Origin of the sequence: Sphingomonas sp. LR55 (assembly GCF_036856015.1) — a bacterium.
Lineage (GTDB): Bacteria > Pseudomonadota > Alphaproteobacteria > Sphingomonadales > Sphingomonadaceae > Sphingomonas.
Genome location: NZ_JASPFO010000001.1, coordinates 1,699,469 through 1,814,811, shown reverse-complemented (window position 1 = coordinate 1,814,811; position 115,343 = coordinate 1,699,469). Strand labels below are relative to the sequence as shown.

Genomic DNA, 115,343 nt, shown 5'->3' with positions numbered 1-115,343 from the left:
TGGACCGCGCGGCATTGCTCGGCTGCGCGATCACCACTGGGGCAGGGGCGGTGTTCAACACTACGGATGTGACGCCGGGCGAGACGGTCTGCGTGGTCGGCTGCGGCGGGATCGGGCTCGCTGCCGTCAATGCGGCGAAGATCGCCGGTGCGGGGAAGATCATCGCGCTCGATCCGGTCCCCGAGAAGCGCGCGATGGCGGAGAAGCTCGGCGCGACTCACAGTATCGACGCATTGTCGGACACCGCCGCGGACGAGGTCGTCGCGATCACCAAGGGCGGCGTGCATCACGCAATCGAGGCGGTCGGGCGTGCGCAATCGGCGGCGACCGCAGTCAAGGTGCTGCGCCGCGGCGGTACCGCCACAATCCTCGGGATGATGCCGCTCGGCGAGAAGGTCGGGCTGTCGGCGATGGACCTGCTCTCAGGCAAGCGCTTGCAGGGCGGCTTCATGGGGTCGAACCGGTTCCCGGTCGACATCCCGCGGCTGGTCGATTTCTACATGCGCGGGCTGCTCGATCTCGACACGATCATCGCCGACCGGATGCCGCTGGAGCGCATCAACGACGCGTTCGACGAACTCCGCCGCGGCGACGCCACCCGTAGCGTGATCACCTTCTCGTGAGTGACGCATCGATCAGCATGGTCGGCACGATCGCAGTCGGCGACAAGGACCGTCTCGACCTCGACACGCTTGGCGCGTGGATGACCGCCAACGTGCCGGGGTATGCGGGGCCGCTGACCTACGCGAAGTTCGCCGGCGGCCAGTCGAACCCGACCTACCGCCTCGACACACCGGAGCGCGCCTACGTGCTGCGCCGGAAACCGTTCGGCCCCATCCTGCCGAGCGCGCACGCCGTCGATCGTGAATACCGCGTGATTGCGGGCCTCCATCCGACCGGCTTCCCAGTGCCTCGGCCCTATGGTCTCTGCGAGGACGCGGCGGTCATCGGTTCAGCCTTCTACGTCATGGAGATGGTCGAAGGGCGGACGATCTGGGACGGCGCGATGCCGGGTGCGACTCCGCCTGAGCGTACCGCGCATTACGAAGCGATGGTCGACACGCTCGCCGCGCTCCACAACACCGATTATGCAGCGGCAGAGCTCGAGGAGTACGGCAAGCCCGGCAATTATTTCGAGCGCCAGGTCGGCCGCTGGACCAAGCAATATCGCGCGGCCGAGACCGAGCATATGGAGTCGGTCGAACGCCTGATCGAGTGGCTCCCGCGTACGCTGCCCGAGCAGACGCGCACCTCGATCGTCCACGGCGACTACCGCATCGACAACATGATCTTCGCGCCGTCCGAGCCAAAGGTCATCGCGGTGCTCGACTGGGAATTGTCGACGCTCGGCGATCCGCTGGCGGACTTCTCGTATCTGCTAATGAGCTGGGTGACCGAACCCGAGGGGCGCTCGGGCGTGCTCGGCATGACCGGGCCGGAGACGGGCATCCCGACGATCCAGCAGGTCGTCGAACGCTATTGCGCCGCCACCGGCCGCGACGGCGTGCCTGATCTCAACTGGTATTTCGCCTACAACCTCTTCCGCCTGACCGGCATCGTCCAGGGCATCAAGAAGCGTATTGTCGACGGCACTGCGTCGAGCGCGCAGGCGGAGAAGACGGTGGCGAAAATTCACGGGCTTGCGGATGCGGCGTGGGGGTTTGCGGTGAAGGCGGGGCTTAATTCCCCTCCCGCTTGCGGGAGGGGTTAGGGAGGGGCTGACCTCCCCCGGCATGAAACGATGCGGAAAGATCGGGCCCTCCCCGACCCCTCCCGCAAGCGGAAGGGGAGCAGAAGATGTCGCAATTCGACCTGACCGGCATGGTCGCCATCGTCACGGGATCGTCGCGGGGCATCGGCCTCGCCTCAGCGCGCGAGCTGGCGGAACACGGCGCGAAAGTCGTGATCTCCAGCCGCAAGCAGAACGCCTGCGACACGGTCGCGGCGGAACTCAACGCTAGGCACGGAGACGGCACCGCGATCGCCATCGCCGCCAACATCTCCGACAAGGCAGCCCTCCAGCACCTCGTCGACCAGACCCGCGCCCAGCTCGGCCGCATCGACATCCTCGTCTGCAACGCCGCCTCGAACCCCTATTACGGCCCGCAGGCCGGCATCGCCGACGACCAGTTCCGGAAGATCCTCGACAACAACATCGTCTCCAACCACTGGCTGATCCAGATGGTCGCGCCCGAGATGCTCGAGCGCCGCAGCGGCAGCATCATCATCATTTCCTCGATCGGCGGCCTGCGCGGCTCGCCGGTGATCGGCGCCTATTGCATCAGCAAGGCCGCCGACATGCAGCTCGCGCGTAACCTCGCGGTCGAATTCGGACCGTCGAACGTCCGCGTGAACTGCATCGCCCCAGGCCTGATCAAGACAGACTTCGCCCGCGCCTTGTGGGAAAACCCGCAGCGGATCGAGGCCGCGAACACCAGTGTGCCGCTCCGCCGGATCGGCGAGCCGGAAGAGATTGCCGGCGCGGTCGTCTTCCTGGCGTCGTCGGCAAGCAATTTCATGACCGGCCAGACGATGGTCATCGACGGCGGCGTCACGATCTAACCGAAGGACCATGCGATGCGCTTCACGGACAAATCCATCATCGTCACCGGCGCAGGCTCCGGCATAGGCCGTGCCGCCGCACTCCTGTTTGCGAGCGAAGGGGGCAGGGTCGTCGTCGCCGACAAGACCGAGGGCGCGGACGAAACCGCACACCTGATCGCGCAAGCCGGCGGCACGGCCAAGGCGATCCGCATCGACGCCGGGCTCGAGGACGACGTGATCCGCGCGGTCGCGCTGGCGTGCGACAGCTTCGGCGGGCTCGACGTGATGTTCGCCAATGCGGGTATCTCCGGCGGCATGGCGAACCTGTTCGACACCGACGTCGCGCTCATCACCGAAGTGCTGCGCGTCAACCTGATCGGCCCGTTCCTCGCGATCAAGCACGCCGCCCCGCGTATTGGTGAGAGGGGAAGGGTGCGATCGTGCTGACCGCCAGCGTCGCGGGAATCCGCTCGGGTGCCGGGTCTCCGGCCTACTCCGCGTCGAAGGCTGGCGTCATCAACCTAGCTGCCGTCTCGGCGCAACAACTCACCGGCTCTAATGTCCGCGTCAACGCGATCTGCCCCGGCCTGACCGAGACGGGCATGACCAAACCCGTGTTCGACTACGCACGCGAGGCGAACAAGATGGACCGCGTCGGCCGCCTCAACCCGCTCCACCGTGGCGCGCAACCCGAGGAACTCGCCAAGGTCGCGCTATTCCTCGCCTCCGACGACGCCAGCTACGTCAACGGCCAGGCGATCGCGGTGGATGGTGGTCTCTCGTCAAGCCATCCCGTCACGCGGCAGGAGTACGGCAAGACCGCCGCATGACTCGAAGCGCGGGCAAGCAGCCGCCGCTGTCGACGCCCGACGGTCGCTACATCGTCGTCCGCGGTCGGTTGTGGCGCAAGGCGAACCCCGATCTGTCCGATGCGGATCGGGATCGTCTGGTGCACGATCTGATGGATGCGCGACGTGCTGTGGCGCAAGCCCGACGGCGCAGCGATGTGGAAGGCAAGCATGCCGCACATGCCGCGGTCGACACGGCTAAGCGAGGCCTCGGGGAAAGAGGCCCGGTATGGTGGACCGACGGCGCGCCCGATTTGAACCGGCATATGGCAAGGACGACGTCCTATGCGGAATGGTTTTCTATAGCAGACACATCGTGACGTTGTGCGTTTAGCACCCGGCAACTCTCTAAAGTTACGCGATATTTACTATTAGGTGTCGTGAGATGTTCTGCCGAACCGCCCCCGTAATCGCCTTAACCCACGGCAATGCAAGGAACGGGTAGCGTCGGAAAGCGTCCTTGCTCCTATGGAAATTCAGCAGTCATCATTATTTCCCTGGCGCCACAAGGATCAGGACACGCACGTCGCGCTGCTCCGCGATCACATAGCTGAAGCGACCTTCCCGTGTGTCGGCGCAAAAGCCGCGGTGGCAAAAGGCACGTTGGAAGTGCTGTCTTGCAATAGGATCGATTCCGCGTGGGACGACGTTCGTATCCATGACGGCCTGTTGACCTTTGCAGCCGCATACCGCGCAGATCCGGCGCTGTTCCGGAGCTTTGCCGTCGTGTTCGACGAGCCGGTGACGTTCGACGAGCCGACCTTCGAGCGGCATCTCTGGAACCGTATCCAGTCGCTATCCGACAAGGATGTCTGGCGCGGACAGGAATATGACGAGCGCGTGAGTGCCGATCCGGACAGCCCGCATTTCTCGCTCAGCTTCGGCGGCGAGGCGTTCTTTGTGGTCGGCCTGCATCCCAATGCCAGCCGCCCCGCGCGACAGTTCGCGCGCCCGACGATGGTCTTCAATCTGCACGACCAGTTCACGATCCTGCGCGCGCAGGGCCGTTACGAAACGATGCGCGAAAAGATCATGGTGCGTGACGAGGCTATCGCCGGGTCGCGCAATCCCATGCTGACGCGTCATGGCGAAATGAGCGAGGCCCGACAGTATAGCGGGCGCTCGGTCGACGATGTCTGGCGCTGCCCGTTTTCCTATCAGGGAGCATCGTCATGACGGGCGTAACCGGCGCGCTGGCCGTGATCGAGATTCCGGAGCGCAGCGGCACCGCGTTTCGTCTCGCGCGGGGCGAGACGCTGACCGTGATCGACCCTCGTGGCGAGCAGGTTGCCGATCTGCTCGCGTTCAACGCTGTCGATCTCGACGAGGTCATATCCTCGGGGCGGACGCTCGATTATGCCGAGACGATCTACCTAACGACGGGTCACATTCTCTATTCGAACCGGTCGCAGCCGATGCTGGAGATCATCGCGGATGACGTCGGCCGGCACGACTTTCTGCTGACGCCGTGTTCGTACGACACGTTTCATCATTTCTATCCGACGCTGACCCCGCATCGGGGGTGTTTCGGCAATCTGGCGGCGGCGCTTGAGCCTTATGGCGTGGTCCCCGATCGGATTCCGACGGCGTTCAACTGTTTCATGAACGTGCCGATCGACGCAGATACGGGTAAGCTCAGTGTCCTGCCCCCGATCAGCAAGGCTGGCGACGAGATCGTGTTCCGCGCGGCGATGGATCTCGTCATCGGCCTGACGGCGTGTTCAGCACCGGATTCGAACGGCGGCACGTTCAAACCGATCCATTATGCGATCGGAGCTAATCCTCGACTGCGATAGAACGGCGCAAACGCAGGATGCGGACGGCATGCGCTACGCTTGCGTAACGACTTTGTGGGGACCATTTGGGGCGGGCGGGCGTTTGACGTCCGACCCCATTCACGAAGGAGAATCCTGATGGCTTTCGAACTCCCACCGCTGCCTTATGCCTATGACGCGCTTGAGCCGGTGATCGACCAGGAAACGATGAAGTTTCATCATGACAAGCACCATGCTGCGTATACGGCGAAGCTGAACGAAGGCGTCGAGAAGGACTCCGCGCTGCAGGGCAAGTCGATCGAGGACATCCTCGGCATGATCTCGTCGCAGCCGCCGCTGGTCCGTAACAATGGCGGTGGCTTTTGGAACCACGACTTCTTCTGGAAGACGATGGCGGCCAAGAACGGCCAGGCACCGTCGGGCAAGCTCGCCGAGGCGATCGATCGCGACTTCGGCAGCCTCGACAAGCTGAAGGAAGAGTTCAACACCAAGGGTGCGGGGCAGTTCGGTTCGGGCTGGGCGTGGCTGATCGCCGATGACAGCGGCAAGCTGAAGGTCACGAGCACCCCGAACCAGGACAACCCGTTGATGGACGACGCCAAGGAGCCCGGTACGCCGCTGCTCGGCAACGACGTCTGGGAGCACGCCTATTACCTGACGTACAAGAACGATCGTCCGGGCTATCTGAAGGCCTGGTGGGACATCGTGAACTGGGACGTCGTCGGTGAGCGCTACGCGAAGGTCGCGGGCTGAACCCAACTCGAACAACCCCGACCTTAATAACCACCGTCACCCCAGCGAAAGCTGGGGTATCCCGGTTGGCAGTCGTCTCGGCTAGAACCGGGAGATCCCAGCGTTCGCTGGGATGACGTGTCCGAGTCGGGATGACGGATAGTGAGATTACCCTTCGGGCGGCAGGTCGGTCACGGCCTTGTCGCCCGTTTGCAATCCATGCTTCAGCAGCATCGGAATATTGGCGAACGCGAACAGCAACGTGAGCGGGATCGCGCCCCACAGCTTGAAGCCGACCCAAAAATTCCACCCGGCGTCCTTGCCCCACGCGGCCAGCGTGTAGCGCCAGACGAATTCGTTCAGCAGCGCCATGAAAATGAAGAACACGACCCAGTTGCGCGTTAGCTTGTGCCAGCCCTGGGCGGTGAGGCCGGGATACGCGCTTTCAAGCAACGATTGGAGCAGCGGGCGCCCGGTGAGCAGCCCGAACAGCAGGATCGCGGCGAACATCGCGTAGATGATCGTCGGCTTCATCTGGATGAAGCGCTGATCGTGGAAATAGATCGTCAGCCCGCCGAACACGACAATCAGCGCGCCCGACAGCCACAGCATCGGCGAGATATGCCCCGCCTTCACCTTCGACACGATCATCGCGGCGATGGTGGCGATGATGAACGCGGTGGTGGCTGCGATCACGCGCGCGATCGGCATGCCTGGGGTGAGGAAGTTCACCGCGAAGAAGATCGCGAGCGGGCCGTAGTCGACGCCCATGCGAAGACCGGGGGATAGGGGGGCTTGGTTGGGGTCACGAGATCAATCCAGAATACCGTTCGTCCTGCGCGTAGTCGAAGGACATGCCACAAACGGGCCGGTCCTTCGACTACGCTCAGGACGAACGGAAAAGAGGGGCGCAGAGCGGATGGAAAAGCGTTACTTCCGAACGCTCTCCACCCCCGCGATGATCCGGCTCACTTCGTTGGCATCGAATGGGCGCAGATCCGTCATCCCCTCGCCGATCCCGATCGCATGGATCGGCAGGCCGTATTTCTCCGCCGCCGCCACCAGCACGCCGCCGCGCGCGGTACCGTCGAGCTTGGTCATAACCAGGCCGGTGACTCCTGCGACCTCCTTGAAGACCTCGATCTGCTGGAGTGCGTTCTGGCCGGTGGTCGCGTCGAGGACGAGGACGATGTCGTGCGGGCTCTCAGGGTTGATCCGGCCCAGCACGCGGCGGATCTTCGCCAGCTCGTCCATCAGCTCGCGCTTGTTCTGGAGGCGACCGGCGGTGTCGACGATCAGCACGTCGATGCCGGTCTCGGTCGCCTTCTTGACCGCGTCCCACACCACGCCCGCCGCATCGCCGCCCTCGGGACCGGTCACGATTGGCACGCCGACGCGCTCGGCCCAAGTCCGGAGCTGACCGATCGCGGCGGCGCGGAACGTGTCGCCGGCGGCCAGCATCACGCCGTAATCCTGCTCCATCAGCAGGTGCGCGAGCTTGGCGATGGTGGTGGTCTTGCCCGAGCCGTTGACGCCGATGACGAGAATGACCTGCGGGCGCGGGAAGGCGTCGATCTCGATCGGTTTGGCGACCGTAGCGAGGACCTTCTCGACCTCCTCCGCGACAATCACGCGGATGCCTAGCTCCTCCATGTTGCGCTCGAAGCTGCCCTCGGCGAGGCGGTGGCGGATGCGGCCGGCGGTCTCGGGGCCGAGATCAGACGCGATCAGCGCTTCCTCGATATCGTCAAGCGTCGCATTGTCGAGCCGCGCGCCGCCGAGGCCGGCGAGGTTGCCGACGAGCCGATCGGAGGTGCGCTTGAAGCCGCCGATCAGCTTGTCGTGCCAGGTTGGGGTGGTGCTCATGATGGTTCTCGTGTTGCGCTGAGGCGATCGCTCGTGGCGCCGGTGATCGTGATGCGGACGATGTCGCCGGGTATGGCGGGTTCGTCCAGCAGGACTTCTGCGAAATTGCCGATATGGCCGCGGTCGCCGGGGCGTTCGACCAGGACGTCCTGGCTACTCCCGACCAGCGTTCGGAGCCATTTCGCTCGCGCTGTCCCGCCCGCCTCGCGGAGGAGGGCTGCGCGGTGACGACGAACTTCCGGCTCGACCTGCGGCATCCGCGCGGCGGGGGTTCCGGCGCGGGGCGAATAGGGGAAGATGTGCTGGTGGACGATGTGGCAGTCGTCGATCAGCGCGAGCGTGTTGGCGAACATCGCCGCGTCCTCGGTCGGGAAGCCGGCGATCAGGTCCGCGCCGATCGCGATATCGGGGCGGGCGGTCTTGAGGCGATCGACGAGCGCGACACTTTCGGCGCGCGAGTGGCGGCGTTTCATGCGCTTGAGGATCATGTCGTCGCCGGCCTGCAACGACAGGTGCACGTGCGGCATGATCCGACGCTCGGTGGTGAGCAGGTTGAAGAGACGGTCGTCGATCTCGATGCCATCGAGCGAGGAAAGGCGCAGGCGTTCGAGCTTCGGCACGTGATGCAGGATGCGTTCGACGAGGTGGCCGAGCGTCGGCGCGCCGGGAAGGTCGGGGCCGTAGCTGGTCAGGTCGACCCCGGTGAGGACGATCTCGCGGTGGCCTGCGTCGACGAGGCCCGAGATGCGGTCGACGACCGCGCCCCCGGGGACCGAGCGGCTCGGACCGCGGCCGAACGGGATCGCGCAGAAGGTACAGCGATGGTCGCAGCCGTTCTGGACCTCGACGAAGGCGCGGGCATGCGCGGAGAAGCTGGCGGCGAGATGCGGCGCGGTCTCGCGGACCTGCATAATGTCGGATACGACGACCGGGGCTTCCGTCTGCCAAGCGTGCGCTGTGAGCTTGTCCGCGTTGCCGATGACGCGGTCGACTTCGGGCATCGCCGCGAAGCTGGTTGGGTCGATCTGCGCGGCGCATCCGGTAACGACGATCTGAGCCTCGGGCCGGTCGCGCTTGGCGCGGCGGATCGCGACGCGCGTCGCCTTCACCGCGGCGTTGGTGACCGCGCAACTGTTGACCACGACAATGTCCCGCCCGGCGACGAGCGCGCGGATGGTCTCGCTTTCGGCGATGTTGAGGCGGCAGCCGAGGCTGATGACCTCTGGCTGCAGGGCAGATGGCATGGAGCGCGATTTAGGAGGGGTGGGGGCGAAGTCCACGCTTTGCATCGCGGTAGTGGCGCATCCGGCGTCCTGTTCTCCTGCGAACGCAGGAGCCCAGGGTACCGACCGGAGCACTGCTTGGTCCTAGGCTCCCGCTTTCGTGGGAGAACGAGAGTTAGGGAGAAGCCTTATACACCGCACACCACCCCGGCGGAGGCCGGGGCCCAGTTGGGAGACGATGGTGGTGAGGGACTATCCGTCGTCACTGCAGCCTTTCCAACTGGGCCCCGGCCTCCGCCGGGGTGGGGCTGTGTGAGCGGCTGGCAAAACCTCACCCCGCCAACCGTGGCGCAATCCCCCGCGGTGGCGCATCACGGTCCGGCCGCTGTGCCAGCAACCGCTTCTCCGCGAGCAACCGGCGGACCTGCGCCGCGCCGAGCGGTCGCCCATACAGATACCCCTGGCCCTTCGCGCATCCAATCGCGCGCAGGCGTTCCTCGATCACGGCGTCCTCGATCCCCTCCGCGGTCGTCGGCAGGTTGAGACTGTCCCCCAACCGCGCGATCGTGTTCACGATCGCCATGCTCTCCGGATTATCAAGGATCGAAGTGACGAAGCTCTTGTCGATCTTAATCCGGTCGAACGGCAGCGCCCGCAGATGCGCCAGACTCGAATAGCCCGTCCCGAAATCGTCCAGCGCGAGGCGGATGCCCTGGTTCTTGAGGCTCCCCACGATCGACTGCGCGAGCGGGAGATTGTCGAACAGCGCGCTCTCGGTAATCTCGATCTCGAGCCGGCTCGCGGGAAAGCCCGTCTCCACTAGCGTCTTGATGATCTTCTGCGCGAGCCACGCATCGCGCAACTGCAGCGGCGAGACGTTGACCGACAGCGTGAGCCCCGCGTCCCAGTCGCGCGCGGCGGCGAACGCCTGGCGCATGATCGACAGCGACAGCTCGCCGATCAGCCCGATTTCCTCGGCGATCGGGATGAACACGTCGGGTGCGATAATGCCCTTGGTCGGATGTTCCCAGCGCGCAAGGACCTCGAAGCCGGTGATGCGGCCGGTGGTCAGGTCGACCTGCTGCTCGAAATACGGGACGATCTCCTGTGCCGGGATCGCGTTGCGCAAGCCCGTCTCGAGTTCGCCGCGCAGTTGCAGCGAGCGCTCCATCGATCGATCGAACCACGCATGGCGGCCGCGCCCAGCGGTCTTGGCGGCATGCAGCGCGATATCGGCGTTGCGCAGTAGCGCGTCGATCGATGCGCAGTCGCTGTCGGAGCGCGCGATGCCGATCGATACGCCGGTATGGATGTCGACGCCGTTGCTTCGGAACGGCAGCGCGAGGCCGGCGACCATCCGCTCGGCGATCCGGTCGGCGACGTTCTTGTGCGCGGAGTCGAACACGAACGCGCAGGCGAATTCGTCCTCGCCGAGCCGCGCGAGCAGGCTGGTGCTCGGTGCGATCGCCGCGATCGTCTCCGCGACATAGGCGAGCAGCAGGTCGCCGACCGCATAGCCGTGCAGGTCGTTGACGCTCTTGAAATGGTCGACGTCGATCGTCAGCATGGCCATCGCCTTGCCGCGGCGGCGGGCGCTGGCAAACAGCGTCGCACCGTCTTCGGACAGGCTGCGGCGATTGAGGAAGCCGGTGAGCGCATCGCGTTGCGCCAGCGCTTGCGCGCGGTGGCCGGCGTCGGTGAGGTCGCTCAGCTCTTCCGCGAGTGCACGGTAGCGAAACCAGCCGAACAGGATCAGCGCGACGTTCAGTAGCATCGCCGCGATCAGTGTCCGGTCGATCACGGCGGTGCTGCCGCGCAGATTCGCCAACGCCTTGACCAGGACCGTGCCGCCGGTGCCGACGAACAGCAGGATCGCGGCGCCTGTCACGGCGCCGGTCATGAATTCCCGACTGATGTTGCGGGGCGCACGCGTCGCCGCCGACTTTGCGGTCATGGGAGTGTCCGGTCGTTGATTGGTCGCCGGTGTGGCATGCGACAGGTGTAGGAGATGTTAAGGCGGCGTCGGCTCGGGGCAGGGCGTGGCGTGAGTGCGCCTGGTTGATCTACGTTGCGTTAGTTTGTTCTCCCGCCTTCGCGGGAGAACAAGGAAGCGAGCACTCGGTAATTCCAGCCCGCAACCCGATCTTGCATCTCCGGCTGCATTCCAGTAGGTGGCCCATCACGTTCCGTTACGGGGCGCATTGGACGAGCATCCAAGGATGCACGCTGGCCGGCGAGGTTTCGCCCGCCGGCGCTTTTGCGTTTGGTAACGGTGTATGGGAGTATTTCGATGTTCGAAAGCCTGAGCGATCGACTTGGCGGCGTCTTCGACCGCCTTCGCGGCCGGGGTGCGCTGACCGAAGCGGACGTGCGCGCGGCGATGCGCGAGGTGCGTGTCGCGCTGCTCGAAGCCGACGTCGCGCTGCCCGTCGCCCGCGAGTTCGTCGAAAAGGCGACCGAGAAGGCGATCGGCCAGAACGTCCTGCGTTCGGTCACGCCGGGCCAGCAGGTCGTCAAGATCGTCAGCGATGCGCTGGTCGAGATGCTCGGTTCGGATGCCGTCGAGCTCGAGCTGGGCGTCACGCCGCCCGCCGTCATCATGATGGTCGGTCTTCAGGGCTCGGGCAAGACGACCACGACCGCCAAGATCGCCAAGCGGCTGGCGGCAGGGCAGGCCAATTTTGGACAGGCCGGTCGCGAGCGGAAGAAGGTCCTGATGGCGTCGCTCGACGTCAATCGCCCGAACGCGCAGGAACAGCTGGCGACGCTCGGCACGCAGATCGACGTCGCGACTCTGCCGATCGTGCAGGGCCAGCAGCCGGTCGATATCGCCCGTCGCGCGATGCAGGCGGCCAAGCTCCAGGGCTATGACGTCCTGATGCTCGATACCGCGGGTCGTCTCCATGTCGACCAGGCGTTGATGGACGAGATGAAGGCGGTCGCCGACGTTGCGAAGCCCGCCGAGATCCTGCTGGTCGTCGACTCGCTGACCGGCCAGGACGCGGTCAACGTCGCGCAGAACTTCTCGGATCAGGTGCCGCTGACGGGTATCGTGCTGACCCGCATGGACGGCGATGCCCGCGGCGGCGCGGCGCTGTCGATGCGCGCGGTCACGGGCAAGCCGATCAAGTTCGCAGGGACCGGCGAGAAGCTCGATGCGCTCGAGGCGTTTCATCCGGAACGTGTCGCTGGGCGCATCCTTGGCATGGGCGATGTCGTCAGCCTGGTCGAGCGGGCCGCGGAGTCGATCCAGGCCGAAGACGCCGAGCGCATGGCCGCCAAGATGGCCAAGGGTCAGTTCGACATGAACGACCTGCGGGCCCAGCTCGCGCAGATGCAGCGGATGGGCGGGCTCGGCGCGCTGGCTGGGATGATTCCCGGCATGAAGAAGGCGCAGGGTGCGGTCGCGTCGGTCGGTGGCGAAAAGGTGCTGGTGCACATGGACGCGATGATCGGCTCGATGACGATCAAGGAGCGCAACAAGCCCGAACTGATCAACGCCAAGCGCAAGATCCGCATCGCCAAGGGCTCCGGGACGACCGTCCAGGAGGTCAACAAGCTGCTCAAGATGCACCTCGAAATGTCGACCGCCATGAAGAAGATCAAGAAGATGGGCGGCATGAAGGGCATGATGGCGATGCTCGGCAAGGGTGGCCTCGGCGGCGGTCTTGGTGGCATCGGCAACGCGATCGGCGGGCCGCAGATGGGCGACATGCTCAACAAGGCCGGTGCTGGTGGCCTGCCGGGCGGTTCGTCCGGCGGCGGGCTTCCGGGGCTTGGTGGCCCCAAGATGCCGCAGATGCCTGCCGGTTTCGACGATTTTCTGAAGAAGAAATAACCAACCCGACCTCTGACCGTCATCCCAGCTAGAGCTGGGATCTCCCGGTGAGAGTGCGGACCCTGACAACCACAAGACCCCAGCGTTCGCTGGGGTGACGTTTAGATCCAGAAGGAAAATATCATGGCAATCAACATTCGCCTCGCGCGGTGGCTCCAAGAAGCGTCCTTACTACAAGATCGTCGTTGCCGATGCGCGTTCGCCGCGTGACGGCCGCTTCATCGAGAAGATCGGCAACTACAACCCGCTCCTCGCCAAGGACAACGAGCAGCGCGTGCAGCTCGACGCCGACCGCGCGAAGCATTGGCTGAGCGTCGGTGCGCAGCCGACCGACCGCGTCGCACGCTTCCTCGACCAGGCTGGCGTGCTCGAGCGTTCGGCGCGCAACAACCCGAACAAGGGCAAGCCCGGCGAAAAGGCCACCGAGCGCGCCGAAGAGCGTGCGACCAAGGCGGCTGAAGCTGCCGAGGCCGAGGCCGCTGCAAAGGCAGCACCTGCTGCCGAGGCAGAGGCACCTGCCGCTGCCGAGACCGAAGAAGCCGCTTCGTAAGACAGCGCTTCTGGAGTGGGGCAGGGCGTGATCGTCCTACCCCTCTCCGTCATGCCGGGCTCGTTCCGGCATCCACCCGTCCGCGGATCCGAAAGAATTGGGTGCGTGGAACGGTGGACCCCGGAGCAAGTCCAGGGGTGACGACGGGCGGGAGGCAACCCCCGCTCCGACTACGGGTCGCCAACCGCACCCGATCCGGACTTCATGCGTTCTTCCTGGGTAACCCCGAACAGGAGCGCATAATGGCCCCCGAATCTGACCCCCGCACAGCCCCCGCACCCGAGGACATCGAAGATGCCACCAACCAAGGCGTCTCCGCCGACGAACCCGCCGAAGGCTCCGACGACACCCCCGGCCGCGACGAAGGCTCCGCGCAAGGCTGACGTGACGCTCGCCGTCGTCATCGGTGCGCACGGCATCGGTGGCGAAGTGCGGCTGAAGGTCTTCGCCGAGAATTTCGGAAGCTATAAGAGCTTCAACAACGGCGCGCTGTCGCTGAAGTCCGCGCGCAACGGCAACAACGGCATGATCGCGCGCTTCGCCGAGGTCGCCGATCGAAATACTGCCGAGGCTATGCGCGGAACCGAGCTGACGGTGCCGCGATCTTCGCTGCCGCCGTTGGAAGACGGTGAATATTATCACACGGATGTGATCGGGCTCGATGTCGTCTCGACCGATGGCGAGGCGATCGGGCGCGTCGTGGCGATAGATAATTTCGGTGCGGGCGACGTGATCGAGATCGAACGCCCCGCCGTAGACGACAAGCCCGGCAAGCGCTTTATGATACCGATGCGCCCTGAAGCCGTGCCTGAGTGGGATGCCGACCGGCTTGTCGTCGAGGCCTCTTTCGCAGCTGAGTAAGCCTTGTTCTCCCAAGTTGAGTAGCGATTACCGCCGAAGTGGTCGCTGTTCGGCGAGCATGTTGCGGATGGTCGTAGCGGCGACGCCGGCTTCTCCCATTGCGTGACTGATCTGGTCGAGACCCTTCACGACGTCGCCGGCTGCGAACAGGCCGGGGATTGAGGTTCGCTGGTGCGAGTCGACCTCCAGGCAACCGTCTTCGGATGCGCGGGCGCCTGCTGCGACGGCCAGTTCCGAACGGATGATTGACCCGAGCGCGGGATAGATGCTGTCGAACGATAAGCGTTCGTCGACCGTGTCGAGTGCGAGCTTGTCGCCCGCAATTGCATAGTTGCCGCAGGGACCACCGACGCGGATGATGCCGGCTTCGTCTAGCGCCGCTTCGCATGCCGGGTCGAGATCGTGGCTCCCCTCGGGCGCGATCAGCGTCACGTCTTTCGTGTATCCGCGCAGGAACAGCGCCTCGCGCATGCCGTGGTCGCCGGTGCCGATGATGCCTACGCGCTTGTCGGTGACTTCGTAGCCGTCGCAGATCGGGCAGTAGCGGAGCAACCCCGCCTCCAGCGCTTCGTCGTGGATTGCGTCGGGCATGTCGGGGCGGTTGTTCACGACTCCGGTGGCGAGCAGTACGCTCCGGGATCGCGCGCGGCGATCGCCGAGCCGTACGGTGAAGCCGTCGTCGTCGACCTCGATCGCATCTACCCGCACGCCCTCGCGCACCGCACCATAATTCTCCGCCTGCGCTAGCATCCGGGCTAGCAGGTCCGTGCCGCGGATGCCTTCGGGATAGCCGGCATGGTTGTGCGTGCACGGGATCAACGCGGCGCGGCTGCTGCCGCAATCGAACAGCCGGATCGAGAGGTGGAACCGGGCGAGATAGATGGCCGCGGTCAGGCCCGCCGGGCCGGCGCCGATGATGATGCAGTCGTCCATCCGCCGCGAGCGTTTCGCCAGCGTAATTGTTCCACTGCGCCGATCCGTATAGGTGCTGAGTATATTCGGCGCCGCACGCTGGCGCAAACGCATAGAGAATTGGACGCTGTGACTTTCGCTGCCACGATATTGACGCTGTATCCTGAGATGTTTCCCGGGCCGCTGGGGACGTCGCTCGCTGGGCGCGCGCTGGGGGAGGGGCGGTGGTCCTGCTCGCCGGTGCAGATCCGGGACTTTGCGACCGATAAGCACAAGTCGGTGGATGACACGCCGGCCGGGGGCGGGGCTGGGATGGTGCTCCGGGCCGACGTGGTGGCCTCGGCGATCGACAGCGTGGCGGATGGGCGGCCGGTGCTGGCCATGACGCCTCGGGGAAGCCTCTTACCCAGGAGCGGGTTCGCCAGCTTGCGCAGGGCCCGGGCGTCACTATTCTCTGTGGCCGGTTCGAGGGGTTCGACGAACGCCTGTTCGAGGCGCGGGAGATCGAGGAGGTCTCGATCGGCGACTACATCCTGTCGGGGGGCGAGATGGGCGCGCTGGTGCTGCTCGATGCTTGCATTCGGCTGCTGCCCGGCGTAATGGGCGCGGCTTCTAGTGGGGATGACGAGAGCTTCGAAACGGGGCTGCTCGAATATCCGCACTATACCCGACCTCAGATATGGGAAGGGCGCACGATCCCGCAGGTGCTGCGATCGGGGGATCATGCGAAGATCGCTGCATGGCGCAAACGCCGCGCGGAGATCGATACACGGTCACGGCGACCGGACCTTTGGGAGCGCCATGAGGGCGTTCGGGTCCAGTCGCCCTCTGGCGCGCAGCGACACGAGGACGAGACATGAACCTGTTGCAGACGATCGAAGCCGAGAACATCGCGAAGTTCCTGGCCAACAAGACGATCCCCGATTTCCGCCCCGGCGATACGCTGAAGGTCGGCGTGAAGGTCGTCGAAGGCGAGCGCACGCGTATTCAGAACTACGAGGGCGTGTGCATCGCGCGCTCGAACAAGGGCATGGGCTCGAACTTCACCGTGCGGAAGATGAGCTTCGGCGAGGGCGTCGAGCGCGTCTTCCCGCTCTACTCGCCCAACGTCGATCTCGATCGAAGTCGTCCGCAAGGGCGCCGTGCGTCGCGCCAAGCTGTATTACCTGCGTGGCCGCACCGGCAAGGCAGCGCGTATCGCCGAGCGTCGCGACATGCGCCCTGCCAAGGGCACCGCAGCCGCCGAGTAATCGGAGTCTGTTCGAGTTGAAGAAGGGCGCGGGGGCGATGGTCCCCGCGCCCTTTTTCATTGTGCGCGGGGTGGGGGCTGGTTCGGGCGGCAAGGTGTTGCAAGTGTTGCCGATTGTTGGTGCTTCGCGTTTATGCTGCAGCACGGAAGTATAGGAAGTGTAGACGCTGGGAAGCTTTTTCGCTGTGGCGGTGGCGGTGGCATCGGGGTGTGGGGGCAGTGTCGCGGTGAAGGGCGCGGGCGCGGGCATTCGGTGACGTTGCACTTCTCCGGGCGTGTAGGACAGCCGATTAGCTCGCCGCCAGCGGTGGCGGTGGTGGCTGCACGCTTCCCCAGTCCTTCAGAGCATGGTGGCGGCTATTCGGTTGGACAGGGACACGCTTCCTCCGCAGGCCCGACTTGCGCTTCCTTGTTCTCCCGCGAAGGCGGGAGCCCAGTCTGGGTCCCCGCCTTCGCGGGGAAACACGTCTTGCTGGCGGATCGGGATAGCTACCTGCTTGGGCTGGACGGACCTTGCCACGCTGAGCGCGCTCGCGTGGACATGCCCCACCCCGACCCTCCCCTGAAGGGGAGGGAGTTTTCGTCGTGCGCTGCCATCGGCATCATCGCCATCATGCAACCGCGGCGCATCACGCAACGCGCCGTCATCCCCGCGCAGGCGGGGATCCATATCCTCGGGGGTTGGTAATCATGGTGCGAGGTCAGCCAGTATGGGTTCCCGCCTCCGCGGGAATGACGAGCGTTGGTTGGGATGACCTAACCCCCACCGCGCCGTCATCCTGACGAAAGTCAGGACCCAGAGCAAAGCAGCGCGGCGTTTGTGATCCTGGGTCCTGACTTTCGTCAGGATGACGGCGTGGGTGGGGAGGCGTTCCGCTTGCAATCGCCAACGCTGTCGTCTGGAGGGCGTAGTTATGGGGCGTGCGAGCCTCAGGGCCCGCAGACCGCCGCCAGCCCTCCTCGACCACCCGTCAGGCTTCAGGCGTCAGGCGTCAGGCCTCAGGCGTCGCGCCATGCGCCGGGCGCCAGACCCGCCACGGTCCAGTCGCCGATGCTCCACCGGACCAGCCGCAGCGTGGGGTGGTCGATCGCGGCGGTCATGCGGCGGACCTGGCGGTTGCGGCCTTCGCGGATCGTTATCTTCAGCCAGCAATCCGGGATGCTCGCGCGGACCCGGATCGGCGGCATGCGCGGCCAGAGGTCGGGGGCGGCGATCCGCTCGACGTCGGCGCGGGCAGGGCCGTCCTTCAGCAGGACGCCGCCCCGCAGCCGATCGAGCGCGTCCTCGCCGGCATCGCCCTCGACCTGCACGAGATAGGTTTTGGCCAGCTTGAACTTCGGGTCCGCGATCCGCGCCTGGAGGCGACCGTCGTCGGTCAGCAGCAACAGCCCTTCGCTATCGCGGTCGAGCCGCCCCGCCGGATAGACGCCCGGCACATCGACGAACTGCGACAGCGTCGCGCGCGGGTCGGGCTGTTCACGTCGGTGAACTGGCTGAGCACGTCGTACGGTTTGTTGAACAGGATTAGACGGGGCATGGCTGGACCTTAGCGCGACGGCAATGACGGGGTCGAGCGGTGTTGCCGATTGAACGGAAGTGATAGTCTCCGCGTCTGGAAGGACTTGGCCAATGAGTGGTGCGCTGGGATTTACCGAGTTTGACGAGCGGGATGGTACACCTGCATTCATGACAGGCATGGATCAGCTCGATCGCCTTCTGATTACTGAAAAGGTACCAGTCCCTGGCCGGCCCTTACACGCCATGCGGCGCATTGCGATGGCGCGAAAGATAGAGATGGTGATCGGCGGTTCGGGGCAATCGGCCACTTCGGTAGCGGTCTCCCGCTGGTATGCTGAACGGTACGGTGATCGTCTAAAAGTCGATTTTAGTCCTGGGCGGGCCGTAATACTCGTCAGGGGAGATCCGCTAATCCTAAAGTTGCCTTTAATCGTTGGAGAATGGGACGGTGTCGCGGACGTAACGAAGCTTCTTCCGGGTCTTACGCAACCAATGTTTGCTAGCCTGAGTGAAGGTGAAATGCAGGACGTCGTGTCAGCGCTACCTTGGATGCAGCAGCGCTTTGCGGCTCTTGAAGTGTTAGCTTCTTCTATCCGTGCAAATCTTGAAGCGGCTATCATGCAGATGACGTCACAGTCCCCGCATTTCGGAGAATCTCATTGGGCGTCACTTCAGTTTGCAGAAAAGACCATGAAGCGCTTTCTGCGGTCAAAAGGGCGTACGCCCAGTCGCACACATGATCTGAGAGCTCTATTGCGAAGTTGCGAATCAGCCGGGCTCCCCCGTGGTATGCAGCCCATTCTAAAAATGATTCAGTGTGATGCCGGAGTTCGCTATTCCGAAGATGTTACTTTAGATGCAGCGCTAGCAGCGCACCATGCTAGTATTGATCTCACGGCATACGTGGCGCAGCATTTGGTTGACAAATCTTCTTCAAATACGGTGATTGATGATCAAGATCTTGCAGATCTTGTTCTGTCAATGTCATTCGGCATTGAAAGCAGCCATAATGGGAATCTGCTGTATGCATTTGCAATGGCTGACAACTCCATCAGACGACTGCTATTTTCAAGTCAACACTGTAATTGGCTACATAGAGAGATAGCGAGTTCAATTGATAAAGGGCGGCACAAAGATGATCGCCTTTTATTCACAAGGGGGCGAGATATCCGGAACGCTTAACCGCGCCATCCGCTTAACTTATTCTACACACATATGCCGGAATTTGGACCCGAAGATTATAAGGCGACGGATATAATTCAAGTTAAGTCTGTAAAAGCTTCTGATGAAAGCCGCTATCTAGTGTTAGAAATAGAGGGTGTGCGAAACGAGACCGCGCGATTAATTATATGGTCCGAGCTTGTCGCTCCTTTACTAGAAACAATAGACAACGGTCTTGCCGAAGGACGGGTCGGCGGTCTTTTTGCTTAAAAATAACGCAGAAGGCCGCGGTGTTTCCACCGCGGCCCATTCGTTCAATTAGCAATCCGCAACCCTTACTGGTCGAGGAAGCTTCGCATCTTCCGTGACCGGCTCGGATGCTTCAGCTTCCGCAGCGCCTTTGCCTCGATCTGGCGGATGCGCTCGCGGGTCACCGAGAACTGCTGTCCGACCTCCTCGAGCGTGTGATCGGTGTTCATGCCGATGCCGAAGCGCATGCGCAGCACGCGCTCCTCGCGCGGGGTCAGCGACGCCAGCACGCGCGTGACCGTCTCCTTGAGGTTCGCCTGGATCGCGGCATCCACCGGGATGATCGCGTTCTTGTCCTCGATGAAGTCGCCGAGATGCAGAATCCTCCTCGTCGCCGATCGGCGTTTCGAGGCTGATCGGCTCCTTGGCGATCTTCATCACCTTGCGCACCTTCTCCAGCGGCATGGAGAGGCGCTCGGCCATCTCCTCCGGGGTCGGTTCGCGGCCCTGCTCATGGAGGAACTGGCGGCTGGTGCGGACCAGCTTGTTGATCGTCTCGATCATGTGGACCGGGATGCGGATGGTCCGCGCCTGGTCCGCGATCGAGCGGGTGATCGCCTGGCGGATCCACCAGGTCGCGTAGGTGCTGAACTTGTAGCCGCGGCGATACTCGAACTTGTCGACCGCCTTCATCAGGCCGATATTGCCCTCCTGGATGAGATCCAGGAACTGAAGCCCACGGTTCGTGTATTTCTTGGCGATCGAGATCACCAGCCGCAGGTTCGCCTCGACCATTTCCTTCTTGGCGATACGCGCCTCGCGCTCGCCCTTCTGGACCATGTTGACGATCCGGCGGAACTCGGTGAGCGCCATGCCGGTCTGCTGCGTGATGTCGGCGATCTCGGCGCGGATGCGCTCGACCGCTTCGCCCTCGTTGGCGACGAACGCGGTCCACTTCTTGTCGACCTTGTTGACCGTCGTCAGCCAGTTCTCGTCGATCTCGTGACCGATATAGCGATCGAGGAAGTCCTTGCGCGGCACCTTGTGGCGCTCGGCGAGGCGCAGCATCTGGCCGCCCAGCGCGGTCAGGCGACGGTTATAGGCATAGAGCTGATCGACCAGATATTCGATCTTGGCGTTGTGGAACTGGACGCTCTCGACTTCCGCCGTGAGTTCCTCGCGCAGCTTCTGGTACTTGCGTTCGTCGGCCGCGGAGAAATCGCCGCCGATGCCCATCGCGTCGACGCGCGACTGCTGGATCTTGCTGAACTTCTTGTAGAGCGCGGTGATGCTGGCGAACCGCTCGAGCGCGATCGGCTTGAGCTGTTCCTCCATCTGCGCGAGGCTGAGGGTGTTGTCCTCCTCCTCGTCGTCCGATGCGCGCGGGGCCCGGCGCTCGCCGTCCTCGTCCTCGTCGGCGGACGGCTCTTCGGGCTCAGCCTCTTCCTTGAACGAAGGGCCAGCGTTCTTCTCGCTGATCTCGCCGTCGTCGGCTTCGCCGTCCTCGGCCATCGCTTCGGGCGCGGGGTCCTTCGACAGCATCGCGTCGAGATCCATGATCTCGCGCAGCTGCATCGTGCCCTCGTTCAGCGCGGTCGACCAGTCGATGATCGCGTTGAAGGTGATCGGCGATTCGCAGAGACCCAGGATCATCGTGTCGCGACCCGCCTCGATGCGCTTGGCGATCGCGATCTCGCCCTCGCGGCTGAGCAGCTCGACCGCGCCCATCTCGCGCAGGTACATGCGGACCGGATCGTCGGTGCGATCGATCGTCTCTTTCTTCTTCTCGATCGCGGGGCCTGTGTCGGCATCCGCGTCAGCGGCCTCCGGCTCGTCCTCGTCGTCCTTGGCGGGCTCGGTCTCGCCGTCCTCGCCGGCTTCGTCGTTCTCGACGATGTTGATGCCCATCTCGCTCAGCGCGGCGCTGATGTCCTCGATCTGGTCGGACGACATCTCGCCCTGCGGCAGCGCTTCGTTGAGCTGCTCATAGGTGATGTAGCCGCGCTTCTTGGCGCGCGCGATGACCTTCTTGATCGACGCATCGTTCATGTCGATCAGCGGCGCATCGCCGGTTTCGTTCGTCTCGGCGGGTTCCGCCATGTTCGCCTTAGCCATCAATCGCCCTCGGTACCCAACGCTCGGGCGTCTTCGTTCGACTGTACAAGATTTGCAAGTCGGACTTCCAACGCCTGTTTCTCTCTTACCATAGCCACTTGTCGTTCGAACGCATCTTCAGTGAAGTGCGTCTGCATCGCCGCGGTCGCCTGCTTGAGTGCCGCGTCTACCTCAGGGCGGGCGACCATGATCGCGATCGCCTCGTCGAGGTCGGCACGGACGCGGGCTGGATCGGCCGTGGTCTGCGTGAACGAATAGGGCATCGTATCGGCTCTCAACAGGTCACTCGCGACTGAATTGAAACCGGACCTCGCCAATATGGTGAGCAAGCGCCCGCTATCAAGCTTCTGGTCCTCAAGTGCAACATCTACGACCGCTTCGAACAATCGCCCGAGCGCGCCGTCGATCATTTGCAGCGAGCCGAGCACCTCCATGTGGCGCGCGATCTCGACCGGGTGGCGGATCAGGCCGGCGAGGACCGCCTTGGCCAAGACGCGGTCGATGCCGGTGGCGAGGAAGGCCTTCGCGTCTTCGGTGACAGGCGCGGCGGGGGCTTCCAGCCGCCTTTGGGGCGCTCGCCTCTGGGCACGAAGGGGGTGCGGACGGGTTTGAAATGCTCGTAGAAGCGGTTTTTGAACTCGGCGTGATATTGCTGCTTCACCGAGGGGTCGGCGATGCCTTCCGCGAGTTCGTGGAGGCGGCGCTTGAGGCCGGCGCGCTGTTCGGGGGTGTCGAGCGCCTCGGCGGCGACTTCGGACGCCCAGAGCCGGTCGACGAGCTGTTCGGGGGTTTTCAGCAGCGCCTCGAACGCGGCGGGACCGCCGGCGCGGACGAGGTCGTCGGGGTCCTGGCCTTGCGGGAGTGTGACGAAGGCGAGGCTGCGGCCGGGCGCCAGTAGCGGGAGCGCGCGGTGGGCAGCCCGGAGCGACGCCTTCTGGCCGGCGCCGTCGCCGTCGAAGCAGAGCAGGGGGACGTCTACCATCCGCCACAGTCGTTCGAGCTGCGCTTCGGTGAGCGCGGTGCCGAGCGGGGCGACCGCTTCGCCGAAGCCCGCCTGCGCGAGCGCGATGACGTCCATATAGCCCTCGACCACCAGCACGCGGCCGGATTTGCGCGAGGCGGGGGCGGCCTTGTCGAGATTGTAGAGCGTGCGGCCCTTGTCGAAGAGCGGCGTGTCGGGGGAGTTGAGGTATTTGGGCTCGCCACCGTCAAGCACGCGTCCGCCGAACGCGATCGTCCGGCCGCGGGGGTCGCGGATCGGGATCATCAGGCGGCCGCGGAACCGGTCGTACGGGTCCTTGCCCTCGACATTGATGAGCATGCCGGACTCGACCAGCATCGGGTCGCCGTACTCCTTCAGCGCGGTCTTGAGCTTGCCGCGGCTGTCGGGGGCGAACCCCATGCCGAACGCGCGCGCCGTCTCGGGCCTGATCCCGCGGCGGTCGAGGAGGGCGCGGGCGTCGGTGCCGGGGAGGCCGTTCAGCTGCTCGGTGAACCAGTCGGCGGCGTCGGACATCACCTCGTGCAGGCCCTTGGCGCGTTCGGCCTTGGCGGCGGACTGGCGGTCCATCGCTGGCATGTCCATCCCGGCGGCCTGGGCGAGCTCCTTGACCGCATCCATGAAGGGGAGGCCGCGCTGGTCGGTCATCCACTTGATCGCGTCGCCGTGCGCGGAGCAGCCGAAGCAGTGATAGAAGCCCTTGTCGTCGTTGACGTAGAACGAGGGCGTCTTCTCGTTGTGGAACGGGCAGCAGCCCTTGTGCTCGCGACCGGCCTTGGTGAGCTTGGTGGTCTTGCCGACGAGCGCGGACAGCGAGGTGCGGGCGCGGAGTTCGTCGAGGAATTGTGGGGTTAGGGCCACTAGATTGTCCCACCCACGACAGAGCTCCCCGCCCGCTTGCGGGAGGGGGCTGGGGGTGGGCACGCGCTCGGTTCCGCTCGCAGCGCTCAGAATGGTCTCCAATACGCCGGCCATGTTCGAGGTCAGATCGTTGTTCCAGAAGCGGATGACGCGGTAGCCGGCGGCTTCGAGCGCTTGCGTCCGCTTAACGTCATAGCTTGCCGCTTCGACATGCTGGCTACCGTCGAGCTCGACGATCAGCTTGTACGAGCGGCATACGAAGTCGGCGAAATACCCGGCGATCGGCATCTGGCGGCTGAACTTCAGGTCCTGCAACCTGGAGCCTTTGAGTTGCCGCCATAGCATCTGCTCGGCATTCGTCGCGTCGTTGCGGAGGTCGCGCGCTCTCTCGGTTGGTCGGTCCAGACGATGGCGCGGGCCCACCCCTCGGCCCCCTCCCGCTTGCGGGAGGGGAGGAAGAAGGGGGCCGCCCTTATCCATTTATGACAGTGCCGCCTTTACCAGGCCGCTCGCCTTGCTCATGTCCAGCTCGCTGGCGTGGCGCGCCTTCAGTTCCGCCATCACGCGGCCCATGTCCTTCATGCCGGTCGCGCCGAGTTCCGCCTTGATCGCCTCGATCGCCGCCGACGTTTCCGCCTCGCTCATCTGCTGGGGCAGGAAGCGTTCGATCACCGCGACCTCGGCCGTCTCCGCATCGGCGAGCTCCTGGCGGCCACCCTTCGAGAACATCTCGATCGACTCGCGGCGCTGCTTGACCATCTTCTGGAGCACTTCGACCACCAGCGCGTCGTCGCTTTCCGGCGCCTTACCGGTCCGCGCCTCAATGTCGCGGTTCTTGATCGCGGCCTGGATCAACGAGATAGCGTTGCGGCTCTGCTTGTCGCCGGCCTTCATGGCGGTCAGCTGCGCAGCCTTGATGTCGTCGCGAATCATGTACTGGTCTTTCAGGCGGTTCGGGATAGCCCGACGGGATAGCGCGTCCGCCGCCCGTTTAACAGATTGACGCTGCGGCACGCCGGCCTTAGCGGACACCACTTAGCGACATCGTCAACGTAAAGAGAGTGCCCAGCCTGATGGCCGACGCCCAGCCTATAGCCATGCCTGCCGGTGCAACAGGCGTCCTGGTCCTCGCCAACGGCGACGTGATCTGGGGTCGCGGGTTCGGCGCAGAGGGCAATGCGGTCGGCGAAGTGTGCTTCCACACCGCGATGACCGGCTATCAGGAGGTGCTGACCGACCCGTCCTTCGCCGGACAGATGATCTGCTTCACCTTCCCGCACATCGGCAACGTCGGCGCGAACCCCGACGACGTCGAGGCGGACGACCCGCACGCGCTCGGCATCATCGTCCGCGAGGACGTGACGCAGCCGTCGAGCTTCCGCGCGGTCGAGGGGCTGGATGGCTGGATGAAGCGGCATGCGCGGATCGGCCTTTCGGGCGTCGACACGCGCGCGCTGACGCGGCGGATCCGGGTTGCGGGTGCGCCTAATGGCGTGATCGCGCATTCGGCTAGCGGCGAGTTCGACGTGGCCGCGTTGCTGGCGATGGCGCGGGCGTGGCCGGGGCTTGAGGGGATGGACCTCGCCAAGGACGTGTCGACCGAAATGCATTATGGCTGGGGTGAGGATGCGCCCGGCGGTGTCTGGAAGCTGGGTTTCGGCTATTCTTCTTCCCCCTCCCGCAAGCGGGAGGGGCCGGGGTGGGCTCCCGGCTTCCTCGACAGACGACGGTGCGGTTGACCGCTCTTCCACCGTCCCCCGGAAGGTGAGCGCGAGCCCACCCCTCAATCCCCTCCCGCAAGCGGGAGGGGAGGCCAGAAGCCCCACGTCGTCGCGATCGATTATGGCTCGAAGCGCAACATCTTCCGCAACCTCGTCGAGGCCGGCGCGAAAGTCTCCGTCGTCTCCGCCACCGCCAGCTTCGACGACGTAATGGCGCTCGCCCCCGACGGCATCTTCCTGTCGAACGGCCCAGGCGATCCCGCCGCGACCGCCGACTACGCCGTCCCGGTGATCCGCCAGCTGCTGGAGACGGGCAAACCACTGTTCGGCATCTGCCTTGGCCACCAGCTGCTCGGCCTCGCGGTCGGCGCGACCACGACCAAGATGTTCCAAGGCCATCGCGGCGCCAACCATCCGGTCAAGCGCCTGTCCGACGGCGCGGTCGAGATCACCAGCATGAACCACGGTTTCGCCGTCGAGCGCGACAGCCTGCCGGCGAACGTCCGCGAGACGCACGTGTCGCTGTTCGACGGATCGAATGCGGGGCTGGAACTGACCGACAAGCCGGCGTTCTCTGTGCAGTATCATCCGGAAGCTAGCCCGGGGCCGCAAGACAGTTTGTATCTGTTTGAGCGGTTTGTAAGGAATATTGATAATGCCTAATTGGGTTCAAATCAGCATTGAACTTCAGCGCGCTGACAAATCATTAGCGCCCTATAATCTTCGTAATTGTCCAGATCAGCGGGCGCGATCGGTACAGAACGTTTTAAATTGTTTGCGCGCAATGGCGGCCAGGCAGATCCGTACTATTGACGAAGACGAGGCGGATGCGTTGGCTACGTCGGTAGATCTTCTTCTAGCTGTTTTCGGCGCGGGTGAGGCATCGGTTGGACGCGCTCATCTCGATGCTGCAGCGGCCTGCTACTAATGCCAAAACGCACCGACATCTCCTCGATCCTCGTCATCGGCGCAGGACCCATCGTCATCGGCCAGGCGTGCGAGTTCGATTATTCGGGCACGCAGGCGATCAAGGCGTTGAAGGAGGAGGGCTATCGTATCGTCCTCGTCAATTCGAACCCCGCCACGATCATGACCGATCCCGAGCTGGCCGACGCGACCTATGTCGAGCCGATCACGCCCGCGATCGTCGCCAAGATCATCGAGAAGGAGCGTCCGGACGCGATCCTGCCGACGATGGGCGGGCAGACCGCGCTGAATACCGCACTCGCGCTGTTCCATGACGGGACGCTGGCGAAGTTCGGCGTGACGATGATTGGGGCGGATGCCGATGCGATCGACATGGCGGAGGACCGGCTGAAGTTCCGCGATGCGATGGACCGGATCGGGCTCGAAAGCGCGCGCTCGGCGATCGCACATACTGTTGAAGAAGCCTTGGAAGGCCTTGAAAAGACGGGGCTTCCGTCGATCATCCGGCCGAGCTTCACGATGGGCGGCTCGGGCGGCGGCATCGCGTACAACCGCGAGGAGTTCATCGCGATCGTCCGCAACGGGCTCGATTTGTCGCCGACCACCGAGGTGCTGATCGAGGAATCGCTGCTCGGCTGGAAAGAATATGAGATGGAGGTGGTGCGCGATCGCAACGACAACGCGATCATCATCTGCTCGATCGAGAATGTCGATCCGATGGGCGTCCACACCGGCGACTCGATCACGGTCGCGCCGGCGCTGACGCTGACCGACAAGGAATACCAGATCATGCGCAACGCATCGATCGCGGTGTTGCGCGAAATCGGTGTCGAGACAGGCGGTTCGAACGTCCAGTTCGCAGTAAATCCGAAGGACGGGCGGCTGGTCGTCATCGAGATGAACCCGCGTGTTTCACGCTCCTCGGCGCTGGCGTCGAAGGCGACCGGCTTCCCGATCGCGAAGGTCGCGGCGAAGCTGGCGGTCGGCTACACGCTCGACGAGATCGAGAACGACATCACCGGCGCCACGCCCGCCGCGTTCGAGCCGACGATCGATTACGTCGTGACGAAGATTCCGCGGTTTGCGTTCGAGAAGTTCAAGGGCGCGTCGAACACGCTGGGCACCGCGATGAAGTCGGTCGGCGAGGTGATGGCGATCGGTCGCAACATCCACGAATCGATGCAGAAGGCGTTGCGCGGGCTCGAGACGGGCTTGTCGGGGTTCAACCAGGTCGATCATCTGGTCGGTGCGCCGCGCGCGGAAATCGAGGCCGCGCTGGCCGTCGCGACGCCGGACCGATTGCTGGTCGCGGCGCAGGCGTTGCGCGAGGGCTTCACGGTCGCCGAGGTGCATGCGATCGCCAAGTATGATCCGTGGTTCCTGGAGCGGATCGCCGAGATCATCGCGGCGGAGGCCGAGGTGATGAAGGACGGCCTGCCGATCGACGCGCCCGGTATGCGCCGCCTGAAGAGCATGGGGTTCAGCGACAAGCGGCTCGCATGGCTGGCGCTGCAATCCGCCAATCTGCGCGGCATGAACCGCGGCATCGCGCGCGGCTCGGGGCTGATCCACGAGGTCGTCAAGGCGATGACCGGCGGCGTGACCGAGGAGGAGGTGCGCCAGCATCGCCTGAAGCTCGGCGTGCGGCCGGTGTTCAAGCGGATCGATACGTGCGCGGCCGAATTCGATGCGAAGACGCCGTATATGTATTCGACCTATGAGGCGCCGAGCTTCGGCGAGCCCGAGAACGAGTCCGAGCCTACCGATCGCAAGAAGATCGTGATCCTGGGCGGCGGGCCGAACCGGATTGGGCAGGGGATCGAGTTCGATTATTGCTGCTGCCATGCGTGCTTCGCGCTGGCGGATGCGGGCTATGAGACGATCATGGTCAACTGCAACCCGGAGACGGTGTCGACCGATTACGACACGTCGGACCGGCTGTATTTCGAGCCGTTGACCGCTGAGGACGTGCTGGAGATCCTGCATGTCGAGCAGCAGAACGGCACTTTGGTGGGCGTGATCGTGCAGTTCGGCGGGCAGACGCCGCTGAACCTTGCGCGGGCACTTGAAGCGGCGGGCCTTCCGATCCTGGGGACGACGCCGGACGCGATCGATCTGGCGGAGGACCGTGAGCGGTTCGCGGCGCTGATCACCAAGCTCGGGTTGCTGCAGCCGGCCAATGGCCTTGCGCGGAGCCGGGACGAGGCGGTCGCGGCGGCGGAGCGGATCGGGTATCCGGTGCTGATGCGGCCTTCGTACGTGCTCGGTGGCCGGGCGATGGAGATCGTCGACACGATCGGGCAGCTCGAGCATTATATCGCGACCGCGGTGCAGGTGTCGGGCGACTCGCCGGTGCTGATCGACCAGTATCTGCGCGATGCGATCGAGGTCGATGTCGATGCGATCTGCGACGGGACCGATGTCGTCGTCGCGGGCGTATTGCAGCATATCGAGGAGGCGGGCGTCCATTCGGGCGATAGCGCGTGCTCGATCCCGCCATATTCGCTGTCGGCGGAGATCATCGCTGAGATCGAGCGGCAGACGGTGGCGCTCGCGCATGCCTTGTCGGTGGTCGGGCTGATGAACATCCAGTTCGCGGTGAAGGACGGCCTGGTCTACCTCATCGAGGTCAACCCGCGCGTCGCGCACCGTGCCGTTTGTCGCCAAGGCGATCGGCGCGCCCATCGCCAAGATCGCTGCGCGGGTGATGGCGGGCGAGAAGCTGGTCAATTTGCCGAAGATCGACCGGCATATCGACTATTATGCGGTGAAGGAGGCGGTGTTCCCCTTCAACAAGTTCCCCGGCGTCGATCCGGTGCTGTCACCGGAAATGAAGTCGACGGGCGAAGTCATGGGAATCGATCCCGATTTCACGATCGCCTTCGCCAAGGCACAGCTTGGCGCGGGGACGATCCTGCCGACCAAGGGCAACGTCTTCGTCAGCGTGAAGGACGGCGACAAGGCGATGATCGTCGAGGCGGTGAAGGCGCTGGTCGACACCGGCTTCTCGATCGTCGCGACCGGTGGGACCGCGGATCATCTCGCACGTGCCGGCTTGCCCGTCGAGAAGGTCAACAAGGTGGCGCAAGGCCGGCCGCATATCGTCGACCGGATCAAGGACGGTGATATCGCGCTAATCTTCAACACCACCGAGGGGTGGCAGAGCCTGAAGGACTCGCAGCCGATCCGCGCTTCCGCGCTGGGCCAGCGGATTCCGTACTTCACGACTGCGCCCGCTTCGCTCGAAGCGGCAAAGGCGATCGCCAAGCTTTCGACGCACAGCCTTGAAGTACGGCCGCTGCAATCCTATTATTCGCAGTCGCACGACTGATCCCGACATGAGAATGATGTGTGGGCGGGGCTGGTACAGGGCCTTGCGCGGGGAAATGGATTTGGGGACGAGATGATGGCGACCGTCGAAAAGATGCCGATGCTGCAGGAAGGCTATGAGACGCTGAGCGCGGATCTGAAGCGCCTGAAAGCCGAACGTCCGACGATCGTTGACGCGATCGAAGAGGCGCGTGCGCACGGCGACCTGAGCGAGAACGCGGAATATCATGCCGCGAAGGAGCGTCAGGGCCAGGTCGAGGCATCGATCTCGGACATCGAGGACAAGCTGTCGCGTGCGCAGATCATCGATCCGAAGGACCTGTCGGGCGACAAGGTCGTCTTCGGCGCTACGGTGACGTTGCTCGACGAGAACGACAAGCCGGTGAAGTATCAGATTGTCGGCCAGACCGAGGCGAATGCCAAGACGGGCCGCATCTCGTACAATTCGCCGCTGGGTCGCGGGCTGATCGGGCGCAAGCTCGACGAAGAGGTCGAGGTTACGGTGCCGGCCGGCGAGCGGTATTACGTCGTCTCCAAGATCGAGTTCATCTGAGCCTCATGCAATTCTTCGAGACGCGGGCGACGGCGATCATCACGATCGTGACGGTCATCGTCTCGGGATTCCTGGTGCTGAGCGGGTCGCTTGGCTACTGGGCGGTGAACGCCGGGTTCATTCCGTTGCGGATGACCGATCTCGGTATTCCGAGCGAGCATATGTTCGTGGTGCCGTCCTGGGCGACGCCGTTGACCGCGACTCTGATCCATGGCGGGTGGGCGCATATCGCGCTGAACCTCGTGATGCTGGTGTATTGCGGGCAGTCCGTCGAGAAGGCGCTGGGGACGGTTGGGTTGGTCGTGCTGTACGTACTGGGCGCGTATGCGGCGGCGGCGGGGCATTGGGCGTTCGGGCCTGAGTCTACCGCGCCGATGATTGGCGCGAGCGGCGCGATTTCGGCGGTGGTTGGGGCTTATGCGCTGCTGTATGGCGAGCGGCGGGCGCAGGCGATCGGGCCGGTGCCGGCTGGGGTCGTGCATGTGGTTTGGCTTGCGGCCGCCTGGATCGGGATCCAGTTGCTGATGGGGCTGGCCGGGTTTGGCGCCTCGGTCGGGGCGAGTGGGCCGATTGCGATTGGCGCGCATATCGGCGGGTTTTTGGCAGGGCTGGTGCTGGCTCGGCCGTTGTTGCTCTGGCACTACCGCGCGGCTTGAGCGCCCTGTCCCTGACAAGTGCTCGCCGCCCCACGCTAGTCTACACCCTCACACCCTCACACCCTCATACCCACACCGTTCGTCCTGAGTAGCTGCTGAGCTTGTCGAAGCGGCGTATCGAAGGATGGGTTGGCGCTCGGAACCTGTGCTTCGATACGAGCCCTCGATACGGCTCTTCGAGCCTACTCGGTCTCTACTCAGCACGAACGGTAAGGGGGAAGGGCGCGCTTGTGCGCCTTAGTCGGCTGTGCCGGCGTATCTCTACCCTATTTGGGCGGGGGGCAGCGCGTGAGCGGAACGCGTCAGTCAGCGAGCCAGCGCGATAGGCAGCCACGGCGCTGCTCGGCGTGCCCTCACCCATCGCCGCATTCGGCGTTTCTCCCTCTCCCGTCGGGAGAGGGAAGGGGCCCGCGGCTGCTTGGCCGTGGGAAGGGTGAGGGCAAGTTGTTTTGCGCTATGCCAGTTTTGCTAGGTCATGAGCACAAGCTAAAGTCGACAAAGGCAGATGTGCTGTCGCGGAATACCGTCATCCCCGCGCAGGCGGGGATCCATAGCCTATGTCGTTGCGATCAGGTCGCTACGTTAGCCAGTATGGGTTCCCGCCTCCGCGGGAATGACGGTCGGTAGCGGCTGTTAAGCCACCGTCGCGCCAAGGTTCGGCTCGAGCATCCGGTGGAGGTGCACCACCACGAACTTCATCTCCGCATCGTCCACGGTCCGCTGCGCTGCAGCACGCCAGGCCTTCTCGGCACTTGCATAATCGGGGAATACGCCGACGAACTCGATCTTGCTCAGATCGTTGAAATCTAGGGTGCGCGGGTCGCTGACGCGGCCGCCGAATACGAGGTGGAGCTTGCTCATGCGCTGCTTGTCCTTGGGAGGGAGGTTGCAGGTGCCCTAGCGTGTTCGACCCGCGCTTTGAACCCTTAGTCGGTCTCTATTTAGACAGCTGGCTTTTGCGAAACGGCCTTCGCACCTGCGGTACCCGCGGTGGTCAGCGCCTTGACGACGCCTTCGAGCAGACCCTTGGCCTGACCGCGCGCATTGTCCTTGGTAAGGCCGAGCTCGCCCAGTTCCGACTGGCCCGCAGCCTTGGCGGCGGCGGTGGCGGCGACGACGGTCTCGCTGAGACGCTTGCCGACCGGAGCGAGCAATTCCTTCTCGCGTGCCGAACGCGGGATCAGCGCGCCAGCGAGCGCACCGACGGCGAGGCCGCCGACCAGAATGCCGAGCGGGTTGGATTCGAGGTTGTTGACGACGCGCTTGGTCTTCTCGCGCGAGACTTCGAGAACCTCGGAAGCCTTGTCGCCGGCCTCGTGATAGACCTTCGATGCGGTCTCGCGGACGGTGTCGAGGCCTTCGCGCAGACGGCTTTCGGTCTCGTGGGCGGCTTCGTTTGCGGTGGTCTTTGCGTCGGTCATGGAAATGTCCTTCTGATGGCAAGCTGCTCGTCGTTCAATGCAATGGGTTCAACGCGAGCCGGGACTTCAAGGTTTCAATGCGGTGACCGCAGTTGCAGTCAGCGCCCGCGGCGGAAGAGTCCGACGATCCGGTGCCGCGCGAGGAACAGCCCGGCGACCGCGGCGAACCCTGCGGTCGGCCCCGGATTGCGCTTCACCGTCTCCACGCTCGCGGTCAGCGCGGCGGTGCCGGCATCGGCGACGTCGCGGCTGGCGTTGAGCGCGAGCTTCCGCGGGTTGAGCCGGTCCTGCAATTGCCCGACGGTCATCATGACGCGCTGGCGGGCGAGGGCGGCTTCGATCTCTGCGGCGGCGACTTTGGCGGATGTCATGATACGGGCTCGCTTTTGGTCTGAAGCTTCGACTTGCCGATCATCGCCAGGATGCCGGCCAGCGCCAGCACCGCAACGACGACGATCACGGTCGACCATCCAGGCCCTACCAGCGTTGCCAGCGTCAAGATCGCACCGACCAGCAGTGCGATCAGCGCGGCCAGCGCCAGCACGCCGGCAACTGCGAAGAATATCGCCGCCGACTTGTACGCGCTGGCCGCCTCGCCGAACTTCGCCTTGTAAACAGCGACTTCCGCGGTCGCGAGACTCTTCGTCTCGGTCGCCAGCCGGCCGACGATCGACGCAAGGCTTTCGTCTTCGCCGGTCAGCGTCACGGGATCGGACAAGGCGTCAGGCCTTCGGGTTGGCGTCGACGCCCGACTGGACCAGTCGCGCGATGACGAAGCCGATGGCTGCTGCGGCGCCGACTGCGATCGCTGGCGACTTGCGCACCAGTTCACGGGCGTCGTCGACCAGCTCGTCGATGTCCTTCGCCTTCACCTGGTCGGCGAAACCCGAGACGCTGTCGGCGGCGCTGCGGGCATAGCCGCCGTACTGGGAGCCGAGCTTGTCGTCGACCTGACCGGCCGCATCGTTAAGCAACTGCGCAATCTGCTCCAGCGCGCCGCTTGCACGGGCCTTGCCGTCCTCGGCGAAGGTGCGCGCCTTGTCGGCCGCCTGCGCGCTGTACTTGCTCGCGCCGTCCTTGATCGCCTGCTTGGCGTCGGCGGTCTTGCCGGAGAGATCGCTGGTGCCGTTGTCGCCCATCTTGTTATCGATCGTCTTGCTGAGCTCGGTCCCGACCTCGTTCGCGGTCGTTTTCAGGTCGTTGACGGTATCGTTTACGCTGGAGTCGGCCATGACGGTCCCTTTCAGAATTGTTACGCCCTCAACACCGCCGCCGGAGCACGGTTCCCGAACCGTCGCGCGATTACACGACACTATTCTCGGGTGTCCGCGCGATTGCCCGCAATGGCGCGAGACGGTAGAGGCGGCGCGAACGACCCGGCACCGGGATTTGTAGGAGCATCGTTACGTGACCGCAATCATCGACCTTCATGCACGCCAGATCCTCGACAGCCGCGGCAATCCGACCGTCGAGGTCGACGTGCTGCTCGAAGACGGCAGCTTCGGCCGTGCCGCCGTGCCGTCGGGCGCCTCGACCGGCGCGCACGAGGCGGTCGAGCGCCGCGACGGCGACAAGACCCGTTGGGGCGGCAAGGGCGTCGACGGCGCAGTCGACGCGGTCAACGACGAGATCACCGACACCGTGCTCGGCATGGACGCGGAGGACCAGTCGGACCTCGATCGCGCGATGATCGAACTCGACGGCACCGAGAACAAGGGCCGGCTGGGCGCGAACGCGATCCTCGGCGTCAGCCTCGCCGTCGCCAAGGCCGCGGCTGAAGCACGTGGCCTGCCGCTGTACCGGTATGTCGGCGGCGTGCAGGCGCATCTGCTGCCGGTGCCGATGATGAACATCATCAATGGCGGCGAGCATGCCGACAACCCGATCGACTTCCAGGAATTCATGATCGTGCCGGTCGGCGCGTCGAACATCCTCGAAGCGGTCCGCTGCGGTTCGGAGATCTTCCACACGCTGAAGAAGGGCCTGAGCGAGAAGGGCCTGTCGACCAGCGTCGGCGACGAGGGCGGCTTCGCACCGAACATCGGCAGCACGACCGAAGCGCTCGACTTCATTATGTCGAGCATCGAAAAGGCTGGGTACAAGCCCGGCGAGGACGTGATGCTCGCGCTCGATTGCGCGGCGACCGAGTTCTACAAGAACGGCAAGTACGACATCTCGGGCGAGGGCCGGATCCTCGAGAGCGCCGAGATGGCGGAATATCTCGCGGACCTGACGCGCCGCTACCCGATCTTCTCGATCGAGGACGGCATGGGCGAGGACGATTGGGAGGGCTGGAAGGCGCTGACAGACCTGATCGGCGACAAGGTCCAGCTGGTCGGCGACGATCTGTTCGTGACCAACCCGAAGCGTCTGAAGCGCGGGATCGACGGCGGCTATGCGAACTCGCTGCTGGTGAAGGTCAACCAGATCGGCACGTTGACCGAGACCTTGGAGGCGGTGTCGATGGCGCAGCGGGCGAAGTACACCGCGGTGATGTCGCATCGGTCGGGCGAGACCGAGGATGCGACGATCGCCGATCTGGCGGTCGCGACCAACTGCGGGCAGATCAAGACGGGCAGCCTCGCGCGGTCGGACCGGTTGGCGAAGTACAACCAGCTGATCCGGATCGAGGAAGAGTTGGGTGACGCGGCGCGCTATGCGGGTCGCGACATCCTGATCGGCGGCTGATAAGCTGGAGTTCGGGAGAACGAGCATGGCACGCGTGACGACGAAGACCAGCAAGCTGCGGAAGACGATGCGCAAGGCCGCGTGGCCGGCGCTGGGGCTGACGCTGATGGCGTTCTTCGGCGCGTATGCCGTGCTCGGGCCGAACGGGATGTTCGCGTATGGCGACTACAAGCGCCAGCTTGCGAAGCGCGAGCAGGACTATGCCGCGCTCGATCGCAAGCGTGAGGTTCTGAAAAACCGCGTTGCTCTATTGAACCCGGATCATGCAAATCCGGATATGGTCGACGAGATGGTCCGCAAGGAGCTGAACGTCGCGCATCCGGACGAGGTTATCGTCCCGCTGGGCAATTGATGCCGGCTTACCACCACTGCGCATAGGAAGGGCACGGGAACACCGTTTGTGGCCCGGAACGGCGTGAACGGGGTCGCCATACGCGCACGGCCTCGTAACTCGCTTGGCGCTTGAGGGCGATGCAATAGCGCCACGGCCGGCGGAGTGGGACCACGTTCGTCAGTACGTCATAGTCGCGTTTGGAGATGCGAATATCGTCACGCTCACCCTCCGATCCGATCGATAGGAAGGGCGTCGCCTTTGCAAGGCCCACCGCGTGGATGGGGAAAATTGTGGTGACGACGGGCTCGTCGGATCGCCAGAACAGGGCGACGTCGACCATTCGATAGGCGACCGTCGCGCCGACGATCACGCCAAAGACAAAGCCGATCGTAGCCATCAGGCAGCGGACCACCCAGGGTCGCGCCTTCGCTTTGTGGTGGCCGACCGCACCTTCTACCACACCGATCACGATGCCGGTCCGAAGCCCCGCCATACCGCCGAGCAAACTGATCGCGGTGACGAACCAGATGTTGATGGGTGAGACGACGATCGTCGAGGTGGCGTTGATCGTGACGACCCAGCCAAGGAAAGCTGCAACGGAAACGCCGATGGCGGCTCGATAGGCTTGGCGTGTCGGCAAGACGCGACGAGGCGCGCGAGTTTGGTACGAGGGGGCCACGCGGATGTCGTAGCTGGGAAACTGTAAACAAGTTAATTGAGCGCGACCGAGGCTGGTTTCCGACCCTCGTTCCCGGTTCCACTTTAATCCAGGGTTACTGGCAAGCGCCAGAACCCTGGATCAGAACGATGTGGAGACCCGGAAAGCGTTACTTGCCCAAGAACGTCAGCAGATCGTTGGTGAAACGGTCGCTCTCGGTGATCGTCAGGCCGTGCGGTGCACCGTCATATTCGACGAGCTGCGAGCCGGCGATGCCCTTGGCCGCGGCGCGACCGGTGGCGTCGATCGGCACCGTCTTGTCGCTCGTCCCGTGCACGATCAGTGTCGGCACGCGGAACGCCGCCAGATCGCCGCGGAAGTCGGTGTGGCCGAATGCCTCCGCACAGCGCAGCGTCGGGTGCAGGCCTGCCTGCATCGCCAGGCCCCAGGCCCAGTCGACGACCTCGTCGCTGACCGGCGAAGTGATGAACCCGACGCCGAGGAACTGCTGGAGGAAAGTCTTGAAGAAGGCCGGGCGGTCGTCCTCGATGCCCGCGCCGATGCTCGCCAACGTTTCCGCATCGACACCGTCGGGGTTGTCGTCGGTCTTGAGCATGTATGGCACCACCGACGCGATCAGCCCGGCGGCGACCACGCCCTTGCCGTCGTAGCGGCTCATGTAGCGCGCGATCTCGCCACCACCCATCGAGAAGCCGACGATCGTCGCATCGGTGTTCGCACCGGTCGCTTCCATCACGTCGGCGAGATCGTCGGTGAGCGTATCGTAATCGTAACCGCTCCAGGGTTGGCCCGAGCGGCCGAACCCGCGACGGTCATAGGCGATTGCGCGGAAACCGGCCTGTGCGAGCGCCATCGCCTGCGCGTCCCAGCTGTCGGCGTTGAGCGGCCAGCCATGCGTGAGGATCACCGGGCGGCCGGTGCCCCAGTCCTTGACGTAAATATCGGTACCGTCACGGGTTTTTACGTAGGGCATGAAGCAATCCTGTCTCTCGAGGGAGGTGTGCGTTCAACGGCTCATCGTGCGGGCCGTTCCGCACGCTGGCGTACCAAGGCTTCGACTGGCAGCATGGTCCCGGACGAATCGGAATTGGAGACAGGATGCGGATCGGACTTTTGACGACGGCGCTCGGCGCGGTCCTCGCCTTGACCGCGTGCGGCCCCGCGCAGACGACCGCGAACACGCAGGCTCCTGCCGCGCCGACGACCGCTGCGACGAACGACTGGGCGGGGTTCCGCGATGGCTTCATCGACGGCTGGTTCAAGATCGATCCGGCCAACGCGGTCTACCAGGGCAAGCATGAGTATGATGGCGGGCTCGGCGACTGGAGCGCCGCGGGGCTGAAGCGACAGGCGGACTTCCTGCACGGCGCGATCGACAAGGCGGGGGCGTTCAAGGATCTGAAGCCCGCCGAGGCGTTCGAGCGCGACTATCTCGTGCAGGTCGCCAAGGGTAAGCTGTTCTGGCTCGAGGATGCCGACCAGCCGCATCGCAACCCGGCCTGGTATGTGAGCGCGGGGCTCGATCCGAACACGTATATCGCGCGCAATTATGCCGATGCGCCGACCCGAATGAAGGCACTGACCGCGTTCTTCCAGAAGATCCCGGCGGCGGCGGGCAACATCAAGGCGAACCTGAAAGCCCCGATGCCGCTAAGCTATGTCAATTACGGGACGGCGGCGTTCAACGGCTTTGCCGACTATTACGCGGGCGACGCGGTGAAGGCGTTTGCGGGCGTGAAGGATGCGGCGGCACAGAAGCAGCTGGCCGATGCGGCAAAGGCGGCGGCAGCGGCGATGCGCGATCTGGGGACGTGGACCGAGGGCCAGCGCGCGACCGCGACGCAGGATTTTGCACTGGGGGCGGACAAGTTCGCACGGATGGTGGCGATGACCGAGGGCGTCGATACGCCGCTCGACCAGCTCGAGGCGGCGGGTGTCGCGGATCTGAGGCGCAACCAGGCGGCGCTGGCGCAGGCCTGCGGCGTGTTCGCCAAGGGGCTGTCGATCACGGCGTGCATGGACAAGATGAACGCGAACAAGCCGGTCGGCGGCCCCGTCGCGGAGGCGCGGCGACAAATCCCGACGCTGCGCAAATTCGTGGTCGATCACGACCTGCTGACAATCCCGGGGACCGAACAGGCGCTGGTCGAGGAATCGCCGCCGTATAACCGGCAGAACTCGGCGTATATCGATCCGCCGGGGCCGTTCGATAAGGGCGTGCCGTCGATCTATTACATCTCGCCGCCCGATCCGAGCTGGACCAAGGCGGTGCAGGACGCGTTCGTGCCGGGCAAGAACGACCTGCTGTTCACGTCGGTGCACGAGGTGATGCCGGGGCATTTCGTCCAGTTCCTGCACGCGAACCGCTCGCCGTCGCTCTTTGGGCGGCTGTTCGTCGGCTATGCGTTCGCCGAGGGGTGGGCGCATTATGCCGAGGAAATGATGTGGGAGGCTGGGCTCAACAGCGGCGATGCGGAGACGCATGTCGGGCAGATCTCGAACGCGTTGCTGCGCGATTGCCGGTATCTGTCTGCGATCCGCATGCATGCGAAGGGAATGACGCAGGAGCAGTCGTTCCGGATGTTCGTCGACGAATGTTACCAGGACGAAGGGAACGCGAAGCAGCAGGCCGCGCGCGGGACGTATGATCCGGCGTATCTGAACTATACGATGGGGAAGTTGATGATCCGCAAGTTGCGGGCGGATTGGACCGCGACCAGGGGCGGGCGCAAGGCTTGGAAGGCGTTCCATGACCAGTTCCTAAGCTATGGCGGGCCGCCGATTCCCTTGGTGCGGGCCGCGATGATGGGCGAGGCCAAGGCCAGCGCCGCGTTTTGAGTGTGGGGCTAATCCTCCCCGGAACGGGGAGGGGGACCAGCGAAGCTGGTGGAGGGGGCTTTCCCCGCGAGATACGGTTGTGGATGCTCCCGGTGGAGTTCTGCTGAAGCGGTTGCCGAGTTCGCTCTTCGAGGCGGTACGCTCCGGGTGATCCCCCTCCACCCCCGCTCTGCGAGCGGCGGTCCCCCTCCCCGTGCCGGGGAGGAATAGCGGGGTGAACATTGTTCTGCTGCTCCCTCTCCCCTTCCGGGGAGAGGGCTGGGGTGAGGGGGAGCCAAGCAGTGCAGCGTTTGAGGCTGCCCCTCACCCCGACCCTCTCCCCGGAGGGAAGAGGGAGTAGGTCACCTCGCTTGGGAGGCCGGCTGGACGTCCTGCGTTTCTTCGGTCGGCGGGTTGCGGATCGAGGGGCGGAGGCGGCTCAGGCTGCATAGGCCTGCCACTAGCGCTAGACCTGCTGCGACCAGCGGCGGGGTCATGCCGGCGCCTACGCCCATCGCCAGGAGGGCGGCTACCAGGGTGGCGCCGGTGGTCTGGCCTACCAGCCGGACCGTCGAGACGAGGCCGCCTGCTGCTGCGGCGCGTTCGCGGGGGGCGGAGCCGATTATGAGCCGCGCATTCGGCGCCATGAACATGCCGAAGCCCGACCCGCACAACGCCATCCGCCACGCGATGTCGAAATACCCCGGATCCGCCGGCATGTAGGCGAGCAGTAGCAGCGCACAGATCGAGACGCTCATCCCGATCCCGCCGAGCAGCCCCGCCGGATACCGATCCGACAACCACCCCGACAGCGGCGACACGACCATGTTCGCCAGCGGCCACGGTGCGATTGCGGCGCCGACCTCGGCCGCGCTGAACCCATAGGCGTGCGTCAGGCGAAACGGCGTCGAGAGCAGCAACGTCATCTGCGCGATAAACGCTGTGTACGCACCGATCGCCGACAGCGCGAGCACCGGCCGGGCGAGCAGGTCGATCGGCAGGATCGGCTTGGTCTCGCCCTGCTCGCGCTTCACGAAGAACCAGCCGATCACCACGCCCGTCAGCACGATCGCCGCCGACACGATCGGGCTGTCGCCGTGCACCGCGCTCTCCGCACCGCCGATGACGAGCCCGATCATCGCCGCGCACATCACCGCGCCGAGCACATCGAACGGCTCGTCACGCCGGTGGGGTTCAGGCAGCGCGCGGCCGAGCAACAACGACGCGATCGCGAACGGCACCGCGCTGGCGAACACCCACGGCCACGGCGCGATCGCCAGCACCAGCCCGCCGATCGTCGGCGCGAGGGCCGCCGAACTCGACACCACGACCGAATTAATCCCAAGTCCACGGCCGAGTTGCTTGGCGGGATAGATCGATCGGATCAGCGCGGAGGAGACGCTAAGCGCAGCCGCCGCGCCCAAGGCCTGCGCGGCGCGGACGACGAGCAGGAACGGCAGGCTCTTCGCAAAGAAACACAGCAGCGTCGCGACCGTGAACAGCAGCTGGCCGTACTGGTACATCCGCTTCAGCCCGATCCGGTCGCCGAGCCCCGAGAACGGGAGCAGCGCCATCGCCAGGATCAGCTGGTACACCGTGACGACGGTCACCACCGCGCTGCTGCCGACATGCAGGTCGCGCGCGATCGTCGGCAACGCGACGGTGGCGATGCCGCCATCGATGATCGTCAGCGCCGTCCCCGCCGAAATCGCGGCGATCGCCATGAAGCGGCGGGGCTTGGGCAGGCCGTCGGCGGCCGATATCTGGTCCGGTTGCATTGCGGACCGCGATAGACCCCGGCATGTATCGCGCCAAGCAAATCAGGGAGATACGGTGATGCGGGTTCTGGCTTCGATGCTTGCGGCAACGATATTGAGCGGGACGGGGATATTGAGCGGGACGGGGATATTGAGCGGGACGGGCGGCCTTGTAGGCGGCGCGGCGCTTGCCCAAGTCGCACCGATGACGAAAACCGACACTGCCGCCGATCCGTATATCTGGCTCGAGGACAAGGATGGCGCCAAGCCGCTGGCCTGGGTCGAGGCGGAGAATGCGAAGACGCTCCCGCGGCTCCAGAACGATCCGCGCTACAAGACCTTTTATGCCGAGGCACTGGCGATCGCGTCGGCCAAGGATCGCATCCCGATGCCGAGCCAGATGTTCGGGCGGATCTACAATTTCTGGCGCGATGCCGACCATCCGCACGGGCTGTGGCGCTGGACGAGTGCGGCGGATTACGAGACCGCAACGCCGAAATGGACGACCGCGCTCGATCTCGATGCGCTGGGCAAGGCCGAGGGCAAGCAATGGGTGTGGAAGGGCTCGACCTGCCTCGAGCCCGAGCAGCGGCTGTGCCTGGTCGCGCTGTCCGAGGGCGGCGAGGATGCGGTGACGTATCGCGAGTTCGACCTGTCGACCGGCGCGTTCGTCGCGAACGGCTTCACGCTGCCGAAGTCGAAGCAGGATGCGACGTGGGTCGACAAGGATACGCTGCTGGTCGCGCGCGACTGGGGTGCGGGCACGACCACCCAGTCGGGCTATGCATTCGTGATGAAGCAGTTGAAGCGCGGCCAGCCGCTCGACGCTGCGACCGAGGTCTATCGTGGCGCCGCGACCGACCAGGGCGGCACCGCGGCCAACGTGCTCACCGACGAGAAAGGCAACCGCCTGATCGTGATCCAGCGCCGGAAGACGTTCTTCGGCGCGGACAAGCTGGTGTGGACGCCGGCGGGCGCGCGGCCGCTTGCGCTGCCCGACCGGACATTCCCGGCAGGGATGATCGACGGCCAGGTGATCTTCTCGACCAGCGATCCGTGGGGCCAGATTCCCGAGGGCGCGATCGCGTCCGCGCCGCTTTCCGAGGTGGAGAAGGGGACGATCAACCCGACGATCGTCTTCGCGCCGGGACCGCGCCAGTCGGTCGACGGGATGGGGCTGACGAAATCGAAGCTGTTGCTGGTCGTCTCGGACAATGTCCGCGGCCGCGCGTCGGTCTACACGCATGGGGCAGGGGCTGGACCGCCAAGCCGATCGCGCTGCCCGACAATGCCTCGATCGACGTGGCGAGCACGACCGATCGCAGCGACGACGCCTATCTGACGGTCACCGGGTTCCTGACGCCGACCTCGCTCTATTCGCTGGATGCGGCCTCTTCCGCTGCACCGAAACCCATCAAGACTCTGCCGCCCAAGTTCGACGCGTCGAACGACGTCGTCGAGCAGTTCGAGGCGACCTCGACCGACGGGACGAAAGTGCCGTATTTCGTGGTCCACAAGAAGGGCATCGCGCTCGACGGGACCACGCCGACGATCATGACCGCCTATGGTGGGTTCGAAGTGTCGATGACGCCGAGCTATTCGGGGAGCACTGGCAAGCTGTGGCTGGAGCGCGGCGGGTCTTATGTGCTCGCCAACATCCGTGGCGGCGGCGAGTTCGGGCCCAAGTGGCATGACGCCGGGCGGAAGACCAAGAGGCAGGTGATCTACGACGATTTCGCTGCGGTGGCGAAGGACCTGTTCGCGCGGAAGCTGACGAGCCCGGCCAAGCTCGGCATCTATGGTGGGTCGAACGGTGGTTTGCTGATGGGCGTCGAGTTCAACCAACATCCGGACCTGTGGAAGGCGGTGACGATCCAGGTGCCGCTGCTCGACATGATCCGGTACGAGGGGATCGCGGCGGGGGCGTCGTGGGTCGACGAATATGGCTCGGTCAGTGTGCCCGAGGAGAAGGCGTTTCTCGAAAAGATCTCGCCGTATCAGAACATCAAGAAGGGCGTCGCGTATCCAGAGCCGTATATCTGGACGACCACCAAGGACGACCGCGTCGGGCCACAGCATGCGCGGAAATTCGCGGCGCGGCTGAAGGAATATGGCCTGCCGTATCTCTACTACGAGGATACCGCGGGCGGCCATTCGGGCGATGCGGATATCGAGCAGGGGGCCCGGCTGCAGGCGCTGCAGATGACGTACTTCACGCAGAAACTGGTCGGTCCGGCGAAGTAGGTTCGCGCGTTCCGTCATCCTGGACTTGATCCAGGATCCAGAGCCACAAAGCGTTGCGCCCGTGGCTCTGGATGCTGACTTTTGCCAGGATGACGGACGGGTGGTTCAGCGGCAGCGAACCTGGTTGTTGCTCTGCTCGACCGCACGCCCCGCAAGACCACCCGCCGCCGCGCCCAACAGCGAGCCGACGATCCGCGAACGGCCACCGTCGATCACGTTGCCGAGGATGCCGCCACCAGCCGCGCCGATGATCAACCCGGTCGTGCCGTCGTTGCGCTTGCAGTAATAACGCCCATCCTGCCCAGCATAGACGCGGTCGTTGGTCGCCAGCGTGCGCTCCTGATAGTTCGGACCCGCACGGTAATAGCGCGAAGGATCGTAATTGCCTTCGTCGCGCTCGTCCGGATAGGCTTCCTGATAGCCGCCGCTGCGATCGGGCGCGGTGCGATAGCCGCCCTGCGGCGCATAGCCACCGCGATTGCCACGGACCGACTGGTAGCGATCGAATTCCGTACGGAAGATCTGCAACTCGCTGTCGAGCCGCGCCTGCGCCGCCGCGAACCGCGCATCGTCGGCCTGCGACTGCGCGAGCGCCGGCGTGGCAACGGAAAGGCACGTCGCCGCAATCACCGCAGCCGTACCGAAGAAACGCTTCATGATCCAAATCCTCGTCAAAGGGTCACATGCAGGGACCGACGGTGGCGTCATGCCACCGCCCGCCTGGTGCCGACGCACCATAGTACGCGCCGGCTCGGCTTACATCAGCGGCAAATCTGCACGCGGCGATGGTTGCGCCATTCGGTGCGGCAGCGGCGATTGTTGTTCCAGTTGCGACGGTCGTTGCCGCGGCCGCGATAGCGCCGGTCATCATGGCGATCGCCGCGGTGATCGTCACGGCGGAAATCGCGCCGATCCCCACGGTGATCCCCACGATGATCGTTGTCGCGATACTGCTGGCTATACCCGCGATCGCGCTGCGCCTCGGCGGGAGCGGCGGCGCCAAGGCCGAGTGTTGCGAAGGCCAACCCGGCCGCGATGAGATGCGTAAACTTCATGAGATGTCCTCTCGAACCCGACAGTCGGGATGTGCCGGTGATACGGCTGTCGAGAGACATCGTTCCTGAACGGGATTGTCGGCTGCGGTACAGGTTTGGAGACGCAAGTGACGATGCATGTAAAGCGTCACTTGTCGGTTGACGTCAAGGCGAGTCCGGCGCAGCATCGGGGATGGTCATCCACTCCATCCGGCATAAGGCCTTGCGGTCGTTTGCCGAAACCGGTCGGACCAAGGGGTTGCCGGGCAACTTGGTCGATCGATTGCGAAATATGCTGGCGTACCTCGCCGCTGTCGAAGCCGTGGACGAACTGACGGTGCCGCCCAATTTCGGCGCGCATCGATTGGCGGGTGACCGGGCAGGCCTATGGTCGCTGACGGTGACGAAGAACTGGCGGATGACGTTTCGGATCAACGATGCGGGTGGCATCGTTGATCTCGATCTGGAGGATTATCACTGATGGCAATCAAGTTGCATGCAAGCTTCGCGGTTCACCCCGGCGCATGGCTGCGTGCTGAAATCATCACGCCGCACGGGTTGAGCGTGACGGACGCCGCGGCCAAGTTGCGCGTGACGCGGCAGGCGATGAGCAACCTGCTTGGCAGCCGGGCCGGGTTGTCGGCTGAGATGGCGATTCGGTTCGAGAAGGCGTTCGGTCTGCAGGCTGAGACACTGATGCGGATGCAGGCGGCGTATGATCTGGCACAAGCGCGGACGCGTGAGGGCGAGATCGAGGTGGAGCGGGTGGCGGCTTAAGCGGCTCAACGCCGATCACATCAGGATCGTTTTACATCTGGTGGGTCAACGCCTCGGATACGCGTCCCGGATTTACATTGAATTTCTGCGCCACGTCACGCTGGTGTAGCTTTGGATACCTGGCAACGAATGCCCTGATATTCTCCGCGAGTTCTGGCGTGAAATGTGCGCTTCGCACCGAGGCACGTGTGACGGGCGAATTTCGATACGTTTCGTCGGCTAGATCGTGAAGTTCTTCGATGCCGAACTCGTCTGCGATCTCACGAAGTCGAGAACGTATCTTTGGGATCGTTCGCTTGTTACCCGACATGTATCCACCCCCGACTCGAAGTCTTGGAGAGATGATCTCAAAATTGCTCGGGATTTGCAAGTTTACGGGAATAGGCGAAAAATGATCGGTTGAATTAGGCAAATAGCGAATGCCGACGCTTTACTTCACCCTATGGTCACGAAGCTGTCCATCACCCGTTTCCGCCCGGACTGCTCGAAGTCGATCTCCAGCTTGTTGCCTTCGATCTCCGCGATCGCGCCGTAGCCGAACTTCTGGTGGAACACGCGCATGCCGAGCGACAGGTCGTCGCGACCTTTGTTGCCGAGGCTGATCGCACTGGCGCGGCTTTCGACGACGCGGGCGGGTTTGGTGGAGAAGGTGCTGCCGGTGCCCGATGCGCGTTGCCAGCCGGGGCCGCGACCGGTGCCGCGCGCGACGTCCGCGAACGGATCGGCGCGGTCGGACCAGTTGGCTTGCCACAGGCTTGCACCGCCGGACATCGTGGTTTCCGTGTCGATGTGCTCGGCGGGGAGTTCGGCGACGAAGCGCGACGGGATCGACGAGTTCCACTGGCCGTAGATGCGGCGGTTGGCGGCGTGGATGATGACGGCCAGCCGGCGTGCACGCGTGATCGCGACATAGGCCAGGCGGCGTTCCTCCTCGAGGCTCTTCACGCCGCCCTCGTCGAGCGAGCGCTGCGACGGGAACAGGCCTTCCTCCCAGCCGACCAGGAATACGGTGTCGTATTCGAGGCCCTTGGCGGCATGGATGGTCATGATCGTGACCTGCGGATCCTGCGCGCCGCCCTCGTTGTCCATCACGAGGCTGACGTGTTCAAGGAACGCACCGAGCGAGTCATATTCCTCCATCGCGCGGACGAGTTCGCTGAGGTTCTCCAGTCGCCCGGTCGCCTCGACCGACTTCTCGGCCTGGTACATCGCAGTGTAGCCACTCTCGTCGAGCAACTGCCGCGCGAGTTCGGCGTGTGGCAGGCTAGTCGCCATGTCGCGCCAGCGGGCGATGTCGCCGACCAGCCGGCCTAGCGACTTCTTGGCGGCGCCGGTCAGTTCGTCGGTGTCGAGGATGCGCGCGGCGGCGGTGGTCAGCGGTGTGCCGGTAGCGCGGGCGAGCTGGTGGATGCGCGCGACCGCCTTGTCGCCGAGGCCGCGCTTGGGGACGTTGACGATGCGTTCGAAGGCGAGGTCGTCCGCCGGCTGGTTGACCACGCGAAGATAGGCCAGCGCGTCGCGGATCTCGGCGCGTTCGTAGAAGCGGAAGCCGCCGACGATCTTGTACGGCATCCCGATCGCGATAAAGCGGTCCTCGAACTCACGCGTCTGGTGCTGCGCGCGGACCAGGATCGCCACCTCGTCGAGGCTCTTGCCCGAGCGGCGGACGATGTCGATTTCCTCGCCGACGCGGCGCGCTTCCTCGGGGCCGTCCCAGACGCCGATAACTTTCACCTTCTCGCCGACGTCGCGCTCGGTCCAGAGCTGTTTCCCCAGCCGCCCGCCATTGTTGGCGATCACGCCCGACGCCGCGCCGAGGATATGCGGCGTACTGCGGTAGTTCTGCTCCAGCCGGATGACCTTTGCGCCCGGAAAATCGCGCTCGAACTTCAGGATGTTCTCGACCTGCGCGCCGCGCCACGAATAGATCGACTGATCGTCGTCACCGACGCAGGCGATGTTCTTGCGCTCCTGCGCGAGCAGCCGCAGCCAGAGATATTGCGACGAATTGGTGTCCTGATACTCGTCGACCATGATGTATTTGAAGCGCTGCTGATACTGCGCCAGCACGTCGCGGTGTGTCTTCAGGATGACGAGCATGTGGAGCAGCAGGTCGCCGAAATCGCACGCATTGAGCGCGATCAGCCGCGCCTGGTATTGCTGGTACAACTCGCCGCCGCGACCGTTGGCGTAGCGCTCGCTCTCGCCCGCATCGATATCGGCGGGGACGAGGCCCTTGTTCTTCCACTGGTCGATCAGCCCGGCCAGGCTACGCGTCGGGAAGCGCTTCTCGTCGATGTCCGCGGCAAGGATCAGCTGCTTGAGCAACCGCAACTGGTCGTCGGTGTCGAGAATGGTAAAATTCGATTGCAGGCTCACGAGCTCGGCGTGGCGTCGCAGCATCTTCGCAGCGATCGCGTGGAACGTGCCGAGCCACGGCATCCCCTCGACCGCGTCGCCAACCAGCCGCCCGACCCGCTCGCGCATCTCGCGCGCGGCCTTGTTGGTGAAGGTGACGCTGAGGATTTCCGACGGCCATGCCTTCTTGGTGAAGATCAAATGCGCGAGCCGGGCGGTGAGCGCCGCGGTCTTACCGGTACCCGCGCCGGCGATGATCAGGACCGGGCCGTCGGTGGTCAGCACCGCCTCGCGCTGCGGCGGATTGAGGCCGCGGAGATAGGGGGCTCGGCATGCGGCGCGGACGTTTGGGCGATCTGGTTCACCGGTGAACAGGTAGGGAACGGGGGGCAATGGGGCAAGCGGGTAACGCTCCCGCGATGCGGCGATGTGTGGAACAAGAAGGGACCATTTAGCGAAGGCGGCACCTGCGGGACGGGGCTGTTCTATACCAACGCCGCATATCTGCCGGGGATCATCGACGTAGGCATATCGGCATCGTCCTGCCAATAATGGGTCGGCTCCCATTAAGTCAGCAAGCTCCGATGGATAGCCAACGAAGCGCAAACGGCAACAAGACGTCACTATGGAAATTGCGGCAGGTTAACCGCGAACCACAGCGCCGATGCAACCACTCAGCTTGAAAAGCGTCCTGTAAAAGACGATATTCACCGTAACCGGCACCATGCCGGACAAAGGAGCTGATTTCACAATGGCTAATTGGTCTGACCCCCGGCCCCGCGCCGCGCCGTTCGGAACGACGGCCACGGGCCAGCGTACCGAGGCCTATGACGCTGGTCTCCGGTCGTACATGCTGTCCGTGTATAACTACATGGGCTCGGCTGTCCTGCTGACGGGCATCGTCGCGATGCTGTTCGCGTGGGGTGGCGCAGAGTCGCCTGCCGCACAGGTGTTCGTCAACGGCGGCATCCTGAAGTATGTCATCATGTTCTCGCCGCTCGCGATCGTATTCGGCATGAGCTTCGGCCAGAACCGGATGTCGACGGGCACGATGCAGTTGCTCTTCTGGGGCTTTGCGGTCCTGATGGGCCTGTCGATGTCGACCATCTTCCTGGTCTATAGCGGCACGTCGATCGCCGGTGCGTTCTTCGCCACTGCCGCCGGTTTCGCCGGTCTCAGCCTGTACGGCTACACCACCAAGCGCGACTTGTCCGCGTTCGGGACGTTCCTGATCATCGGCGTCGTCGGCCTGCTGGTCGCAAGCCTGATCAACATGTTTCTGCAGTCGGGCGTGATGCAGCTGGTTATCAGCGGCGTCGGCGTGCTGCTGTTCGCAGGGCTCACCGCCTACGACACGCAGCGTACAAAGAGCCTGTACGCGCAGGTCGCTGGCACGGACATGGTTGGCAAGGTCGTGATCATGTCGGCGCTGAGCCTGTACCTCGACTTCATCAACATGTTCATGTTCGTGCTGCGTCTGTTTGGTAGCAGCCGCAACTAACTCCCGCTAAGGGTGTGACGAACGCAGGGCTCGGCGGGACACCGCCGGGCCCTTTTCTTTGGCCTCGGGACAGGAATGGGACGCGCCATGCGGCTCTCGATCGACGTGCGTCTGGATTACGGGATCACCGGGGACGCCGATGTGCTCCTCCAGATCGAGGCGGCGGCGATGGCCGACCAGAAAATCGAGTCCGAGTCCCTTACCCTGTGGTCCGACAGCCCGATCCGCGCGGTGCGCGGCGAGGACGGGATCGGCCAGCGCTGCTGGTCGCGCGGGCATGGCCGGTTCACCGCCGAATATAAGGCCATCGTCGCGGTGAACCGCGAGCGCGTCCAGCTTGAGCTGTATCCGGCGACGCCGCCACGGATGCTCGATGGCCAGCTGACGCCGTATCTGATGCCAAGCCGCTATTGTCCGTCCGACCGCTTCGAGGGGTTCGTCGCGCGCGAGTTCCGGGGGCTCGAAGGGGGACCGCTGGCAGCGGCGTTGACCGAGTGGGTGTACCAGTCGCTCGATTATCGCTGCGGATCGAGCAGCGGGGAGACGACCGCGCTCGATACGTTCGCGTCGCGCTCTGGCGTGTGTCGCGATTACTCGCACCTGCTGGTTTCGCTGGCGCGCGCCGGCGGAATCCCGGCACGCTGCGTGTCGGCCTATGCGCCGGGCGTCGATCCACCCGACTTCCATGCGGTCGCGGAATTGTGGCTCGCGGGGGACTGGCGGCTGATCGATGCGACCAAGATGGCGACGTGCAGCGATATCGCGCGGGTCTGCGTCGGGCGTGATGCAACGGATATCGCGTTCATGACGGTGTTCGGGCAGGCGTATCTTTGGGAGCAGACGGTGAAGGTCACGCCGCTCGATTGAGGCCCCCATCATCCTGACGAAAGTCAGGACCCAGAGCCACGAGTGCTTCCCCCGTCACCCTGGGTCCTGACTTTCGTCAGGATGACGGTTGTGGGCTTGGGCAGGAACGCTCCGCTTCTTCGACCGTTGGTCACCGCCAAGATTAAAAGGGACGTCGCAATGACCGACATAGACAAGAGCGCGCTGGACAGCCTTTCGGTAGCGCCCGACGACAAGGATGCAGAAGGCAAGAGCTCGGGTCGCGATCCGCGTCAGGAAGCGGGCCAGGACAAGTCGATCGGCAAGCGCCTGCAAAAGAACCCCGACAGCGCCGACGCCCGTCTCGACAACGGGCTCGACGAGTCGATGGACGGCAGCGATCCAATTTCGGCGACGCAGCCGGGGTCGGGCAGCGAGCCGGCAAAGTCGTCGGGCTATGACGAGGACGCAGAGCGGGCGTTGCGCGAAAAGCAGGCGTAACCCGAGCATCTGCTCAACGAACAGGCGTCGGTTGGCAACGACCGGCGCTTTTTTGTTGCCCAAACGCCTCGCAACGTAATCGAATCGCACGATTTCGTTCGGTTCGTCGCAGCCTTGTTGCAGCGCAACAGCTTTCATGGTCGCTTGGCGTTACGGAAAGATGACGCGCGATAGGAACGTTGTTAACCATCCGAGCGCATAGTCTGCCGGTTCCTTGACGAGTGCGGGGTGACGACATGGCTTCCAGAATGAAACCGGCACAGGGCTCGATGACGCTGGCCGAGATGAAGGAATTTGCGGCTTTTCCGAGTTCGACGCAGCGGTACATCCGCCGTTCGCTCGACGTAGGGCTCGACCGCGAGGACGCGATGCTGCGTTGGTCGCGCGACGTCGTCGAGGCGGCAAGCATCCGGGCGCAGGCGCGGCTTTACAACAATCTCCCCGATCTGCGCGCGATGGTGCCCGACGACAGCGGCCTCGATGCGATCGAACCGTTCCTGGCGCCGTTGATGACCCTAGTAGCGTTTGATCTGGGGCAGGGGCGGTTGACGAGCTTTTCGGCGCTGCGATTTCTGTACGAGCGGTTGATCGGGGCGGAGGTTAGGCCGTGGTTGCCGTCGGCGTTCTGTGCCGCGGCCGCGTTGCCGCATCTACATCCGGAACTGCGGCGGAAACTGCTTCAGTCGATCAGCGAGGCGGCGGCAACCGCGTCGGGCTGGTCCAACCGGCAGCCGGCGTTTTTCCCGTACTGGGTCGAGAAGGTGGATTCCGGCACGACGCTGGCGAGCTGAGGCCTATCCTCTGGTCGTGTTGAGCCCTTCGACACTGTTGCGACCGAGCGTCACAACCACCCCGGCGAAGGCCGGGGCCCAATTGGAGAGGTCGCAGTAACGATGCGCCCCCCGCGCCATTGACGTCCCCCAATTGGGCCCCGGCCTTCGCCGGGGTGGTATTGGCGATGGACGACTGTCCCAATCACCGGCACGCCCGCCACCCTGCCACGCCACGGTTCGCCTGATCCAGATGCAGATGGTCGGCGTGCGCGGCGTTGTAGTCGGGGGACAAGGTCGTCGCGAACACCTTGCACGCGCCGTCACGCACGTCGCGCAGGAAGGCCGATTTGGCGTCGTCGCCCTTCCAGTCCCTTGCGACGGTGATGCGCGTGCCGTCGGTCAGGCGGAATCCGGCGATGTCGACCGCGTCGGCGGTTGAGTGCTCGCTCCAGGTGCCTGCATCGCGCCCGTAGATCCGCCGGCAACTGTAACTCCCGAAATGATCGATACTGGCAACGCGCGCCCCGAAATGGTGTTGGGCTGCGGGCTGGGCGACGTCCCATTCCCACATCGACAGCGCCGCGGCGACCGGGCAGGCGACGCCGAGGCCTGCGGGCACGAACGCGATCGTCCGAGCGCCACCGGTCAGCCTGACGCCATCCGAATACCCGCATTGCCCCTCGCCCTTGCGCGGCGGCAGGACGGTGTAGCGCACGCCCGCGCGATCGAGCAGCGCGCGGCATTGCGGGAAATCCTCGGTCAGCGCGGTGAGCTTTCGTCCGGTGAGCATCCCGATCGGCTGACCGAGATCGAGCGGCGTCCAGGGCAGATCCTGCGGGCGCCCGCGTAGGGCCGACCAGAGCATCATGCCGAGCGCCGCGACAATCGCCAGCCCGACGAGCCAGCCGAGCGTCAGTCGCACCGTCCGCATGTCAGCCGCGCACCGCGTCCGATATCGGCTCCGAGGTGATCGGATAGCCGAGATTGTGCGGGATACAGAGATGTTCGACGCCGTCGCGCGTTTCGGTCCACGGCGTCACGGTCCGCACCGGATGCGCGCGCGTGCTCCACGGCCGCAGCAAAGTCGGCGAACTGTGTCAGCCGTTCGAGATTGCGCCGCGTCGGAAAAATGATCGTCGCGCGCCCCGCATCGGCTTCCGCCAGCACGTCGGCCGCCGTTGCCCAGAACAGCCGGACATTCTCCGTCGCATCGACCTGCGCTTCGGGGGCGCCCGCCGGCAACCGCGCCAGGTAGAAGCGCGTATCGAAGATCCGGGCATGCGCATGCGCCGGTCGCCAGCGCGCGAAATATTCCAGCGCATCCAGATCGAGACCGACGGCGGCGTCCGTCAACGCCTCGCCGAACGCGGTCCCGGCGTGGAGCGCCGCGCGCATGCGGGCGAACGCGGTCGGGGAGGGCATCGGCGATAGCCCGATCGGCAGACCGGCTTCCTCGATCGTCTCGCGTACGGCGGCGATCCGTGCCGCGCTTTCGGCGTCTCCCGTCCCGAGTACCGCGGCCAGCGCATGATCGCCGGGATCGACTCGCCCGCCGGGAAAGACCAGCGCGCCGCCTGCGAACGCCATCGCCTTGGCGCGTTCGACGAACAGGAGTTCCGGCGGTCCGTCGCCGGCGTCGCGGAACACGACCAATGTGGCGGCGGGAATTGCGGGCGGCGTGTCGGTCATATCGGGGCGTAACGCGTCAATTGCCGATCGGGTAGCGCAAGCGGTGTCCGTGCAACCTCAAGGCGTGACCGGGGCGGGGTTCGTGGCGGCATAGGCAAGCGACCAGCCCGGCGGCAGATAGTCGGTCGACATGTAGTAATAGAACAGGCACGCGCCATCACGGCGGTACGTTCCGCCCTTGACGAGACCGAGCGCAACATTGCCGTCGAACACCGGCGCGCCGCTGTCGCCGGCCTTGCAGGTCGGGCCTTCGACCGCGACCCAGGTCGGCAGGCACGCGCCGCCGCACAGATCGCCCGCCGGCGCGAAATCGACCATCGCGACCAGCGCGCAACTATACCCGGTTCGCTCGCCGCGGTGGCAGACGAAATCCCCTGCACGCGTGCTCTCCCGGTTGCGCCACGTCGAGACGGAGCGGGTCAGCGTCTTCGCGGTGTCGGCATAAAATAATGCGGGGAGTGGCGCGCCGGCGGCGATCGTGTTGACCTGAACGTCTTGATAGCCCCAGCCCCATTGCCCGACAAAGTCGAGCGGGACGTTGCCTTGGCGCGCGTCGACATAGGTCAGCGCGTCGGGACAATGCGCAGCGGTGGCGATGCCGGAGCGCGATCCGTCGGTGACGACGAACCCGGTCGTGCAGGCATAGCGCTTGCCATCGACCGTTCCCACGACCCGCGCGCCGCCCTCGACCGAGGGCGCTGGGGGCGTTGGCGGGGGTGGCGGAACGGTATCCGGGATCGGCGCGGGCAGATCGGGAGCGGCCTGTGTCCGAGCCGGCAGCGCGTCCGTCTGGTCGTTGGTCGTCCGGTCGATCGCCTCGATCCGGACGGGGACGCCGGTCATCGTCTCGATCTCAGCCTGCAACGCGCCGTCTCGATCGAGTTCGGCGTCGCGGCCGCTGATCATGACCAGCAGCGCGCCCGTCCGCGGGTCGATCCCAAGGCCGGGCGGATGGGGCAACGCCGCGCGGATCCGCGCCTGATACGTGGCGATGATCGCCAGCATGCCCGTGCGGTTCATCGCCGCGCCGGTGCGAAACACGATCGGGACGACGATCCCGCCGGCCATGACCGACTGGTCCGCAACAGGGGCGGTGCCGGTCAGCAGGATGACGATCCGATAGGTCGGGCTGTGATCGATGGCGATACCCGCCCAGCGGTCGCGGTAGGTCTCGCGCAGGCGATCGGTCACCGCGACGCTGTCCGCCTGGGCGCGCAACCGGTGCATCGCCTCGTCGAGCGTGACGCCGAACGCGCGCGCATATTGGCCGGCATCCTGCATCAGCGCGTCGACCGGCAACTGGATGCGCGGTCCAGCCGGCTGCGTGACCCCGCGCGTAACGGGCGGCGGAACGATCGTCGGAACCTGCGCTGCCGCGGGTCGCGGGATCGCGGTCAGCAGGGCGAGAGCCAGCAATTGCGGGACTCGAAACATCGACATGGACTGGGCATCGCACCGGAGAGTCAGGCGGGCGCACCACGCGGCACGTCCAGCGCGATCAAACGCATGCACCGCGGTGTCCGATCCCGTCGGCCGTCTTGCGGCGCTCTCGGACGTGGATACGCTCAACCGCACGTCACGGCGGGCGGCCCCGCGAGCGCAGGGACCGTGGGTGGCCCGGCCAGCGAGGGCGTTGGCCCTGGTCGCGACAGGTCGATCGCGGCGGCATAATAGGGATCGGCCTCGGCCTCCGTGAGCGTCACAAAGCGAAAGCCCATGGTCTGGTACAGGGCCAGGAGGCGCGGCATCATGCGCGCATCGAAAGCGCCGACATGAAGCAGGAGGACATAGGGAATGTCGCGGCCGAGCTGCGCCTTTGCGCGCGCGGGAGGCGATCGCCGCTGCACGGGCATCGGCCAGAAAGCTGTCCTCGAGGCGACGAACCGCATCGGCGTCCCGACCGATATCGCACCCGGCATAGGGCGGATTCCATTTATAATCGTCGAAACTCATCGTCACGGCAGCGACCCGGTAGCCCTTCGCCCTAAGGCTTGCACGGGCGGCATCGCGTGTCGCGGGCGTCTTGCCTTCCGCCAGGAAGGGGTAGCGAAACCAGCGCCAGTCTGCCCCCTGTGCAGCCTCCCCTTGTACAGCAGCGCTGAGCGGCACTTCGTTGCGAGTGATATCGTCAGAAAAGGCGGCCGCGCCGATGTCGTCGAGATTGGCGTGCGAATAGCTATGGTTGCCGAGCGGCAGGCCGGCCGAGCGCCAAGCCGCGACCGCCTTGGCCGAGCCGGCCGGGTCGTCGGTCCCGAAGCCGCCGTTGAAAAAGCCGAAAGCCGGCGCGTTCGCCGCGCCCAGCGCGCGCACGAGGTCACGGATGACGCCTACCCGTGTCGTACCGGCAGGCAGGGGGCCGTGCGCGGGAATATCGTCGAATGTCAGGGCGATCGCCGGTCGCGATTCGCGATGGTGGGGTCGGAGCGCCGCGGCGGCCTGCGCCGGTCGATCCTGACGATCGGTCGACTCGCGCATCGCATCGCCGGTCCGCGCGACGTCCCGCTGCGCCGCGGGGGCGCCAGGCCCCTTGGCCGCGACGACACTCATGGACGCCAGTATCAGCGCCGTCCGCCACCGCATCATCGTCCACTCCATGGTCATCGTCGTTCGCCGCATCACTAACGATGCGCGTGACGGTATCGCAAGTGGTTGGACGCGCGGTGAAAGTAGCAAGCCGATCGCGGTTGCGGTATCAAGCGGCATGAAGATCGATCATCCCGCCGCCACCGATGCGCGCGTCGAGGAACGCGCCGCCGTCGATGCCGCGACGTTCGCTGCCGAAGTCGCGACCAGCTCGACCCCGATCGTCTTGCGCGGGCAGGTTTCGCACTGGGCGAGCGTGCGCGCGGGGCTTGACGGTGATCGCGCGATCGCTGCCTATCTGGCGGGACTCGGCAATGGCGGCCAACCGATGGAAGTGCTGATCGGCGGACCGGAGTTCGGCGGCCGCTTCTTCTATCGCGGCGACCAGCTCGAAGGCTTCAACTTCCACCGTGAAAAGGCGTCGCTTGGCGCGCTGCTCAACGAGCTGCTCCGCCTGTCGGCGCTCCCCGAAAACGCGCGGCATATCCTTTATGCCAACGCCGCGACCGCGCCCGAGCATCTGCCCGGCTGGTCCGCGGCGAACCCGCTCGACCTCCCGATGGGCGGCGCCGTGCCAAGGCTGTGGATCGGCAACGGGACGCAGACCGCAACGCACTATGACGGGTCGACCAATCTCGCCTGCGTCGTCGCCGGTCAGCGTCGCTTCACGCTGTTCCCGCCCGATCAGGTCGGCAATCTCTACATCGGACCGCTCGACCGCACGCTGGCGGGACCACCGGCGAGCATGGTCGATCCTCTGGCGCCCGATTTCGATCGCTATCCGCGGTATGCCCAGGCGCTCGGCCACGCGCTGGTCGCCGATCTGGGGCCGGGCGACGCGATCTTCATGCCCGCGATCTGGTGGCATCATGTCCAGGCGTTCGGTACGCTCAACGTGCTGTGTAATTATTGGTGGTCGTTCGATCCGACCATTTCGGCCTTCAACGCGGTCGTGCACGCGCTGATGGCGGTACGCGATCGGCCTGCGGCGGAGAAAGCCGGCTGGCGGGCGTGGTTCGACCATTACGTGTTCGGCGACGACGCGGCGGCGGCGGCCGATCATCTGCCGATGGCGGCGCGCGGTGTACTCGGGCCGGCGAGCGACGAGCGCACCGAACGCCTCCGCAACTATCTGCTCAAATCGCTCCAGCGCCGCTGATCGATACGGGTTCGATCGATACGGGCTCGATCGATACGGGCCCGATCGATACGGGTTCGGGCGGTGCGGCTTTGCTCAGCCGCGTTCGAGCCGCGCCAGCGCGTCGGCATGCGGCGGCATATGCGCCAATGAGGCGGTGACGACCTGCTCGATCTGCGCGATACGGTGCGCGGCACGCGCGATCGGCAGCGCCGCACAAAGCGGGTCGTGACCATCAACGACGGCGTTCTGCCCGGTCAACAGCGCAAGCCAGCTCGTCTCGTTGAACAGTTCGTCGGGTTCGCGGAAGATGCGCCCGCCATCCCGAAACATCGCGAGTTTTTCGGCAAGGCCCTCGGGAATCGGTGCCGCTGCCCGGTCGCGCCAGAAGTGTTCGGGTCGCGCGTTGAGATGATAATGCGCGACGAGGAAGTCGCGGATGCGGACGAACTCAGCGGTCATCACCCGGTTATAGCGCTCGATCACGACCGACGACGCGACACCCGTACCCGGCAGCATCCGCAGCAGATGCTGGAGCCCACTTTGCACCAGATGGATGCTGGTCGATTCGAGCGGTTCCATGAATCCCGCGGCGAGCCCTAGCGCAACGCAATTGCCCGACCAGAATCGACGGCGGTGCCCAGTCGCGAAGCGGATCACGCGCGGATCAGCCAACGCCTCGCCCTCGATCCCGTCCAACAGACATGCGGTGGCCTCATCCTCGCTCATGTAGCGGCTCGAAAAGACGTGACCGTTGCCGGTGCGGTGGCGCAGCGGGATGCGCCAGCGCCATCCGGCGGGTTGCGCGATCGCCCGGGTCAGCGGCAATGGGGCGGCGTCGGCGGACGAGGGCACCGCGACCGCCCGGTCGCACGGCAGCCATGACGACCAATCTTCCCAGCCCGCGGCCAACGCACCCTCGATCAGCAGTGCACGAAAGCCGCTACAGTCGATGAACAAGTCGCCTGCGATCCGCGTCCCGCCGGCCAGGTGAACCGCGGCGATCCCCGCCGGGCCCTGTTCGACACGCACCACCATGCCTTCGCAGCGGACGACACCGTGTGCTTCGGCTTGCGCGCGGAGGAAGTGGGCATAGCGCGCGGCGTCGAAGTGATAGGCGTAACCAATGCGCGACAGCGGTGAGTCGCCGTTGGCGATCGGCTTAGAGAACCGTCCGGTTTCGGCCGCGCGTGCTTCCAGCGAATATTGTCCCAGCGCTTCGGCCTCGCCCGCCTGCCGGGCACGGAGCCATTGCGCGGCGAACGACTGGCCGGCGATGTCGGTGCCGATCTGGCCGAACGGGTGGACGTAGCTCTCGGTCGGATGCGACCAGCCTTCGAACCGGATGCCGAGCTTGTAGCTGCCACCGGTCGCAGCCAGGAACGCGTCTTCATCGATCCCAAGCATGGCGTGAAAGGTGCGGATCGGCGGAATCGTCGCTTCACCGACGCCGACGGTTGCGATCGTGTCCGACTCGACCAACGTGACGCGGCCACCGGCCGGGACGAGCAATCGGCCGAATGCGACGGCGGCCATCCACCCAGCAGTGCCACCACCGACGATGACGACGGTCATGCCCCGCGCAGTTTCGGATCTGTCGGGTGATGGATTGGAGCTCATGCTATCCTCGGGGAGGGCGTATCTATGATGGGCGGCGCAACACGCCTTATGCCGGTGGTAAGGCCGACATGGTCAATACCCGGTCTCCAATTATCCCTGATACCGTAATGCCGGGCGCGTCCGCGGCCTGAGATAGTGTCGCCCTTAATCGATGTTAGCGCGGGTTGGTGGACTCACCATATCCGCCCGAACTATTCGCCTATATCGTATAAATAAGATCGTACGCCGCCTGTTATCGTATATTTGATTGGCTTAATTCAAGGTCTTGCCCGCTACGTGGTACCGTTACAAACAATATAACAATTGTGGCGATCTGTTGCATTTTCGCACTAGCTGTCCGCTTAGGTGCGCGCTACCAAGTGCCTTGTCAAAGCGCGCAATTCACAAATGATAGCGCTATCAGAGAAGAGGGGATGCAGGGCATCATGCAGCGAGAGTCTGGCAATACGCAGTCGTTTGTTCGCGGTGCGGCGCTGAAGAGTGGCGTGTCGCTTTTTGCGGTGTGTCTGGCCGCTTTGCCGTACGCGGCGATGGCGCAGTCGGTCGACGCTGCGGGTGACGCGCCCGCGTCGCAGAGCACGCCGACCCCGAACGCGCTACAGCGTACCGCACCTTCTGATCGCGCCGCCGCGGCACAGCCCTCGGCCGCAACCGGATCGCAGCCGTCTGCCAATGCACAAGTACCGTCCGGCGGTGCCGACGTGACTAAGGCGGAGCAGTCCACGGCGACCCCGCAGCAGGAAGCCGCGACGCAGGACGTCGTCGTCACCGGCATCCGTCGCAGCCTGCAGACCGCGCAGGCGATCAAGAAGAATTCCGAAGTCGTCGTCGACTCGATCTCGGCAGAGGACATCGGTGCGCTGCCGGATCGCTCGGTGACCGAGGCGTTGCAGCGCGTTCCCGGCGTCTCGATCAGCCGTTTTGCGGCAGGGGCCGATCCCGATCACTTCTCCACCGAAGGTTCGGGCGTCGTCGTCCGCGGACTGACCTACACTCGCTCCGAGATCAATGGTCGCGATTCGTTCAGCGCGAACAATGGTCGCGGCCTGTCGTTTGCCGACGTGCCGTCCGAACTGCTCGGCGGTGTTGACGTGTTCAAGAGCCCGTCCGCGGACATGATCGAAGGCGGCATCGCCGGCACGGTCAACCTGCGCACCCGCCTGCCGTTCGATTCGACGGGATTCACGCTCGGCGGCACGCTCGAGAACAATTATGGCGACTTCGTCAAGAAGTCGGCGCCGACCGTATCGGTCCTGCTCAGCGATCGCTGGGAGACGGGGATCGGCCAGTTCGGCCTGCTCGGCAGCTTCGTCCGCTCGCAGGTGCGCAGCCGTGCCGACAGCGTCCAGATTTCGAACTGGGGCGAGCGGCCGCGTGGCACCGATGGCGCCTATTATCAGCTCAACCAGTATAATGCCGCGAACAACCTGATCACGCGGACCGACGGATCGACGGTTGCGGGCGACGGTCTTTTCTATGTGCCGCGTGGCGCCGCCGTGCGCAGCCAGGAATTCAACCGCACGCGTTATGGCTTTTCGGCCGCGGGGCAGTGGCGCAGCAACGACGGGACGATGAACGCGACCGCGCAGTTCCTGCGGTCCGACTCGCGTGAGGCCTGGACCGAGAACTCGATCGAGGTCGCGACCGACAACGTTCTGTCGGCAGGCGATTCTCAGCCCTATCCCGGCACCAGCTTCACGTTCGATGACGACAATGCGTTCACCAGCGGTCTGATCACCGGCCCGAACGGGTATCGCGCCGACCAAGGCACCGACATGCGCACGCCGACCAACGGCCTGCAGAGCAACAACATCGCGCGCGGCAATACCGGGCGCTTCATCACCAACGATGCAAGCTTTAACTTCAAGTGGCAGCCGACCACGCGGCTTGGCGTGACGGTCGATTACCAGCATGTCTGGTCGAAGGTGACGGTGACCGATCTGACGGTCTGGGGCACGACCTACCAGAATGCGGACATCCGCCTGAACGGCAACGATCCCGCCTATGTGAACTTCGTGCCGGTCGCGAACACGCCGAACAACTATCAGAACGCAGCGCATCCGAGCTATCTCGATCCGTATAACAGCTTCTACCGCTCGGCGATGGATCACATCGAGGACAGCGCAGGCAACGAGGACGCCGCGCGTATCGATCTGGACTATTCCTTCCCGGAGGAGAGTTGGCTGACCTCGGTCCGTGCCGGCTACCGGTTCTCGGATCGTCAGAACGAAGCGCGCTCGACCGCCTATAACTGGGGTGTGCTGAGCGAGATCTGGGGCGGTGGCGACGGCAGCGGCGCAGGTGCCGGTGCGGCTGGCGGACCGGTGTGGTTCGATCGCCCGATCGACGGCAATCCGACCACCCGCGATGTCGGCACGCCGGGCCCGCAACAGGCGTTCCTGTACGACAATTTCTTCCGGGGTCAGGCCAATGATCCGTCGAACGGCGGGCGGGTGTTCTTCCCGGGCAACCAGCTGCAGGATTACGGCAGCGCGGTACAGCAGATCAGCCAGATCGCCCGCGAGTGGCGCAACTTCACGTCGACCAACTCGGGTGCCGACGGCTGGGTGCCGCTCGCGCAGCGCTCCGGCGTCATCGCCGGAACACCGTTCCGTCCCGGCGAGGTCAACCCGGTCACCGAGCGCAACAACGCCGCCTATGTCGCGGTCCGGTTCGGCAACGACCTGTCGAACGGCTGGAACGTCAGCGGCAATGTCGGCGTGCGCTACACCAGGACCGAGCGGACCTCGTCGGGCTTCTTCGCGTTCCCCAATCAGTCGTTCAATTGCGTGGCGCCAACCGATGGCTCGGCGATCTCGCGGTTCTGCGCCTTGCCGGACGCCACGCGTGCCGCGGCCGCGGCGTTCCAGAACGGCGCGCTCGTCGCCAACGACGCCAAGCTGACCTATGATTATTTCCTGCCCAGTTTCAACGCCAAGCTCGCGGTCGGCGGTGGTCTCCAGTTCCGCGCCGCATTCAACAAGAGCGTCGCGCCGCCCGAATTCGGCCTGACGCGCTCGTTCTACAATATCGGCCTGAACACCAGCGACCAGACGATCCTCTTCAACGGCGGTCCGGTCGCGATCTTCGACGTCGGCAATCCGAACCTGAAACCGGTGCGCGCCGACAATTACGATCTGACCGCGGAATGGTATTTCTCGAGCGTCGGTCAGCTGACCTTCTCCGCGTTCGCCAAGAACCTGTACGGCGTCCAGTCGGTCGGTACGCAGCGGTTGAGCTTCACCAACAATGGCTCGACGTTCGACGCGATCGTCACCACGCCGTTGAACTCAACCGAGACCGGCAAGGTGCGCGGGTTCGAAGTCGGGTACCAGCAGACCTATGGCTTCCTGCCGTCGGTCCTAGGCGGGCTCGGCTTGTCGGCCAACTTCACCTATGTCCACTCGACCGGCGTGTCGCAGCAACAGCTCGACCCGAACGATCCGAACGTTGCGGCCGGGATTATCTCGTCGGTCGACACCAGCAAATTGCCGTTGCAGGGGCTGTCGAAATACCAGTTCAACATTGGGCCATTCTATCAGCGCAACGGGCTGGAGCTTCGTGCGGCGTATAACTGGCGATCGCGCAACCTGTTGACGATCCGCGACGTCATCACGCCGTTCTCGCCGGTCTATGCGGAATCCTATGGCCAGCTCGATGCGTCGATCTTCTATGCGGTGACGCCATCGATCCGGATGGGTTTCCAGGGCGTGAACCTGACCAAGTCGGTCACGCGCACTTCCTATGTGATCAACGACGACCTGCTGACGCGTCCGCGCAACTGGTTCATCAACGACAGTCGCTTCACCTTCTCGATCCGCGCCTCGTTCAAATAGGCGCGATCGGACTCGCCGAACGGCGGGGCAATCTCCTGCGCCTGGGGCGTCCCGTTCGCGGGGCGCCCTTTTTTAGGATCAGGCCCGCCGCTGCGCGAATAGTTCAGGGCCTGGTCGAGAGCCGAACCCTCAATAGCTGAGGCGAACCGACATCCGCACGGTGCGCGGTGCGCCGGGGAAGACCCAGACCGGACTGTACGAGCTTTGCGCATACCGGGCGTCGAACAGATTATCGGCTTCGAGGCGCGCGGCGAGGGTCGGCGAGAAGGCATAGTCGACCGCGGCCTTCGCCTTGAGATAGCGCGGCAGGACGAGGCCGCTGGTGTCGATCGCGCCCGCGCGGGCGCCGACATAGCTGGCGCCAGCGCTGATAGACGCACCGCGGCCGCCGGGGTCGAGAAACCGGCCGAGGACGAACAGCGTGGCGGCGTGCTCGGGTACGTTGAGTACGCGATCGGTGGCAAAGCTGCGATCGTCGGTCCGCGCATGAGTCCAGGCATAGTTGGCGACCAGTTGCCAGCGGGCGGCTATCCGCAATGACGCGTCGAACTCGATCCCGCGGCTGGTCAGCGATCCGACCGGCGCCAGGAAGTTCGGATCGACCGGGTCGTTCGTCAGGATATCGCGCTTGGCGATGTCGAATCCGGTCACCGCGATATCGAGACCGGGAAACGCCGCGGTAATGCCGAGCTCATAGCCTTTGCCGCGTTCGGGGGCGAAGCCCTGACCGTCGCGCCCTGTCCCCGAGTTGAGCAGGAAGCTTTCTCCCCAATTGGCATGGACCGCGAACCGTTCGTCGATCGCATAGCGTCCGCCGAACCGGACATGGACGGGCTCGTCGATGCTCCGGCCGGTCTGCCCGGTGCGGTTGTTGCGGACCTGTTGGCGATAGGCGTCGAACCGCACGCCACCGGTGAGCGTCAGCCGCTGCGTCACGTCCCACATGTCCTGGATGTAGAGCGTGCCCACGCGGCGCGTCTCGTCATTGTCGGTGAACGGCAGCAGGGGCAGCGCCTGGCCGCCATAGAGCGGCGCGAAGACATTGATCGCGTGCGGCGCAGCGGCGGTCGGGTTCCTGCGGAGCAAGCCTTCGTGATAATCGAGCGTATAGCCTTTGATCCCGACGCTGGCCCGGTGCGCGCCGATTTCGCCCGTCAGTTCGAGCCGCGCCGAGAGATCCTCGACCGTGTATTCGCGCGCCCTGCGCTGGCGCCACAGCGTGTCCCCTGCGACCAGACGGGACTGGTCGGACGAGAATCCCCGCAGCGATCCCGTGCGTCGCGCGATACCGCCATTCAGGGTCATCCGGTCGGTGACGGCGATCTGGCCGGACAGTTGATGCCGGGTATTGCGAAACCGCGTCGTGCCATCGGATGGCTCGCCATAGAAACGCGATCGGGGCAGCGCGTTCGCGTCGCCGCCGATCGCCGGAATACCGCGGTCGAACGGTGCATCGAACTGCGTGATCTCGCCGACATAGGTAAGCCGGGTGCCATCGCGCGGCGCCCAGGTCAGCGATGGGCTTACCACCCGGCGGCGCAACGTGACGAAATCGCGCCAGCCGTCACTGTTCTCGGCTGCAACCACGATCCGTGCCGCGAGCGTGCTCGATAGCGGACCGGTCACATCCAGTTCGGCACGCCGCGTATCGAACGAGCCATAGGTCAGCGTCGCGGTTGCGCTCGCGGTGAAGCGCGGCGTCTTGCTGACGATGTTGACCCGGCCCCCAGGATCGATGTCGCCGAACAACGCGCCCGCCGGGCCCTTCAGCACCTCGATCCGCTCGGTCGTCGCGGGATCGCGGGGCGGGCCGAGGCCACGGTTCGCCAGGAAGCCGTCGACGTAATATTCCGCGCCGCCATCGGGCGTGCCGAGAAACCCGCGAATGGCAAAATTGTCGAGGAAACCGCCACGGTTGTTCTGGTTGCTCACGCCGCTGACCAGTTCGAGGGCATCCGACAACCGATACGTTCCCGCCGCGCTTAACAGGTCGCGTTCGAGCGACCGGCTGGACGGCGACATACGTTCGGTCGAGATATCGGATGACAATGTCCGGTCGGGCTGCGTGCCTCGGGTACCCAGCACGACGATCTCTTTACCGTCCGCCTCGCGGACGATTTCGTCGCTGTCCGCTTCGCGATCGGGGTCCTGCGCCGCCAGTGGAAGCGGCAGCGCGAAGCACAGGAGTGCGGAAATGTGGCCGGTACGTCGCATGAAGGTCGACAAGACTGGTTGCCTTTTTGGTAATGATGTAACATCGCAATGACGGAGGTATGACGATGATGTCAATGACGAGAAACGCGGCGGTGGTGTCCGGCGAGGCGCAGGCGCGGGTTCAGCCAACCTCCGCCAAGCGTCAGCGGATCGTGTCGATCGACGCGTTGCGCGGGCTCGTCATGCTGGTGATGCTGGTCGATCACACCCGCGAGTTCTTCTATCTTCACGCGCAGGTCAGCGATCCGATGACGATCGCGACGACGCCGCCCGGCTTGTTCTTCTCGCGACTTGCGGCGCATGTGTGCGCACCGGTGTTCGTTCTGCTGACCGGGCTGGCGGCATGGTTATACGCAGAGGGCAGGGCGCCGGAGCAACGTCGCGCGGCGGCATCGTCCTTCCTGCTCAAGCGCGGGCTGTTCCTGGTCGCGCTCGAATGGACCATCGTCAATTTCGCGTGGACGTTCGATCCGACTCCGGCGATCGTCTATCTCCAGGTGATCTGGGCGATCGGGCTTTCGATGATCGCGCTCGCGGCGATCGTGCATATGCCGCGCCGCCTGGTCGTCGTGCTCGGACTGGCGATCGTGTTGGGGCATAACCTGCTCGATCCGATCGCGATCGCGCCGGGCGAGCAGGGCCACGCGATCTGGGCGGTGCTGCACGATCGCGGCCTGCTCGACCTGCCGTTCGGAGGACAGGCTCGAACATCCTATCCCGTGCTGCCGTGGATCGGCGTGATTGCGCTGGGTTGGTCAATCGGCCCCTGGTTCGCGCAGGCCGTCGATCGCGTTCAGCGCCGCAGTCGCCTGCTGGTTGCGGGGGTGGCGCGCTCGCGCTGTTCGCGATCCTGCGGACGATCAACGGCTATGGCGAGCCGCTGCCGTGGCAGGATGGCGGCGGGACGTTTGCCACGGTCATGAGCTATCTCAACCTGACGAAATATCCGCCATCGGCCGACTTTCTGCTCCTGACCTTGGGGACCGGGGTGATCCTGCTCGCCGCGATCGAGCGGATGCCCGCGCGTGACGACGCTGTTGGCTGTGTTCGGATCGGCGCCGTTGTTCTTCTACATCCTGCATTTGTATGCCGTGCATGCGTTGAACATCGCGGCCGGACTCGTGCTGGGCTCGGATGGCAAGCTGGTGAGCGTGCCGAATGTGGCGGCGCTCTGGCTGGTCGCGGCGCTGGTCGCGGTGCCGTGCTGGTTCGCGTGTCGAAGCTTTGCCGCCTTCAAGCGTACGCGGACCGGCTGGTGGTGGCGGTATCTCTAACGCCAGGCTTTACGGCGGCGCAGGATGACGCGCGCAGGATCGCTGCGCGCATCGCTCGTGGTCAGATCAGGCCTTCGTGCTGCATCGCCTTCTGGACGGACGGACGCGTCATCAACCGGTCGCGGAACGCGGCCAGATTGGTGGGGACGGTGATTTCGTTCTTTCGTGCCCACAACAGCATGACGAACAGATAGAAATCGGCGACGCTGACGTCCGCGCCTAACAGGAAATCACCCTGCATCGTGTCCGCCAGATAGGTCATCCGCTTGACGATCGTCTCGGCGGCCTTCGCCTTCTCGTCATCCCCGGCACCCAAGAAGAACGGCTTGAAGCTCTTGTGGATCTCGGTCGAGATGAACGCCAGCGCTTCGAGAAGATGCGTATGCCCCATCGCACCCGCGGGCTTCAGCGCCGTATCCTGATGCGCGATCCAGTCGAGGATGGCGATGTTCTCGCTCAGCGTCTCGCCGGAATCGAGCGTCAAGGCCGGCACATAGCCCTTGGGATTGATCGTCGTGAAATCGGCACCGCTCTCGGTCCGCCTGGCCTTCAGGTCGACCTTCTCATGCTCGAACGGCATTCCCGCCTCGTGCAGCGCGATATGATCTGCAAGGCTGCAGGCGCCGGGCGAATAATAGAGCTTCATGATGGTCTCTCCGTGGTGAACGGCGTGAACGCGCAGGATCTCGATCGGCTGCCCGGGGCGCAGCGGACTGGAAACGGACTCGAAACGGTCGGGGCCTAGACTGCTTATTCGAGATCGTCGTCGTCGATGACGACCACGTTCGCGTTGGGACGCTGGTCGGCGACATCGGCACAGACGTCAAGGATTTCATCGCTGAACCGTTCGAACAGTTCGAGCGCGTCGTTCTCGGGCTCGTCGCCGCTGAGTTCGCGGAGCACGGCATATTTCACCGCGAAATCGCGCTCGTCGCCGTCGATCTCGGCGGTGAACTCGATCTGGTGGGCGACGTCGTTGTCGGTAAGGCTCGCTTGGTCGACGGTGATACGGCTTGGCATGGCTTTGCACTCCTGGAAAAGGACAGGCCCTGCCCAAGAGCGTTGGCGCAAGCAAGGGTTCGCGCCGGAGAAGAAAGATTGAGCATCGTCACGGCGAATATCGCGGTGCACGCTTGGCACAGATACGTGCTACCCCTTGCGAGCGCCGGCAAACGTCGGGCAGGCGTCTCTACGAGCACGCAGACGGATGAAAGGGGCTGGGGGAAGATGGTTTTGGCGGAGGTATCGGTGCCGTCCAATCGGCGGCTGATCCAGTTGGTTACCGACAGTCCGATTCCCTCGGTCATCAGCGATCCGCGGCTGCCCGACAACCCGATCGTTGCCTGCAATCAGCCATTTTGCGATCTGACCGGCTACCCCGCCGAGGATGTCATCGGGCGTAACTGCCGATTCCTGTCGGGGCCGGCGACCGAGCCGTGGCTGTCCGAGGAGATTCGGCGCGGGGTCCGCGAGCACAAGCCGGTGCTGGTCGAGATCCTCAACTACAAGCGTAACGGGCAGCCGTTTCGCAATGCCGTTCTAGTCGCCCCGCTGTATGACGAGGAAGACCGTCTGCTGTACTTTCTGGGCTCGCAGGTCGAGATCGATACCAATGCGGCGACGCCGACCAGCATGCGACGGATTCGCGCCGCCGAGATGGTCAAGGCGCTCTCGCCGCGGCAGGGACAGGTCCTCAAGCTGGTCGCGCAGGGCCTGTTGAACAAGCAGATCGCCGGAGAACTGGGACTCGCCGAAAAGACCGTGAAGATGCACCGCGGCATCCTGATGGAGCGTCTCGGCCTCAGGACCACCGCCGACCTTATCCGATTGGCGGTCGAAGCCGGTCTCTGAACCGTGGTTCGGGGCCGCGATCCGGACACCGCGCGGCGAGTCAGCGGCGTGCGACGTAACGACCGATATGGACCAAGTTCCGTATCGCAGGCGGGTCTGGCGGGGCGTATTCCGGACTCGGTCGTCACAGCGGCCAGGGCGCGGGGCGTATCAGCCAACGCCGCGGGTCCTGGGTGGAACTCCCTCCGATACCCTTCAAGGTCGCTGTGGCGCCATCCTCGGGTGAGACCGAACCGGCGATGATCGGCTCGCATCGCCCGCAACTAGCCCGGCATGCCACTGTAGCAAGCCCGGCGCAGCAAGGTGATGGAGATCCCGATGGACATCATAACCCCGTTCCAGTTCTCGCTGGTCTATAATGCGTTTTCGTTCACGTTCGCGACGATGGCCGCGGCGACCGCTTTTCTCTGGCTCAGTCGATCGCAGGTCGCACCGGCGTATCGTACCGCGGTCACGATCTCCGGGTTGGTGACCGCAATCGCGGCGTATCATTATCTGCGCATCTTCGAGAGCTGGAATGCGGCCTATACCCTCAAGGACGGCGTGATCGCGGCGACCGGTTTCGCCTTCAACGATGCCTATCGCTATGTCGACTGGTTGCTGACCGTGCCGCTCCTGCTGGTCGAGCTGGTGCTCGTGATGCGGCTGTCGCCGGAACAGACGTCGTCGAAGACGGTCCGGCTCGGATCGGCCGCGGCGCTGATGATCGTGCTGGGCTATCCCGGCGAGATCGCGGCCGATATTCCGACCCGTGCGCTGTGGGGGACGCTGTCGGCGATCCCGTTCGTCTACATCGTCTGGGAGCTTTTCCGCGGGCTTGGTGAGTCGATCGAACAGCAGCCTGTCGCGGCCCGCGATCTGGTCCGCCGCGCGCGCCTGTTGACGTTCGCGTCCTGGGGATTTTACCCAATTGTATACATGGCGCCCTACGCCAACCTAACCGGCGCCACCGCAACGACCGTGATCCAGCTTGGCTACACCATCGCAGACATCGTTGCGAAGGCCGGCGTGGGCGTCCTGATCTTCATGATTTCGGTGCGCAAGTCGCAGGTCGAAGCGCACAGCCCGCTGGTTCACGCCGAGTGATCGCGGTGCCCGGCGCCGCATGATGGGTGCTGTCAGCATGAATCACCACCGCGTCCTGATTGGGCGCGGTGGTGTCGTGCCGGCGGCGTTCTGGCTTGCCGGCGTGTATCTCGTCACTGCGTTTGCCGCGCAGCTGCCGCTCGATGGACCCACCGCGACGACAATCGCGACCTTGGTCTTCGTTGCGGGTGGATTGCCGCATGGCGCCTACGATATCGCGCTGCTCGCCCGCTCGACCCGTCTTCGCAGCGGCGGGCTGGGGCTGGCGGTTATGGCGTACATCGGTGTCGCAGCCACGATGGCGGTGCTGTGGTTGGTCGCCCCGGTAGTAGCGCTGATCCTGTTCCTGATCGTCGCAGCGATCCATTTCGGTGAGGACTGGACGATGATCGACGAACCGCTGCTCAGAATGGCTGCGGGCACTGCGATCATCGCGGCACCCGCGATCGGCAACCCGGCGACGGTCGCCCAACTCTTTGTCAGCATGGCGGGCGGCCCCGGCGGCGAAGTCGTCGCGCAAGCGATGATCGCACTGGCGCCGGTTGCGTTGCTGGTGACGGGCGTGGGGATCGGGGTGGCGTGGCGCGAAGGCGCGCGAGTGGTCAGCGGCGACGGCGTTCGCGATTCTGGCTTTGATCGTGATGCCGCCCGTCGCGGGGTTCGCGCTTTTCTTCGTATTTCTGCATTCGCCACGCCATATCGCTGCCGCTCGTACAGTGCTGGCCGGAATGTCGCGGACAATGTGGCTGGCGACCGGAGCAGGGATGTCCGCGTTCGCGATCGGCGGGTGGCTGGTTTTTGCGACGCACGTCGAGGGCTTGCCGACCGATATGACGGCACAGGCGTTTCAGTTGTTGGCGGCCGTCGCCCTGCCACATCTGCTGTTGTCGCGCTGGCTCGAACGGCGGCTCGAGCGGAGTCTGGAACTGCCGTCTGCAGTGTTACGGCAGACTTAGCCGCCCAACATCCGATCCGCGAGCATGCGGCCCGATAGCCACGCGCTTTCGATCCGCGGCGCGAGCAGCCAATCGCCCGCGGCGCCAAGTCTTGCCTCGGCGTTCCACAGCGCGCCGTGATTGGCAGCGGTAGCGCGGGCGTAACGCCAGCGATGTCCGGCGCGGACGATCGGCTCGGGCATCGGCTTTTCGGCATGATCCGCCAATGCCGCGAGGAGCCGTCCGACGACGCTGTCCGCCGAGTCTTCGAGATGGGTCGTCGACCAATCCGGTGTGGCCTGGACCACCCACGCCTCCGGGCCGCGACGCCCCGGCTTGGCGCTGTTGCGCGCCGCCCAGCCGATGATACCGGCGTGTCTGATGACGTCGTCAGCAATCGCCACGGGTCGGGCAAAGGCCAGCATTGCAGTCCAGCTCGGCGAGGAGCGGCAGGCCTCGGCCTCGGCCGCCATTACCGGATCATGATCGGCCAATAGCGGCGCGGCCTGTTCGGCGGGAACGGCGATAACGACGGCATCGAACGGGCCTGCTGTAAGAGAATTGGTCGGGGATAGGTCGCTCGGAGCGAGATCGGTCGAAGACAGCGCGATATGCCAATCGGCATCGCTGCGGCGGATCGCGGTCACTCGGTGCCGCCAATGAACGTCGGCTTGGTCGGCGAGATACTTGACGATCGCGTTCATGCCCGGGGTACCGACCCAGGCATCGTCCCCCGCCGCGGGCCAGCGGGCGATCACCCCAGCCGCCGCCCATTCGCCGACCGCCGTGACAAAGGCCGGATCGCGTGCCGTCAGATATTGTGCGCCGTGATCGAACGCTGTCTCACCCGCAGACGTCTCGACACGTCGTGTCGACATCCGCCCGCCGGCACCGCGGCCCTTGTCGAACAGCGTGACACCGTGGCCGGCGGCCTGCAGGCGGAGCGCGCAGGACAGACCGGCAACGCCCGCACCGATGATCGCGATTCTCATGACGGTCTCCGTTATACCCGTACCGCCGGGGGCGGACACGCGCCGCATGAACGGTTCGCTCCAACGCTACAACACCGCTAGGTCGCCGATATCCGGCATCCTCGTGGGAAGTTGATCTCCCTCAACCTGGCAGGGCCGTAACGATGGCGCATGCCGTTGGTCAGCGCGGTGTGGCGAGCGCGCAGACCGCATAGCCGAGCGGAGGTAGCGTAACGGTAAGGCTCCCGGGGGCGGCAACCTTGCCGCAGCCTGTGCCGGCAAGCGTCCGCGCCGACGTCGCGCCGACGCCGATCTCCACCTGCCGGGTCAGCGTAGTCGTCGCGGTGTTGAACGCCAGCAGGACTTCCGCCTTCGTGACCGGATCGAAACGCGAAATCGCGAGCAGCCCCGGGATTTCTTCACGCGCGGAGCGTCTGCCGGCCGCGGGTCAGTGCGGGCGTCGCGGTGCGGAGCCGCGCCAATGTGGCCGTCTGGTGAAACAGCGGATTGTCGCCGCCGAAATGCGCGGTGGCGGTGGTGCTGTCAGTGCCGATCAGATGGTTGTCGTTGTACACGGCGACCTTGCTGGCGAACATGTCCTCGCGGGCGTCCTGATCGTTGCCATCGCTCACAAAGCCTTGCTCGTCGCCAGAATAAATCGTCGGCACCCCGCGCAGCGTCAGCAACATTGCGTTGGACAGCATCACCCGCGCCAGCACTTCGTCGTCGCCAGCCCGCGGGAATGCCTTGCGAACGGAGGTCGCGAACCTGCCGTCATCATGATTACCGGTAAAGGTCGGCAACGTCACCGCGGTGTCGAAGCCTCGGGCATACAGTGCATCGCCGTCGAACAGCGCCTCGAATGCGTCGGTCCCACGCGTACCCGCAACCGTCTCGACGATCGCCTGTCGGAATGAGAAGTCGAGCACCGCGGGTAGTTTGTCGACGATCGTGTGTTGCGCGAGCACGGCGGGGCGTACCTCGTGGTCCGAAACCTCGCCGAAGATGTGGAAATTGGGAATGCCCCTGGCGGCGGCACGGGCCTGCATAGCAGGGACGAACGCAGCCCAGAATTCGGGGTTCACATGACGCGCGGTATCGATGCGAAAGCCATCTACACTGTAGCGATCGATCCAGTTGCCGAAAATGTCTATCATCCCGGACACGACCCGAGGGTTCTCGGTCATCAGATCGTCGAGACCGACGAAATCGCCCATCGTCGAACTTTCGTTGCGATAGGTCGTGTCCCCACGATTGTGATAATAGCGCACGTCGTTAAGCCAGCGAGGAACCTTCACGTCCCGTTCGCCGGCGGGGACGAATGGGGTATAGGCATAGTCGCTGCGGGTGAGCTTGGCAAAATTGTCGGCGGTGTGGACATCGTCGCCGGCAAAGCCTGGATTGATCGCTGCGCCATTGGCGCCAAGCCTACGCTGATACGGGTAGTCTGCCCGGCTGCGATAGGGGCATTCGCGTTTGCCGACGCACTCGCGGTACTGGATTACGTCCGCGGTGTGGTTGATGATGATGTCCATATAGACCTTCATCCCGCGGCCATGCGCGGCTGCGACCAGCGCCGCAAAGTCCGCGTTGGTGCCGAGATGCGGGTCAACCTGCGTGAAATCGGTGATCCAATAGCCGTGATAGCCGGCAGATTGCTGGCCCGGTGCGCCCTGTACAGGCTTGTTCTTGAACACCGGCCCGACCCAGATTGCGGTTGCGCCGAGGTTCTGGATATAGTCGAGACGCCGGGTCAGGCCTTTGAGATCGCCGCCGTGGAAAAAGCCCTTGGCGGTCGGATCGAAGCCGGTGACCTGCGCGCCGCCGCTCAACCCACCACGATCATTGGTGGGGTCGCCGTTGTCGAACCGATCGGGAAGCAGGAAATAGATGACCTCGTCCTGCGGCAGCCGCGCGATAGTCAGCGACCTTCGCGGGCACGGTCATTGTCGGCGGGGTCCTTGCGGCCCCAGTCTGCGCGGCGACCAAAGGAGTCTGCTCGGCTACCACAGGTTTAGGGGCGGCCAACGCATGAGGCGCGGCGAAGGCCAACGCTAGCAGTATCGTGGATCTCGCGGCCAACCTCGACATGCACTTCCCTCCATCACCGCATGCCCGATCGTGCCGACCATGTTACCGTTCGGTGTGCGGATGCTCGGTCGCGAAACCAAGCATGGCGCATACGTATTCACGCGGTCCGCAAGCGCAGGGGGCTGGATAGGAAGGCGAGTCCAAGAAAGCGGGGGACGGCGCAAACCGTCTGAGCGGGACGGTTGATTGAAGCGACTATCGAAGATATCGGGCGTCTGTGCCCGGGCGCTTTCACCCATCCTCACGCCTCTCAAACCGCAACATCCGCGAAAGGCACCGGAACATCATCGGAATGAGGATTTCCGATAATGCTAGAAAACGGCGGAAAGCCTTGGTGCACCCGACTGGATTCGAACCAGTGGCCTCTGCCTTCGGAGGGCAGCGCTCTATCCAGCTGAGCTACGGGTGCCGGATGGCCCGCCTAGCAAAGCGAAACGGGGGACGCCAGACGTTTTCGCGATCAGGGCTCTTCAGTCGGTGTGTGAATGACCGCTTAGGGTGACGAACTCGTGGCAGATCTGCCTTTTGGCAGCGGCGTCTTGGGTTTGTATGCGCACAGATCGCTCACGATGCAGCGCCAGCATTCGGGCGTCCGCGCCTTGCAGACATAACGGCCGTGCAGGATCAGCCAGTGATGCGCGTGGAGACGGAATGGCTGTGGAGTCGCCTTGTCGAGTTTCAGCTCGACCGCGAGCGGGGTCTTGCCGCGGGCGAGGCCGGTGCGGTTGCCGACGCGGAAGATGTGCGTGTCGACCGCGAACGTCTCGGCGCCGAACGCGACGTTGAGCACGACGTTCGCGGTCTTGCGTCCGACACCGGGCAGTCGCTCCAGTGCCGCGCGATCGTTCGGGACTTCGCCGCCATAATCGTCGATCAGCATCTGCGAGAGTGCGATGACGTTCTTCGCCTTGGTGTTGAACAGGCCGATCGTCTTGATGTGGCGCTTCAGCTCATCGAGGCCGAGCGCAACCATCTTCTCCGGCGTATCGACCTCGCGGAACAGCGCACGCGTGGCCTTGTTGACGCCGATATCGGTGGCCTGCGCGGAGAGCGCGACGGCGACGACCAGCGTATACGGGTTGACGAATTCGAGTTCGGTTTCGGGGTGCGGATCGGCTTCGGCCAGACGCGCGTAGAACTCGATGACGTCGGCTTTTTCACCGCGTCACAGCCCGAGCACGTCGCCCATCCGGTACCGGCCGGCAGGCTGACCGGCGAGCCAGATCGCCGCGCGTACTGCCCCTCGTGCGAAGATTGAGCGATCGTCGCCACGGTGGTTGAGTTCGATTCGTTCGCCTTCACCCGCGAAGATCACGCTATGGTCGCCGATCACCGATCCGCCGCGGAGTGACGCGAAGCCGATCGTACCTTCGGTGCGCGCGCCGACAAGGCCGGCGCGGCTGTCGACCCGGAGTTCGGCGAGTGACGATCCGCGGCCCTTGGCGGCGGCATCGCCGAGCAGGAGGGCGGTGCCCGACGGCGCGTCGACCTTGTGCTTGTGGTGCATCTCGACGATCTCGACGTCCCAGTCGGGGCCGAGCCGCGCGGCGGCCTCGCGGACGAGGATACCCAGCAGGGTCACGCCGAGCGAGGTGTTGCCGGTCTGGAGGATCGCGATGTCCTTCGCCGCGTCGTCGATCATCGACTGGTGCTGCGGCGACAACCCGGTGGTGCCGATCACGATAGCGGTACCAGCCGCGCGCGCGGCGGCGAGGTGCGCCTCAACCGCGGAGGGCGTCGAGAAATCGACCAGCACGTCGGCAGTACGGGCGAGTGGGTTCGGGTCCTCGCGCGCGTCGACGCCACCGGCGAGGGAGGCGCCAGCCGCCTCGATCGCGTCGACGATCGCCCGGCCCATGCGACCGGCGCTGCCGTAGATGCCGATCGCAGGCGAACTGGTTACGGTCGGGGCGGGGTGGGTCGCGAGCGTCTGCATGGGCCGCGCTTTGCACCAAGCGACGGTTCGGGGACAGGGGGAGCGGTAGCTTGAGGCAATTTCTCCGCGAAAGACGACGCTGCCGTTCGCGATGTACGGACCTTAGCGGCGGGCGATCAGGTCTCGGACGAGGTCGAAGTCGGCCGGCTTGTCGACATCGACTGCGGCGAGGCCAAACGGGCTGGCCACCGCTGCGGCGTTCAGGCCGGCGAGACGTCCGAGGTGCGCGAGGGCCGCGACCAGTGTCAGGCGACCCGACATATAGCGGAGCAGCGTGCCGATTCCGAGCCTACGGACGATCCGCCATGGCCGCTTGCGATCCGCCTCGACCTGCGCCCAGAGATCGAGCGCGGCGACCGAGCGGGGCGTGGCGAAGTGGAACAGATTGCACCCAGACCACGCGCCATCGGCGAAGCGGAGATAGGTGCGTTTTGTGCCGGGCGCGGCGGCTTCGATCACGTCCTGGCGCGCGAGCAGGGCGGCGACGTCGGCGTTCGCCGGTACATCGGCGAGGAACCGGGCGATCCATTCGGGCTGGAGCAGTGCATGGTCAGCAGTGGTGACGAGGAGCGGGGTGCCGAGCGCCTCGATCCCGTCGCGGACGCTGCGGCTGGGGCCGGATGCGGCGGTCAGGACACTGAGGCCAAGCGCGGTGGCAGCGTCTCGGACCGTGTCGTCGGACACCGAAACCGCGATCTGCGTTGCGCCGGCCTCATGCAGCACCTGCGCGACACGGGCGAGCAGGGTCTGGCCATCGAGCACGATCAACGCCTTATGCGATACGTCCGCATAGGCCGCGACCGGATCGACGCCGCCGCGTGATCCCGCGAGGATCAGCGCGTTGAATCCTTTGCTCATACCGTCTTTTCACTCGTCTGCGCTCGCGCGCCAGACCCGCCATAGTACACCGGGTGCCGCGAGGATCGGATGCTTCTCACGCCATGGGGTCAGCGGCACGGCGACGCCGGTGTGGCGCTCGACCTTCCAGATGCCGTAGCGCGCGGCGCCCTCGAAGGTGAAGGCAGCGCGTACCAGGCGAGCGATGTTGAGCGGTTTGCCCGCGCGGCGGCGGCGTGCCCAGGCCTGAAGCAGGGCGCGATGTCGTGCCGGCGCCAGGTCGGGTTTCAGCATGCCGGCCTCGTCGCGGAAGGCGATGCCGTCGGCGGTCCACGCCAGCGGGAGGAGTTCGGCATAGCGCACTGGATCGAAGCCGAGGATTTGCCCCTCGCGACCCTTGCGTTCGACGCGGAGTTCCGCGGCATAGGTCTGGCGGAACAGCGCGCGCCAATACTCGTCTGCGGTGCCCGACTCGGGGCCGAGCGCGGCGGCAAAGCGCGCGGCGGACTTGGCCGCGTCGGCGATGGCCTCGGCAACCTGCCTCGCGGTGTCCGGATCGCGCACCCAGACGAGTGCGGAGGGCTGCACGAACCGGGTCCAGATCGTCGTGTCGAGCGTCCGCGCCGCCGCCGCCTTCGCGAAGGTTGCCAGCCGCATGGTGGCGATCTTCGCGCGCAGCGTGTCGCCGTGCAGGTCGAACTCGCGGTAGCTGACGGTCGGCCACATGCCGCGCTCGGGTGGGCCAGCGGTCAGCACGTAGAAGTCGAGCACGCCTTCGGTCGCGCCGGTGCGCAGGTTCGAGCCGTAGAACAGCACCGCCACGATGTCGTCCGATCCTTCCGCCAGCAACGCCGCAACGTCGCGTACCGCGGGGATGGTCGGGACGTGCAACTGGCGGCGGACGACATCGCCGAGCGTGATCACGGGACGACGAAACTGAGCGCGCGCGCTTCGCGGACGGTCAGGTCGCCGCCGGGATAGACTTCGCCGTCGAGGATGAATCCCGAGTCGATCGACAGGTCGAAGCTTGGCGAATCGATCCGGTGATAGCCCGCGCGGTCGAGCCATGCGGCGGGCGAGCCAGCGACGATCAACGGCGTCGCAGCGGCGAGCCAGCGTGGCGGCGCATCGACCAACAAAGTCTTCAGCCCGGCGCGAGGGACGCCGAACGGACGGATGCCGATCGGCATGCGCTTCAGCGTCGAGGCGAGCAGGATGTAGCGCGCACGATCGGTATCGGCGTGCTTGCCAGCGGCGTGTACGCCCTCGTCGCCGCGCGACTGGAAGCGGATCCGCATCCGATTGCCCGCACGCCACGCGCTGTTAGCGCCACCGAACAATGTCTGCAGGATCGCCCAGCACAATGCGAGCCCGACCGCGACGCCGTTGAAGGCGCCGGCGCGGTGCGTCCGCTGGGCCAGCGCGGTGGCGTCGACGAACGCGCCCGCGCCGAACAGGAAGCCACATAGTTTGGCGCCGCTGTCCTTGCGGATCACTTCGACGGGACTGCGCAATTTGACGCGCCCATGGCGTGCCGCGGTCAACGCCTGATCGAGCGTCCAGCTATCGGGGATACCAAGATCGAGCGCGAGCGCGTTGGTCTTGCCCGAGGGAACGATCGCAACGCGCGGCGCAGCACCGGTCCAGACGCGCGCGGCGGCAGTCATCACGTCGCGGATCGTGCCGTCGCCGCCGTCGATAACCAGCAGTTCGATGGCATGACGTGCGAAATCGGTCAGGACTTCGGCGAGCTCGTCCTGCGTGCGCGGCGTGACGGCCAGAACGGTACCCGACAGGAAAGGCTTGGTCGCCTCGACACTGCTGCGGTTACGATGGCTCTTAGGGTTGCAGATGATCCCGGTACGGATCTTCGCAGCAGCCTCGCGCGGGTTCACGCCCGGCCGATCCGAGGCGGCGGAATCGAACATTCCCTCGGGCAGCCACGCGGGCACCACCGGAGGGGAGAGCGATTGCCCGCCAAAGGCATCAAAGTTCGAAACAGCATCGGCCACGATATAGGGATACCCGTCACGGTACAGAACCGCTACAAATTTGTGTCAGTAGGATTTCCGTTCCGCGTCGGTCGCAGTCCGGACGCAAATTATCCGCGATACCGCATCTTCATCCGCACGACGGCACCGGATGCGGGCAGGGCGGTGCGGACCGCGTCGAACGACGGCAGTCCGATCGAGGTTGGCGCATCGTTGGAAAAGCCGAAGCCCTCCTTTGGCATGAGCAACGTCCGGTTGAATTTATGATCGCCATTCTCGTCGTGATATTGCGCGATCGCATAATGGCCGGGCTTCATCCAGAAGCAGGCGTGCGGGTTTGCGGCAGATACGCGCGCGTCCGACCTTCGCACCCTTCGCCAAAAACCGGGATTTGTCATCGGGATAGATCGCGAATGCGACTTCGCCGGCGGTGTTGTGCAATGTCGTCGCCTCGAGAATCAGCTTTGCGTTGCCGTTGCCCGGCGCGCCTTCGCAGGTCTCGGCGGCGTGGGCCTGAACCGCAACGAGCGCGGTCGCCGCGCCGAGCGCGATAAGTAATGCGTAGTTCATCGCTAGACCAAGACCCGAAAATAGTGGCGATAGAGCGGCGCGCAGATGACACTTGCGACGTGAACGCGGCGTTTATCGCAAACGTCGGCCGCTCTGTGGGTTTATGCCTGGTCGGGTGTCCGCGTCATCCGTGCCGCCGCGAAGCCCAGCAGGATTGCCACCGCAACCGATCCGGAGGCGACCGCAGCGGCAATCCCTGCCGAGCCATATGTCGGCATCAACGCAAACGCCGCCACGAACAGCAAGCCGACGCCGACCGCTCGGATCGCGAACACCGTGCCCGCGCGGTGCAGCGCGGTCATAACCGTGTCGAGGCTGACGGTGGCGAGGTCGAAGCATCCGGCGGCGGCGAGCCACAACAGCACCGGGTAGGCGCCGACGAACGACTTGCCGCCGACCAGCTTCAGGATCGGCTCGCCGACCAGCGCGACGATCGCGAGGATCATGAGCGCCGCCGCGGTGCTGGCGAGCATCGTCCGGATCAGGATACGGCGCAGGCGTGACGGCTCGGCGGTGCGGACCGCGCGGACGATCTCGGGGAAGGCAGCGCGCGACAGCATCTGCGACAGTTTCGCGAGCGCCTGCGCCAGTTGCGTCGCCAGCCGGAACGCACCCGCCGCCGCCGGGCCGATCGATGCGCCGACCAGGAGCAGCGGGATCTGCTTGCTCGACAGGCCCAGTGTCGCGCTCGCGTTGGTGCTGAGCGAGAAGCGGACGATGCCGGGATTCTCGTCGCGGACCTGCTGCCAGCTGCCCCGGCCGCTCGCGAGCAAGCGCAGATCGCCGCTTTTCGCGACCATGATCCAATAGGTCGCGGCAGTAACGATCTCGGCGACCGCCCAGGCGAGCATGAAGCCGCGGATCGTCGGTTCGAAGATCATCGCCGCACCCGCGCCGACGAAGCGCATGATCGGCGTCATGCTGTCCGCGACCGCCGACAACGAGAATTTGTCGCGCAGTCGAAGGATGCCGAGCGGGGTGGAGCGGATCGTGATCAGCTGCACCACCGCGAACATCAGCGTATCGCGCATCAGGTCGGGCGGGATGCCGAACCCGTCGCTCCACGCGAACAGGATCGCCACGGTCAGCACGGCACCGACCAACGCGCTGCAGATGTCGAGGATCGCCGACAGTCGGAGCAGGCGGGCGAGCCGGGGCGTGTCGCCGTGCTGGATCGGCTCGACGCCGTATTGGACGATGATCTGCCACGTCTGGAAGCCGACGAAGGTCGCCAGCGCCTGCGCCGCGCCGGAGATCAGCGCGAACCGGCCGAAATCGACCACGCCCAGCGTGCGCGTCGCGAACCCGAGATAGAAGAGCGACAGGATCGCCAGCACGCTGCGACTGGCCAGCAGCCAGCCGAGGTTGCGCGCCGCCGCCCGGAAAATCCCGGTCGTGCCCGCGCGTGCCGGTGCATCCGCCGGGGCCGGAGAAGGAGCGGGGTCCTGAACCATCTGCGACCGGCCCCTAGAGCGCGACGGCGAGTGCGGCAAGGTGCCCGGGGGCCGTGAGGTGCGAAGAAGGGGCCGGGGCGCCCAAAGGTGACAAAGCGCCGGTCGGCCCCTAGACCCGCGCGTCCGGGCGGCGGTGCTGCCGTCATGCGAGGGATCGTTCGTCATCTGCGGAATTGCCGGCCTTTATGCACGAGGTAGCGCTGCCGTCTCGCCCCGCCTCGTTACCGCGCAGTGCGACGCCATCCTCCACCGCGGGCCCGACGATCAGGGCGTGATGACCGATGGCGACTTCGGCTTCGGGATGCGCCGGCTAAGCATCATCGACATCGAGGGCGGGCACCAGCCGTTTCACTCGCCCGACGGCCGCTATGCGCTGGTCTTCAACGGCGAAATCTACAATTTTCGCGAATTGCGGCGCGAGTTGCAGGCGCTTGGGCGGGTGTTCGACAGCGCGGGCGATACCGAGGTCATCCTGGCGGGCTACGAACGCTGGGGCGACGACGTCTGGGCAAAACTCGACGGCATGTTCGCGGTCGCGGTGTGGGATACGCACGCCCGACAGCTCACGTTGGCGCGCGACCCGATCGGCATCAAGCCGCTATACTATACCAACCAGGCGGCCGGGTTCGCGTTCGGCTCCGAGCTCAAGACGTTGACGTTGCTGCCGGGGATGGCGTTCGACGTCGACCACCGCGCGCTCCACGATTATTTCACCTTCGGCCATGTCCGCACCCCGCGTTCGATCTATGCGCAGGTTCGCACCTTGCCGCCGGGTCATGTGATGACTGTCGACGCGAGCGGAACGCCGACGATGCGCGCCTATTGGACGCCGGCCTACCATCCCGCCGAGCCTTTGTCGGAAGCGCAGTGGATCACGCGGTTCCGCGACGAATGGCTCGACACGATCGGCAAGCAGATGGTCGCGGATGTCGATGTCGGCGCGTTCCTCTCGGGCGGCGTCGACTCGTCCGCGGTGGTCGCGGCGATGGCGCAGGTCTCGGATCGGCCCGTGCGCACCTTCACGATCGCCTTCCCCGACCCGCGCTTCGACGAATCGCCGCACGCCGAGGCGATCGCGCGGCATCTCGGCTGCCACCACGTCACGCGCACGCTCGAACTGGCCGATGCGCAGGCCATGCTCCCCGAGGTCCAGCATTGCTACGACGAGCCGTTCGCCGATCCCTCGGCGGTGCCGACCTGGTACGTCAGCCAGATCGCCGCGCAGGAGGTGAAGGTCGCGCTGTCGGGCGACGGCGGCGACGAGCTGTTCTTCGGATACAAGCGCCACGCGACCGAGCGGCGGATCGGCGCGCTACCGGCGCCCCTACGTCGTCTGGCCCGCGCGCTCGATGCGGTGCCGACCTTGCCCTCACGCCACGCCAACGCGGTGTTGCAACGCTGGCGGAAGACCACCGGCAGCGCCGCGCTCCCGAACGGCATCGCGCGATTCTTCGCCAAGACGCAGATCACGAACGAAGCCTTCCGTCGCGAGATATTCTCGGCGGAGTTCATCGCCGAGGAGGAGGGCGGGATCGCCGCGCTGGTGGCGGAATATTTTCCCGATCCCGCCGCGATCTCGACCGACACGCTCGAGCAGTTCGGGCTAGCGGATCTCGCGCTCAACCTGCCCGGCGCGATGCTGACCAAGGTCGACCGCGCGAGCATGGCGCATTCGCTCGAGGTGCGCGTGCCGATGCTGGGGCAGGGGATGGTCGACCTGGCCTTGTCGATGCCTGCCGACATGAAGTTGCACGGCAAAATCGGCAAATACGTTATCCGCCAAGCCATCGCGCCGTGGCTGCCGGAAGGGATTCTCGACCGCCGGAAACAGGGCTTCCAGATGCCGCTGGCGGCGTGGTTCGCAAGCGATTTCGGCGCGTATGCGGAGCAGCTGTGGCGCGACAGCGGCGTGCGCGAGCAGGGCATCTGGCGCGCCGGCGCGGTCGACAAGGTGTTCGCCGATCACCGTGCGGGGAAGCGGGACTATAGCCGCTTCCTGTATGCTCTGGCGATCTACTGCCTGTGGTGGATCGGACGGCCCACTCCCCTAACCGTTCGTGCTGAGTAGCGACCGAGTAGCTTCGAAGAAGCGTATCGAGGGCGCATATCGAAGCATGGGTTCCGCGCGCTAACCTGTCCTTCGATACGCCCTCTCGATACGCTGCAAGAGCAGCTACTCGATGGCTACTCAGGACGAACGGAAGGGAGGAGGTCGGCGTTAGCAAGTAGCGACCCCGCGAAGCCTCAAGCCAGCCAGCTCACTAACGTCTCACCCCGAGCTTTGCGCAGCATTGCCTGCACCAGCCGCACGAGATGCACCACCAGCGAGATCGCAGTCCACGCCGCCACCCCGATGATCCCCCAATCCGGCCGCGTCACCAGCAACCCCGCGAACAAAATCACCATGTTCGGGTTCCTTCGCGCGGTAATCAGCCGGAACCAGCTGTCGAACCGCTCCCATACATGGATATGCATCCCGAACCGGACGATGAACGCCCCCTCGATCAGCCGCTGCGCGACGTATCCGAACAGCATCGTCCCGATCACCGCCCAGAACACGCCGTCCTCGAGCGGTCGCCCGTACGGCGCACAGCCGGCGGCCCAAGCCCACCACCAGAACGGGGTGGACCAGATCGACCCCGTGATCCCACGCGTTGCCGAGCTTCGACGACGTGATCGTGCACCGCGCGAGCTTTCCGTCGACGGTATCGAGCACCATGAAGAACAGCCCAGTCGCGAGGCCCGTCCAGAACCAGCCATACCAGAACGCCACCGTCGCCACGATGCACAGCACCGAGCCGAGCGCAGTCACCTGGTTCGGCGTGATCCCCGCGCGCGCAGACCCGCGTGATCGCCAGCGCCCACTCCGGCCACAGATATTTGGTCAGCAGGTCGGTGACGCCCTTGTACGCGCCGACATAGCTTGCGCGCTCGATCGCCGGCACCGCGGCGGGGGTCAGCAGTTCGGCGAACGGGCGCTCGCGCTTGCGCAGCGCCTCGTTGAAGATGCCTTCCTCGGCCTCCGCGGCGATCACGGTTAGGCCCGTCACCAAAGGCGCTTCGCCGAGCATCGCCGCGGTCATCCGCGCACGCTCATCGGCGTCGCGGACATGCGCGAGCACAGGGACGCCGGTACGCGTGACGACGGTACCGGGGCGCGACTTCAGATGCGCGATCCACACCGGATCGAACGCATAGGCGAGATTGGCGAGGATGACGGGGCCATCGCCACCGTCTTCCGGCAACCCCTGCGCGACGCCGATCCGCCGGATCCGCTCGGCATTGGTCATGCCCCAGAGCAGCGTGTCGTTCGCCCGGACGGTCCGGAGCGCTGGCGTGAGGTCGGTTGAATCTACCATCCCGCACCCGTTACCCGATCTGGTCGTGAAAGCGAGAGGGGCGTGGGATAGGTCGAGGCGCATACCTTCCCGCCCACCACGACTGCACCACCCCGATTGCAACCACCCCGGCGAAGGCCGGGGCCCAATTGGAACGTCCGGAGTAACCTCGCGCAGTCCTTTGTTGGCAACGTCCCCCAATTGGGCCCCGGCCTCCGCCGGGGTGGTGGAGACTTAACGGGCTGGCGTGGCCTCCAGCAGTCGAAGAATCTCCCCGCAGCCCGAGCCGCACCCCCTTCGACCGCCCCTAGCGATTGCGCGGCGAACTCCGCCTGAACCTTCGCATATTTCACGTGCACCAACGCTGCCCGGTCCAACGCAGCGACGACATCCGCAACGTCTCCAACCACTTCCCCACAAGCCCACATCGCGTAATTCGGATCGCCCTCCCACGCGGCCCCCCGCATTGAGGAACACGCAAGGTCGGGGGCGCACGAGAAACTCGATCACCTGGCTCGACGTATCGCCAAGATACACGTCCGCCGCACCGGTATAGCTCCCATCGACCATCGCGAACCCATCGACGTCGCAGTGCACATGCGGCAGATCACCGATCTCCCGCATCAGATCCGCAACCTCCGGCGCCTTCTCGACCAAGCGCTGGTGCGGCGCGAAGATCAGATTGTAGCGCCCGTCCGCGACGATCCGCCGCACCACCTCCGCGCCCCAGCGCCACCAGGACGAGCGATGCTGCTGCCAGTGCGGCGTGTACAACACCACCGGCCGGCTATCCGCGAAAGGCGGCGCGGTATGCGTCCGATGCGTGAAGTCCGCCTTCACATAGCCGGTCGCGACGAACCGCTCCGGAGCAAACCCGCGGTGGAGATACGTCTGTCGCTCCAGTTCGCTCGGCACCAGCGTCAACGCTGCCGCGCGCCTACGCGGGTCGTCGCGCGCGCTCATCGACCCAACCCCGTGCGAGGTCTTCACAAACTTCGCGCGCATCGGAAACAGCCGCGGGAGCCACAAGCTCGTCTGCTCGGCACACGCCACGACCGTCGCGCCGCTGCGCAGATAGGGCAGCAGCCGCAGCAGCATCGGTATCTTCGCAGGCAGCACCGGATTACGCCCACTGCCGTCATCCGCCACGACACGAAACCCCGGTGCCCGCCGGATACGAACGGTCGGGAAGGGCGCGGTCCAGCGCGTCAGCAACGTCTCGTGCACCGACGTGCTCACCCAGAGCTCGATCGGCACGTTGGACGTCGCGGCAAGCGCCTCGACGATCGGATAGAGATGCGGGATCAGCAGCGTCTCGCCGAGAAACAGGAACGCGACCTTTCCGCGCGCTGGGGCGGGTCATGCCCGGTGATCGCCTTCCCAGAGCGCTATATCCTCGGGCCGGTCGATCTCCTGCCAGTGCGCGTCCGGCAGGATACGGACGGCGAGGACGCCCGGACCCTGCGCGACGCGCGCGACGACGGCGTGGTGATAGGCATGAATGCCGTTCTCCTCGCCGATCACTTCGCGTAACGCCTCGGCATAGGCAGACCCGCCGTGCGATACGATCAACCCAAGCGAGCGATCGGTCGCCTCATGCCCGACGAGGTGCTTGCCGACCGCGATCACGCGGTCGCCGTCCGCTTCGACCAGCATGTCGTCGAGCCCGGCATCGGTCAGCGGCTCCACCAGCAACGCCACGCCGCCCGCGTCGCCGCCGAGTGCGGTGCGGAGGATCGTCGGCTCGAACACCGTATCGCCGTTCATCAAGGCGAACGGCGCTTCGAGATACGCGCGCTGCCCAGACGCTGCCGATGCTGTTGGCAATTGCCCAGAACGGATTGAAGACGAGCTCGGTTGGCAGACCGCCTTCTCGCGCGCTGAGATGCGCTTCGATCTGGTCGATCCGGTAGCCGCCGACGATCACCGCGCCGTCGAAGCCCGCCGCGGCGACCGCGTCAAGCTGGTGGTCGAGGATCGCGCGACCGCCGACCTCGACCAGGCATTTCGGCGTGGTGAGCGTGAGCGGCAGCAGCCGCGATCCGTGACCCGCGGCAAGGATGATGGCCTTCATGGCGTGAGGCTGTACGGGCGAAGTGTGGCAGGAAAATGCATCGATCGAGCGGCCTTCTACCTGCGGGTGCTCCGCTTCCGCGGGGGAACATCAGCGCTGCACCGCCTCGGCATCCGCCCGAGACCATCCCCCGCCCATTGCCTGGTACAACGTCACATACGCCGTCAGCCGATCCGCGCGCCTGCACCAGCGACAGCTCCGCGGTCAGCAACCCGCGCTGCGCATCGAGCTGGTCGATATACGCCGAATATCCCGCGCGGTACCGGTTCGAGGCATTGCGCAGCGCCCCCGCAAGCGCATCGCGCTGCCCGGCGAGCGCGACGGCCTGCTGGCCCGAACGCTGCACCCCCGCCAGGCTGTCGTCGACCTCGCGGAACGCCTGCAGCGCAGTCCGGCGATACGCGAACGCGGCCTGGTCGCGGCGCGCGGTCGCGGCATCGGCCTGTGCCCCGAGCCGCCCGCCGTCGAAAATGGGGCTGAGCAGGCTCGCGCCGATCGAGAACACCGCGATCGGGTTTGCCAGCGCGCTCGACAGCACCACCCCCGCCGAGCCGGTCAGCGCGAGGTTCGGCAGCATCGCCGCACGCGCGCTGTCGAGCGAGCGGTCAATGGCGACCAGGGTCTGCTCGGCCTGATAGAGATCGGGGCGGCGACGGAGCAGGTCGGCGGGCAGGCCGTCGGGGATCGCCGGGGCCGCCAGCTGGTCGAGCGTTCGGCCGCGCGCAATCGGACCGGGGTTGTCGCCGAGCAGCAAGCTCAGCGCATTCTCCTGTCGGCTGATCGCGAGCTGGGCGGCGGGAACAAGCTGTTCAGTGGCGTGGAATTCAGCCTCCGATTGGCGCAGCTCTAGGTTCGACGTGTAGCCGGTCTCGGCGCGGCGACGTGCGATGCGCAGGCCTTCCGCACGCGCTGCCAGCGTCTGGCGCGCGACGGCGAGGCGCTGGTCGAGCGCGCGGAGCGTGATGTACCCGGTCGCGACGCTGCTCGCGATGCCGAGCCGGACGGTGTCGCGCGCGGCTTCGCTGGCGAGCAGTTGCGCACGCGCGGCCTGGCTCGCGAGGCGGAGGCGGCCGAACAGGTCGAGGTCGTAGCTGATCGCCACCCCCGGCTGCGCGCCGATCGCGTCGGAGGGCGTGCCGAGCGGGCTGACGGTCTGGCCGGTAGTGCTTGGTGCCGAGCCGCTGACGAGCGGGGTCTGTTGCGCGCGGGCAAGACGTGCGGCGGCGCGGGCTTCGTCGATGCGCGCGGCGGCCGAGCCGAGATCGGGGCTGTTGGCGAGCGCCCGAGCGACGAGGTCGGTGAGGACGGGGTCGCCGAACGCACTCCACCAGTCCGCACGGATCGGTGCCCCGGGGCTGAGCGCGGTGCGCCACGCCGGGGGCGGGGTTACCGCGGTGGTTGTGGGCGCGTCGGGGCGGGGGCTGATACAGGCGGTGGCGAGGAGGGCGAGGGTCAGGGCGGCGCCCGTGCTCGCTGATCGTGCTCCTGACGAGCGCCACAACTCGAGCGAATACCATCTCGGAAAACGCTTCCCCCGGCGAAGGCCGGGGCCCAATTGGAGAGGTCGCAGTAACGGTGGACAGCGCTTCGTTACGACCGTCCCCCAATTGGGCCCCGGCCTTCGCCGGGGTGGTGGACTTCGTCGGGGTATTGATTGTTCGAGCAGAAGTTACCCCCTCCTTCACGCCGCTCGGCCCGCTGTCATAGCAAGCAATGTCTCCCCGCGAAGGCGGGGACCCAGACTGGGCTCCCGCCTTCGCGGGAGAACATGAGGCGGGCGCAATGCCAAGTTCAGGCTCCATCACCGAACCCCCGGCCCGCCGGCCGTATCCACGCGAGCCTGCACCGACATCCCCGGTCGCAACCGTGCGCTCAGCGGCTGCCCCGCATCCACCCGAATCCGCACCGCGATCCGTTGTGGCACCTTGGTGAAGTTGCCCGTCGCGTTGTCCGCCTTGAGTACCGCGAACTCCGACCCAGCCGCGGGCGAGATCCGCTCGACATGCCCGGTCAGCCGCGCGTTCGCCAGACCGTCGACGGTGAACGAGGCCGGCTGCCCAACCACCATCTTCGCGGTCTGCGCTTCCTTGAAGTTCGCGATCACCCACGTCTCGGGCGGCACCAGGAACATGAGCTGCGACCCGGCCGTCACATACTGCCCCAGGCGAACGCCGACCTCGCTCAACCGCCCCGTCTCCGGCGCGCGGATCACGGTGTTGGCGAGGTCGATCTGCGCGAGCCGCCGCGCCGCCTCCGCGCCCGAGACACCCGCCTGCTGGCCACCACGCCCGACCTCGACCGTACGGATATCCTGCCGCGCGATCTCCCGCGCGGCCTTGGCTTGCCGGACCTGTGCCTGCGCCTGCCGCAACGCCGCCAGCGTCTGGTCGCGTTCGCGCAGCGACACCGAGCCGTCCGTCACGAGGTCGTTGACGCGCGCCATGTCGGCCTGCGCGCGCATCAGTTGCGCCTCGGCATTGGCGACCGCCGCGTCCTGCGCCGCGAACGTCGCCTCGCGGCTGGCGGCCGTCTGCCGGCTGTTGGCGAGCGTCGCGGCCTGCGCATCGACCTGCGCCTGCGCCTGGTCGACGCGCTGGCGATAGATGCGGTCGTCGATCTTCACCAGCGGATCGCCCTGCTTCACATCGGCGAAATCACGCACCAGCACCTGCGTCACATAGCCGCTGACCTGCGGGCTGATCACCGTCGTCCGCCCACGCACATAGGCGTTGTCGGTCGACTGATAGCTGGTCGCGAACGGGGGCAGGCGCCATGCCGCGAGCACCGCACACACGCCGGCGATCGCGAGCAGGGCGATGATGATGATGACGTTGCGGCTGGGCGGTTGCGGTCGCCATCCAGAACCGACCGGCGTAACCGGGGCGGCCGGTGCAGCGGCCACCTCCGCCTGCTTTTCTTCGGTCGCCGGCCCCTCGGCCACCGGGCTGCGTGCGTCGCTCATGTCGTCCCCTCAACCGGGCCCTCAAGCCGCGCCCGTCTCTCGCGTCGCGCGCGTCTCGCCAGCAGGAACAGCAGATATCCGAACGTGCCGCCGGCGAGGACCGCGATCAACCGGAAGACGTCGTCATACGCAAGCACGTTCGCCTCGCGCGTCGTGGTTTGCGAGAGGATCGCGGCGCCCTCGGCATTGCGCAGCGTGGGGTCGACGATCACCCGGCTGACCGCGGCGCCACCCGCGGCGATGCGCTGCGTCACGATCGGGTCGGTCGGCGAGATCTGCTGAACCAGCGCGACGCTGTTCGCCTTCTCGCGGATCACCTGATAGCTGCCGAGCAACGCGGTGCCGCCGAGCCCGCCGAGCGAATTGATGATCCCGAACAGCGCGATGAAGCTGATGATGTGGCCCGCGCCTTCCTTCAGCGCGCGAGTCATACCGAACAGCAAAGCGGGCCCGAGGAAAAACGTCGCGGAGAAGCCGATGATCGCCTGCGTCACGTACATCTGCGGCGCGCGTGAGGCTGGTCGCGTAGGAATCGAACCACGCCGCCACCGCGACCAAGCCGATGGCCAGCATGATAGGGTGGCCGAGGCGCTCGACGTCGAGCGTCACCGCACTAGCGATCACGCCGGCGACCGACGCGACGAAGATGATCAGGAAGAACGGCACGAGCTGGTCGTTGTTCTGGCCCAGCACGGTGAGCAGCCCGACCGACGCGTAGGTCTGCTCCGACAGCACGATCCGGGCCATGACGATGACGATCGTGAACCGGACGATGTCGGCGCTTCCGAGCCAACGCGTGTTGAGCAGCGGGTTGGCGCGGTGATGCTCGACGACGATCGCGGCGGCGAACATCGGGATCGCGACGATCAGCGCCCAGCCGATCCACGGCGCGTTGGTCCACCACACGATCCGCCCGAGCCCGAGCACCGCGGCGAACAGCGCGGTCGAGCCGGCGAACAGCACGAACGTCAGGAAGTCGAGCGGCTCGAACGCCTTGCTTCGCGTCGTCGGCGGCAGGCGGAGGGCGGCGACTGCGGCGAGCGACAGCAGCGCGAGCCCGAGTTCGAACAGGTACAAGGTCCGCCACTGCGACATCGCCAGCAGGTCCGGCGAGAACAGCCGTGCGAGCGGTGTGGCACACTGCGGAATGCCGATGCCGAGTACGACGCCCTTGAGCCGCCATTTCGCCGGGAGCGACTGCATCACGTAATAGAGGCACAGGCTGCTCAGCGCCGCCCCCGCCATCCCGCTGATCGCGCGCACCGCGATCGCGGTCGCAAACCCGTGCACGAACAGGTGCGCGAGCGTGATCAGCACGTACAGGATCAGGAAGATCACCGCGAACGGCCGCAGCCCGAACTGCGCGCGGAACTTGATCATCAGCAGGTTGATGCTGACGTTGGTCATCACATAGACCGTCGGCAGCCACGCGATTTCGGCGGGGTCGAGACCCAGCGCGCCCTGAAGGGTGTAGGTGTTGGCGCTGATCAGCGCGTTGCCGAAGCCTACCGTCAGGCCGAGGAGTATGCCGATCAGCGCGTAGGCGATCTGGCGGTTTCTCGGGTGCAGTGGCGATCCGGGGGAGCCGGGAAGGACGGGACGTTCGTGCTCGGCGAACTGCCAGTCCTCTTCGCTCAGGAAGTGTCTGATTCTCTGGGCGATCATGGTTGGGTGGTTCTGGCATGATCGGGGCGGGGCGTCATCCAGGAACGCTGGTGATGGCAGGGAACGCGAACCAAATCAGCAGACCACTTCGGCGAAGGCCGGGGCCCAATTGGAAAGGTTGCAGTAACGACTGGCTGTGCTTCGTTACGGCCGTCCCCCAATTGGGCCCCGGCCTCCGCCGGGGTGGTGGCCTCTTTGACGGCCTGGCCTTCCTCAGTTCACCGCCGATCAAAATGCTGCACTGCAGCGGAACTCTCCTGTCCACCCAGCCGTTGCGCCAGAATGCGCATGTTCAGATCGCTCCACATACCCACCGAATGGGTCTGGCTGGAGAGCGTCGCCGTCGTCTCGGCGGCCGTCCTCGTCGCGCTGATCGCGCATTGGCTGACAATGCGGATCGGCGGCCACGCCCAGCGTCGCTCGACTGCGAAGACCGACGGCCTCGTCCTTGCCCGCGTCCGCCGCCCGTTGCGCGCGGTGTTCGTCTCGGTCGCGGTCGCGTTCGTCGCGCGGATCCTGCCGATGGACAACGACATCGAGGATCTTTGGAAGCAGTTGCTCGGCTTCCTCGTGCCCGCCTTGCTCGGCTGGCTCGCGGTCGCGGCGCTCCGCGCGTTCCAGGACGTCATCGAGATCCGTGCCGACATCTCGGTCGAGGATAACCTCCGCGCCCGAAGGAAACGCACGCGCGCGGCGATCCTCGGAAGGATCGGGACGTTCTTCATCATCTTCGTCAGCGTCTGCCTTATGCTGCTGAGCGTCCCCGGCATCCGCTCGATCGGCGTCACGCTGATGGCGTCGGCGGGTATCGCCGGCCTTGTCGTCGGTGCCGCCGCGCAGCCTGCGCTCAAGAACCTGATCGCCGGCGTGCAGATGGCGTTCACCGAGCCGATCCGGATCGACGACGTGCTGATCGTCGACGGCGAATGGGGACGGGTCGAGCAGATCAACCTGACGTTCGTGGTCATCAAGATTTGGGACGAACGCCGCTTGGTCGTGCCGGTCTCGAAGTTCCTCGAACAGAGCTTCCAGAACTGGACGCGCGAGACCAGCCAGCTGATGGGCTCGGTGTTCTGGTATCTCGATCCGTCCGCGGACGTGCCGAGGTTGCGCGAGAAGCTGGGCGAGATCGTCACGTCGAACCCGCGTTGGGACAAGCGGTTCTACAACCTCCAGGTGACCGACGTGAAGACGGACTGCATCGAACTGCGTGGGTTGATGACCGCCAAGGATGCAGCGATCGCGTTTGATCTGCGCTGCGACGTGCGCGAGGCATTGTTGAAGTACATCCGCGAGGACATGCCTGAGGCTATCCCGAGGAACCGCCTGCTGATGGCGCCCGACCCGGTGCCGCGTACCTAAGCGAATCCTCCCCCGCCAGGGGAGGTGGCGCCGAACGCGACGGAGGGGGAGGCACGCGCCACGTGCGTTCCGTGTCCTCCCCCTCCGTCTGGCAAGTGCCAGCCACCTCCCCTGACGGGGGAGGATTCTTAGCTACGCCTCGACGTGCTCCGGCACCGCCTCGAGCGCAGTGATGAACAGCTCGCACCACCACATAACGTCCTCGTTGCGGACATTGTCGATCAGCTTCTCCCACCGCGCTTTCCGCTCGGCGAGAGGCATCTTCAGCGCGCGGTCGATCGCGTCGGACATTTCCTCGGGACTGTACGGATTGACGAGCACCGCGTCCTTCAGCTGCGTCGCCGCGCCCGCGAAGTGCGACAGCACCAGCACGCCCGGATCCTCGGGGTCCTGCGCCGCGACATATTCCTTCGCGACCAAATTCATCCCGTCGCGCAACGGCGTCACCAACCCGACACGCGCCGCGCGGTAAATCCCCGCCAAGACATCCCGCGGAAAGCCCTGGTTGACGTAGCGGATCGGCGTCCAGTCGATGTCCGAATATTCGCCGTTGATCCGCCCCGACATCGAGATCGAGGTTCGCGCAGAATCTCCTGGTACGTATCGACCTTCTCGCGCGAAGGCGGCGCGATCTGGAGCATGTAGACCAGCCCACGCCGATCCGGATGCGACCCGAGGAAGCGCTCGTAGCCCGCGAACCGCTCGGCGAGGCCCTTCGAATAATCGAGCCGGTCGACCCCGACGATCAGGCTGCGCCCGGTCGCCGACATGTACATCCGCTCCTTGGCATGCCGCGCCGCGTCGCTGTTCGCCGACTTCTCGAAGTCCGCGGTCTCGATCCCGATCGGCGTCGTGATCGCCTTGATCGTGCGGTCGCCGACCGTCACCCAGCCATCTTCGCCAACCACGCCGTCGAGCTGGCTCGTCACGTAATGCAGGAAGCTGTCGAGCCAGTCCTGCGTCTGGAAGCCGATCACATCATACGCGAACATCGATTCGACCAGCGCACGGTGGCTCGGCAGCGACAGCAGCATCGCCATCGGCGGCCACGGGATATGGAGGAAGAACCCGATCTTGTTCTCGACGCCGAGCTTGCGCAGTTCCTGCCCGAGCGGGACGTGATGATAGTCGTGGACCCACACCAGATCCTCCGGCTCGATCAACGGCAGCACCGTCTCCGCGAACCGCTTGTTCACGCGAGCATAACCGCTGGAGAAGTCGCGTTCGAACTCGGTCAGGTCGATCCGGTAATGGAACAGCGGCCACAGCGTGCGGTTCGCATAGCCATTATAATATTCATCGAAATCCTGCTCTTCGAGGTCGATCGTCGCGGTGGTGACGCCCTTGCCCTGCTGGAAATTGATGTGCCCGGTGAAGGTCTCGGTGGTCGATCCCGACCAGCCGAACCACACGCCGCCCTTTTCGCGCAGCGCCGCGAGCAGCGCGACCGCGAGGCCGCCCTGATTGCCCGAAGGCGCATCGACCGACTGGACGCGGTTCGAGATGACGACGAGGCGGCTCATCGGACGGCACTCCACGGCTTGCTGAGCAGGACCGCGCAGTTGATCAGCCCCACCAGCGAATAGGTTTGCGGATAATTGCCCCACAGCTCGCCGGTGTTCGGGTCGATATCCTCCGACAACAGCCCGGCCGGCGTCCGCCGCGCGACCATCTCGTCGAACAGCTCGCGCGCGTCGGCGGTCCGGCCGGTCGCGTGCAGCGCCTCGATCAGCCAGAAGGTGCAGACGTTGAACGCCGTGTGCGGCAGGCCGAAATCGTCCTCGGTCGCATAGCGCAGCATGTGGCTGCCGCGGCGCAGACCCTCCTCGACCGCCTTCAATGTCGACTGGAAGCGCGGATCGTCGGGCGCGAAGAAGCGCAGGTCCAGCAGCTGGATCAGGCTCGCATCGAGATCGTCGCCACCGAACGTCGCCGAGATACGCTGCGTATCCTCGCGCCATGCCGATTGCTCGATCGTGGTACGAATCGTGGTCGCGCGCTCCTCCCAGAACGTCCGGCGATCCTCGAGCCCGAGAACCTCCGCAGCATTGGCTAGCCGATCGCACGCCGCCCAGCACATCGCCGCCGAATAGGTGTGGACGTGTGCCTTGGTACGCAGCTCCCACAGCCCCGCGTCGGGCTTGTCGTACGTCTCCCACGCACGGTCGCCGACCAGCTCCAGGCTCTTGAAATCCTCTTCGCTCGACATCCGGAACAGCCGCTTGTCGAAGAACGCTTGGACATCGGACAGGATGATCTGGCCGTATGCGTCGTGCTGGATCTGCTCGTACGCCTGGTTGCCCACGCGGACCGGACCCATCCCGCGATAGCCCGGCAGGTCGCTCTCGATCCGCTCGATCAGCGTCGCCTCGCCGCCAACGCCGTAGAGCGGCTGGACATGGCCACCCTTCGACGCGTCGACGATGTTGCGCAGATATTCGAGATACCCTTCGAGCACGTCGAGCGCACCGAGGCGGTTGAGCGCCTGCACGGTATAATAGGCGTCGCGGATCCAGCAGTAGCGATAGTCCCAGTTGCGCTCCGACCCCTCATGCTCGGGGATCGAGGTGGTGAGCGCGGCGACGATCGCGCCGGTCTCCTCGTGCTGGCACAGCTTCAGCGTGATCGCCGCGCGGATGACGACGTCCTGCCACTCGACCGGCGTCGCGAGCCCGCGCACCCAGTGGCGCCACTCGTCCTTGGTCCGCGACAACATCGCCTCGGCGGCCTCGTGCAGCACACCCGCGAAACTCTCGTCAGGGCCGAGGAACAGGTGCATCTGGCGTTCGAGCCGGAACCAGTTCTCGCCGACGATATGCCCGACCGGCGCATCGGTGGTCAGCCGCAGCGTCTGGTCGTCCATCAGGAAACGGATGTGGTTCGAACCCTGCGTGTGCTCGGTCGCGTGGCCCCAATTGGTCGCGACGCGCATGCGGATACGGATACGCGGCGAGCCCGCGACCGGCTTGACGATCCGGACGAAGCTGGTCGGGCGATAGGTCCGTCCCTCGCGCACGAACCGCGGGCAGAAATCGATCACCTCGACCGCATTGCCGGCCTCGTCCTCATGGCGGGTCACGAGGATCGGCGTGTTGCGGATATAGGCCTGCGAGGTCTTCGCGCCGCCCTCGAGCTCGATCGCCCAGAACCCGGTCTCGGGCGCATCGCCGCCGAGCAGCGCACAGAACGCCGGGTCGCCATCGACGCGCGGCACGCAACCCCAGACGAACGTGCCGGTGTTGTCGATCAACGCGGAGACCTGGCAATTGCCGATCGGCCAGAGGTTCATGTCGGCTTTTTGGGCAAGGGCGGGAGTAGCTGCGGTCATCGTGTTTCCAATATGGCGGCGATCCAGTCACGGAGCGCGGCAACGTCGTTCAGGCGGTAGGCGGCTGCGGTCGCGCGCGGCTCGCCGATGAGGATGCCCGCGCCACCAAGGGCGCGCGCGGCCTCGAAACCGTCTTCGTCGGTGACGTCGTCGCCGAAGAAATACGGTATGCTCCCTGCCATTGTCGGCGCTGCGATCAATACGCGCAAGGCTGCACCCTTGTCGCCGGGGGTCCGCAGCTCGACCATCATCTTGCCGCGCTGGAGCGTGAGCCCGTGGGTGGTGGCGAGATCCTCTGCGAGGCGGACAGCGTCGGGTTCGAAGTCCGGCGCCATCCGGTAATGCAAACCGGCGCCGAGGCTCTTGGCTTCGTAGACGAGGCCGTTGGCGTCGGCGAATGCGCGCAACGCGTCCGCGGCGGCTTCCAGCGAGGCGGGGCGATCGGCGGCGATGTGACCGTCTTCGGGGGTGCGACGTTCGGCACCATGGCTGCCAGCGACCGCGAACAACTGCGCGTGCCGCCCGAGCATCGCATCGAGCTGCGTGATCGACCGCCCGCTGATGATCGCGACGCGACCGGGGAAGCGTTCGGCGAGCATATCGAGCCTATCGAGCAGAGACTGGTCGACCAGAACGGCATCGGGGGTCGCGGCGAGATCGACGAGCGTCCCGTCGAAATCGAAAAACAGGCTGACATTGTCGAGGGCCACGGGTGGCGGATCGAGCACGACAGGCGGCGGCGCGAGGACTTCAGTCGCGGGCTGGCGTTCGGCTAGCATGACCGTCCAACCCGTAGAGGTGCCGCTACGTTCCGCTGCACTGCAAAATTGGAACGGAGGCGGTTCGATTGTTTGGGTGGCCTCTACGAAATCCGTGACGCCCGCTTGTCCTCCCGCGAAGGCAGGAGGCCAGTCTGGATCTCTGCCTTCACGGGGAAACAAGCTCTTGCCCAAGAGGATCCACCCCGCCTGCGACACCTCGCGACACAAAACCGCTGGACTAGGGCAGGGACGGCGGCCATTCCTCCGCGAATGTCCCGCGTCAGCGCCTTCCTCCTCGCACCTGTCCTCTCAGCAGGCATCCTGCTAGCCGGCTGCACTGTCGGCCCGGACTACCACCCCAAGGCGGCGGCAGAGCTGGGCGTCCCCGACGCCTATTCGGTCACGCCCGAAACCAAACCCGAAGACCTCACCCGCTGGTGGCAGAAGTTCGACGACCCCGTCCTCGGCCAGCTCGTCGAGCAGGCCGCCGCCGCCAACCTCGACCTCGCGCAGTCCGTCGCCCGCCTCCGCCAGGCGCGCGAGAGCCTGCTCCAGAACCGCGCCTCTCTGCTCCCGACGGTCAACGGCTCGGCCGGGTATCAGCGCAACGAGAATGTGCGCGGTGGCGGCCGGTCGTTCACGCTCCCAGACGGCACGGTCGTCGATACCGGCGGCGGCGGCGCCAACAGCTTCACGCTCGGCGCCAGCGCCAGCTATCAGGTCGGCGTCTTCGGCGAGATCCGCCGCACCGTCGAGGCGAGCCGCGCCGACTACGCCGCGTCCGGCTACGACTACGCCACCGTCCTCATCTCGGTCGAAAGTGAGGTCGCCCGCAATTATGTCCTTGCCCGCTCGTATCAGCAGCAACTCGCCAACGCCCGCGCCTCGCTCGCGATCCAGGACGACAACCTCGAGATCGCCGGCTTCCGCGTCCAGGCCGGGCTCGTCTCCAGCGTCGACGCCGAACAGGCCCGCGCCCAGCGCGCGCAGACCGCCGCGACGATACCCAGCCTCGATCAGCAATATGCCGCCGCGGTCGCGCGGATCGGCGTGCTGACCGCGCAGGCGCCCGGCGCGCTTCGGACGATGATGGCGCCCGTGAAAGCGATCCCGACCGGTCCCGCCGCGGTCGGCGTCGGCATCCCCGCCGACACCCTGCGTCAGCGCCCCGACATCCGTTCCGCCGAACGCGCGCTCGCCGCCGCCACCGCGCGGATCGGCGTCGCCAAGGCGCAGCTCTATCCCGCGCTCGCGATCACCGGCAACCTCAACACCAACGCGACCTCGATCGGCAACATCGGCGACGCGATCACCGGCAGCCTGTTTGCCGGCCTGACCCAGGCGATCTTCAACGGCGGCCGTCTGCGCAGCCAGGTCCGCACGAGCGAAGCCGCCGCCGACGGCGCGCTGGCGCTCTACAAATCCACAATCCTCACCGCGCTGGAGGATGTCGAGAACGCCGTCGTCGCACTGCAGGCCGCGCAGGAACGCGAGCGGCAGTTCGCGATCGCGCTCGACGCGTCGAACAATTCCGCGATCCTCAGCCGCAGCCAGTACCGCACCGGCCTCACCGACTTCACCACGCTCAACCAGCAGGAAACCGCGCTCCTGTCCGCGCGCAACGGCGCGACGCAGGCACGCGCCGACGCGGCCACCGCGTTGATCGCACTCTATGCCGCACTCGGCGGCGGCTGGGATCCCACCGTGATCCCGCAAGCGCCCATATCCAATCCAGAGGCACGCTGATGGCCGACGCATCGATCGACGACTTCCTCGGCGTAAAGCCGCAGGCCCCCTGGAAACGCTACGTAAAGTGGGTCGTGATCGCGGTCGGCGTGGTCCTGCTATGCCTGCTGCTCGCCAAGTGCTTCGGCGCGAAGGAGCAGACGCAATATTCGACGCAGGCCGCCCAGCGCGGCAACCTGACCGTCAGCGTCTCGGCGACCGGCAAGCTCGCGCCGACCACGCAGGTCACGGTCGGCTCGCAGCTGTCGGGTCTCGTCACCAAGGTCGTCGTCGACGTCAACGACCGCGTGACCGCGGGCCAGCCCCTCGCGCTGATCGATCCCGAACAGCTCGACGACCAGATCCGCCAGACCAGCGCGCAGCTCGCGGCGAACCAGGCGCAGGTCGCGCAGGCACAGGCCACCGTCGCCGAATCGCGCGCACAGCTGAACCGCCTCGAAGAGGTCTCGCGGCTGTCCGGTGGTCGCGTACCGTCGAAGACCGAGCTCCAGACCGGCCGTGCCGACTACGCCCGCGCCGTCGCGGCGCAGAAGGTTGCCGAAGCCAACGTCGTCGCCAGCCGCGCGCTCCTTGCGCAGAACCAGACGCAGCGTGCGCGCGCGATCATCCGCTCGCCCGTCACCGGCGTGGTGCTTGCGCGCCAGATCGATCCCGGCCAGACCGTCGCCTCGTCGTTCAACACCCCGACGCTGTTCGTGATCGCCGAAGACCTCACCAAGATGAAGCTCGAGGTCGCGATCGACGAAGCCGACGTCGGCGAGGTCACGATCGGCCAGAAGGCCAGCTTCACGGTGGACGCGTTCCCCGGCCAGACCTTCCCCGCAACGATCAGCCGCGTCGATCTCGGCTCGAACCTGACGGTCAGCTCGGCGACCTCGTCGACCTCGACCACCGCGACCTCGACCACCGGGCAGGTCGTCTCGTACGCCGCCGACCTGACGGTGGGCAATCAGTCGCTGACGCTGCGTCCCGGCATGACCGCGACCGCGGACATCGTCACGTCGGACAAGCGCAACGTCCTGCTCGTCCCCAACGCCGCGTTGCGCTTCAAGCCGACCGCGGCGTCCGGCGATGCGGGCGGCGGCATCGCCGGCTCGCTGACCTTCCGTCCGCGTCGTGGCGGTGGTGCGGAGCGCACCGCGACGGTCGCTCGCGGGGCGCAGCAGACGATCTACGTCAAGGGTGCGGACGGCACGCCGCAGCCGGTGCAGATCACCACCGGCGACACCAACGGCACGATGACCGAAGTCCTGTCGGGCAATCTCCAGCCCGGCGCGCAGGTCATCACCGGCCAGTTGGCGAGCGGCGGCGACGACGCCAAGCGCAGTGGCGGCGCACGTCGCTCAGGCGGCGCGAGCAAGGGCGGGGGCGGTGGCCAGTAACGCGCCGCTCACCGCCGAACCGCTCATCTCCCTGCGCGGCGTCACCAAGACGTACGGGCAGGGCGCGACGATGTTCCAGGCGCTCAAGGGCGTCGACCTCGACATCGCGGCCGGCGATTTCGTCGCGGTGATGGGGCCGTCGGGGTCGGGCAAGTCGACGACGATGAATATCCTCGGCTGCCTCGACGTGCCGAGCGACGGGACATTCCTGTTCCGCGGCCACCACGTCGAAACGCTCGACCGCGACCAGCGCGCGCTGCTGCGGCGGAAGTATCTCGGCTTCGTGTTCCAGGGCTTCAACCTCCTTTCGCGCACGTCAGCGCTGGAGAATGTCGAGCTCCCGTTGCTCTACCGCGGCGACGAGAAGCGCGCGCCGGGATGCCGCGATGGCGAGCCTCGACACCGTCGGGCTCGCGGACTGGTGGGATCACACGCCCGCCGAACTCTCCGGCGGCCAGCAACAGCGCGTCGCGATCGCCCGCGCGTTGGTCACGAGTCCCGACGTGCTGCTCGCCGACGAACCGACCGGCAATCTCGACAGCGAACGCTCGGTGGAGATCATGCAACTCCTCACGCGGCTGAACGCGGAGAAGAACATCACAGTCCTGATGGTCACGCACGAACCCGACATGGCCGCCTTCGCCAGGACGGTCGTCCACTTCAAGGACGGCCTGGTGGAACGCATCGAAAGCCAGCACCGCCAAGGTGAGAGGGTGAACTCGTGAGCGGCGCCCGCGAAGCATTCCCCTCCCGCTTGCGGGAGGGGTCAGGGAGGGCGCGACGTACGTACCGGCGTCCGGTCTGTTTGATCAGCCCCTCCCCAACCCCTCCCGCAAGCGGGAGGGGAGCAGCCAGACTGCGCTCTCGACAACGGAGCGACGCGATAATGTTCGGAACCACCCTCGTCCTCGCGCTCCGCTCGATCCGCCGCCACCTCCTGCGATCGTTCCTCACCATCCTCGGCATCGTCATCGGCGTCGGCGCGGTCGTGACGATGGTCACGCTCGGCAAGGCGACCACCGCCGCCGTGCAACAATCGATCTCCGCGCTCGGCACCAACATCCTGCAGGTCCGCCCCGGCCAGGGCTTCGGTCGCGGCGGCGGCGGCCCGCGTCCGCCCGACTTCAAGCCCGAGGACGTCGCCGCGATCGCCAACCAGATCGCCGGCGTCACCGCGGTCGCGCCGCAAGCCAGCGCCACCGCCACCGCGATCTACGAAGGCGCCAACTGGTCGACCACGATCAACGGCACCACCGACGCGATCTTCCAGGTCCAGCCTTGGCCGCTCGCCTCGGGCCGCCGCTGGACGCCGGTCGAGGAAAGCGCCGGTGCCGCGGTCTGCATCATCGGCAATACCGTCTCGAAAAACCTGTTCCCCGGCGGCGATCCCGTCGGCCATCGTTTCCGTATTGGGTCGATCAGTTGCGACGTGATCGGCGTGCTGACCACCCGCGGCCAGGCCGGGTTCGGCGGCGATCAGGACGACACCGTGGTCATGCCGATCAAGGCGGTCCAGCGGCGCTTCACCGGCAACCGCGATATCCGCCTGATGCTGGTCGGCGTCGACGAGCGCTTCTCGACCAGCACCGTGCAGGCCGGGATCACCGACCTGCTCCGCGAACGCCGTACCATCACCGGCGACAAGCCCGACGATTTCAACATCTTCGATACCAAGCAGATTTCGGACACGCTGACCGGCACCACGACCCTGCTCACCGGCATCGTCGCCGCGGTCGCGGGGATCAGCCTGGTGGTCGGCGGGATCGGCATCATGAACATCATGCTGGTGTCGGTGACCGAGCGCACGCGCGAGATCGGCATACGCCTCGCGATCGGCGCGGTCGCGCGCGAAGTGCTGTTGCAGTTCCTCGTCGAGGCGATCGCGCTGTCGTGCCTCGGCGGCGTCATCGGGCTGATCGTCGCGCAGGCTGCGATCGCGATCATCGCGCCGCTGATCAAGGTTCAATGGCTGTTCGTGCCCGAGATTAACATCTTCGCGTTCGCGATCTCCGCGGTGATCGGCGTCGTCTTCGGCTATTTCCCGCGCGCCGCGCGGCGGCGATGAACCCTATCGACGCGTTAAGGCACGAGTGATCGCGGCCTTGGGATCGCGGACCAGCGCCTGCAGCCGGTCCAGATCCTCGGGCGTATCGATGTCGATCAGCTCGGCTGGCGCGGTCACGACATGCCGCCCCGCCTGCACCAGATCGCGCGCACCCGCATCGCCGTCCAGCGTCAGCAGGAAATCGAACCGATCGCGTCCGAACAGGGCAGGGGGCTCGGCTTCTCGCCATCGCTCGACGCGACCACCGCATCGGCGCTGTCGGCGGCATCGAGCATCCGGTAGATATGCGCGGCGGTCACGCGCGGCATGTCCGCCAGCGCGATCAGCACCGCCTCCGCACCCTCGTCCTTGGCGCACTGCACGCCGAGCTTCACCGACTGCGACATCCCCGACGACGGATCGTCGTTATGCACCACCTCGAAATGATGGCTCAGAAAGTCGAGCTTGCAGCCGTCGGTCACGACCAGCCGGCGCTTGAACGGAATGTTCTCGAACGCGGTGACGACGTGCATGCCCAAAGGCTTGTTGAGAAACGGCACCTCCAGCTTGTTGGGAATGCCGAACCGCTCCGAGCTGCCCGCGGCGAGGAGTATGAGGAAGACGTTTTCAGCGGCGATCATTGAACGCTCCTATCATCGCCGCGGCCACCGACAGCGCGATTTCCGATGGTCCGATTGCGCCGATGTCGAGCCCGACCGGCGCATCGATCCGGTCGATGTTCTCCGCCGTAACGCCCTCCGAGGCAAGCCGCTCCCGCCGCGCCGCATGGCTCTTGCGGCTGCCGAGCGCACCGACATAGGCGGCATCGGACGCGAGCGCCGCGACCAGCGCCGGGTCGTCGATCTTGATGTCATGGCTCAGCGTCACGACCGCGGTCGAGGGGCCGGGGCGGAGCGCGGCGATCGCCTCGTCGGGCCAGCGATCGTCGAGCGTCACGCCCGGAAACCGCTCCTCGGTCAGGAAGCGCGCGCGGATCGATCACCACCGTCTCGATCCCGAGTTCGCGCGCCAACCCCGCCAACGCCTGCGCGATCTGCACCGCGCCGACGATCAGCAGCCGACGCGGCGGATCGTAGCGATTGACGAACACCTCGCCCGTTTCCAACGGCCGCGCGTCGCTATGCCCGGTGGCAAGGTCGGTCGTCACGGTCAACGCATCGCCCTGGTCGCGCGCATCGGCGATCCGGTCGAACAGCTCGGGATCGAACCCTTCCGCCGACACCGGCTGCACCATCACCGCGATCTCGCCGCCGCACGGCAACCCGACTTCCCACGCCGCCGCATCCGCGACGCCGTAGTTGCGCACCTGGAATGGCGCACCCGCGATCACCTCGGCGGCGGTGGCGAGGATGTCGCTCTCGACGCACCCGCCGGAGACGGATCCCTCGAACCGCCCATCGGCATGGACGAGCATGTGGCTCCCCTTGGGTCGCGGCGCGGATCCCCAGGTCGAGACGACCGTGGCGATCGCCATCTTCTCGCCCTTCCAGGTCTTCGCAGCAGCGAGCACGCTATCGTTTTCGGCCATGTCTCGTTCTCTTTCAAATCCTCCCCGCACGCGGGGAGGGGGACCAGCGCAGCTGGTGGAGGGGGCCAGCCGCAGACGTTACGCTTGGGGTTGCCCCCTCCACCACGCCGTGGGGCGCGGTCCCCCTCCCCGTGCCGGGGAGGATCGAGACGGCGGGCAACCCTTCGAGCAGCTTGTCGAGCGTCACCGGAAAGTCCCGAACCCTCACCCCCGTCGCGTTGTAGATAGCATTCGCCACCGCAGCCCCCGCGCCGGAGATCCCAAGCTCCCCAACGCCCTTCGCCCCAACCGGGTTCGCGGAGTCGTCGATCTCCTCGATGAAATGCACTTCCAGCTGCGGAATGTCGGCATTCACCGCGACGTGATATTCGCCGAAATCGGGATTCACGAACGCGCCCGTCCGCGTGTCGACGATGCCCTCCTCGCTCAGCGCATAGGCGATCCCCCACGCCATCCCGCCGGTGATCTGGCTCGTCGCGGTCTTGCGATTGAGCACCCGCCCGACATCGAATACGCCGAGCATCCGCCGCACGCGCGTCTCACCCGTCACTGCGTTCACCGCGACCTCGACGAAGTGCGCGCCGTGGCTCGCCTGGCTCGTCCGCTTGCTCTCCGCACCCGGCCCGGTCTTGCCCATCGCCACGATCGGTTTGCCGCGCACCAGATCGGCCAGCTTTACCGACCTCCCACCAGCACTCACGCAGCCATCGTGCAGGCTCAGATCCTCGGGCGCCGCATTCATCCGCAACGCCAGTTCGCCAAGGATATCCTCGCACGCCAGCACCACCGCCGAACACGCGCTGCCTGCGCCGAACGATCCACCCGACCCCGCGCTCGGCGGGAAGTCGGTATCGCCGAGTCGCACATTCACCTCGGCCACCGGCAGCCCGAGCATCTCGCCCGCAGTCTGCGCGAGGATGGTGTACGTCCCAGTACCAATGTCCGTCATGTCGCACTCGACCGTAGCGCGGCCATCTGCCTCCAGCCGCACGCGCGCCTCCGCCTCGACGGTGAAGTTGCCGCGCAGGCTCGCCGCCATGCCGATCCCGACCAGCCACTCGCCCTCGCGCACAGACCCCGGTGCCGGCACGCTCGCAGGCCAGCCGAACCGCTCGGCGCCTTGTGTGTAGCAATCGAGCATCCGCCGCGTGGAGAACGCCTTGCCGCTCACCGGATCGGTCTCGGGCTCGTTGCGCCGCCGCAGTTCGATCGGGTCGATCCCGAGCTGCTCAGCGAGTTCGTCCATCGCGCACTCGACCCCGAACGTCCCAACCGCCTCGCCCGGCGCCCGCACCGCGCCGCTCGCGGGCAGATTAACGCGGACAAGGTCAGTCTTGAACCGCCGCGCGTCGCCCCGGTACAGCGGCAGAGTCCCGAACGGCACCGGCTCGAGAAACTCGCCATCGTCGTTCTGGGCGACGACGCTCTCATGCCCCATGCCGAGGATCACGCCGTGCTCGTCGGCCGCGATCCGGATCCGCTGCGTCGTGTGCGAACGGTGATGCACCATGTACGCAGTCTGGCGGCGCGGCAGCGCGACCTTGACCGGCCGCCCGACGACCTCCGCCGCGATCGCCGCCAGGATCGCCTCGGGACCGACGCCGGTCTTCCCCCCGAACCCGCCGCCGACATACGGGGCGAGGACACGCACCTTGTCCGCCTCGATCTTGAGCGCCTTCGCGATCGTCTTGCGCGCGCCGCCGATCACCTGATTGCTCGACCGCACGCTCAGCTTGTCGCCCTCCCACCACGCGGTGGTCGCATGCGGCTCCAACGCGGCGGGGAAATGCACGGGCGTCGTATAGGTCCGGTCGAACGTCACCGCCGCGTCCGCCATCACCGCGTCGAGATCGCCATTGTCGATCGGCGGCAGGAAGCCGATCTTCGGCGCGGTATCGACCGGCTGCGCCTCGACGTCGAACCGATCCTCGCCCGCCTCGGTATGGACCACGACCAGCGCCGCAGCGTCACGCGCGATCGCCTGGTCCTCCGCGACAACGATCGCGACCGGCTGACCGAGGTGGAGAATGACGTCGGTATCGAACAGCGGCATCGCGCGCGAGTTGGACTCGCCAGCAGGCATGCGCGCATCGTTATGGATGACGGCAATGACGCCGGGCAGCGCCTCAGCGGCGCTCACGTCGATGCCGAGAATGCGCCCGCTGCCGACCGGCGTACCAACGATCGCGGCATAGGCGATGCCATCGGGCGTGCCCTCATACGCATAATCCGCCACGCCGGTGACCTTGGCCGGCCCCTCGATCCGGTCGAGCCCGAGCCCGAGAACGCCCTGCTTCGCGCGGTCGAGACCACCCGGCCGAAACGCCGCATCCATCACGTGTTCGTTCATTCTGCGGTCCTCGGGTGGAGGGAAGGATATGGGTAGGGCGGGGGCGTTTGACGAGGGCGCTACGCATCCCCCGACACCCCCGGCGAAGGCCGGGGCCCAATTGGGGAACGAGAGTAACGGCGGACAGTCCTCCGTCATCAAAGCCTTCCCAATTGGGCCCCGGCCTCCGCCGGGGGGGTAATTATTCGAGCGGTGCCCCTACTTCAGGTCAGCCTTCAAACAGCCGGCAACTGATCCAGCAGCTTATCCAGCGTGATCGGGAACTCGCGCACCCGGATCCCCGTCGCATTATACACCGCGTTCGCTACCGCAGCGCCCGCACCCGAAATCCCCAGCTCGCCGATTCCCTTGGCGTGGATCGGGTTCGCATGGATGTCGCGCTCGTCGACGAAGTGGACGTCCATCTGCGGCACGTCCGCATTGGCCGGCACGTGGTATTCGCCGAGATCGTGGTTCACCAGCTTGCCGGTCCGCGTATCGTGCACGAGGTGCTCGGTCAGCGCGGTGCCGATCCCGAAGGTCATCCCGCCAAGGCACTGCGACCGCGCGGTCTTCGCGTTGAGCACGCGCCCCGCCGCGAACGACCCGAGCATCCGCCGCACCCGCGTCTCGCCGGTAATCACGTTTACCGCGACCTCGGCGAAATGCGCGCCGAACCCGGCCTGCGACGTCTCCTTCTCCTGCTTGCCCGGCTTGATGTGCCCGGTAGCCTCGAGACCCTTGCCGACCAGCTCGCCGATCGGCGTCGAACGGTTGTCGCCAATTGCCTTGCCGTCCTTCAGCGTCAGGCCGTCCTCGTCGACGCCCGCCGCCTTGGCCAGCTTCCCGCGCAGCATCTCGCACGCCAGATACACGGCAGTACCCGAAGACGCCGCGCCCCACGAACCGCCCGAACCCGCCGCCGGGGGATCGTTGGTATCACCCAGCGACATCGTGATGTTCTCGACCGGGATCCCCAGGATCTCCGACGCGATCTGCGCCAGGATCGTGTAGCTGCCCGTGCCGATATCGGTCATCGCCGACGACACCGTCGCCGAGCCATCCGGATGGATCTCGACCTTGGCGGACGATTCCATCATCATGTTGCCGCGCACCGCCGAGGCGACGCCCATGCCGATCAGCCACTCGCCCTCGCGCCGCGTGCCGGCCTTCCGGCGCTTGTCCCAGCCGAACTTCTTCGCACCCTCGTCGAGCGCACGCGTCAGGTTGCGCGACGAATAGGGCACGTCCTTTTCAGGGTCGATCTTCGGATCGTTGCGCTTGCGCAGCTCGATCGGATCCATCTGGAGCTTCTCGGCCAGTTCATCCATCGCGCCTTCCAGCGCGAGCATCCCGACCGCCTCGCCCGGCGCGCGCATCGAGCCCGACAGCACGAAGTTCACATCGACCACCTCATGCGTGATCAACCGGTTCTCACCGCCGTACAGCAGGTGCGTCCCGATACCCGCAGGCTCGAAATAATCCTCGGTCGGCTGGTTCGAGGTCAGCGTCTCGTGACCGATCGCCAGCAACTTGCCGTCGGCATCCGCCGCCAGCCGCACACGCTGCTCGGTATTCGACCGCCGCACCGTCGCCTCGAACACCTGCGGGCGCGACATCACCGCCTTGACCGGACGGCCAAGCTGCTTCGCCGCGATCGCCGCCGCGACGCTCTCGGGCGCGATGCCGAGCTTCGACCCGAACCCGCCGCCGATATAGCGCGCGATGATCCGCACCTTCTTCTCCGACATCCCCAGCGACTTCGCCAGCTGCTGCGCATCCGACGTTGGCATCTGGTACGCGCCGTAAAGCGACAGCGAGCCGTCCTCTTCCCACACCGCGGTCGAGGCATGCGGCTCCATCGCCGCCGAGTTCTGGCTCGGCGTGACATAGGTCGAATCGATCGTCACCGCCGCCTCGGCCATCGCCTTGTCGATGTTGCCCTGCTTGAAATGCGCGGGCGTCGCATCGTCCGGCGGCGTCCGCGTCTCGTCGCGGTGCGCGGCGAAGTCGTACTGCCCCTCGGCCTCGTCATACTCGATCGGCAGGCGCGCCGCGGCATCGCGCGCGACCTCGAAGCTCTCGGCGAGCACGATCGCGACGATCTGGCCGAAGAACGCGATGTCCTTCACGCCCTGCGTCGGTGCATCGGTTGCGCCACCTTGTGCCGAGACCCGGATGAACTGGTCGAAATCGGTGACGACGTCGATCACGCCGGGGATCGCCTTCACCGCGTCGACGTCGATCGAAACGACCTTGCCCGCCGATATCTTCGTGCCGACCAGCACGCCGTACGCCATGTTCGCGAACTGGTATTCCGCGGCATAGGTCGCCGTCCCGGTGACCTTCAGCGGCCCGTCGATCCGGTCGAGCGGCTTGCCGATGACGCCTTGGACGCCCGTATCCAGAAGACTGTCCGGATGCGGCTTGTCCATCGTCAGGCTATTCGTAGTGCCAAGACCAAACATGTTTATGCTCCCGTGACGTTGCGCAGCGTCGCGATCAGCGTGCGACGGGCGAGGGGGATCTTGAAGTCGTTCGAGCCATAGCCCTTGGCGTCGGCCAGCAGCGCCGTCGCCGCAGCCTCGAACACGGCATCGGACGGCGCCTTGCCGACCAGCGCCGCCTCGACCGCCGGATTGCGCCACGGCATCGGCCCGAGCCCGCCGAACGCGAGCGAGGCCGACGCGATCACGCCGTCCTGCACGTCGACGATCGCCGCCACCGAGACGAGCGCGAACGCATAGGACGCACGATCGCGCACCTTGCGGTATTCCTGCTTGCCCTTGACCGGTGCCGGAAGCTCGATGTGCGTGATCAGTTCACCCGCTTCGAGCGCGTTCTCGATCTGCGGCGTATCGCCCGGCAGACGATAGAAGTCGTGGATCGAGATCCGCCGACGGTCGCCATCCGCCTTCAGCGTCACGATCGTCGCGTCGAGCGCACGCATCGCCACCGCCATGTCGCTCGGGTGCGTCGCGATGCAGTGCTCGCTCGTCCCCAGCACAGCGAGGATGCGGTTGAACCCGCCGATCGCCGAACAGCCGCTACCCGGCTCGCGCTTGTTGCACGCCGCTGCGGTGTCATAGAAATAATAGCACCGCGTCCGCTGGAGCAGATTGCCCCCGGTCGATGCCTTGTTCCGCAACTGCCCCGAGGCACCGGCGAGCAACGCACGGCTCAGCACCTCGTACTTGGCGACGACGCGGCGATCGGCAGCGAGATCGCTGTTCGGCACCAGCGCGCCGATCGTCAGCCCGCCATCCTCGCGCTCCTCGATCTTCGCGAGATCGAGCCGCGAGATGTCGACCAGCTTGTCCGGCGTCTCGACCTGCAACTTCATCAGGTCGAGCAGGTTGGTGCCGCCCGCGATGAACTTGGCGCCGCTCGTATCGATATCCTTGACCGCAGCCTCGGGCGTCGCGGCCTTCTCGTAGGTGAAGGTCTTCATGCCACCAGCTCCCCACGCGCGTTTGCTTCCATCGCGGCATCCTTCTCGTCCGCGGTCCGGCCGGCGGGCTCGGCACCACCGACTTCGCGGATCGCATCGACGATGTTCGGGTACGCGGCGCAGCGGCACAGATTGCCGCTCATCCGCTCGGAAATCTCGGCATCGTCGAACTTCGGATCGGTCAGGTCGCCCGACGCATGGCTGGCCCAGCCCTTCTTGACCTCGTCGAGCATGCCGACCGCCGAACAGATCTGCCCCGGCGTGCAATACCCACACTGATACCCGTCATGCCGTACGAACGCGTCCTGCAGCGCGTGCAGGTTGCCCGGCTGGCCGATACCCTCGATCGTCGTGATCTCGTCGTCCTGGTGCATCACCGCGAGCGTCAGGCAGGAATTGACGCGGCGCCCGTTGATCAGCACCGTGCACGCGCCGCACTGGCCATGATCGCAGCCCTTCTTCGACCCCGTCAGCCCGAGATGCTCGCGGCACAGGTCGAGCACCGACGTGCGAATATCGGGCTCGGCGTCATATGATTGACCATTGATCGTGAAATGCATGGGGATGCCCCTGGTTGAATGTGCCGGGAATGTGCGGATTTCGAGGACTTAACGCCGATGCGACCGATCGTTTCCTATTGCGACAAGCTCTCACGTGTTGGTACGCTGGCGTTCATAGCGCTGAGCGGGCAAGCTGCTGCGATGACGCCAGCTTCTCCCCGATTGTCGCCCCCAATCGTCATCGCGCACCGTGGCGCGAGCGGTCTGCGGCCCGAGCATACGCTGGCGGCCTATTCGCTCGCGATCGACCAGGGCGCCGACTTCATCGAGCCCGATCTGGTGCCGACCAAGGACGACGTGCTCGTCGCGCGCCACGAGAACGACATCGCCGAGACGACCAACGTCGCCGACCATCCCGAGTTCGCCAGCCGGAAAACCACCAAGACGATCGACGGCCAGACGATGACCGGCTGGTTCGTCGAGGATTTCACGCTCGCCGAACTGAAGACGCTGCGTGCGAAGGAACGCCTGCCCAAGCTGCGCCCCGCGAACACCGCCTATGACGGCCAATTCGCAATCCCGACGCTCGCTGAGATCATCGCGCTCGCCAAGCGCCGCACGGCCGAGACGGGCCGGACGATCGGCATCTATCCCGAGACCAAGCACCCGACCTATTTCGCGAAGATCGGCCATCCGACCGACGCGAAACTGGTCGCCGAACTGCGCGAGGCCGGCTGGGACTCGGCGAAGGCGCCGGTCTTCATCCAGTCGTTCGAGGTCGCCAACCTCCAGCGCCTCCACAAGATGACGAAAGTCCGCCTGATCCAGCTCATGGACGGCGAGGGCGGTCCCGCCGATGGCGCCCAGCCGAGCTACAAGGCGATGATCACGCCCGAAGGCCTCAAGGCGGTCGCCGCCTACGCCTACGGCATCGGCCCGAACAAGAGCATGCTCTGGACCGACGCGACCCCCACCACGCTGGTCGCCGACGCGCACACCGCCGGCCTGCGAGTCCACCCCTGGACCTACCGCGCCGAAAACTACTTCCAACCGACCCGCTTCCGCCGCGGCACCGATCCCGCAGTCCACGGCGACATCGCCGCGGAGATCGACGCCGGCCTTGCACAAGGTATCGACGGTTTCTTCACCGACTTTCCGCTATACGGGGCCCAAGCGCGCGACCGAGCCCGGGGAACCGCGCGTGCAGGAGTAAAGTAAATGCGTAAGGTTCTTCCCGTACTCGCGGTGCTGCCGTTCCTCGTAAGTGGCTGCATCAGCACCGCAACGTCGATCGTGAAGGCACCGTTCCAGGCTGCCGGCAAGGCGGTCGACTGGACCACGACCAGCCAGGAAGAATCGGACCGCAACTACGGCAAGAAGATGCGCAAGCAGGAAGCCGAAGAGGGCAAGCAGCGCAAGGAACTGGCGAAGCGCTGCAACAAGGACCCGCAGCGTTCGGAATGCGGACAGTACCAAGGCTACCGCGCCGGGAACTGACCTCCTTCTACCACCCCGGCGAAGGCCGGGGCCCAGTTGGGAAACAGAAGTAACGTAGCGCTGCGCTCAGTCAGCAACGTCCCCCAACTGGGCCCCGGCCTCCGCCGGGGTGGTGCCCCAAGCCAATGTTCCCTGACTTCCTTGTTCTCCCGCGAAGGCGGGAGCCCAGTCTGGACTCCCGCCTTCGCGGGAGAACAAGCTTGGCTCAAAACCACCCCATCACAGTAACCGGAAACGGCGTCCACCGCCCAACCCGAACCCCCGCAAACCGCAGCGCATCCCCCGTCCAAGCATTACACGTCCGCACCGCGCTATACCGCCCGTTAGCCTCATAAAACGCGTCATATCCAGCATACCCCCGATACCGCGCACCCCCATCGCGAAAGCTCGCCCGGATATACGCCGCCAGCCGCCGATACTGCGCCGGCGTCACCACGATCTCCCGAGCCCCATCCCCCGCACGCGGCCTCGGCAGATGATCGACATGCATCAACGTCCGCGTGCTGCCGAACGCCGCGCCGACCACGGTTCGCAACTTCACGTCAGCCCAGGTCGGCGTCTCCAAGTAAAAGGTCTTCTCCCCCACCCGAACGCCACATGATCGAACGCGCCATACCGCGGATCACGCAGATCCTCCGCCCGAGCCACCCCGCGCCAATCCACTCCCGCCGCGACCTTCGGCACGATGATCCCGGTATGCACGCCGTTGCTCTCGACGAAGATATGCACGCCCTCGGCCGGCGCTCGCCAGTCGCGGTTGCTGGGGATCGACCCGCCGACCAGTCCCGCCACCGCATAGCTCGCAACCACCCCGAACACCGCCGCGACCGCCCGTAAAATCCATGTAACCCAACGCGTTTCCGTCTTCATTCCGTCATGCTAGACCAGCCGCATGGCCAATGACACACACGTACTGAGCACCCCGCCCGAAGGCGCGCCCGACTGGACGATCCCGCAGAACTGGGCGGATTACACCGCGGAGGATCACGCGACCTGGGACACGCTCTTCGCGCGCCAGTCGAAGCTGCTCCCCGGCCGCGCGTCGAACGCCTGGCTGCGCGGGCTCGATGTCCTGAAGCTGTCGAAACCCGGCATCCCCGATTTCGAGGAGCTGTCCGAGCGCCTGACGAAGCTTACCGGCTGGTCGGTCGTCGCGGTCCCCGGCCTCGTCCCCGACGACGTGTTCTTCGACCACATGGCCAACCGCCGGTTCGTGGCGGGCAACTTCATCCGCCGCCCCGACCAGCTCGACTACCTCCAGGAACCCGACGTCTTCCACGACGTGTTCGGCCACGTCCCGATGCTCGCCGACCCGGTCTTCGCCGACTACCTCGCCGCCTACGGCCGCGGCGGCCAGCGGGCGCTCGGTTTGGACGCGCTGAAGTATCTAGGAAGACTCTACTGGTACACGGTCGAGTTCGGCCTGATCGCCGAACCCGAAGGCCTGCGCATCTACGGCTCGGGGATCGTCTCCAGCTACGCGGAAACGCGGTTCGCGCTCGACGATCCGAGCCCCAACCGGATCGCGCTCGATCTCGCCCGCGTAATGCGCACCGAATACCGGATCGACGATTTCCAGCAGAACTATTTCGTCATTCCGAGCTTCGAGGAGTTGCTGCGGTTGACGGTCGAGACCGATTTCGCTCCGCTGTACGAAGAGCTGAAGGCACTCCCGGATATCCCGGTCGCGCGGATCGAGCCGGGGGATGTGGTGATAACCGAGGGTACGCAGGACTACGCGAACGCGAAACTCAGCGCATAAACCAGAAGCACCACCCCGGCGAAGGCCGGGGCCCAATTGGGCGAACCTCGGAAATAGAACCGCACCGCCATTCCAATTGGGCCCCGGCCTCCGCCGGGGTGGTGCCGGAAGTGAGGTAAGCGCCGCCCCAAAGATTGTTCCCCCGCGAAGGCGGGGGCCCAGACTGGACCCCCGCCTTCGCGGGGGAACAACCTTCTCGAGGGAAGGCCTGCGCTACCTCAAAATCCAGCGCCCACCCATCACGCCCCTTGGGATCGAACGGCCCCTCCGCCACAAACCTCACCGCCCCGGCGCGCAACCGAAGCACACTCCAATCCCCCCGCCGGTCGACCGCCTCAAGCGAACACCCGCAAGCCTCATACGCCGCGACGACGCCAGCCCGCTGCGTCTCCAGCAATCCCGCCAGCACGATCGTCGCCCCCACATCCGAAATCGAAGCGATCTCCGGCGCCATAGACACCAGCGGCCCCGCCAGAATATTCGCGATCACCAGATCATAAGGCGCCCGAACCACGATCGCATCGTCCAGCGTACCGTCCGCAATCACCAGATCGATCCCCTCGACCCCATTAAGCGCCGCATTCTCCGCCGTAACATCGATCGAGACCGGATCGATATCCGTCCCCATCACCCTGGCCTCAGGCCAAAGATGCGCCGCCGCAAACGCCAGCAACCCCGTCCCAGTCCCAATATCGATCACGTTCGCAAAGTCGGCATCGGCCAACCCATCGAGCATCGCCAGACACCCGCTGGTCGTCTCGTGATGCCCCGTCCCGAACGCCCGACTAGCCTCGATCAGGAACGCCCGCTTGTCCGCCGGCACCGCGCCGGTATGCGCGCCGGTATGCACAAAGAACCGCCCAACCGACAGAGGCTCGAGCCCGGCCTGGCTCATCGTCACCCAGTCCGCATCGCCCAACCGCTCGACCGCGATCTCGGCCCCCGCCGCACTCGGCACCAGCGCCCGCACCGCCGCGACCGTATCCGCCGCCGGCTCATGCTCGAAATACGCATCGAGCCGCCACGACTCGACGTCGTCCTCGATCTCCTCGGTCGTCATCAACACGCCGTCGATCGTCAGATCGTCGCTCGCATCGATCGCCTCCGCCTCCGCCCGCGTGCAGGGCAGGGTGAGTTTCCAACTATCGGACATAGCTCGCCCCGTTCACGTCGATCACCGACCCCGTCATCGAAGCCGGCGCTTCCAACGCCAGAAACTTCGCCGCCGCCGCGATCTCTTCAGGTGCCGCGACCCGCCCAAGCGGAATGTCCGCCAGCAACGCATCGCCGCCCCGGCTCGACAGATAGTCCTCCGCCATCCCGGTCATCGTGAACCCCGGGCACACCGCGAATGCAAGGATGCCCTCCCGAGCATATCCCCGGGCAATCGTCTTGGTCATCGCCACCATTCCCGCCTTCGACGCGGCATAATGCCAATGCGCCGGCGAGATCCCCGCGATACGCCGCCCGACTGGCGATATTGACGATCCGCCCGCCGACACCCCGAGCCTGCCAGTGCAGCACCGCCAGCCGGCACAGCTCGGCCGACGCGGTCAGGTTGATCCGCATCGTCCGCTCCCACTGCGCGGTCCAGTCGTCATCGGCGAGCGGTGCCGCCTCGAACACCCCCGCATTGTTGATCAAGACGTCGATCGCGCCGCCAGCCTGCTCCAGCGCCGCGTTCCACAACGCAGTCGGCCCCGCAGGATCGCTGAAGTCGGCCGGGATGCCGCTAGCGGTCCCATGCCCAATAACGGAGGCCCCCGCATCGGTCAGCGCCGTGTGAATAGCCGCGCCGATACCGCGACTGGAGCCGGTCAGAAGAATGGTCATGGGCTGCTCTTAGCGCGCGGTATCGCGCTCCGTCACCCCAATGTGATGCTCAGGCGGGCCTGCGAGTGCCCGCCCAGCGTCATTCTGGCGCGCGCTGAAGGACACCGACGCGTTCAATCCGGGTAACGGTGCCGTCCTGGCTCATCGCGACGCCCTCGCTGCGCGGGTCGGCCGCACCGACCCATTTGCCGCCTACGCGCTCGATCGCGTTCGCTTTCAGGCCGAGCGCGGCGATCTGGACGGTCTCGCCAAGCGCCTGCAATGCGGGGACCATCGCTTCGCGCTCGGTGCCCTTTTCGGCGGCGGCGACGTGGCCGGGGGCGTAGAGCAGGCCGAGCGCGATCGAGTCCTGCGCGGACAGCTTCCAGTCGACCACGCCGATGATCGCCTTCGCCACCTGTGCGATGATCGTCGAGCCGCCCGCTGCGCCGACCGCGAGGCGGACCTTCCCGTCGGGGCCGTAGACGATGGTCGGCGACATCGAACTGCGCGGTCGCTTGCCGCCCTCGACACGGTTGGCGACCAGCGCGCCGTTCTTCTCGGGGACGATATCGAAGTCGGTGAGCTGGTTGTTGAGGACCGTACCGTCGACGGTGATGCCGGAGCCGAAATAGCCCTCTACGGTGGTGGTGACCTCGACGACGTTGCCGCGGGCGTCGACCGTCGCGATGTCGGTGGTGCCGGGGACTTCGCTGTCCGGTGCGCGGGTGCGCGCGGGGGCGCCGGGGGCGAGCCGGCGGTGACGGTCGCCATCGTCTTCACCGACGAGATCAATGCGGAGCGCGACGCGAGATACTTGGCGTCAAGCATGCCCTGCACCGGTACGCGGACGAAATCGGGATCGCCGACGTAGAGGTCGCGGTCGGCATAGGCGAGGCGCGAGGACTCGGCGAACAGGTGCCAGGCTTGCGCGCTGTCCTTGCCGAGTTTGCCCATGTCGAAGCGTTCGAGTTGCTTCAGGATCATCAGCACGGTGATGCCGCCGGACGAGGGCGGGCCCATCCCGCAGACGCGGTAGACGCGGTATTTGACGCAGACCGGCGGGCGCGACTTGGCGTCGTAGCTGGCGAGGTCGCCGAGCGTCATCTTCGACGGATTGCGCGCGGCGGTGTTGACTGCGGTGACGATCTTCTGCGCCTCGGGGCCGACGTAGAAGCTGTCCGGACCGCGCGTGGCGATGCGCTGGAGGAGCGCGGCCTGCTCCGGATTCTTGATCGTGGCACCGATCGCGACCGGCGAGCCGTCGGGGGCGGAAAAGAGTTTCCTTGTCTCGGGCGTGATGTGGTCGCCATACGCCTTCATCCCGTTGACGAGGCGGGGTGAGGCCTGGAAACCGTTTGTCGCGAGCCGGATCGCGGGGGCGAACAGTTGCGCCCAGGGGAGCTTGCCCGAGGCGCGGTGCGCGAGCGCCATGCCGCGGAGTGCGCCGGGGATGCCAACGCTGCGTCCGCCGGGGACTGCGTCGCTGTGGCTCAGCGGCGTGCCGTCGGGGGCGTAGAACCAGCGTGCGTCGGCGGCGGCGGGCGCCTCTTCGCGCGCGTCGATCGTGCTGAGTGCGCCGCCGGCCGCATGGGAGATCCAGAAGCTGCCGCCGCCGATGCCCGAGCTTTGCGGCTCGACGACATTGAGCGCGAGCATGGTGGCGATCGCGGCGTCGGTGGCGCTGCCGCCGGCGCGGAGAGTTTCGACGCCAGCGGCGGCGGCGCGCGGGTCGGCGGCGCTGACCATGCCTTGGTCTTTGGCCTGGGCAGGCTGGCGAGCCTCGGTGACAGCGGGGATAAGGAGGGCGAGCGTTAGGAGGGAGGTCTTCATCGGCGGCGAGCCTAGCGCGGTTCGGATATGAGGCAAGCGGCTAGGCTGGATTCTGTTCCCCTTCCCAAGTCCGTCACCCCAGCGAAAGCTGGGGTATCCCGGTTAGGCGGGCTGCAGGAGACCCACGGGGATATCCCGGCTTTCGCTGGGATGACGGGAGGGGGCAGGTGCGGACGGATGGGGTGACGAGTGTGATAACGGGATGGGAAGGTCAGCGAGCGTCGACGCCCACCGCATCTGCGATCGTCGCGAAGCCGTCGCGCTTCAACAGCGCGTCCAGTTCGCGGAGGATGCGGGCGGTTAGGCCGGGGCCTTCGTAGACCAATGCGGTGTAGAGCTGGACGAGGCTCGCCCCGGCGCGGAGGCGGGCATAGGCTTCGGCGCCGCTATCTACGCCGCCGACCGAGATCAGCGGGATCGCCGCGCCCGTGGCCTTGCGGAAATCCGACAGGCGTTGGCGGGCTAGGGGGCTAGCGGCGCGCCGGAGAGGCCGCCGGTTTCCTTCGCGTTGGCGGAGCGCAGGCTGGGGCGGGAGATCGTCGTGTTGTTGACGATCAGTGCGTCGATCCGGTTGTCGATCGCGGCTCGGGCGATGTCGTCGATGTCGGCGGGTTCGAGGTCGGGGGCGACCTTTAGGAAGATCGGTGTGGTGCCCTTGGCGGCGGTGCAGGCGGCGAGCAGGTCGCGCAGGGCTGCACCGTGCTGGAGGTCGCGGAGCCCCGGCGTGTTGGGGGAGCTGATGTTTATGGTGATGTAGTCGGCGTGGGCGGCGGCGCGGGTGACGCCGTGGACATAGTCGGCGGTGCGATCGTTCGCGTTCTTGTTGGCGCCGACGTTGATTCCGAGAACCCTGTTTCCCCGCAAAGGCGGGGACCCAGACTGGGCACCCGCCTTTGCGGGTGAACATACTCGGACAAGCGCCGCATCGAGACCACCATTGTTGAAGCCCAGGCGGTTGATGATTGCGCGATCTTCGGGGAGACGAAAGATGCGCGGCTTGGGGTTGCCGGGTTGCGGTACGGGCGTCAGCGTACCGATCTCGACGCTGCCAAAGCCCAGCCCGAAGAACCCGTCGATCGCACGCCCGTCCTTATCGACACCTGCCGCGAGACCGACCGGGTTGGGAAAGGCGATCCCCGCCACGGTCGTCGCGAGCCGCGGTACGCTGGGGGCGAGCGGCGCGCCGGCCTTCCCCCATGCGCCGAGCGCGGCGATGGTGAGGGTATGCGCGCGCTCGGCGTCGAGGCGGAAAAGGATCGGGTGGTAGAAGGCCATGCGCGCTCTTAAGCATATCGGCTGGGGTGGCCAAACCCTTCTTCCGTCACCCCACATCCTCCGTCACCCCAGCGAAAGCTGGGGTCTCCCCGTTCGAGGCGCCAGACCCAAACCAGGAGACCCCAGCTTTCGCTGGGGTGACGGGTTGTAGGGGGCGGGCCGAATCGGGGCATGAGCGGCAAGAAAAACGGCCTCCAGTTGCGAGTCGTTAGCACGGCTCCGCGGGTTGACGATGCAGTGCACAAAGCCCATTTGACCAATCGGATCATATCGGTCCGATTGGACTCCTAAGCCACCATGCGTCTTTCCAGCCTAGCCGACTATGCGGTCGTGATGATGAGCGCCGCAGCGCGTCATTGCGGCGGTATCGCTCGGCTGAACGCGACGCTGCTCGCGGA

Annotated in this window: 84 protein-coding genes, 1 tRNA gene and 24 pseudogenes (2 of these 109 running past the window's edge); 48 read left to right on the top strand and 61 right to left on the bottom strand. The window is 65.6% G+C overall.

Annotated elements, in window-relative coordinates:
- The 8 genes and pseudogenes from QP181_RS08545 to QP181_RS08510 all read left to right on the top strand — a co-directional run.
- On the top strand, positions 1-623 hold the 3' portion of the coding sequence (locus QP181_RS08545) for a Zn-dependent alcohol dehydrogenase (protein WP_333928263.1). 460 nt of this gene lie to the left of the window's left edge; only the last 623 of its 1,083 coding nucleotides appear in the window; its start codon lies off the left edge, out of view; the stop codon is at positions 621-623.
- A 17-nt stretch (positions 624-640) separates the two neighbouring features.
- Positions 641-1,711, top strand: a complete 1,071-nt coding sequence (locus QP181_RS08540; protein ID WP_333929596.1) for a phosphotransferase family protein — start codon at positions 641-643, stop codon at positions 1,709-1,711.
- 86 nt (positions 1,712-1,797) lie between these two features.
- Positions 1,798-2,562 carry an SDR family oxidoreductase gene (locus QP181_RS08535; protein ID WP_333928262.1) on the top strand — a complete coding sequence of 255 codons (765 nt, stop codon included), beginning with the start codon at positions 1,798-1,800 and terminating at the stop codon, positions 2,560-2,562.
- Positions 2,563-2,577: 15 nt separating this feature from the next.
- Positions 2,578-3,374: pseudogene (locus QP181_RS08530) on the top strand (SDR family NAD(P)-dependent oxidoreductase).
- A complete protein-coding gene (locus QP181_RS08525; protein ID WP_333928261.1) occupies positions 3,371-3,712 on the top strand; it encodes a hypothetical protein in 342 nt (113 codons plus the stop codon). The pseudogene QP181_RS08530 and the gene QP181_RS08525 overlap by 4 nt, the downstream one beginning before the upstream one ends.
- A 148-nt stretch (positions 3,713-3,860) precedes the next feature.
- Positions 3,861-4,568 (top strand): guanitoxin biosynthesis heme-dependent pre-guanitoxin N-hydroxylase GntA, encoded by a 708-nt coding sequence (gene gntA, locus QP181_RS08520; RefSeq protein WP_332754367.1) that lies wholly within the window; start codon positions 3,861-3,863, stop codon positions 4,566-4,568.
- Positions 4,565-5,188, top strand: a complete 624-nt coding sequence (locus tag QP181_RS08515; protein ID WP_333928260.1) for a DUF1989 domain-containing protein — start codon at positions 4,565-4,567, stop codon at positions 5,186-5,188. The genes gntA and QP181_RS08515 overlap by 4 nt, the downstream gene beginning before the upstream one ends.
- Before the next feature lie 117 nt (positions 5,189-5,305).
- Positions 5,306-5,920, top strand: a complete 615-nt coding sequence (locus QP181_RS08510; protein ID WP_333928259.1) for a superoxide dismutase — start codon at positions 5,306-5,308, stop codon at positions 5,918-5,920.
- A 147-nt stretch (positions 5,921-6,067) separates the two neighbouring features.
- Here the strand turns inward: QP181_RS08510 and ispZ are convergent, their stop codons facing one another.
- The 4 genes from ispZ to QP181_RS08490 all read right to left on the bottom strand — a co-directional run bounded on the left by ispZ (position 6,068) and on the right by QP181_RS08490 (position 10,942).
- Positions 6,068-6,670: a septation protein IspZ gene (gene ispZ, locus QP181_RS08505; protein ID WP_333928258.1), complete on the bottom strand. Its 603-nt coding sequence runs from the start codon at positions 6,668-6,670 to the stop codon at positions 6,068-6,070.
- 159 nt (positions 6,671-6,829) lie between these two features.
- Positions 6,830-7,765 carry a signal recognition particle-docking protein FtsY gene (ftsY, locus tag QP181_RS08500; RefSeq protein ID WP_132740487.1) on the bottom strand — a complete coding sequence of 312 codons (936 nt, stop codon included), beginning with the start codon at positions 7,763-7,765 and terminating at the stop codon, positions 6,830-6,832.
- The gene (mtaB, locus tag QP181_RS08495; protein ID WP_333928257.1) at positions 7,762-9,009 is read right to left on the bottom strand and encodes a tRNA (N(6)-L-threonylcarbamoyladenosine(37)-C(2))-methylthiotransferase MtaB; all 1,248 of its coding nucleotides are present in this window, start codon (positions 9,007-9,009) and stop codon (positions 7,762-7,764) included. Before mtaB ends, ftsY begins: the two co-directional genes overlap by 4 nt.
- A gap of 310 nt (positions 9,010-9,319) precedes the next feature.
- On the bottom strand, positions 9,320-10,942 hold the full coding sequence (locus QP181_RS08490) for a putative bifunctional diguanylate cyclase/phosphodiesterase (protein ID WP_333928256.1): 1,623 nt from the start codon (positions 10,940-10,942) through the stop codon (positions 9,320-9,322).
- A 336-nt stretch (positions 10,943-11,278) separates the two neighbouring features.
- Between QP181_RS08490 and ffh the strand changes: the two genes are divergently transcribed.
- The 4 genes from ffh to rimM all read left to right on the top strand — a co-directional run bounded on the left by ffh (position 11,279) and on the right by rimM (position 14,237).
- A complete protein-coding gene (gene ffh / locus QP181_RS08485) occupies positions 11,279-12,826 on the top strand; it encodes a signal recognition particle protein (protein ID WP_333928255.1) in 1,548 nt (515 codons plus the stop codon).
- Positions 12,827-12,920: 94 nt separating this feature from the next.
- Positions 12,921-13,376, top strand: coding sequence for a 30S ribosomal protein S16 (gene rpsP / locus QP181_RS08480; RefSeq protein WP_333928254.1), 456 nt, complete (start codon positions 12,921-12,923; stop codon positions 13,374-13,376).
- 242 nt (positions 13,377-13,618) lie between these two features.
- Complete coding sequence (locus QP181_RS08475) at positions 13,619-13,759, top strand: hypothetical protein (RefSeq protein WP_333928253.1); 141 nt, start codon at positions 13,619-13,621, stop codon at positions 13,757-13,759.
- Between the two features lies 1 nt (position 13,760).
- Positions 13,761-14,237 (top strand): ribosome maturation factor RimM, encoded by a 477-nt coding sequence (rimM, locus tag QP181_RS08470; protein ID WP_333928252.1) that lies wholly within the window; start codon positions 13,761-13,763, stop codon positions 14,235-14,237.
- A gap of 27 nt (positions 14,238-14,264) precedes the next feature.
- On the opposite strand, the gene QP181_RS08465 is transcribed toward rimM, so the two are convergent.
- A complete protein-coding gene (locus tag QP181_RS08465; protein WP_333928251.1) occupies positions 14,265-15,170 on the bottom strand; it encodes an NAD(P)/FAD-dependent oxidoreductase in 906 nt (301 codons plus the stop codon).
- Between the two features lie 147 nt (positions 15,171-15,317).
- Between QP181_RS08465 and trmD the strand changes: the two are divergent.
- Together trmD and rplS are read left to right on the top strand one after the other, a co-directional pair.
- Positions 15,318-16,009, top strand: a pseudogene (gene trmD, locus QP181_RS08460) (tRNA (guanosine(37)-N1)-methyltransferase TrmD).
- Positions 16,006-16,399: pseudogene (gene rplS, locus QP181_RS08455) on the top strand (50S ribosomal protein L19). The pseudogenes trmD and rplS overlap by 4 nt, the downstream one beginning before the upstream one ends.
- A 998-nt stretch (positions 16,400-17,397) precedes the next feature.
- Here rplS and QP181_RS08450 read toward each other — a convergent pair.
- Positions 17,398-17,936 (bottom strand): annotated as a pseudogene (locus tag QP181_RS08450) (pseudouridine synthase).
- A 92-nt stretch (positions 17,937-18,028) separates the two neighbouring features.
- Between QP181_RS08450 and QP181_RS08445 the strand changes: the two are divergent.
- Positions 18,029-19,099 (top strand): HEPN domain-containing protein, encoded by a 1,071-nt coding sequence (locus QP181_RS08445; RefSeq protein WP_333928249.1) that lies wholly within the window; start codon positions 18,029-18,031, stop codon positions 19,097-19,099.
- Positions 19,100-19,413: 314 nt separating this feature from the next.
- Here the strand turns inward: QP181_RS08445 and rpoD are convergent.
- The 4 genes and pseudogenes from rpoD to QP181_RS08425 form a co-directional block, all read right to left on the bottom strand.
- Positions 19,414-21,442: pseudogene (gene rpoD / locus QP181_RS08440) on the bottom strand (RNA polymerase sigma factor RpoD).
- Positions 21,442-23,303 (bottom strand): annotated as a pseudogene (gene dnaG / locus QP181_RS08435) (DNA primase). Before dnaG ends, rpoD begins: the two co-directional pseudogenes overlap by 1 nt.
- 141 nt (positions 23,304-23,444) lie before the next feature.
- Positions 23,445-23,648 (bottom strand): annotated as a pseudogene (locus tag QP181_RS08430) (endonuclease domain-containing protein); the annotation flags it as partial.
- Between the two features lie 135 nt (positions 23,649-23,783).
- Positions 23,784-24,236, bottom strand: a complete 453-nt coding sequence (locus QP181_RS08425) for a GatB/YqeY domain-containing protein (protein WP_107952276.1) — start codon at positions 24,234-24,236, stop codon at positions 23,784-23,786.
- Positions 24,237-24,376: 140 nt separating this feature from the next.
- On the opposite strand from QP181_RS08425, the pseudogene carA reads away from it, so the two are divergent.
- The 4 genes and pseudogenes from carA to QP181_RS08405 all read left to right on the top strand — a co-directional run bounded on the left by carA (position 24,377) and on the right by QP181_RS08405 (position 30,490).
- Positions 24,377-25,687: pseudogene (gene carA / locus QP181_RS08420) on the top strand (glutamine-hydrolyzing carbamoyl-phosphate synthase small subunit).
- A 264-nt stretch (positions 25,688-25,951) separates the two neighbouring features.
- A pseudogene (gene carB, locus QP181_RS08415) lies at positions 25,952-29,282 on the top strand (carbamoyl-phosphate synthase large subunit).
- Between the two features lie 75 nt (positions 29,283-29,357).
- The gene (greA, locus tag QP181_RS08410) at positions 29,358-29,834 is read left to right on the top strand and encodes a transcription elongation factor GreA (RefSeq protein WP_056052861.1); all 477 of its coding nucleotides are present in this window, start codon (positions 29,358-29,360) and stop codon (positions 29,832-29,834) included.
- A gap of 5 nt (positions 29,835-29,839) precedes the next feature.
- Positions 29,840-30,490, top strand: coding sequence for a rhomboid family intramembrane serine protease (locus tag QP181_RS08405; protein WP_333928248.1), 651 nt, complete (start codon positions 29,840-29,842; stop codon positions 30,488-30,490).
- 633 nt (positions 30,491-31,123) lie between these two features.
- Here QP181_RS08405 and QP181_RS08400 read toward each other — a convergent pair.
- The 5 genes from QP181_RS08400 to QP181_RS08380 form a co-directional block, all read right to left on the bottom strand.
- On the bottom strand, positions 31,124-31,351 hold the full coding sequence (locus tag QP181_RS08400; RefSeq protein WP_056051043.1) for a DUF4170 domain-containing protein: 228 nt from the start codon (positions 31,349-31,351) through the stop codon (positions 31,124-31,126).
- An 80-nt stretch (positions 31,352-31,431) separates the two neighbouring features.
- Positions 31,432-31,911 (bottom strand): hypothetical protein, encoded by a 480-nt coding sequence (locus tag QP181_RS08395; RefSeq protein WP_277983992.1) that lies wholly within the window; start codon positions 31,909-31,911, stop codon positions 31,432-31,434.
- 98 nt (positions 31,912-32,009) lie between these two features.
- Entirely contained in the window at positions 32,010-32,282 is a 273-nt protein-coding gene (locus QP181_RS08390; protein WP_132740434.1) for a phosphatase, read from the bottom strand.
- A complete protein-coding gene (locus tag QP181_RS08385) occupies positions 32,279-32,629 on the bottom strand; it encodes a phage holin family protein (protein WP_333928247.1) in 351 nt (116 codons plus the stop codon). The genes QP181_RS08390 and QP181_RS08385 overlap by 4 nt, the downstream gene beginning before the upstream one ends.
- Before the next feature lie 4 nt (positions 32,630-32,633).
- Positions 32,634-33,143, bottom strand: a complete 510-nt coding sequence (locus QP181_RS08380) for a hypothetical protein (RefSeq protein WP_333928246.1) — start codon at positions 33,141-33,143, stop codon at positions 32,634-32,636.
- A gap of 175 nt (positions 33,144-33,318) precedes the next feature.
- Here QP181_RS08380 and eno point away from each other — a divergent pair, with 175 nt between their 5' ends.
- Positions 33,319-34,599, top strand: a complete 1,281-nt coding sequence (gene eno, locus QP181_RS08375) for a phosphopyruvate hydratase (protein ID WP_333928245.1) — start codon at positions 33,319-33,321, stop codon at positions 34,597-34,599.
- Positions 34,600-34,624: 25 nt separating this feature from the next.
- Complete coding sequence (locus QP181_RS08370; RefSeq protein WP_055878455.1) at positions 34,625-34,951, top strand: FtsB family cell division protein; 327 nt, start codon at positions 34,625-34,627, stop codon at positions 34,949-34,951.
- A gap of 7 nt (positions 34,952-34,958) precedes the next feature.
- On the opposite strand, the gene QP181_RS08365 is transcribed toward QP181_RS08370, so the two are convergent.
- Positions 34,959-35,438 (bottom strand): hypothetical protein, encoded by a 480-nt coding sequence (locus QP181_RS08365; protein WP_333928244.1) that lies wholly within the window; start codon positions 35,436-35,438, stop codon positions 34,959-34,961.
- A 322-nt stretch (positions 35,439-35,760) separates the two neighbouring features.
- Positions 35,761-36,585 carry an alpha/beta fold hydrolase gene (locus tag QP181_RS08360; protein WP_277983997.1) on the bottom strand — a complete coding sequence of 275 codons (825 nt, stop codon included), beginning with the start codon at positions 36,583-36,585 and terminating at the stop codon, positions 35,761-35,763.
- A 125-nt stretch (positions 36,586-36,710) separates the two neighbouring features.
- On the opposite strand from QP181_RS08360, the gene QP181_RS08355 reads away from it, so the two are divergent.
- Positions 36,711-38,450, top strand: a complete 1,740-nt coding sequence (locus QP181_RS08355; RefSeq protein ID WP_333928243.1) for a DUF885 domain-containing protein — start codon at positions 36,711-36,713, stop codon at positions 38,448-38,450.
- Positions 38,451-38,791: 341 nt separating this feature from the next.
- On the opposite strand, the gene QP181_RS08350 is transcribed toward QP181_RS08355, so the two are convergent.
- Positions 38,792-40,207, bottom strand: coding sequence for an MFS transporter (locus QP181_RS08350; RefSeq protein ID WP_333928242.1), 1,416 nt, complete (start codon positions 40,205-40,207; stop codon positions 38,792-38,794).
- A gap of 58 nt (positions 40,208-40,265) precedes the next feature.
- Between QP181_RS08350 and QP181_RS08345 the strand changes: the two genes are divergently transcribed.
- Positions 40,266-41,528, top strand: coding sequence for a prolyl oligopeptidase family protein (locus QP181_RS08345; RefSeq protein WP_333928241.1), 1,263 nt, complete (start codon positions 40,266-40,268; stop codon positions 41,526-41,528).
- Positions 41,489-42,430, top strand: a complete 942-nt coding sequence (locus tag QP181_RS08340; protein ID WP_333928240.1) for a prolyl oligopeptidase family serine peptidase — start codon at positions 41,489-41,491, stop codon at positions 42,428-42,430. The genes QP181_RS08345 and QP181_RS08340 overlap by 40 nt, the downstream gene beginning before the upstream one ends.
- A gap of 105 nt (positions 42,431-42,535) precedes the next feature.
- Here QP181_RS08340 and QP181_RS08335 read toward each other — a convergent pair whose 3' ends face one another.
- Both QP181_RS08335 and QP181_RS08330 read right to left on the bottom strand, forming a co-directional pair.
- Entirely contained in the window at positions 42,536-43,087 is a 552-nt protein-coding gene (locus tag QP181_RS08335) for a glycine zipper 2TM domain-containing protein (RefSeq protein ID WP_333928239.1), read from the bottom strand.
- A gap of 104 nt (positions 43,088-43,191) precedes the next feature.
- Positions 43,192-43,485, bottom strand: a complete 294-nt coding sequence (locus tag QP181_RS08330; RefSeq protein WP_332754339.1) for a hypothetical protein — start codon at positions 43,483-43,485, stop codon at positions 43,192-43,194.
- Positions 43,486-43,657: 172 nt separating this feature from the next.
- On the opposite strand from QP181_RS08330, the gene QP181_RS08325 reads away from it, so the two are divergent.
- Both QP181_RS08325 and QP181_RS08320 read left to right on the top strand, forming a co-directional pair.
- On the top strand, positions 43,658-43,945 hold the full coding sequence (locus QP181_RS08325) for a type II toxin-antitoxin system RelE/ParE family toxin (protein ID WP_333928238.1): 288 nt from the start codon (positions 43,658-43,660) through the stop codon (positions 43,943-43,945).
- On the top strand, positions 43,945-44,241 hold the full coding sequence (locus tag QP181_RS08320) for a HigA family addiction module antitoxin (protein ID WP_333928237.1): 297 nt from the start codon (positions 43,945-43,947) through the stop codon (positions 44,239-44,241). The genes QP181_RS08325 and QP181_RS08320 overlap by 1 nt, the downstream gene beginning before the upstream one ends.
- Before the next feature lie 435 nt (positions 44,242-44,676).
- Here QP181_RS08320 and QP181_RS08315 read toward each other — a convergent pair whose 3' ends face one another.
- Complete coding sequence (locus QP181_RS08315) at positions 44,677-46,974, bottom strand: ATP-dependent helicase (RefSeq protein ID WP_333929595.1); 2,298 nt, start codon at positions 46,972-46,974, stop codon at positions 44,677-44,679.
- Between the two features lie 376 nt (positions 46,975-47,350).
- On the opposite strand from QP181_RS08315, the gene QP181_RS08310 reads away from it, so the two are divergent.
- The 4 genes from QP181_RS08310 (at position 47,351) to QP181_RS08295 (ending at position 50,217) form a co-directional block, all read left to right on the top strand.
- On the top strand, positions 47,351-48,100 hold the full coding sequence (locus tag QP181_RS08310; protein WP_132740400.1) for a Bax inhibitor-1/YccA family protein: 750 nt from the start codon (positions 47,351-47,353) through the stop codon (positions 48,098-48,100).
- 87 nt (positions 48,101-48,187) lie between these two features.
- Positions 48,188-48,967 carry a transglutaminase-like domain-containing protein gene (locus QP181_RS08305; protein WP_333928236.1) on the top strand — a complete coding sequence of 260 codons (780 nt, stop codon included), beginning with the start codon at positions 48,188-48,190 and terminating at the stop codon, positions 48,965-48,967.
- Positions 48,968-49,126: 159 nt separating this feature from the next.
- The gene (locus QP181_RS08300; RefSeq protein WP_060526722.1) at positions 49,127-49,426 is read left to right on the top strand and encodes a hypothetical protein; all 300 of its coding nucleotides are present in this window, start codon (positions 49,127-49,129) and stop codon (positions 49,424-49,426) included.
- A gap of 236 nt (positions 49,427-49,662) precedes the next feature.
- On the top strand, positions 49,663-50,217 hold the full coding sequence (locus tag QP181_RS08295) for a hypothetical protein (RefSeq protein WP_132740394.1): 555 nt from the start codon (positions 49,663-49,665) through the stop codon (positions 50,215-50,217).
- Positions 50,218-50,401: 184 nt separating this feature from the next.
- On the opposite strand, the gene QP181_RS08290 is transcribed toward QP181_RS08295, so the two are convergent.
- From QP181_RS08290 to QP181_RS08280, 3 genes and pseudogenes are all read right to left on the bottom strand, one after another.
- Complete coding sequence (locus tag QP181_RS08290; protein ID WP_333928235.1) at positions 50,402-51,130, bottom strand: extensin-like domain-containing protein; 729 nt, start codon at positions 51,128-51,130, stop codon at positions 50,402-50,404.
- Position 51,131: 1 nt separating this feature from the next.
- Positions 51,132-51,888 (bottom strand): annotated as a pseudogene (locus tag QP181_RS08285) (NUDIX hydrolase).
- A 57-nt stretch (positions 51,889-51,945) separates the two neighbouring features.
- The gene (locus QP181_RS08280) at positions 51,946-54,435 is read right to left on the bottom strand and encodes a polysaccharide deacetylase family protein (protein WP_333928234.1); all 2,490 of its coding nucleotides are present in this window, start codon (positions 54,433-54,435) and stop codon (positions 51,946-51,948) included.
- Here QP181_RS08280 and QP181_RS08275 point away from each other — a divergent pair.
- Positions 54,434-55,630, top strand: coding sequence for a cupin-like domain-containing protein (locus tag QP181_RS08275; protein WP_332754330.1), 1,197 nt, complete (start codon positions 54,434-54,436; stop codon positions 55,628-55,630). The two genes, QP181_RS08280 and QP181_RS08275, sit on opposite strands and share 2 nt — an antisense overlap.
- Positions 55,631-55,705: 75 nt before the next feature.
- On the opposite strand, the gene QP181_RS08270 is transcribed toward QP181_RS08275, so the two are convergent.
- A complete protein-coding gene (locus tag QP181_RS08270) occupies positions 55,706-57,184 on the bottom strand; it encodes a tryptophan halogenase family protein (protein ID WP_333928233.1) in 1,479 nt (492 codons plus the stop codon).
- Between the two features lie 470 nt (positions 57,185-57,654).
- On the opposite strand from QP181_RS08270, the gene QP181_RS08265 reads away from it, so the two are divergent.
- Positions 57,655-61,065 carry a TonB-dependent receptor gene (locus QP181_RS08265; protein ID WP_333928232.1) on the top strand — a complete coding sequence of 1,137 codons (3,411 nt, stop codon included), beginning with the start codon at positions 57,655-57,657 and terminating at the stop codon, positions 61,063-61,065.
- Between the two features lie 129 nt (positions 61,066-61,194).
- Here QP181_RS08265 and QP181_RS08260 read toward each other — a convergent pair whose 3' ends face one another.
- Positions 61,195-63,279: a TonB-dependent siderophore receptor gene (locus tag QP181_RS08260; RefSeq protein ID WP_333928231.1), complete on the bottom strand. Its 2,085-nt coding sequence runs from the start codon at positions 63,277-63,279 to the stop codon at positions 61,195-61,197.
- 68 nt (positions 63,280-63,347) lie between these two features.
- Here QP181_RS08260 and QP181_RS08255 point away from each other — a divergent pair, with 68 nt between their 5' ends.
- Together QP181_RS08255 and QP181_RS08250 are read left to right on the top strand one after the other, a co-directional pair.
- Positions 63,348-64,202 carry an acetyltransferase domain-containing protein gene (locus QP181_RS08255; RefSeq protein WP_333928229.1) on the top strand — a complete coding sequence of 285 codons (855 nt, stop codon included), beginning with the start codon at positions 63,348-63,350 and terminating at the stop codon, positions 64,200-64,202.
- A 102-nt stretch (positions 64,203-64,304) separates the two neighbouring features.
- A complete protein-coding gene (locus QP181_RS08250) occupies positions 64,305-64,553 on the top strand; it encodes an acetyltransferase domain-containing protein (protein ID WP_333928228.1) in 249 nt (82 codons plus the stop codon).
- 61 nt (positions 64,554-64,614) lie between these two features.
- On the opposite strand, the gene QP181_RS08245 is transcribed toward QP181_RS08250, so the two are convergent.
- A complete protein-coding gene (locus QP181_RS08245; RefSeq protein ID WP_333928227.1) occupies positions 64,615-65,199 on the bottom strand; it encodes a glutathione S-transferase family protein in 585 nt (194 codons plus the stop codon).
- 104 nt (positions 65,200-65,303) lie between these two features.
- Positions 65,304-65,573, bottom strand: coding sequence for a DUF1488 family protein (locus QP181_RS08240; RefSeq protein ID WP_165886556.1), 270 nt, complete (start codon positions 65,571-65,573; stop codon positions 65,304-65,306).
- 207 nt (positions 65,574-65,780) lie between these two features.
- On the opposite strand from QP181_RS08240, the gene QP181_RS08235 reads away from it, so the two are divergent.
- The 4 genes and pseudogenes from QP181_RS08235 (at position 65,781) to QP181_RS19985 (ending at position 68,446) form a co-directional block, all read left to right on the top strand.
- Positions 65,781-66,404 carry a LuxR C-terminal-related transcriptional regulator gene (locus tag QP181_RS08235; RefSeq protein WP_132740367.1) on the top strand — a complete coding sequence of 208 codons (624 nt, stop codon included), beginning with the start codon at positions 65,781-65,783 and terminating at the stop codon, positions 66,402-66,404.
- Between the two features lie 318 nt (positions 66,405-66,722).
- The gene (locus QP181_RS08230; RefSeq protein ID WP_132740364.1) at positions 66,723-67,490 is read left to right on the top strand and encodes a bacteriorhodopsin-like; all 768 of its coding nucleotides are present in this window, start codon (positions 66,723-66,725) and stop codon (positions 67,488-67,490) included.
- 19 nt (positions 67,491-67,509) lie between these two features.
- A pseudogene (locus QP181_RS19990) lies at positions 67,510-68,007 on the top strand (Brp/Blh family beta-carotene 15,15'-dioxygenase); the annotation flags it as partial.
- Between the two features lie 121 nt (positions 68,008-68,128).
- Entirely contained in the window at positions 68,129-68,446 is a 318-nt protein-coding gene (locus QP181_RS19985) for a Brp/Blh family beta-carotene 15,15'-dioxygenase (RefSeq protein WP_443027584.1), read from the top strand.
- Here the strand turns inward: QP181_RS19985 and QP181_RS08220 are convergent.
- From QP181_RS08220 to QP181_RS08170, 11 genes and pseudogenes are all read right to left on the bottom strand, one after another.
- Positions 68,443-69,417 carry an NAD(P)/FAD-dependent oxidoreductase gene (locus QP181_RS08220; RefSeq protein ID WP_333928225.1) on the bottom strand — a complete coding sequence of 325 codons (975 nt, stop codon included), beginning with the start codon at positions 69,415-69,417 and terminating at the stop codon, positions 68,443-68,445. The genes QP181_RS19985 and QP181_RS08220 overlap by 4 nt on opposite strands.
- Before the next feature lie 160 nt (positions 69,418-69,577).
- Positions 69,578-71,321 (bottom strand): annotated as a pseudogene (locus tag QP181_RS08215) (alpha-amylase family glycosyl hydrolase).
- A gap of 498 nt (positions 71,322-71,819) precedes the next feature.
- Positions 71,820-71,896 (bottom strand) — tRNA-Arg (locus tag QP181_RS08210).
- Positions 71,897-71,980: 84 nt separating this feature from the next.
- A complete protein-coding gene (gene nth, locus QP181_RS08205; RefSeq protein ID WP_333929594.1) occupies positions 71,981-72,631 on the bottom strand; it encodes an endonuclease III in 651 nt (216 codons plus the stop codon).
- Between the two features lie 21 nt (positions 72,632-72,652).
- Positions 72,653-73,423: a 4-hydroxy-tetrahydrodipicolinate reductase gene (gene dapB / locus QP181_RS08200; RefSeq protein WP_333928224.1), complete on the bottom strand. Its 771-nt coding sequence runs from the start codon at positions 73,421-73,423 to the stop codon at positions 72,653-72,655.
- Between the two features lie 102 nt (positions 73,424-73,525).
- The gene (locus QP181_RS08195) at positions 73,526-74,281 is read right to left on the bottom strand and encodes a nucleotidyltransferase family protein (RefSeq protein WP_333928222.1); all 756 of its coding nucleotides are present in this window, start codon (positions 74,279-74,281) and stop codon (positions 73,526-73,528) included.
- Positions 74,282-74,290: 9 nt separating this feature from the next.
- The gene (locus QP181_RS08190; protein ID WP_333928221.1) at positions 74,291-75,184 is read right to left on the bottom strand and encodes a hypothetical protein; all 894 of its coding nucleotides are present in this window, start codon (positions 75,182-75,184) and stop codon (positions 74,291-74,293) included.
- The gene (locus QP181_RS08185) at positions 75,181-76,272 is read right to left on the bottom strand and encodes a diacylglycerol/lipid kinase family protein (RefSeq protein WP_333928220.1); all 1,092 of its coding nucleotides are present in this window, start codon (positions 76,270-76,272) and stop codon (positions 75,181-75,183) included. Before QP181_RS08185 ends, QP181_RS08190 begins: the two co-directional genes overlap by 4 nt.
- Before the next feature lie 89 nt (positions 76,273-76,361).
- Positions 76,362-76,568, bottom strand: a complete 207-nt coding sequence (locus tag QP181_RS08180) for a DUF2141 domain-containing protein (protein WP_333928219.1) — start codon at positions 76,566-76,568, stop codon at positions 76,362-76,364.
- On the bottom strand, positions 76,513-76,821 hold the full coding sequence (locus QP181_RS08175) for a hypothetical protein (protein WP_333929693.1): 309 nt from the start codon (positions 76,819-76,821) through the stop codon (positions 76,513-76,515). Before QP181_RS08175 ends, QP181_RS08180 begins: the two co-directional genes overlap by 56 nt.
- 101 nt (positions 76,822-76,922) lie before the next feature.
- The gene (locus tag QP181_RS08170; protein WP_333928218.1) at positions 76,923-78,275 is read right to left on the bottom strand and encodes a lipopolysaccharide biosynthesis protein; all 1,353 of its coding nucleotides are present in this window, start codon (positions 78,273-78,275) and stop codon (positions 76,923-76,925) included.
- A 133-nt stretch (positions 78,276-78,408) separates the two neighbouring features.
- Between QP181_RS08170 and asnB the strand changes: the two genes are divergently transcribed.
- A complete protein-coding gene (gene asnB / locus QP181_RS08165) occupies positions 78,409-80,343 on the top strand; it encodes an asparagine synthase (glutamine-hydrolyzing) (RefSeq protein ID WP_333928217.1) in 1,935 nt (644 codons plus the stop codon).
- Between the two features lie 176 nt (positions 80,344-80,519).
- On the opposite strand, the pseudogene QP181_RS08160 reads toward asnB, so the two are convergent.
- The 8 genes and pseudogenes from QP181_RS08160 to QP181_RS08130 all read right to left on the bottom strand — a co-directional run bounded on the left by QP181_RS08160 (position 80,520) and on the right by QP181_RS08130 (position 88,314).
- Positions 80,520-81,634 (bottom strand): annotated as a pseudogene (locus QP181_RS08160) (CDP-alcohol phosphatidyltransferase family protein).
- 213 nt (positions 81,635-81,847) lie between these two features.
- Complete coding sequence (locus QP181_RS08155) at positions 81,848-82,870, bottom strand: CDP-glycerol glycerophosphotransferase family protein (protein ID WP_333928216.1); 1,023 nt, start codon at positions 82,868-82,870, stop codon at positions 81,848-81,850.
- A gap of 102 nt (positions 82,871-82,972) precedes the next feature.
- The gene (locus QP181_RS08150; protein WP_333928215.1) at positions 82,973-83,440 is read right to left on the bottom strand and encodes a hypothetical protein; all 468 of its coding nucleotides are present in this window, start codon (positions 83,438-83,440) and stop codon (positions 82,973-82,975) included.
- Positions 83,441-83,471: 31 nt separating this feature from the next.
- Positions 83,472-83,687: pseudogene (locus QP181_RS19980) on the bottom strand (sugar phosphate nucleotidyltransferase); the annotation flags it as partial.
- A gap of 90 nt (positions 83,688-83,777) precedes the next feature.
- Positions 83,778-85,188: pseudogene (locus QP181_RS08145) on the bottom strand (efflux transporter outer membrane subunit).
- 300 nt (positions 85,189-85,488) lie between these two features.
- Entirely contained in the window at positions 85,489-86,649 is a 1,161-nt protein-coding gene (locus tag QP181_RS08140; protein ID WP_333928213.1) for an HlyD family secretion protein, read from the bottom strand.
- Positions 86,646-86,786: a hypothetical protein gene (locus QP181_RS08135; RefSeq protein ID WP_333928212.1), complete on the bottom strand. Its 141-nt coding sequence runs from the start codon at positions 86,784-86,786 to the stop codon at positions 86,646-86,648. Before QP181_RS08135 ends, QP181_RS08140 begins: the two co-directional genes overlap by 4 nt.
- Positions 86,773-88,314 carry an MFS transporter gene (locus QP181_RS08130; protein ID WP_333928211.1) on the bottom strand — a complete coding sequence of 514 codons (1,542 nt, stop codon included), beginning with the start codon at positions 88,312-88,314 and terminating at the stop codon, positions 86,773-86,775. Before QP181_RS08130 ends, QP181_RS08135 begins: the two co-directional genes overlap by 14 nt.
- Before the next feature lie 282 nt (positions 88,315-88,596).
- Here QP181_RS08130 and QP181_RS08125 point away from each other — a divergent pair, with 282 nt between their 5' ends.
- Complete coding sequence (locus tag QP181_RS08125; RefSeq protein ID WP_333928210.1) at positions 88,597-89,676, top strand: mechanosensitive ion channel family protein; 1,080 nt, start codon at positions 88,597-88,599, stop codon at positions 89,674-89,676.
- A gap of 132 nt (positions 89,677-89,808) precedes the next feature.
- On the opposite strand, the pseudogene QP181_RS08120 reads toward QP181_RS08125, so the two are convergent.
- The 3 genes and pseudogenes from QP181_RS08120 to otsB form a co-directional block, all read right to left on the bottom strand.
- Positions 89,809-91,199: pseudogene (locus QP181_RS08120) on the bottom strand (alpha,alpha-trehalose-phosphate synthase (UDP-forming)).
- Positions 91,196-93,004: a glycoside hydrolase family 15 protein gene (locus QP181_RS08115; protein WP_333928209.1), complete on the bottom strand. Its 1,809-nt coding sequence runs from the start codon at positions 93,002-93,004 to the stop codon at positions 91,196-91,198. The pseudogene QP181_RS08120 and the gene QP181_RS08115 overlap by 4 nt, the downstream one beginning before the upstream one ends.
- Positions 93,001-93,783 carry a trehalose-phosphatase gene (gene otsB / locus QP181_RS08110; RefSeq protein ID WP_333928208.1) on the bottom strand — a complete coding sequence of 261 codons (783 nt, stop codon included), beginning with the start codon at positions 93,781-93,783 and terminating at the stop codon, positions 93,001-93,003. The genes QP181_RS08115 and otsB overlap by 4 nt, the downstream gene beginning before the upstream one ends.
- A gap of 252 nt (positions 93,784-94,035) precedes the next feature.
- On the opposite strand from otsB, the gene QP181_RS08105 reads away from it, so the two are divergent.
- The 4 genes and pseudogenes from QP181_RS08105 (at position 94,036) to QP181_RS08090 (ending at position 98,987) form a co-directional block, all read left to right on the top strand.
- On the top strand, positions 94,036-95,511 hold the full coding sequence (locus QP181_RS08105; protein ID WP_333928207.1) for an efflux transporter outer membrane subunit: 1,476 nt from the start codon (positions 94,036-94,038) through the stop codon (positions 95,509-95,511).
- Positions 95,511-96,893, top strand: a complete 1,383-nt coding sequence (locus QP181_RS08100; RefSeq protein WP_333928206.1) for an efflux RND transporter periplasmic adaptor subunit — start codon at positions 95,511-95,513, stop codon at positions 96,891-96,893. The genes QP181_RS08105 and QP181_RS08100 overlap by 1 nt, the downstream gene beginning before the upstream one ends.
- Positions 96,894-97,023: 130 nt before the next feature.
- Positions 97,024-97,618 (top strand): annotated as a pseudogene (locus QP181_RS08095) (ABC transporter ATP-binding protein).
- A gap of 161 nt (positions 97,619-97,779) precedes the next feature.
- A pseudogene (locus QP181_RS08090) lies at positions 97,780-98,987 on the top strand (ABC transporter permease).
- Between the two features lie 141 nt (positions 98,988-99,128).
- On the opposite strand, the gene QP181_RS08085 reads toward QP181_RS08090, so the two are convergent.
- The 6 genes and pseudogenes from QP181_RS08085 to QP181_RS08060 all read right to left on the bottom strand — a co-directional run bounded on the left by QP181_RS08085 (position 99,129) and on the right by QP181_RS08060 (position 106,826).
- Positions 99,129-99,578 (bottom strand): NTP transferase domain-containing protein, encoded by a 450-nt coding sequence (locus QP181_RS08085; RefSeq protein WP_333928205.1) that lies wholly within the window; start codon positions 99,576-99,578, stop codon positions 99,129-99,131.
- Positions 99,565-100,486: pseudogene (locus QP181_RS08080) on the bottom strand (XdhC family protein). Before QP181_RS08080 ends, QP181_RS08085 begins: the two are co-directional and overlap by 14 nt.
- Before the next feature lie 13 nt (positions 100,487-100,499).
- Positions 100,500-102,836: a molybdopterin cofactor-binding domain-containing protein gene (locus QP181_RS08075; RefSeq protein ID WP_333928204.1), complete on the bottom strand. Its 2,337-nt coding sequence runs from the start codon at positions 102,834-102,836 to the stop codon at positions 100,500-100,502.
- Positions 102,837-103,051: 215 nt separating this feature from the next.
- Positions 103,052-105,250 carry a xanthine dehydrogenase family protein molybdopterin-binding subunit gene (locus QP181_RS08070; protein WP_333928203.1) on the bottom strand — a complete coding sequence of 733 codons (2,199 nt, stop codon included), beginning with the start codon at positions 105,248-105,250 and terminating at the stop codon, positions 103,052-103,054.
- A 35-nt stretch (positions 105,251-105,285) separates the two neighbouring features.
- Complete coding sequence (locus QP181_RS08065; RefSeq protein WP_060524000.1) at positions 105,286-106,266, bottom strand: FAD binding domain-containing protein; 981 nt, start codon at positions 106,264-106,266, stop codon at positions 105,286-105,288.
- On the bottom strand, positions 106,263-106,826 hold the full coding sequence (locus QP181_RS08060; RefSeq protein WP_082441359.1) for a 2Fe-2S iron-sulfur cluster-binding protein: 564 nt from the start codon (positions 106,824-106,826) through the stop codon (positions 106,263-106,265). The genes QP181_RS08065 and QP181_RS08060 overlap by 4 nt, the downstream gene beginning before the upstream one ends.
- A gap of 141 nt (positions 106,827-106,967) precedes the next feature.
- On the opposite strand from QP181_RS08060, the gene QP181_RS08055 reads away from it, so the two are divergent.
- Together QP181_RS08055 and QP181_RS08050 are read left to right on the top strand one after the other, a co-directional pair.
- Positions 106,968-107,984: a glycerophosphodiester phosphodiesterase gene (locus QP181_RS08055; RefSeq protein WP_333929593.1), complete on the top strand. Its 1,017-nt coding sequence runs from the start codon at positions 106,968-106,970 to the stop codon at positions 107,982-107,984.
- Positions 107,985-108,263: a hypothetical protein gene (locus QP181_RS08050; RefSeq protein ID WP_333928202.1), complete on the top strand. Its 279-nt coding sequence runs from the start codon at positions 107,985-107,987 to the stop codon at positions 108,261-108,263. It abuts the gene before it with no gap.
- 205 nt (positions 108,264-108,468) lie between these two features.
- Here QP181_RS08050 and QP181_RS08045 read toward each other — a convergent pair.
- Positions 108,469-109,133 (bottom strand): annotated as a pseudogene (locus QP181_RS08045) (TIGR02117 family protein).
- A 22-nt stretch (positions 109,134-109,155) separates the two neighbouring features.
- On the opposite strand from QP181_RS08045, the gene phhA reads away from it, so the two are divergent.
- Complete coding sequence (gene phhA, locus QP181_RS08040; protein ID WP_333928201.1) at positions 109,156-110,025, top strand: phenylalanine 4-monooxygenase; 870 nt, start codon at positions 109,156-109,158, stop codon at positions 110,023-110,025.
- 223 nt (positions 110,026-110,248) lie between these two features.
- Here phhA and QP181_RS08035 read toward each other — a convergent pair.
- The 4 pseudogenes from QP181_RS08035 to QP181_RS08015 all read right to left on the bottom strand — a co-directional run.
- A pseudogene (locus QP181_RS08035) lies at positions 110,249-111,178 on the bottom strand (50S ribosomal protein L11 methyltransferase); the annotation flags it as partial.
- Positions 111,168-111,858: pseudogene (locus tag QP181_RS08030) on the bottom strand (SDR family NAD(P)-dependent oxidoreductase). The pseudogenes QP181_RS08030 and QP181_RS08035, both read right to left, overlap by 11 nt.
- Before the next feature lie 79 nt (positions 111,859-111,937).
- Positions 111,938-113,670, bottom strand: a pseudogene (gene ggt / locus QP181_RS08020) (gamma-glutamyltransferase).
- Between the two features lie 211 nt (positions 113,671-113,881).
- Positions 113,882-114,945: pseudogene (locus tag QP181_RS08015) on the bottom strand (quinone-dependent dihydroorotate dehydrogenase).
- 297 nt (positions 114,946-115,242) lie between these two features.
- Between QP181_RS08015 and QP181_RS08010 the strand changes: the two are divergent.
- Positions 115,243-115,343, top strand: the 5' portion of a protein-coding gene (locus QP181_RS08010; protein ID WP_056057656.1) for an SUF system Fe-S cluster assembly regulator. Its footprint extends 328 nt past the window's final position; 101 of the gene's 429 nt are visible here — the first part of the coding sequence; the start codon lies at positions 115,243-115,245; its stop codon lies off the right edge, out of view.

Bases quoted from the DNA above. Each gene is read 5' to 3' on its own strand.
- QP181_RS08380 (WP_333928246.1), bottom strand. From the start codon at position 33,143: ATGGCCGACTCCAGCGTAAACGATACCGTCAACGACCTGAAAACGACC.
- QP181_RS08085 (WP_333928205.1), bottom strand. From the start codon at position 99,578: ATGATCGCCGCTGAAAACGTCTTCCTCATACTCCTCGCCGCGGGCAGC.
- QP181_RS08245 (WP_333928227.1), bottom strand. From the start codon at position 65,199: ATGAAGCTCTATTATTCGCCCGGCGCCTGCAGCCTTGCAGATCATATC.
- QP181_RS08140 (WP_333928213.1), bottom strand. From the start codon at position 86,649: ATGAGCGACGCACGCAGCCCGGTGGCCGAGGGGCCGGCGACCGAAGAA.
- QP181_RS08350 (WP_333928242.1), bottom strand. From the start codon at position 40,207: ATGCAACCGGACCAGATATCGGCCGCCGACGGCCTGCCCAAGCCCCGC.
- QP181_RS08105 (WP_333928207.1), top strand. From the start codon at position 94,036: ATGTCCCGCGTCAGCGCCTTCCTCCTCGCACCTGTCCTCTCAGCAGGC.
- QP181_RS08195 (WP_333928222.1), bottom strand. From the start codon at position 74,281: ATGAGCAAAGGATTCAACGCGCTGATCCTCGCGGGATCACGCGGCGGC.
- ffh (WP_333928255.1), top strand. From the start codon at position 11,279: ATGTTCGAAAGCCTGAGCGATCGACTTGGCGGCGTCTTCGACCGCCTT.
- QP181_RS08280 (WP_333928234.1), bottom strand. From the start codon at position 54,435: ATGAGTGTCGTCGCGGCCAAGGGGCCTGGCGCCCCCGCGGCGCAGCGG.
- QP181_RS08400 (WP_056051043.1), bottom strand. From the start codon at position 31,351: ATGAGCAAGCTCCACCTCGTATTCGGCGGCCGCGTCAGCGACCCGCGC.
- QP181_RS08115 (WP_333928209.1), bottom strand. From the start codon at position 93,004: ATGACCGCAGCTACTCCCGCCCTTGCCCAAAAAGCCGACATGAACCTC.
- QP181_RS08060 (WP_082441359.1), bottom strand. From the start codon at position 106,826: ATGCATTTCACGATCAATGGTCAATCATATGACGCCGAGCCCGATATT.
- QP181_RS08445 (WP_333928249.1), top strand. From the start codon at position 18,029: ATGAGTGGTGCGCTGGGATTTACCGAGTTTGACGAGCGGGATGGTACA.
- QP181_RS08335 (WP_333928239.1), bottom strand. From the start codon at position 43,087: ATGAAGCGTTTCTTCGGTACGGCTGCGGTGATTGCGGCGACGTGCCTT.
- QP181_RS08475 (WP_333928253.1), top strand. From the start codon at position 13,619: ATGGCCCCCGAATCTGACCCCCGCACAGCCCCCGCACCCGAGGACATC.
- QP181_RS08425 (WP_107952276.1), bottom strand. From the start codon at position 24,236: ATGATTCGCGACGACATCAAGGCTGCGCAGCTGACCGCCATGAAGGCC.
- QP181_RS08465 (WP_333928251.1), bottom strand. From the start codon at position 15,170: ATGGACGACTGCATCATCATCGGCGCCGGCCCGGCGGGCCTGACCGCG.
- QP181_RS08065 (WP_060524000.1), bottom strand. From the start codon at position 106,266: ATGAAGACCTTCACCTACGAGAAGGCCGCGACGCCCGAGGCTGCGGTC.
- QP181_RS08330 (WP_332754339.1), bottom strand. From the start codon at position 43,485: ATGAAGTTTACGCATCTCATCGCGGCCGGGTTGGCCTTCGCAACACTC.
- QP181_RS08070 (WP_333928203.1), bottom strand. From the start codon at position 105,250: ATGGACAAGCCGCATCCGGACAGTCTTCTGGATACGGGCGTCCAAGGC.
- greA (WP_056052861.1), top strand. From the start codon at position 29,358: ATGGCGACCGTCGAAAAGATGCCGATGCTGCAGGAAGGCTATGAGACG.
- ispZ (WP_333928258.1), bottom strand. From the start codon at position 6,670: ATGGGCGTCGACTACGGCCCGCTCGCGATCTTCTTCGCGGTGAACTTC.
- QP181_RS08265 (WP_333928232.1), top strand. From the start codon at position 57,655: ATGCAGCGAGAGTCTGGCAATACGCAGTCGTTTGTTCGCGGTGCGGCG.
- QP181_RS08310 (WP_132740400.1), top strand. From the start codon at position 47,351: ATGGCTAATTGGTCTGACCCCCGGCCCCGCGCCGCGCCGTTCGGAACG.
- QP181_RS08235 (WP_132740367.1), top strand. From the start codon at position 65,781: ATGGTTTTGGCGGAGGTATCGGTGCCGTCCAATCGGCGGCTGATCCAG.
- QP181_RS08510 (WP_333928259.1), top strand. From the start codon at position 5,306: ATGGCTTTCGAACTCCCACCGCTGCCTTATGCCTATGACGCGCTTGAG.
- QP181_RS08300 (WP_060526722.1), top strand. From the start codon at position 49,127: ATGACCGACATAGACAAGAGCGCGCTGGACAGCCTTTCGGTAGCGCCC.
- QP181_RS08325 (WP_333928238.1), top strand. From the start codon at position 43,658: ATGGTCATCCACTCCATCCGGCATAAGGCCTTGCGGTCGTTTGCCGAA.
- QP181_RS08370 (WP_055878455.1), top strand. From the start codon at position 34,625: ATGGCACGCGTGACGACGAAGACCAGCAAGCTGCGGAAGACGATGCGC.
- phhA (WP_333928201.1), top strand. From the start codon at position 109,156: ATGGCCAATGACACACACGTACTGAGCACCCCGCCCGAAGGCGCGCCC.
- QP181_RS08345 (WP_333928241.1), top strand. From the start codon at position 40,266: ATGCGGGTTCTGGCTTCGATGCTTGCGGCAACGATATTGAGCGGGACG.
- dapB (WP_333928224.1), bottom strand. From the start codon at position 73,423: ATGCAGACGCTCGCGACCCACCCCGCCCCGACCGTAACCAGTTCGCCT.
- QP181_RS08405 (WP_333928248.1), top strand. From the start codon at position 29,840: ATGCAATTCTTCGAGACGCGGGCGACGGCGATCATCACGATCGTGACG.
- QP181_RS08290 (WP_333928235.1), bottom strand. From the start codon at position 51,130: ATGCGGACGGTGCGACTGACGCTCGGCTGGCTCGTCGGGCTGGCGATT.
- QP181_RS08260 (WP_333928231.1), bottom strand. From the start codon at position 63,279: ATGCGACGTACCGGCCACATTTCCGCACTCCTGTGCTTCGCGCTGCCG.
- gntA (WP_332754367.1), top strand. From the start codon at position 3,861: ATGGAAATTCAGCAGTCATCATTATTTCCCTGGCGCCACAAGGATCAG.
- QP181_RS08270 (WP_333928233.1), bottom strand. From the start codon at position 57,184: ATGACCGTCGTCATCGTCGGTGGTGGCACTGCTGGGTGGATGGCCGCC.
- otsB (WP_333928208.1), bottom strand. From the start codon at position 93,783: ATGCTAGCCGAACGCCAGCCCGCGACTGAAGTCCTCGCGCCGCCGCCT.
- QP181_RS08170 (WP_333928218.1), bottom strand. From the start codon at position 78,275: ATGGTTCAGGACCCCGCTCCTTCTCCGGCCCCGGCGGATGCACCGGCA.
- QP181_RS08275 (WP_332754330.1), top strand. From the start codon at position 54,434: ATGGACGCCAGTATCAGCGCCGTCCGCCACCGCATCATCGTCCACTCC.
- QP181_RS08355 (WP_333928243.1), top strand. From the start codon at position 36,711: ATGCGGATCGGACTTTTGACGACGGCGCTCGGCGCGGTCCTCGCCTTG.
- QP181_RS08305 (WP_333928236.1), top strand. From the start codon at position 48,188: ATGCGGCTCTCGATCGACGTGCGTCTGGATTACGGGATCACCGGGGAC.
- QP181_RS08395 (WP_277983992.1), bottom strand. From the start codon at position 31,911: ATGACCGACGCAAAGACCACCGCAAACGAAGCCGCCCACGAGACCGAA.
- QP181_RS08100 (WP_333928206.1), top strand. From the start codon at position 95,511: ATGGCCGACGCATCGATCGACGACTTCCTCGGCGTAAAGCCGCAGGCC.
- QP181_RS08075 (WP_333928204.1), bottom strand. From the start codon at position 102,836: ATGAACGAACACGTGATGGATGCGGCGTTTCGGCCGGGTGGTCTCGAC.
- QP181_RS08390 (WP_132740434.1), bottom strand. From the start codon at position 32,282: ATGACATCCGCCAAAGTCGCCGCCGCAGAGATCGAAGCCGCCCTCGCC.
- QP181_RS08130 (WP_333928211.1), bottom strand. From the start codon at position 88,314: ATGATCGCCCAGAGAATCAGACACTTCCTGAGCGAAGAGGACTGGCAG.
- QP181_RS08515 (WP_333928260.1), top strand. From the start codon at position 4,565: ATGACGGGCGTAACCGGCGCGCTGGCCGTGATCGAGATTCCGGAGCGC.
- QP181_RS08125 (WP_333928210.1), top strand. From the start codon at position 88,597: ATGCGCATGTTCAGATCGCTCCACATACCCACCGAATGGGTCTGGCTG.
- QP181_RS08055 (WP_333929593.1), top strand. From the start codon at position 106,968: ATGACGCCAGCTTCTCCCCGATTGTCGCCCCCAATCGTCATCGCGCAC.
- QP181_RS08220 (WP_333928225.1), bottom strand. From the start codon at position 69,417: ATGAGAATCGCGATCATCGGTGCGGGCGTTGCCGGTCTGTCCTGCGCG.
- QP181_RS08320 (WP_333928237.1), top strand. From the start codon at position 43,945: ATGGCAATCAAGTTGCATGCAAGCTTCGCGGTTCACCCCGGCGCATGG.
- QP181_RS08535 (WP_333928262.1), top strand. From the start codon at position 1,798: ATGTCGCAATTCGACCTGACCGGCATGGTCGCCATCGTCACGGGATCG.
- QP181_RS08360 (WP_277983997.1), bottom strand. From the start codon at position 36,585: ATGCCCTACGTAAAAACCCGTGACGGTACCGATATTTACGTCAAGGAC.
- QP181_RS08175 (WP_333929693.1), bottom strand. From the start codon at position 76,821: ATGAACTACGCATTACTTATCGCGCTCGGCGCGGCGACCGCGCTCGTT.
- ftsY (WP_132740487.1), bottom strand. From the start codon at position 7,765: ATGAGCACCACCCCAACCTGGCACGACAAGCTGATCGGCGGCTTCAAG.
- QP181_RS08295 (WP_132740394.1), top strand. From the start codon at position 49,663: ATGGCTTCCAGAATGAAACCGGCACAGGGCTCGATGACGCTGGCCGAG.
- QP181_RS08050 (WP_333928202.1), top strand. From the start codon at position 107,985: ATGCGTAAGGTTCTTCCCGTACTCGCGGTGCTGCCGTTCCTCGTAAGT.
- QP181_RS08180 (WP_333928219.1), bottom strand. From the start codon at position 76,568: ATGAAGCCCGGCCATTATGCGATCGCGCAATATCACGACGAGAATGGC.
- QP181_RS08540 (WP_333929596.1), top strand. From the start codon at position 641: ATGGTCGGCACGATCGCAGTCGGCGACAAGGACCGTCTCGACCTCGAC.
- QP181_RS08255 (WP_333928229.1), top strand. From the start codon at position 63,348: ATGTCAATGACGAGAAACGCGGCGGTGGTGTCCGGCGAGGCGCAGGCG.
- QP181_RS08525 (WP_333928261.1), top strand. From the start codon at position 3,371: ATGACTCGAAGCGCGGGCAAGCAGCCGCCGCTGTCGACGCCCGACGGT.
- QP181_RS08240 (WP_165886556.1), bottom strand. From the start codon at position 65,573: ATGCCAAGCCGTATCACCGTCGACCAAGCGAGCCTTACCGACAACGAC.
- QP181_RS08490 (WP_333928256.1), bottom strand. From the start codon at position 10,942: ATGACCGCAAAGTCGGCGGCGACGCGTGCGCCCCGCAACATCAGTCGG.
- QP181_RS08230 (WP_132740364.1), top strand. From the start codon at position 66,723: ATGGACATCATAACCCCGTTCCAGTTCTCGCTGGTCTATAATGCGTTT.
- mtaB (WP_333928257.1), bottom strand. From the start codon at position 9,009: ATGCCATCTGCCCTGCAGCCAGAGGTCATCAGCCTCGGCTGCCGCCTC.